The sequence below is a fragment of the Mesorhizobium loti R88b genome, from assembly GCF_013170845.1.
GTDB lineage: Bacteria > Pseudomonadota > Alphaproteobacteria > Rhizobiales > Rhizobiaceae > Mesorhizobium > Mesorhizobium loti_B.
On the sequence record NZ_CP033367.1, the window covers coordinates 6,963,697 to 7,079,039 of the forward strand.

Consider the following 115,343-nt stretch of genomic DNA (forward strand, 5'->3'; position numbering starts at 1 on the left):
GAGCCGTCCGGAATAGAGCGGCGTCAGAACGTCAAGGAGCGTTGCCACCAGCACCGCGATCATAATGATCGCGAGCCGGACCGGCTGCTTGCTCCAGTGGCGCATGGTGAAGGCGAAAACGTCGCGAAAGGCGGCGCCGCGTAGATCGATGTGAAAACGCCGCGTGGCTTTGTACGAGCGCAGCAGGCCGCTCGGTCTCAAGAAACCCGAAATGGAAGGTCTGCGTGAGGACGAAAACATCGCTCGGAATGCGGGTGGCTGATCTGGACCTGACATGTTGCTTTCTTTCCTTCGTTCCATCGATCGCGATGTCACCCGCGAGATGAATATCGGCCGCGGGCACGCGCTGCCCTACGAGGAGAGAACCGCAAAAGCCGCGCCAAAGGCTCAGAAAGAAGCTCAGAAGAATTTTCTGCATATTCTACAATGACAAACGAGATCTCAGCAGGGCAACGGGGGCGTAACAGTGCCGTGTCGCGCACGCGACAAACCCGACAGGACGCCTCGGTCGCGCGGGCATCCTTGGCGAACGGCCCGACAGGATTGCTCCTCACGCGAGGCGGAATCTACGCCCGCCCGATTCAACGGCGTTCCGCGTTGAACAATTCCCGCCGATGTCGGACATGCGACATAGCAGTGTTAGAGCCATCATGTTGTTTTGAAATGATTCCCTTCTTTGGCACGGTCCATGCGTAGCTGTTCGCGAACGCGTCCGGCCTGAAGGAGAGACAGTCCATGATCAAGCGCACCGAAAACGCCGTGGCCTAAAGACCGCGCTTGCCGGGGGCCGAGCCGGCGCAACGCTGGCGCACCAAGGTCGAGGCGGGTTGCCGCGCCGGCGCCAAGAAGCGCGCAGGCCGAATGTGGCGGCGGCAACTCCTTCGGCTAACCATCATCATCATCATCATCATCATGACAGACCGGGCGTGCGCCTTGTGTGATTGCGCTCAGCAGAAGGATCACATCCATGAGACCTGTTTATCTGGACAACAACGCAACGACACGGGTCGATCCTGAAGTCGTTCAAGCAGTGCTGCCGTTTTTTACCGACCAATTCGGCAACCCTTCGTCGAGCCACGATTTTGGCGCTTCCGCCGGGGCGGCGGTGAGAAAGGCGCGCCTGCGGGTGCAAACGCTGATCGGAGCGGAGTTCGAGGACGAGATCACCTTCACCTCGGGCGGGACGGAAAGCGACAACGCCGCGATCCTTTCTGCGCTCGAGGTGATGCCTGAGCGCACAGAGATCGTGACTTCCGCAGTCGAGCATTCGGCCGTGCTGACGCTTTGCGCCCACCTTGAGAAGACGCGCGGCATCAAGGTGCATAGGATCCCGGTGGATCGCCACGGCCGGCTCGACCTCGACACTTATAAGGCCGCCCTCACCCCGCGCGTGGCGATCGTCTCGATCATGTCGGCGAACAACGAGACCGGAACGATCTTCCCGGTGGTCGAGCTTGCTGAGTTGGCCAAGGAAGTCGGCGCCCTTTTTCATACCGACGCGGTGCAAGCGGTCGGCAAGCTTGCGATCGACTTGAAATCGACGGCAATCGATATGCTGTCTCTCTCCGGTCATAAATTACACGGACCGAAAGGGGTCGGCGCACTTTATGTAAAACGCGGCGTGCGCTTCTGTCCGCTGATCAAGGGGGGAGGCCAGGAGGGCAACCGCCGCGCCGGCACGGAGAATACGCCAGGCATCGTCGGTCTCGGCGTGGCAGCCGATCTTGCCTTGAAATTCATGGACGACGCGAACACACGGGTAAAGGCGTTGCGCGACCGCCTGGAGAAGGAACTTCTCCAGCGCATCCCACACGCCTTCGTCGCCGGCGATTTGCTAAAGCGGTTGCCGAACACCGCAAACATCGCCTTTGGAGATATCGAAGGTGAGGGCATACTGCATTTCCTTAATCGCGAGGGCATCGCCTGCTCCTCCGGCTCTGCTTGCGCCTGCGGCTCGCTGGAGCCGAGCCACGTCTTGGTGGCGATGAACATCCCCAATAGCGCGGCACACGGGGCAATCCGTTTCTCCTTTTCGCGCAACAACGGCGAGGAGGACGTCGACCGCGTGCTCGAGGTCATGCCCGGGATCGTTAAGAAGCTGCGTGAGCTTTCCCCATCTGCCAGCCAGGCGAGAGGACTTCAATCAGCTCCAGGCCTGGGCGACAAGGCAAACCCGACCACCGTTTCCGGCCCAGGAGAATGCAATGCGCAGTTGTTTCGCTGAAAGCCGCGCCATCGATGTCACCGACATCCTCGCCCGGCTGAAGAGCCTGTCGGCTGCGGAGGAGTTCTTCGCAGCCCTTGGCATCTCTTATGATCCGAAGGTGCTCAATGTCTCACGGCTGCATATCCTGAAGCGCATGGGCCAATATCTCGCTGAAGAGGATTTCGCCGGCCTTCCCGACGGGGTGATCGCCGCGCGGGCGCGTGCGACGTTGGAACGCGCTTATGAGGATTTCGCGACATCCTCGCCACTCACCCAACGGGTCTTCAAGGTGCTCAAAGAGCACGATCCCGACAAACCGGCCACTCGGGACCACACCTTTGTCCCGTTCGAGTCGATCCTGAGGCGGTTCGGGACAGAATAACGCGACACGAGTGCGACGCGACAATGTCGAAAAGCCGACAAACCCGGTCATCACGACGGCACCTTCGGAAGAAAACAACCCATGTCAAAAGGAACAGAGCAACGCAAAATGGTTGGCACGAATGATGCTGCGAAGGAGATGAACGCCAGGGCCGCTTGCGGATTGGAGCCGAGAAAGACGCAATGCACATTGTAATCTGTATCAAGCAGGTGCCGGACTCCGCGCAGATACGTGTCCACCCGGTGACGAACACGATCATGCGCCAGGGCGTGCCGACCATCATCAACCCTTACGACCTGTTCGCCCTCGAAGAGGCACTGAAATTGCGCGGCGCCCATGGCGGCGAGGTCACCGTGCTTACGATGGGTCCGCCGATGGCAGAAGATGCGCTGCGCAAGGCGCTCACCTATGGCGCCGACCGAGCGGTACTCTTGACCGACCGCTGTTTTGCCGGCTCCGACACGCTGGCGACCTCCTTCGCGCTTTCTCGGGCAATCGTGAGAATTGCCGAGACCTTCGGCGCGCCGGACATCGTCTTCGCCGGCAAGCAGACGATTGACGGCGATACCGCCCAGGTCGGGCCCGGCATCGCCAAGCGCCTCGGCCTCCTGCAGTTCACCTATGTGGCGAAGATCGACTCTATCGATGTCGATGCGCGCGAGATCACCGTCAAGCGCCGTTCGGAAGGCGGTACGCAGATGCTGAAAAGCAGGCTGCCTTGCCTCATCACAATGCTGGAAGGCACCAACGAAATCCGCAGGGGCTCGCTCGACGACGCCATGCGCGCCGCGCGCAGCCAGATCGTGAAATGGAGCGCGGCCGAAGCTGGCATTGAGGACCTCAACAAATGCGGCCTGCGCGGCTCGCCGACGGTCGTCAAGCGCGTTTTCGCCCCAACCACGAAGGCGGAAAAGGCGACGCAGATCGACATGACCGACAAGACGCAGCACGACCTCGCTGACGAACTGATCGCCGCAATCTTTACCCGCCAGCCAGCGCTGGAACACGAACTCGCCTTCGACGGCGGCCAGTGACGGGACGGCAAGGAGAGATGATGTCGAACGCGAACCGCGAAGCCCCTCCTTCCGCCGGCCGTGCCGGCATCAAGAGGGAATTGCCTGAGCACTTTAGGGACTATCGGCACGTCTGGGTTTTCATCGAACTGGAACGCGGCGAGGTCCATCCCGTGTCCTTCGAACTGCTTGGCGAAGGCCGCAAGCTCGCCGACAAGCTAGGCATCCAGCTTGCGGGGATCGTGCTCGGACCGCCGGGCGAGGCCACGCAGCATGCCGTTGCCGAGGCCTTTGCTTACGGCGCCGACCTTGTCTACCTCGTCGAGGCACCGCTGCTTGCCGACTATCGCAACGAGCCTTTCACCAAGGCGATGACGGATCTGGTCAATACCCACAAACCGGAGATCCTGCTTCTCGGTGCGACCACGCTCGGCAGGGATCTCGCTGGCTCAGTAGCGACGACCTTGCTGACAGGGCTCACTGCCGACTGTACCGAACTCGATGTAGATGTCGACGGTTCGCTCGCCGCGACCCGTCCGACTTTCGGCGGTTCCTTGCTATGCACGATCTATACGCTCAACTACCGGCCGCAGATGGCCACGGTACGACCGAGGGTTATGGCCATGCCACCGCGGACGGACAAGCCGGTCGGGCGTGTCATCCGGCACAAGCTGTCAATGACCGAGGAAGAGATCATCACTAAAGTCCTTGGCTTCAACCTCGATCGCCAATCGGCAAAGGCAAATCTCGCCTACGCCGACATCGTGGTTGCCGGAGGCCTCGGTCTCGGCTCAGCGGAGAATTTGCAGCTTGTGAAGAATCTAGCGCGGGCAATCGGCGCCGAATATGGCTGTTCGCGCCCGTTGGTCCAGAAGGGCTGGATGCCTGCCGATCGGCAGGTTGGCCAAACTGGCAAGACCATCCGGCCAAAGCTTTACATAGCGGCCGGGATTTCCGGCGCCATTCAGCATCGGGTTGGCGTGGAGGGGGCTGATTTGATCGTGGCCATCAACACCGACCCGAACGCCCCGATCTTCGAATTTGCCCATCTCGGCATCGTCACCGACGCAATCCGTTTCCTGCCGGCATTGACGGAAGCTTTCACCCGGCGGCTGTCGCCGCACAGCCACGACAAGCTTGCGAGCTAAAGGGAGAGGGCCATGATCGAGCAAGAATTCGACGCCATCGTCGTCGGGGCCGGTATGTCCGGAAACGCGGCCGCCTACACCATGGCAAGCCAGGGCCTGACGGTGCTGCAGTTGGAGCGCGGCGAGTATCCGGGCTCCAAGAATGTCCAGGGCGCCATCATGTACGCCGACATGTTGGAGCAAATCATTCCGGATTTCCGGGATGATGCGCCTCTCGAGCGGCATCTGGTCGAGCAGCGATTCTGGGTGATGGACGACACCTCCCACACCGGGATGCAGTATCGATCGGACGATTTCAACGAGGCGAAGCCCAATCGCTACACGATCATCCGCGCCCAATTCGACAAGTGGTTTTCGCGCAAGGTGCGCCAAGCCGGCGCGACGGTGCTGTGCGAGACGACGGTGACCGAACTTGTCCGCAGTGCCAGCGGCAAGGTGATCGGCGTGCGCACCGACCGGGCTGGCGGGCCGATCTACGCGGACGTCGTCGTGCTCGCAGAAGGTGTCAACGGGCTGCTCGGTACACGGGCCGGCCTGCGCAAGATGCCGAAGCCAGAAAGCGTGGCGCTCGCTGTCAAGGAAATGCATTTTCTACCCGATGAGGTCATTGAGCAGCGGTTCGGCCTCCAGGGCGACGAAGGCTGCGTGATCGAAGCGGCGGGCACGATTTCCCGCAGCATGGCCGGACTGGCCTTCCTCTACACCAACAAGGAGTCGATCTCTCTCGGCATCGGCTGCCTCGTCTCCGATTTCGCCCAGACAATGGAGAGCCCTTACGTCCTCCTCGACAACTTCAAAAACCATCCTTCGATCCGGCCGCTGATCGCGGGCTCGGAAGTCAAGGAGTATTCCGCGCATCTCATTCCCGAAGGTGGCTACAAGGCAATTCCGCAGCTCTTCGGCGACGGCTGGGTGGCGGTCGGTGATGCCGCCCAACTGAACAACGCTATCCACCGCGAGGGTTCGAACCTCGCCATGACTTCCGGCCGCATCGCGGGCGAGGCAATCATTGAGATCAAGGGCCGCAACCAGCCGATGATCAGGAGGAACCTCGCCCTCTACAAGACCATGCTGGACAAGTCCTTCGTAGTCAAAGACCTGATGAAATATAAGGACATGCCGGCCCTGATACACACCAATTCCCGCAATTTCTTCATGACATACCCGCAGTTGATGTCGCAGGCCGCGCAGAACTTCATGCGGGTCGACGGCACCCCGAAAATCGAGAAGGAAAAGGCGACCACTGCTGCCTTCATCAAGGCGCGTTCGCGCTGGGGGCTGATCAGCGATGTGGTCCGCCTGGCACTCGCGTGGCGCTGAAGGAGAAACAGGATGACGATGGCCGTGACGAAGTTACGAGTCGAGGAGAAGCTTTATCAGAACCGCTATCTGGTCGATCCGGGCCGCCCGCATATCAAAGTGCGACCGCACGAGAGGCCGAGCGCGAACCTGCTCGCGCTGACACACATCTGCCCGGCCAAGTGCTATGAGTTGAACGACAAGGGACAGGTGGAGACCACTTCCGACGGCTGCATGGAATGCGGCACCTGTCGCGTGTTGTGCGAGGCCAACGGTGAGATCGTATGGAATTACCCGCGCGGCGGCTTTGGCGTACTCTTCAAGTTTGGATGACTGGCGCAAAGAGCGAGAACGAGAGGCTCGCAATTGCGGTCAAGACCGCCAATATTGTTCACAATTGCCGAAAAGCTGAAAATACTATGTTTCTGGAACTCGAAGTACAAAAAAGGGGTTGGGAGGAGCACCTTGGACAACCCTTGAGGTGTTTGCATGGCTCACATGCTTCCAGATCAGGTCGGTGAAATTGTATCTCGGAACACTCCGCCTGAACCTGCGGTCGAAGCGGCGCGCAATGCGGACAGCTTGCTCAGGGGAATCTACGAGATATCGAAGATTCTGACTGCCCCGACCCGGCTGGAGATTACGCTTGCCAATGTCGCGAATATCCTCTCCTCGTTTGTGCAAATGCGTGATGGCGCAATCGTCGTCCTGGACGCTGAAGGAGAGCCGCAGATTAGCGCAACTACCGGCGGTGCTGTGCCTAAGTCAGCCGCCGGCAGCGTCATACCCCAGGCTGTAATAGACAAAATCGTCGCTACTGGAGTTCCGATCGTCATACAAGACACAAGCACGTCCGAGCTATTTCAGGCTGATCCTCAATCGAGCAGCGGCACGGTCGCAACTGCGTTTATCGGTGTCCCGCTAAAGGCTGAGGAAAAGATCTTCGGGACGCTGTCGATCGACCGCGTCAGGAACGGTACCACCAGGTTCCGCTACGAGGAGGACTTACGTTTCCTGGCCATGGTCGCCAATCTGGTCGGCCGGACCATCCGCCTGCATCGCACTTTGAGCACGGCTGGTCAGCGACTTATCGAGAAGCAACCGAGACCAGAGCAGTCGCTCGACGAGGACAGGACCCATTCGGCCCGACATCCGCATGTCAAGATCGACGGAATCATAGGAGAAAGTCCCGCGCTCAAGCAAGTGCTGGAGATCGTCTCGGTCGTGGCCAGGACCAATTCCACCGTGCTTCTTCGAGGCGAAAGCGGTACCGGCAAGGAGTTCTTTGCACAGGCCATCCATAAGCTTTCACATCGGAGGGAGAAATCCTTCGTCAAATTGAACTGCGCGGCACTGCCCGAAAGCGTTTTGGAATCGGAGCTCTTTGGCCACGAGAAGGGCGCCTTCACCGGGGCTATCCTGCAGCGCGCTGGCCGGTTCGAATTGGCAAATGGCGGAACCCTGCTGCTTGATGAAATCGGCGAGATTTCGCCTGCCTTTCAAGCCAAGCTGTTGCGCGTCTTGCAGGAAGGAGAACTGGAGCGAGTGGGCGGCACCAGGACCCTAAAAGTTGACGTGCGGCTCATATGCGCCACCAACAAGGACCTCGAGACGGCTGTCCGGAATGGAGAGTTCAGGGCCGACCTTTATTACCGCATCAATGTGGTGCCAATAGTCCTGCCTCCCCTCAGAGAACGACCGGGCGATATTCCACGCCTTGCGAACGCTCTCCTCGACCGATTCAACAAGGAGAACCATCGCGATCTTGGCTTCACGCCGTCGGCGCTTGACCTGATGTCGCAATGCTATTTCCCTGGCAACGTGCGTGAGTTGGAGAATTGTGTGAGACGGACGGCCACACTTGCGCGTTCAACGACAATAACTGCGTCGGATTTCGCCTGCAAGAACAGCCAGTGCCTGTCTTCGCTTCTGTGGAAAGGAGTCGACCGTTCGCACGGCGCCTATGCCGTCGACGAGTTCGCACGTGGCAATATGATGCCGGTTGGATCGCCGCTGCCTGCCATGCGAGTCGGCCCCTCACAGAATGAGGCATCGCCCGGCGAGACCTGCGACCCCCACCATCCCGTTTGCCCTGCAATGAACCCGCGTCTGACGGAACGCGACCGGCTGATTGATGCGATGGAGAAAGCCGGCTGGGTTCAGGCCAAGGCGGCTCGTGTTCTTGGTCTCACGCCGCGGCAGGTCGGCTATGCTTTGCGCCGGCATCGTATCGGAGTGAAGAAGTTCTAAACGTCCCTGATGACATCAAACGTGGGGGCGCGCTTGCTGCCCGCACCGGGCGTAACTGAGACAAGACGTCACTTTTCGCATTGCTTTTGACCGTTGTCGGCGACCTGACAAAACCGTGTCGCAGGAAACGGACACAATTGGACACAAAAGGCCGACGTAAAAGCCAACATGACGGATAAGACCGCTTTTGGGGTTGGCATATCTCTTGCGCTCTGAAGTGCGATGTTCACATCACGCACGGAGCCGCTCCATGTCCGCACCGATGATTTCGCTACAGGGCCTTTCCGGCACGACAGTCTTCGATCAGTCGCCGGCGAGAGCGAAATCCGGTGGCTGCGCATCTTCATCCTGCGGCTCCTCCGCGAAGCCGCACGAGATGGACTCGGCCGTCTGGGAGAAGATCAAGGATCATCCCTGCTTTTCAGAGGAAGCGCACCACTATTTCGCGCGCATGCATGTGGCGGTCGCCCCAGCCTGCAATATTCAATGCAACTACTGCAATCGCAAATTTGACTGCGCCAACGAAAGCCGGCCTGGGGTCGTTTCGGAAAGGCTGACGCCCGACCAGGCGCTGCGCAAGGTGATCGGGGTTGCCAACGAAGTGCCGCAGCTTTCCGTGCTTGGCATCGCCGGACCGGGCGATGCCTGTTACGACTGGAAGAACACAAAGGCGACATTCCAACGGGTCGCCAAGGAAATCGCCGACATCAAGCTGTGCATCTCAACCAACGGGCTCGCGCTGCCAGACCGCGTCGCCGAGCTTGCCGAAATGAATGTCGATCACGTGACGATCACCATCAACATGGTCGACCCGCGGATCGGTGCCAAGATCTATCCGTGGATCTTCTATGACAACCGCCGTTATACCGGCGTTGAGGCAGCCACGATCCTGCACGAACGACAGATGTCGGGGCTGGAGATGCTGACGGCGCGCGGCATCCTCACCAAGATCAATTCGGTAATGATCCCCGGCGTAAACGATGAGCACCTGATCGAGGTGAATAAATGGGTCAAGGAGCGCGGCGCGTTCCTGCACAATGTCATGCCGCTGATTTCCGACCCGGCGCACGGTACGCATTACGGCCTGAGTGGGCAGCGCGGCCCCAAGGCAATGGAGCTGAAGGCCCTTCAGGATCGTCTCGAAGGCGGCGCCAAGTTGATGCGCCACTGCCGGCAGTGCCGGGCCGATGCTGTCGGCCTGCTCGGCGAGGATCGTGGCCAGGAATTCACGCTCGACCGGCTTCCCGACAAGGTCACGTACGACGCCAGCAAGCGCGAGACATATCGGGCAGTGGTCGCGCGCGAGCGGGGCGATCGCCTGGCGGCCAAGAGCGAGGCGCTCGGGATGGTCAAGACCGCAGGCTCCGGCAAATCGCTTCTGGTAGCGGTGGCGACCAAGGGTGGCGGCCGCATCAACGAGCATTTCGGCCATGCGAAGGAATTCCAGGTTTATGAGGCCTCTCCGAAAGGGATCAGTTTCGTCGGTCATCGCAAGGTCGAACAGTATTGCCTCGGCGGCCGGGCCGAGGACAAGAGGCTCGACGGCGTCATCTCTACGCTCGAAGGCGTAGACATCGTGCTGTGCGCGAGAATTGGAAATTGCCCCGAGGATCGTCTCAAGGAAGGTGGGATCCGAGCAACAGACGCTTACGGGTATGACTACATCGAGACCGCGATCGGCGCGCTTTACGCCGCCGAGTTTGGGAGTGAGCCACTGGCTGCGACGGCCTGAGCCGCCTCATTCTAACCGAACCGGAGTTGAAAATGGCCTTTAAGATCATCGCTTCCCAATGCACCCAGTGCGGTGCCTGTGAGTTTGAATGCCCTTCGGGCGCGATTAAGTTCAAGGGCGAGATCTACGTGATCGATCCGAAAAAGTGCACCGAATGCGAGGGGACCTTCGAAACGCAGCAATGCGCCTCGGTATGTCCGGTGTCGAAGACTTGCGTCCCTGCCTGACCTCCATTTCGGCTACCGACACGGTCGAGGCGCCTCCGCAGGACTATTGACCTCCTGTTGGAAAGCTGCAGCCGAGAGAAAGGAACGGCCATGAGCCTCGGACGCGAACAGGACATCGAAATCCGTACACCCCCGCGATTCATGCCGGGTGAGCGGGTCCGCGCCACACGCCACATAAAAAATGACGGCACCTATCCGGGCAAGGAGATCGGTGAAAATCTGGTGCGCAAAGGCGACGAGGGCTATGTGCGCGACATCGGCACCTTTCTCCAGCAGTTCTACATCTATGCGGTCGAATGGGTCGATCGCGGCACCGTCGTCGGCATGCGTGCGCGTGAACTCATGAGCCTTGAGACGGCCCGGACTCCTTCCAGTGCCGAAATCGGTGCTGGCTTTAACAAAGGAACGGCCCGATGAGGGTAATGATCCGCAGGACCGGTGCTGGCTTGTCGGCATATATTCCCAAAAAGGATCTCGAAGAGCCGATCATCAAGGTCGACAACGAACACTTATGGGGCGGGGCTGTGACGCTGAAGAACGGCTGGCGGTTAGTTCTGCCCGACCTTCCGTGGGACACGCCTTTGCCGATTACCGTCGAGGCAAGGAAGATTTCCGGCGAGGACTGACCTTCGGGTTGACACAAAGAGAGCGGCAAAGGGATACGAGCATGAACACAATGACCTCGGGCCATCTCGTCGTCATTCGGGACAGTTTTGCCGAAAGGCAGCTTGACCTTTTGAAGAAAGCGCTCGCGGCCGATCAGGTCATTCCCTATCTCGGCCCGGGTCTGCTTGAGATCCGCTCCGCGGGACCGCCCGTACCGCATACCCCCGAAGCCGTTGCCGCAGCGCTCAACAAGCGCACGCCAGCCCCTTCGAAGATTCGCACCAACATGTGGTCGGTAGCGCAGTATATCGAACAGCGCCGGCACCGCCGGACGCTTCAAGCTTGGATGGCCGAAATATTCGCGGCCCCGGTGGTGCCGACCATCTTGCATGCCTGGCTTGCAACGCTGCCGCTCTCCGTGATCGTCGACAGCTGGTACGACGGTGCCATGCGCGCGGCTCTAATACAGACCCGCCGAACGGACGTCGTCGAAATACAGGGCGTAACACGGGCGCACGAGATCGGTGACATTTGGACGAAAGCCTACGATTTGTCCGGGATATTACTCGAATCCGCACCAGCGGCGAAGACGGTTCTCTACGCCCCTCACGGCGGTGCCAGGCCGGCCGCAAACTTCCTCGTCGCAGATTCCGACTACGTTGAAGTGCTGAGCGAAATCGACATCCAGACGCCGATCCCTGACCTGGTGAAGGAACGGCGAGCCAGCCGTGGTCTTTTCTTCATCGGCTGCCGCTTCAACGATCAGATGCTGCGCACCTATGCCCGGCAGATCATGAAGCGCTCCAATGGCCCACATTTTGCGGCAATCGATACAGCGACGCTGACCAAGAACGAGCGTCGTTTCCTTGCGGCAAGCGCAATCACGGTCATTGACATGCCGACGGGTCAGGCCGCAGCCCGTCTCGTCGGACTGGGCGAGACATTGCATGAAGCCAAACGGGGTATCGTTTGAGCCATTCTCAGACGCCTCAACATTGCCGAAAAGGTAAAACGGGCAATTGACTTCCGGGTTTTTCAACAACTCCGAGAGGCGCTCTGAAAAGCTACGACGGTTATTTCATTCGAGGCTGCAGTGGATATGGCATTCGATGCTGCGGATGAACACAGCGGCGACGGGCTCGAACCAGCCGAGCAGAGCATAGTCTGGCGCCAGGGTTGTCGCGGCGAGCGGTCGCAGCTGATCGGCTTCACTTGGCGGTAAAAGCTGTGGCACGGCGCGATGACCAGGGCCGGTTGGGGTCGATGCCAATCGAGCTAAGGCCAAGCGTGCTCACCGCATAGGCGGTCACCTGCCACTGCCATCCCAGAGTGTCAGGATGATCGCGTTGCGACAGCTTGGCGCGCCGCAGACGCGAGCGATTGGTTCAGGGCAGCCCGCTTCGCCATCAACGAGACCCACTGCTGCATGAGTTGTAAACGCCCGCACCACGGCGCCGCGAATCCGCGCTTGTGGCGCCATGACCTTGAGGCGAGTGAGTTCGGCGCTAACAACGCAGACTGAACCAATCCGATCAGCCCGGCCCATGCCGGAGAGCACGGCGACCAATGCCGCCAGCTCCACCACGCAGGGGGACACGATCCCGCCTGCGGCTAAGCGCGAGTTGAAAAGCATACGTCGACGCCCGCCATTTCCGCATGCACCGCCTTGGATAAGGCCTGCCTCGAGGCATGATGCGGGCCTGGTTGGCCTTCCTGTCGATGCCAGCTTCGTAAGCAGCGGCTCCCGCGAGGTCGAGCAGTTCTAACTGGCGGCTTGAGTTGACGGCGCTCACGCACAGCCGTTCCAGTGCGGCCGGTTATGCGGCCTTCCTTCCCTTCCCATTTGGCTTGGGCAAGCTTCTGGGTGATCCTCTGCATCGCCGGTCGCAGAGAGGTCCGGTCTGCAACGTCAGCACAGGCCACTATTGCGGCCGCCTCGGGATGTATGCGTCCCTCTCATCTGTTTGGCCGGACTGGGCGAGCTTGCACCCGGTCGGACATGCAGTCCAACCTGGATGCGCGCTTCCACATCAAGCCGCATGAAGGCGAAGAAAATCCTCATACGTCGCTTGCAACCCGGCACCAAGAGACGTTTTGGCTTTCCAGCCAAGGTTACGCAAGCGCGTTACGTCCAGTAGCTTGCGCGGAGTACCGTCTGGCTTCGTCGTGTCGAACACCAAATTGCCCTCCCAGCAGACCGCCGCCTTGACGAGTTCCGCCACCTCGCGAATTGTGACGTCCTCACCAACGCCAACATTAATCAGGGGCGCAGTGTCGGGGGCTGTCAAGGCGTCAAAATCCGAATCTGGCAGGCCAAGCAGGAACGCAATGGCATCTCCTACATCCGACGAATACATAAACTCTCGCCGAGGATTTCCGGATCCCCAGACCCCCACAGAGGAGTCGCCGTTCATTTTAGCTTGATGAAAGCGGCGTATCAGAGCAGGCAGAACGTGACAATTTTCGGGGTGATAATTATCGCCGGGACCATATAAATTGGTCGGCATCAACGCGAGATAGCGCGCCTTGTACTGCCGGTTGAAAGACCAGCACGATTCGACACCTGCGATTTTTGCCAAAGCGTAGGGACGATTCGTCGCTTCAAGCGGACCGGTGAGAAGGTATTCCTCCCGTATCGGCTGCGGACAGTCGCGTGGATAGATACACGAGGAGCCAAGAAAAATCATCCGTTCGACGCCGGAAGCGTAAGCGGCATCAAAAACACTGACTTGAATCGCGAGGTTGTTATGAAGGAAATCGACAGGGGAGCTGGCGTTCGCCAGTATACCACCAACCTTTGCGGCGCACATAACGACGTAATCTGGCCGCTGCGACATGAAGAACCTGCGCGTCTCGCTCCGGTCAAATAGATCCAGTTCGTCGTGAGTACGTGTTATTATCTCATAGGATCCTAATGCCTCGAGGGCTCTCATTGTGGCGGATCCAACAAGGCCGCGATGGCCTGCCACATAGACTTTCTTCATCTTTTTGTTTTCCATTGTTAACGCTCTGGGCGCTCCTTAAGAAGGCCACCATAGCACTGACAACAACCCAGCATGGCGCCGCCGTTGTCAGCATAACTCTCGTGGACTGTGTGAATAATAACCCTGCTTCATCAGCACTGCTTCACGCTCAGCCATGCGCAAATCTTCCCGAACCATCTCCCTAACCAATTCGATGAAGGAGATTTTGGGCTCCCACCCAAGTTTTTCTTTCGCCTTGCGGGCATCGCCGAGAAGTGTCTCGACTTCTGCAGGACGAAAATAACGGGGATCTACTTTTACGATCAGAGCTCCCGTCTTTGCATCGTACCCCTCTTCGTCGACCCCTTCCCCCACCCAACGAACATCGATGCCGAGTTCAGCGGCCGCGACGGTGACGAATTCGCGCACCGAATGTTGCTCACCGCTAGCGATCACAAAGTCTTCAGGTTGCTCCTGCTGCAGCATCAACCACTGCATCTGGACGTAGTCTCGAGCGTGCCCCCAATCGCGACGCGCATTAAGGTTGCCCAGAAATAGAGTGCGCTGCATTCCAAGCTTAATCCGAGTCAAGGCGCGCGTGATTTTGCGAGTTACAAATGTTTCTCCGCGCGCAGGTGACTCATGATTAAATAAAATGCCGTTACACGCATACAAATTGTAAGATTCTCGATAGTTTACGGTGATCCAGTGAGCATACAATTTGGCAACAGCGTAGGGGGACCGGGGGTAGAACGGTGTCGTCTCGGTCTGTGGCGTTTCCCGCACCAGCCCGTAGAGCTCAGACGTCGAGGCTTGGTAGTAGCGCGTATGCTTGACGAGCCCCAGGATCCGAATTGCCTCGAGGATACGCAGCGCACCCAAGGCATCGGAGTTCGCGGTGTATTCTGGTTCTTCAAAGGAGACTGCAACGTGGCTCTGAGCTGCCAAATTGTAAATTTCGTCCGGCTGAACCAGTTGGATGACGCGCGTAAGGCTCGACGAGTCTGTCAAGTCCCCGTGGTGAAGTGTAAGATCAACGCCACTTTCATGAGGGTCATGATAGAGATGGTCTATACGGCCCGTATTAAAAAGAGACGATCGTCTCTTTATCCCATGCACGGAATAGCCCTTTTCTAAAAGCAATTCTGCGAGGTAGGAACCGTCTTGCCCCGTAACCCCGGTGATTAAAGCTACTTTTCTCTTTGACAAGCTTGAATCCTTTTGATTTTGACGCGCCCATGAAAACGCTCGCGTGCGGCGGGATTGCGTGGCGAGAAAGGGGCGTATTGGGCAGGGCGAACGGGGGCCTCTGCGCGAAGGCAAGTGAGAGTTCGAGCGGGATGCCAGCCTTTCATGGAGCCGGGGGACGTTCGAAAGAGTTGTCGATCAAGATCAAACGACGCGGGTCATTCAAATCGAATTCGACAATTCGTGGCACGAAGAGGCGGGCATAGCGGGTGAAGGCGCTAGTCGGAGGAAAGCGAATAACAGTGTCGCATCGACCGAGGAGATACATCTCAACGAGCGCGGAAAACCCCCCGTCGGTGCCCAGTGCTGCACTGTGTAAGGGGCCGGCCTGATCCTCCTGGAAGCGTTTTGGGACGGTGAAAAGTTCGGGAAATACGCCCGACAGGTGATCAACAACCTTGGCGCTGTCTGTACACAAGAACACCCTTACAGGTCTTGAATGCGGTTGCGCCTTGGCCATACGAATGGCAGTGCATACCTGCTCTAAGGCAACCTTTGGATCAGCCCAGTAAGGTGCGTGATCCATAATATCTTCGCCGTTGCCGTGGCGGACATGGACTCCAATTATGCTGTGCCCGTCAAAATGTTCCTGGTAGAGCGCTTCAATGCGATCCTCAATTTCGACCCTCGGTGTGATGCTCCTAAATATGGTTCGCTCCGCCTTTTCATCGCAGCGCCACATCAAGCAAGCATCACACACTACCGTGTTGGCTTCACAATCATCTTGGGCCTGGAAAAGATCGTTAAGCTCGTCACGTTCTTGGAAAATCTGTTCATCCGGACGGTACACGCAGTCGATGGATGGCTTGTTCCACCACGACGGGAAGAAGGGACCAGGGAATGAGACGTGGTTGATCTGGTCATCGCAAATGACCCGTACACCACCGATATCCGCAATTGGCTTGAAGAAAGCTGGAAAGGCATTCGCAAACGGGTTGTCAAGGTAACAAGAGCCGCGCCAATCTATTGCTAAAGCGCGTCCCGTCCGATGTGCGTAGTCCCAAGCCGACGCGAGAGACCACAGGCAATCACCGAGACCCGTGCGCCGTCGAGAAACAACGAACCGATCGTTCCTTGAGCGATCAACAAGCATCTAAATTGCCTCTCTCCAGAACACCACAAGCCTCAGCTTTGCTGCTGCGTTTGAGGCAAGCGCCTGCGCAATTCGGGGAAGATTGTCGTGCTGTGCCAATGCGATGTAGCTTGCGTCTGTCGCGGAAGTGCCTGGCCGCGATGGACGCGCGCCTGGGCTGGTCTTCCGCGCAGACCAGAAAATGCTCTTCGGAGCCAACGCAAACATCAACCACTTTCCTTAAGGCTGCTACATTCTTGAATTCTTTCTATGCATCGTGCCGTAACATCGGTAAAATCGTCTGTTTCGATGAAACGCATCCACGCCATGGATGGCTAGGGACATGGGTTCCAGAGCGTTGGCTGTGAACCCGCTCGCTGTGCTCGACGCACCGCTAACCCCAGCGGAACCTCACGGTGACAGCACGCAGCATCGACCTAAGTGAGCCGGCCATGAGCGCGGGCCGCGGCCACGAAGCTTCGACTGGGCCAGGTTCTGCACGGGAGCGCCACAAAGAAAGAGGCGATGCGTCGAGCTGTAAGCGAGCCTGAGCTCGCTTTCGAAGCGCTATGCCATCAACCCCAAGACGGTCGCGAAGTGGAGGAGCGGAGTTCGACCGCCGATCTGCCCACCGGCCCCAGGGAGCCGAGATCGAAGGTTCTGTCTGCCGTAGAAGAGGACTGTTGTTGTGGCCTTCCGCCGCAACACACTGCTGCCGCTGGACGATTGCCTCTACGGCCTTGCAGCCGACGATCCCGCATCTGACGCGCTCTTCATTGCACCGATGTCTGCAGAGCAAGCATCGGCTTCTTCCACATTGATATTGCGGAGATCCCAACCGAACAGGGCAAGCTAAACATCAAGGCCTTTGTACCGCGGCACCGCCTGTCGCGAACCTTCGCGCCCCTCTGTCCCGCCGGCACCAAAGGAGCCGTCGCGGCGCCGTTGTTGCTAGATCACATTCAATTCCCTAAACGCCCGCCCTTCGGCGACACGGATGTACCCAAACGCGGAGCAATCGACCGTGCGGTAGCCGCCATGCACGAGAAGCTCGGCCAGCGCCTTGCCGACCGCCGGGGCCTGCTGCAGACCGTGGCCTGAAAATCCGTTGGCGAAGAGGAAATTTTTCACCTGCGGATGCGGGCCGATGACCGCGTTCTGGTCGAGGGTGTTGTAGTCGTAATGGCCGGCCCAGGCGCGTGTCGGCTTGATCGCCTCGAAGGCCGGAATGCGGGTCGCCAGCACCGGCCAGATGACCTCTTCGAACAGCGGCCAGTCGACCTCGAAATCCTGGGGATCGGCCGGGCCGTCGCCCTCTTCCGGCTCGGCGCCGCCGGTGAGATAGACCGAGCCTTCCGGCCTGACATAGATGCCGGAGGGATCGACCAGCAGCGGCATGTCGGCATATTTTTCGCGCGCCTCGAAGACGAAGACATTGCGCTTGCGCGGCTCGACCGGCAGCGCCAGCCCGGCGAGAGCGGCGACCTTGCCGGCATTCGGCCCGGCGGAATTGAGGACGGTGCCGGCTTCGATCGTCTCGGCATTGTCGAGCCTGACGCTGGTGACACGGTGGCCCTGCCGCTCGATGCCGATGACCGAGGCGGTCATAAAGTCCACGTTCTTGCCGCGCAGCGCCTTGCGGAACAGCGTCAGCATCGCATGCGCGTCGAACCAGCCTTCGCCGCTGCGGCCGTAGGAGCCGGCGGATATACCTTCGGTCGACAGCCAAGGGAAGCGGCGCGTCAGCTGATCCGCGTCCTCGAGCAGGATGTCGGCCCCCTCGGCGACCTGCGCTTCGTGATTGGCATACAGGATCGGCAGCCCGTTCTCGCTAGCGAGAATGAGAAAGCCGCCCTCGCGAAAACCGATGTCGGCGTCCGCGCCGAATTCTTCCTTCAGCCGCCGGAACAGTTTCATGGTGAACTGCGACAGGCGGATGTTCTGCGGGATCGAGAATTGCTGGCGAATGGAGGCGCAGGACAACGTCGTTGCCGCGTGCGCGAACTGCGGATCGCGCTCGATCAGCGCGATCGAGCCGGAAAACCCTTCATCGCGCAGATAGTAGGCGATCGAGGAGCCGACGATGGCTCCTCCGATGATAACGATGTCGTAACGCACTTTTTTGTCGCCTTTCCGGTAACCGCCCGTGTCGATCACACAGCCGTCAGCATGATGTCGAAGCGCGTGCCGCGGCGGGCGCGGGCCTAGCGAGTTGAAAAGGGTTGCCGCATGCGCTTGATCCAGCGGCGCTCACGCAGCTGCCGGTCCTGCCTCACGCAGCAAGTCGTCGGCTCTGTCCTTCTTCTCCCAGGTGAACTCAGGCTCTTCACGGCCGAAGTGTCCGTATGTCGCCGTGTTGCGGTATATCGGGCGTACGAGATCAAGCATCTTGATGATGCCTTTCGGTCGGAGATCGAAAACATGCGAATCCAAACATGAGGCCCTGATCCCGCCCTTGCTCGAGATCCTGCCATCGTCCTTCATCAACGCCCTGGCTGATGTCGGGCGACTGCCCGGTGAGAGCCAGAACGACGGCGCAATTTCGACCATCAAAGCCGATGGCATCGTCGTAGCCAATATCGAGTATCGTATCGCGGGCGACTTGGGTGTAATCGATGTGCGCATGGCTGGTACCCTCGTCCTGCTGGCTTTGTCATTTCGCGCTCTTCGCAAATGCTGTTTGGCGGCGGAACATAAAACGGCACCAGATTTCTGCCGCCACTGATCTCGCAAGTTGTGATGAGCGTACCATTGACAGCGATTTGCGCTCGCAACGATTCCATGAATTTCTTTGAAGGATCTGTTGCAACGCTAAACAACAACGCAACGAGATTGGCGGGGGCCTGGTAAGACGGCAAGCTGGAACTGGTTGGCCAAGAGGGAGGCGATCGGCGCACCTTTCCCCAGGCGACGTGCTAACTTGCATCGTGCACCTCATCCGCCATTTGCTAAATGTTTAGTCCCGGCATTTGCTGGAGCGGATTGAAAGTGAACGCTCGGGCTGGGAAGCCCATGCCTTCCAGATGAACTCGCAGGGCGTGAGGCCCTTGAGGGTCTTCAGCTTGCGGCCGAAATTGTAGGCCGCGACGAAGTCGGCAAGATGCCGACGCAGTTGGTCGCGATCGTCGTAGTGGAAGCGCTTGACGGTTGCGTCTTGATGGTCCGGTTCATTCTCTCGACTCTTCTCGCCGGCCTGTCGCCGTCGACATCTGGCAATCGGCCGATGCTTGCCTGCAGACAGTGGTGGGAGCGCGTCAGATGCGGGACGTCGGCTGCAACGCGTAGAGGCAATCGTCGAGCGGCAGCAGCCTTGTTGCGGCGGAAGGCCACAACAACGGTTTTCCTCGACACACAGAACTGTCGACTCCCTGGAGCCGGTGGACAGATCGGCGGTCGAATTCCGCTTCTCCACTTCGCGACCGTCTTGGGGTTGATGCCATAGCGCTCCGAAAGCGACCTCAGGCTCGCTTCACCTAGCCCATAGTGCATCCTTTGAGTCGGACGAGAATGGCGAAATTTCTTTTCCGCGACATGCAAGCAAGAAGGCTTCAGCCAATGGCGGTTTTTCGATAATCGGCCGTGTCTATCCCATGCCGTTTCAGCTTGTCGTAGAAGGTCTTGCGGGGAACTCCCAGGACTTCGATCGTGCGCCTCACGTCGCCGCCGCATTCCTGCAAGGCATCGCGGATGACAGTCGCCTCATAAAGGCTGACCTTCTCGGACAAGTGGAGGCTTGATACCGCTTGTTCCTTTCGACCTGATGCAATGGGCGTGCCTAGCCTTTCAAGTCCCAATGCAACGCGATCGGCGAAATGCACGAGTTCACGGACATTGCCGGGCCAATTGTGGCTCACGAGGCGATCGCGCACGCCAGCGCTTATGTCCGGAACTGGCCTGCTGAAGCGTTTGGAGGCGCGTTCCAGGAAATGCCCAAAGAGCATCGGGATGTCTTCGCGCCTTTCGCGAAGCGGCGGGATGCGGAGCGTCACCACATTCAGCCGGAAATAAAGGTCTTCCCGGAAATCTCCGCGGGCGGCCGGATCGCCGAGATCGGCCTTGGTAGCCGACACGACACGAAGGTCGATGCTGCGGGTTTCGTTCGTGCCAAGCGGCGTGATCTGTCGGGTCTCAAGCACCCTCAGAAGCTTCACCTGGAGTGCTGGCGGCATCGACTCGATTTCGTCGAGGAAGAGCGTCCCTCTGTTCGAATGCTCGATGCGACCGGTCCTGCGCCTCTGCGCGCCAGTAAAGGCGCCTGCCTCGTGCCCGAAAAGTTCGCTATCGATGACGCTTTCGGGCAGCGCTCCACAATTCAGGGCAACGAAGGGCTTCGTGCGTCGTCTGCTCCAGCGGTGAAGCAGATCCGCGACCACCTCCTTGCCCGTGCCCGTCTCGCCTTCCACAAGGACATCCACATCAGTATCGGCGATCTGGCGGAGAGTTTCGCGCAATCGAATCATGGTCGGTGCCTCCCCGATCAGCGGGATATCGCCCGCAGATCGGACAACCGCATCCCTAAGACGTCTGTTTTCCAGGACCAGGCGCCGTTTTTCCGAAGCGCGATGCAGCGTCACGAGAAGCCGGTCGTTCGCATATGGCTTCGAGATGAAATCGTAGGCGCCATCCTTGATGGCGGCAACGGCCAGCTCGACGTCGGCATGCCCGGTGATCAGGACAACCGGAATTTCCGGGTCGATCGCCTTCACTCGCTCGAAGAGCTGAAGTCCGTTCAGCCCGGGCATACGGATGTCACTCACGACAGGGCCATCGAAGTTCCCGTCGATTCTGGCGAGTGCGGCCTCGGCCGAACCGAACACGCTCGGTGAGAACGAGGCAAGCTTCAGCATCTGCGTGGCTGCGCGAAGCACATCCTCGTCATCGTCGATAAAAATGACCGGTCCTGATTCAGCACTCATGCCGCTCGCCTCAGCTCGACCGTGAAGGAAGTCCCTCTCCCGTGGCCGGCATCATCATGCCGCAACGAGCCGCCGAGCTCACGTGCGATCTCTTGCGAAATGACCAGGCCAAGACCGAGACCCTTTTCCTTGTTGGTAACGAACGGCATGAAGAGGCTCCTGCGAATGTCGGGGGCAAGGCCGGGGCCGTTGTCCCGAAGGGAAATAGCGACCATTTCCCCGTTTTCGGCGAGCGCTATCTCGACGCGGGGCTTCGGTTGATCCTTCAGAGCGTCAAGCGCGTTCTGGAGAAGGTTGACGAGTATCTGCTCCAGTCGCATGCGGCTTGCCATGACAATTGGAGACGGATCGATCCGCTTCCGTTCAATCGTCACCCCGGAATCGCGAATTCGGCCTGAAAGAAGCGACAGAGCGCCGTCGATCGCGTCGTCCGCCAGTATCGGTCCCATCGATCCGCTGGCGCGGCGGGAAAAGGACCTTAGCGTTTCAGTGATCGTGCCGATCCTGCCGGTTATGGCGACGATCGAGGTCAGATTCTCGGCGGTTTCTTGCGACCGGCCGATCCCTAGAAGACGCGCGGCATTTTCAGCATAGGTGCGGATTGCGGCGACCGGCTGGTTGATCTCGTGGGCGACCCCGGCCGTTATCTGTCCCAGGATTGACAAGCGGTTCGCCTGGGCGAGTTCCTCGCGCAGGCGACGCACTCTTGCTTCAGCGTTCTCTCGCTCGGCGATCTCACCGGCGAGCGCTGCGTTCGAGCTCTGGAGCTCCGCCGTGCGCAGTTCGACGCGATGCTCCAGTTCCGCATTCAGCAATACAAGCACTTCTTGCCGCTGCCGGGCCGCCCGCCGCCGTCGAACAATGATGAAAATGACGAATCCAACGAGAACGAGGGCAAGCAGCGTTGTCACGCGGGCTGTCATGACCGCCGAGGAGATCTCGGTGTCGGCGGGGATGAGCAACGACATGCGCCAGCCCGGAACTGCTTTGCCGAGATCCTGCGAAACCGCAACGAAACCGGCTGATCGACTCTCAGGAGTTGCGGTGACCAGGTTGTCGCCGCGGCGGGAAAGCGGCACCGGCTCGAAAGTCACGCCCGGTAGCTGCAGACGATCGCGAGCGGTTTGCTTCTCCTTTGCGGAAAGCGGTGAGAGAGCGCCAAAACGCCATTGGGGCACGCTCGTGGCAAGAACCACGCCTCGCTCATCGGTCGTGAAGACCACGAAGCCGCTCTCCAGCCAACGCGACTCGACGCGGTCGAGCTCCACCTTCACCACAACCACACCGAGCGGCCCCTCCGGCCCATCGACCCGGCTCGACAGATAGAGACCAGGGCGCGCGCTAACCGTGCCGAGCGCATATTGCATAGCCGCGCCATCCGCCATCGCCTCGGTGAAGTAGTGGCGAAAGCGGTAATCGCTGCCGACGAAACTGGTCGGCTCGCCGGCGTTGCTCGCAGCAACCGCTACGCCCTCAGGATTAATGATGTAGAGTATAGAAGAGCCGGCGTCGCGCGCGATGGCGCGAAGCTTCTCATCAAGCGCGGCTTCGTTGGCAGTGCTCGGACTGCGAAGCATCTCCTGAACGGCACCGTCGCGTGCCAGAACCAGCGGAATCATTCGCTGCTTCTCGATCTCTCCTTTCAAACTGTCGGCTGCAAGCGGGAACGCGGCAAGAGCACGGTCGCGTAGGGCATACTCTGCTCTGGTGCCGGCGATGCGTCCCGTTGCAAAGACGACGAAACAGAGCGCCGCACCAAGAATTGCAAGCAAAACCACAAGCCAGAGAGATCGACCGCCGGATCTACCAGGGAAGACCAATGGGGCGCGCTGGAAGGCGCCATTACCCATGTCTTCTTCTTCTGCCATCGTATTCTTAAAACCGATCATTGACGAACCATAGTGCGGGGTTCCGCCAGAAGGGAAGGCGATCCGTGCGGAAAACCGCACAATCTTGCTGCGCGATTTGTTGAAGATACCTGAGGCTCCGGCGATTTCCGCGCTCTCTTGGCTTGGCACGGCTATTGCGGTCAACAACGCAGCAGCGTTCGACCGGGGCGCCGCGATGGGAGAAGCCGCGGGGAGGAACAGCCCGCCCCAAACCGGTCAGGGAGAGAAAACTTACATGTTGACCCCACTGGCTCCAAGCGTAAAGCGCGCACCCCGCAAGACCCTTTTTGCCAAGCCTTACGTGCAGGTGCTTGTCGCAATCCTCCTCGGAGTTGCGGTTGGCCATTTTTATCCGCAAATCGGAGAAAACCTGAAGCCGCTCGGCGATGCCTTCATCAAGCTCGTCAAGATGATCATCGCGCCCGTTATCTTTCTGACCGTGTCGACTGGAATTGCCGGCATGAGCGATCTTCAGAAGGTCGGCCGTGTTGCCGGCAAGGCGATGGTCTATTTCTTCACCTTCTCGACGCTCGCGCTTATCGTCGGCCTCATCGTCGGCAATGTCATTCAGCCTGGCGCCGGCCTCAACATCGATCTGACCTCGCTCGACGTCCAAGCCGTCAATGGCTATGCCTCAAAGGCCCATGAGCAGTCCGTGACCGGCTTCCTCATGAACATGATCCCGACCACGATTGTCGGCGCCTTTGTGGAAGGCGACATTCTACAGGTGTTGTTTTTCTCCGTCCTCTTCGGCATCGCGCTGGCGATGGTCGGAGAATCGGGCAAATCGGTTCTTTCCTTCCTTCAGGACCTCACTGCACCCGTTTTCAAATTGGTCGGCATCCTGATGAAAGCCGCGCCGATCGGTGCTTTCGGAGCAATGGCCTTCACGATTGGCAAATATGGCATCGGTTCGGTAGCCAACCTTGCGATGCTGGTCGGGACCTTCTATCTCACGGCCTTCCTCTTCGTATTCGGGGTTCTCGGTGCAGTCTGTCGCTACAACGGCTTCTCGATCTTTTCTCTTATCCGCTACATAAAGGAAGAGCTGCTGCTGGTCCTCGGAACGTCCTCCTCCGAGGCTGCGCTGCCCTCTCTCATGGAGAAAATGGAAAAGGCCGGCGCCAAGCGCTCGGTCGTGGGCCTGGTTATCCCGACCGGATATTCCTTCAATCTGGATGGCACCAATATCTACATGACCCTCGCCGCCCTTTTCATCGCGCAGGCGACGAATACGGATTTGTCAGTTGGCGATCAGGTCCTGCTGCTGCTCGTCGCGATGCTTTCCTCCAAGGGTGCAGCAGGTGTCACGGGTGCCGGCTTCGTCACGTTGGCCGCGACGCTCTCCGTAGTGCCGGCAGTTCCCGTTGCTGGAATGGCGCTGATCCTTGGCGTCGATCGCTTCATGTCGGAATGCCGGGCACTGACGAATTTGGTCGGTAACGCGGTGGCATCGCTCGTCGTCGCCCGCTGGGAAGGCGAACTGGATCAGGCGCAATTGAAAGCTGCATTCTGCGGCCACCAGCCTGCCGAGACATCAACCGGCCAGCCACTGAGAACGCCCGCGCCGAGCAACTCGGCAGCATCGCTGCCGGTTGAATCGCCTGGCTGGTCCCAAACGCCGGACGATCGGGCCGCGGGTTCCAAACAAACTCTCGCGGGCCGATGAAATCAAGAATCCCGAAATGCAGTGGGTGCAAAATCATCTGCGCCTTGCGAAGGTCTTGCACCGGGCACGACACACAAGCCATCGATGATGCGCTTAATGCCTCCGAAGTTTGCGACGGTTCGTGGAACCGGGCGTGGAGCTCGATCGGAGCCGTCGGCACGGCTGAACAATTCGCCCACGCTCTACGTCTCGGCTTCTACCTCGCACCATGCCACGACAAGAATTCGGTAGCGAACAGGATCAATGCAGGAATGACAGATTTTACTGAATCGACCTTTGCCGGGACTCTTGATGTCGTTTAATCAGACTCGAACAATGGCGAAGCGACCCATAATTGCTGATATCGCCCGGGAAGCCGGGGTTAGTGTTGCCACCGTTGACCGAGTTCTGAATGCCCGTCATCCGGTGCGGAAGGAGACTGCGCAGCGGGTCTTAGCGGCGGCACAGGCCATCGGATATCACGCCGCAGGTCTTATCAAGCAGCGCCTGCAGCCGGACCTGCCGCAATATCGGCTTGGCTTCATCTTGAGAAAACCGACTCACCACTTCTACCAGGGCTTCGCGCGTGAGGTCGAAGCGGCGGTCAACGCGGCGAAGTGCTTCCATGGCACTTCGCTCATCGAATTCGCGCCGTCGCACATGCCATGCGACCTTATTCCATTGCTCAAGGAATTCGGAGCGCGCTGCCACGCGATCGCCATGGTGGCGCCGGACCATCCGGCGATCACGGCAGCCGTCCAAGAACTCAAGGCAAAAGGCATCCCCGTTTTCTCGCTGCTTTCCGATTTCGCCGAAGGTGTTCGTGAGGGTTATATCGGCCTCGACAACCGCAAGGTCGGGCGGACGACAGCGTGGATGCTTTCAAAGGTCGCAAGACGGCCGGGCAAGGTGGCGGTTTTTGTCGGCAGCCACCGTTTTCAGGGGCAGGAGCTGCGGGAGGTCGGCTTTCGCTCCTATTTCCGTGAGAATGCACCGGCATTCGAGCTGCTCGATCCGCTCGTGAACCTTGAGGCACGGCAGATCACCTACGAGGCCACGCTGGATCTCATGCAACGGGAACCCGAACTCACCGGCTTCTATGTGGCCGGCGGAGGTATGGAGGGAGCGATCTCCGCGCTCCGTGAAGAAGGCGAAAGCCGGGGTCTCGTCGCGATCGTTAACGAGATCACGCCGGAGTCACGGGCTGCACTCGCAGATGGCATGATCACGATGTCGGTCGCCACGCCCCAGCGCCTGCTTTGCCAGGAACTGATGACGCTGATGGCCCAGGCCATCAAGGTCGGCACTTCGGAGACGCTTGGGCAGACTTTTCTGCCGTTTGAGATCTATCTGCCGGAAAACATCTGAAAAACTGATAAAATACTATCATGAGAGCCTAATTTCCTTTCATTCATGAAAGAAAAGCAGCGGGAGTTTGATTGACTCACCTGCCTCATTCCGGTCTCGTTTAACAACGAATGATTGCTGCGCGGCGGAAGCCAGTCAGCCGAGAACGATGACCCGCACTTCATGAAGAGAGAGGAAAGCCATGCGTCAAGCATCGCTCCGCTTTGCGATCGACCGCATGACGCCGCCCCATCTTGCCAGGGCCGCACTTGCTCGCGGCCCGGGCCTGACTGGCATCGACATTAGCTATCATCTCGATGGCAATTTCATTGCGCGCGAAAAGCCGGCTGCAGACGTCCGTCTTGCTGACGGATCAATCGTCACGACTATCTTCATCAACGCCTTTTCGTGTTTCAATGAATCCCCGCGTGCAAGGGCGAGGCGAGCAAACTCGTCGATTGTGCAGCGGCCTGCGGAGCGAAGACGCCGACGAATGCGATTCGCCAAGGACATCCACGCGCTGGACAATAGGCGCACTTGCCTCGGGCATCGATTTCATGGCGCGAGATGGATGATCACATGCACGATACTCGCAACTGCGAGCAAAGTGCCAGGCAGATCTCGTCACGCTGCATATCGCTTCCAAAAATGAAAAGCCCTAATTCAAAGTCCGAGATGAATAACGTGGTCCCTATTGTGCCGTTGCACCAGAGGGCGCCGGACATCTTTGAAACGTCGACAGCGCTCACCGCTCCCTCTGGGCTGGAAGCCGCGTTGGCCAACGTCGTCGACCTCCTGCCATCGTTGGTGCAGGTGCGGCACGGCATCATCTCGCTCTGCGACGGTGCCGGCATACCGGACATGACCGTCGGCGCCGGCTGGAGCGAAGGCAGCGATGAGCGCTACCGCAAGCATCTGCCACGGGCGGCGATCGACCAGATCATAACGACGGGCATGGCGCTCGTCGCCGAGAACATAGCGTTGGATCCGGCTTTCAACGCCGCCGACAAGGACGTGCTCGGGGCGTCCGACAACATGAAAGTGTCGTTCATCGGCGTACCCATTCGCGTCGATGCGAACGTCGTGGGCACGCTGACCATCGACCGCATCCTGGACAACAAATCAGGCTCCCTCCTCGATTACGACCTGCGCCTCCTTACCACAATCGCTAATCTGGTTGGACAGACAGTGAAGCTGCATCGCCTGTTCGCGTCCGACCGCGAGCGACTGATGGCCGAAAAAATCCGGATGCAAAAGCAATTCGGCGAACTAAAGCAGCCTGGGCATGAGGGCAAAAGGGCTCATGTCAAGGGGATCATTGGCGACAGCCCGGCGCTGCGCGGGCTGCTTGAGAAGGTCGCGTTAGTAGCCAGGTCCAACAGCACCGTTTTGCTGCGCGGGGAATCGGGGACCGGCAAGGAGCTGGTCGCCAAGGCCGTTCACGAGATGTCGGGACGCGCCAAGCGGCCGTTAATCAAGCTCAATTGCGCAGCGCTCCCTGAGACAGTCCTGGAATCCGAACTGTTCGGTCACGAAAAGGGTGCCTTTACCAGTGCATTCAACTCGCGCAAGGGGCGCTTTGAGCTCGCCGACAAGGGAACGTTGTTTCTGGACGAGATCGGTGAGATTTCGGCCTCGTTCCAGGCAAAGCTGCTGCGCGTGCTGCAGGAGCAGGAGTTCGAGCGCGTCGGCAGCAACCAGACGATTAAGGTCGACGTTCGCGTGATTGCCGCCACGAACAGGAACCTGGAAGACGCGGTTGCAAGGAATGAGTTTCGCGCCGACCTTTATTATCGCATCAGCGTTGTTCCCTTGCTGGTGCCGCCATTGCGCGAAAGGCGCGGTGATATTCCGCTCCTTGCCGCTGAGTTTCTCAAGAATTTCAACAGCGAGAACGGCCGTACGATGGTCTTCGATGCGAGTGCGACTGAAGTGCTGATGAACTGTGCTTTTCCCGGAAATGTCCGCGAGCTTGAAAATTGCGTGCAGCGCACAGCGACCCTGGCAGCGGCAGCGTCAATCGGCAGAAACGACTTTGACTGCTGCCACGGCCGATGCCTTTCCGCGATGCTATGGAAGCACGCATCGAAGGAGACTGCGCCGAAATCGGAGCCGATCGCACCATCGTCACTGAACCCGGCCATGCAATCGTCTGGTGCTTTTGCTTCGGCCGCCTTTGGCGGCCCGCCCGTTGACAGCGAGCAGGCACTGCCAGCGCCTGTTCGGCTAGGCCTCGTAAGCGACGCGACGATGACCGATCGCGAGCGTCTCATCGCGGCCATGGAAAGATCCGGCTGGGTACAGGCAAAGGCAGCGCGCCTGCTTGGACTGACGCCGCGCCAGATTGGCTACGCGCTGAGGAAATACGGTATCGAGATCAAGAATCTCTGAACCGGCTCGCGGACCTCAAGCAGGGCCGCGAGATAGCGCGCGAGGAGAATAGCTGGGACAATGAGCGTTGATTGGTACGGCTCGGACCTCCGTCGGTGAGACGTTGCAGCCGTCCTGTTGGCGCCGGCCGCAATCCACGGCCCGCTCGACCGCACGGCGCTTGGTATCCCAATCAAGTTGGCGAGAACGCAGCGCCGTCATGGTCGGTCCGATGGCCATGTCGCTCCGCCGGCCCCGTGCCGGATGTCTCGCGATTGAAACGGAGAACAGTACGCCGTCAACCAGCCTAACCGGAGTGGTGTAGGTCGTCAGGCAGATAAGCGCCGTACTGCCTTTCGCGCACGGATATCCGGCGGCGTGATCGCCTTTCACGAACCAGCGACGCTCAATCGACGTCTCTCCTCACCCAGCGTCACCCACGGCGAGTGTCGCGTTTGGCATATTTTTGTGCAGGCGCGAAGAGGTAAAGTCGCCACAGCGCGTGGTGTTGACGCGACGATTGGTATGATACAGAACAGAACTAAATCGGTTTAGACAGTTCGCGCGGAGGCCTACCCAAGTGGGTCAGGAACCATGGATCAGGCCAAAGGACCAAGGAAAGGCAGAACCATAGGCAAGACCAACGATGTCAACGCCGACCTGATCGCAGTCGTGGTCGCCGTGAACGACGCTGGACCATGTGTTCTGACCATCGAACAGGGGGCCGCTCTTCCCTCGGGCCCGTTTGAGCTCGCTCATCGTTCGCTCCAGTCGGGGCTCAGGGCATGGGTAGAACTGCAGACCGGTCAGCCTCTCGGTTATATCGAGCAGCTCTACACCTTTGCCGATCGCGATCGGGTCGGCGCCAACCAGCGCGTGATCTCGATCAGCTATCTCGCACTCACCCGCGAAGAAGATGCGGGCGCCTCGGGCAGGCGCAGTTGGGCCAGCTGGTACGACTATTTTCCGTGGGAGGATCATCGCTCCGGCAGGCCCCCGATAGTGCTGGAAGAATTGCGGCCGCGCCTTATCGAATGGGCGGACGGCGCGGACGACGGCGCGACGCGCTTCGATCGCCGACGGCGAGCGGCGGTTGCCTTTGCCTTGGACGGCCGGGCATGGAACGAAGAGCTCGCGCTGCAGCGCTACGAGCTGCTCTACGAAGCCGCCCTGGTGGAGGAAGCAAAGCGCGGCGGAGTTTTGGCCATCCTCGCTTCGGTGCCGGGCAGATCGATGATCGCCGATCACCGCCGCATTCTGGCAACGGCTATTGCGCGACTGCGCTCCAAAATCAAATACCGGCCTGTTGTGTTCGAACTGATGCCGCCGCTCTTCACGCTTTTGCAGCTACAGCGAACTGTGGAGGCGCTCTCCGGCAGGCTCATCAACAAGCCGAACTTTCGCCGGCTCATAGAGCAGCAGGAACTGGTTGAGAAGACAGGGGCGACGACCGCCGAGACCGGCGGCCGGCCGGCGCAGCTCTACCGCTTCCACCATACTATTCTCGACGAGAGGCCTGTGGCCGGCACAAAATTGCCGATCGCACGGGCTTGACACCGCTTATAGTCACAACGATTATATACGCCTTATAATCAGGTAGACTATAACTGGAGGCTCGATGAGCGCCGTCCTGCCTTCGAGCGCCTCACTGTACGACCGCGTTCGGCGCGTTATCCCACCGATCGAGTGGCCGGTCTTCGTCGAGGATATCGATGCAATCCTGAAACTGAAGCGACAGCGCAATGCCGTCATCCTGGCGCATAACTACCAGACGCCGGAGATTTTTCACTGCGTGGCTGACATCGTTGGCGACAGCCTGGCGCTGGCCCGCAAGGCCATGACGGTCGATGCGGACGTCATCGTGCTCGCGGGCGTGCATTTTATGGCCGAGACCGTCAAGCTGCTCAATCCGGACAAGACCGTGCTCATCCCGGATCTCGGCGCCGGCTGCTCGCTGGCGGACTCGATCACGGCCGAAGACGTGCGCATGATGCGGCAGCGCTATCCGTCCGTTCCGGTCGTCACCTACGTCAACACCTCCGCCGCGGTGAAAGCCGAGTCAGACATTTGCTGTACCTCAGGCAACGCGCTTGCAGTCGTAAAGTCGCTCGGCGCGCCGCGTGTGATCATGCTGCCCGATGAATATCTGGCGAAGAACATCGCGGCGCAGACCAAGGTCGAGATCATTGCCTGGAAGGGGCGCTGCGAAGTGCATGAGCGTTTCTCGGCGGCCGACATCCGCGAGTTGCGTGAGGCCCATCCCGGCATCAGTGTACTTGCCCATCCCGAATGTCCGCCTGAAGTGGTCGCGGAAGCCGATTTCGCCGGCTCGACGGCGGCGATGTCCGACTATGTCGCTTGGCACAAGCCGGCGCGTGTGGCGCTGATGACGGAATGTTCAATGAGCGACAATGTCGCGGTCGAGCATCCGGACGTGGATTTCGTGCGTCCCTGCAATCTGTGCCCACATATGAAGCGCATCACACTTCGTAACATCCGCACCGCGATCGAGGAGAACCGCCACGTCGTCACGATCGATCCTCATGTCGCTGAACGGGCCCGCTGGGCTGTGGAACGCATGCTCTTTGTATGACGGCGGACATTCATCACATTGGCGGAGCGCCGGTCATCATCGGGGCCGGTATCGCCGGGCTCATGACGGCGCTTCACCTGGCGCCGCAACCAGTCGTTCTGCTCTCCAGAAGCCCACTCGGGACGGAGGCCTCGAGCACCCTCGCGCAGGGCGGCCTCGCAGCGAGTCTTGGGGAGGACGACAGCCCCGACCTGCACCTCGCCGATACGCTTGCTGCCGGCGATGGGCTTTGCGACGAACAAATGGCCAGGCGGGTGGTAGAGGCCGCACCTCAAGCCGTCGAGAACCTTATTCGTCTTGGTGCTCCTTTCGACCGGTCGCTGGACGGGAGGCTGCAGCTGGGCCTGGAAGCGGCGCATTCGCGTCGCCGCATCGTGCACGCCGCCGGCGACGCAACCGGCCGCGAGTTGTTTCGGGCGCTACTCGGCGTGGCGCGGCGAACCCGTTCGATCACGATCATGGAAGGCATGACAGCGCTTCGCTTGGTTGTCGCGGAAGGGAGCATTGTAGGGGTGGTGGCTGCCCTGCACGGCGGCGTGTTCGCATTGCCCACACGCCGCGTGGTGCTGGCCACCGGTGGGATGGGCGGCCTGTTTTGCGACACAACCAATCCGCTCTCCACATTCGGGCATGGCCTGGCGCTGGCCGCCTGCGCGGGCGCGGAACTAGCCGATCTCGAATTCGTGCAATTCCACCCAACGGCCCTCGACATTGCGCGCCGGCCAATGCCGCTTGTCAGCGAAGCAGTGCGTGGCGAAGGCGCGGTGCTGATCGATGAGCACGGCCATCGCTTCCTGGCAGATACGCCCGGGGCAGAACTCGCATCGCGCGATGTGGTCGCGCGCGCGATCTCGGATCAGCTCGCAGCCGGGCATGGCGTCTATCTCGATGCCCGACATTGTCTCGGGCAGAAATTCGCAAGACGCTTTCCGGCAATCGACGCTATTTGCAAGCATGCCGGCATCGATCCGGCGGTGGAACCCATTCCCGTGCGGCCCGCTGCTCACTATCACATGGGCGGCGTGGCCGTTGACGCCGATGGGCGAACTTCCGTTAGCGGCCTGTGGGCCTGTGGCGAAGTCGCATGCACGGGACTGCATGGCGCCAACCGGCTTGCCAGCAACTCGCTGACCGAAGCGGTTGCAACCGCCGCCTGGGTGGCTGAAAGCGTCGCGGCTACCGCTGCGGGTTGGCAGTGGCCTAGGCTTCCCGCAACTGTTCCCATTCGGCCCGACCCTTCACCTATTCGCCCGATTGTGTCCAATGCGCTTGGCATTGTTCGGAATGGGAAATCACTGCGCGACACGGTCGCGACACTGCTGCCGATATCTGTTTGCGAGACGGCCGCGGCCGATCCGGCCCTGGTGGCATTGTTGATGGCGATCGCCGCGCTTCGGCGCGAGGAGAGCCGCGGCTCCCACTATCGATCCGATTTCCCTGGCCGCGATGCCGCCGCCCTCCCCTCACGACTGACGCTCTGCACAGCTTTTGAGAATGCCGTCACGCTCAGATGGCAAGCATCCGAACGGAGCCTTTGACATGACTTCACTTGCACCACTTCCCCAGATCATCATGGAGCCCATCGTGCGTTGTGCCCTACTTGAAGACCTGGGCAGAGCCGGCGACATCACGAGCGATGCGATCATTCCCGCCGATTGCAAAGCGACGCTGGCGTTGAATGCCCGGCAGGGAGGCGTTGTTGCCGGGCTCGACTTGGTCATGTTTGCCTTCCTGCTGGTCGATCCCGGGATCAGCATCCAGCTGCGTTGTCCTGAGGGCGGCAAGGTTTCGGCCGGCCAGACCATCGCGATCGTAAACGGGCCGGCGCGCAGCCTGCTGACGGCGGAGCGGACGGCGCTCAATTTCTTATGCAAACTCAGCGGCATCGCGACGGCAACGGCTACGCTCGTAAACGCGGTGAGGGGCCATCACGCAAAAATCGTGTGCACGCGAAAGACGACGCCGGGCCTGCGCGTCCTGGAAAAATATGCGGTACGAGCGGGCGGCGGTGCCAATCACCGGTTCGCGCTCGACGACGCCGTGCTCATCAAGGACAACCACATCGCCATTGCCGGCGACATTCGCACTGCAATCGAGCGCGCGCGCAGCGCCATAGGTCACATGGTCAAGATCGAGGTCGAGGTGGACAGGCTGGACCAGTTGGAGATCGCGCTTACAGCGGGCGTCGACGCCGTGCTCCTCGACAACATGTCGGTCGAGGACCTTGCGCAGGCTGTGGCTATGGTCGGGGGCCGTGCGATCACCGAGGCTTCAGGCCGGGTGACGCGGGCGAGTGCCGCGGCAATTGCGGCGACCGGCGTCGACCTCATATCGGTCGGCTGGCTTACCCACAGCGCGCCCATTCTAGACATCGGTCTCGACATGCCGGCCGACCGAAATTGCAACAGGCATCTGAACTGATGGAGAGGACATGAGCCGGGATCGCAGGAACTCCTTTGGTCGCAGGCTAACCTGCATCGGCACGTCCCCGGTTCCACCAACAGCCGACGCAAGCCTGCTCGGCGACAAGCGCCACGCTTCAACAACGGAGGCGGGAACGACGGACCAGCAAGGCACAGAAAGCCGCGTCGCAGCCCTTGGCGTCATCATCTGCCGACTCGACGAGATGCGCCAGTTGGCGGCCTCTCACGGCCTGGAACTTCTGGGTTATCTGCTGGACGTCGCCTTCACCGAATCCTGCGACGCGATCAGAAAGGAGCATTCCTGCGCTCAAAGTAAAACAACGGAAACCGAAATCCCCACGGATGACGTGAGTTGAGCCTGCGGGCAGCAGTTGGAGAATCCGCTTCAAGCGCGCCACCGCTCGCGTTTCGATAGAAGACTTCCCGCTGGCATGCGCCTTGTCTTCAACATCCACTGCAACGCTCCAGGTCAAGGACGGAAGATTAGGAGAACAAGACCGTTATGAACGAACTCAGCCCAGACCTGACCTCGGATCCAATCGGTTGGGCGCTTCCCCCCTGGACGCGAGCGGAAGCCCAGGCGGTCTACGACCTGCCTTTCAACGACCTTTTGTTTCAGGCGCAGACCCTTCACCGGCACAATTTCGATCCCAACAAGGTCCAGCTCAGCCGGCTTCTCAGCATCAAAACAGGCGGATGCCCGGAGGATTGCGGCTATTGCAGCCAATCGGCACATCACGAAAGCGGGTTGAAGGCGTCAAAGCTGATGGAGGTCCGGCACGTCATCGCCGAGGCGACCAAGGCCCGTGACGCCGGCGCCACCCGCTATTGCATGGGCGCTGCCTGGCGAAACCCGAAGGCGCGCGACATGGACGCGGTGGTGGCGATGGTCGAGGGTGTCAAGGCACTCGGTATGGAGACCTGCATGACGCTCGGCATGCTCGATCTTGAGCAGGCCGCTCGTCTGAAAGAGGCCGGTCTCGACTACTACAACCACAACATCGACACCTCCGAGCGCTATTACTCAGAGATCATCTCGACGCGCACGTTTGCCGACCGGCTGGATACGCTCGCCAATGTCCGCGACAGCGGCATTAAGGTCTGTTGCGGCGGCATTGTCGGCATGGGCGAAGAGCCGGTGGACCGGATCGACATGCTGGTGACGCTGGCCAACCTGCCGGAGCACCCGGAAAGCGTGCCGATCAACATGCTCATCCCGATCGAGGGCACCCCGCTTGCCGAGGCTAAACCCATCGAGCCGATCGAATTCGTGCGCGTCATCGCGCTGGCGCGCATCATGATGCCGAAATCGCATGTCCGACTCTCCGCCGGCCGCACCGCCATGACCGATGAGATGCAGGCGCTGTGCTTTTTTGCCGGCGCCAACTCGATCTTCGTCGGCGACACACTGCTGACGGCGGACAATCCCGGCGAAGACAAGGATACTCTGCTGTTCCAGCGTCTCGGCATCGAGCCGATGGACCTCGAGACGCAATGAACGAGGCACTTCTTGCCCGGTATGACGCGTCCTTGCGCGGACTGGCGCGCAAGGACCGGCTGCGGACGCTGTCGCCACGTGCCGGGCTCGACTTTTCCTCGAACGACTATCTCGGTCTAGCTGCCTCCAAACGACTTGGCGATGCGGTTGCGGCAGCAATTGCGCGAGGCACGCCGGTCGGCGCCACCGGGTCGCGGTTGTTAAGGGGCAACTCACCGGAGCACGAGGCCCTGGAGGCAGACGCCGCGGCGTTCTTCGGCGCCGAACGCGCGCTGTTCTTCGGCAGCGGCTATATCGCCAACTTCGCTCTGCTGACGACGCTGCCGCAAAAGGGCGACCTCTTGATCCTCGACGAGCTTGCTCATGCCAGCATGCATGAGGGGGCCCGCGCTGGCCGCGCCGAGTTCAAGCTCGCCGCGCATAACGACATCGATGCTGTCGAGGATGCGATCACCCGCTGGCGCGCCGAAGGCGGCATGGCCCGCATCTGGATCGCGGTCGAAAGCCTCTACAGCATGGATGGCGACCGCGCCCCGATGGCGCGCCTTATCGCGCTTGCCGATCGGCACGAGGCATTCCTCGTCGTCGACGAGGCGCATGCCACCGGCATCTGGGGACCGGACGGCCGCGGGCTGGCCGCCGCTTTCGAGGGCCGCGACAACATTGTCGCACTTCACACATGCGGCAAGGCGCTCGGCGCGTCCGGCGCACTCGTCACCGGGCCGGGAACGCTATGCGACTATCTCGTCAACCGCTGCCGGCCATTCATCTACGCCACCGCGCCGTCGCCTCTGATGGCGGTGGCAGTGCGCGAAGCGCTGGCCATGCTATCCGACGAGCCCCAACGCCGTGTCCAGCTTCAGGAGCGCGTAGCCTTCGCGGGCCGCCAATTGGCCGAGCGCTGCGGCGTGAAGCCCAGCGGCTCGCAGATCCAGCCCTTTGTCATCGGCGACAACAGGCGCACCATGGCGGTGGCGGCGGCGCTGCAGACGCGCGGTTTCGACATACGCGGCATTCGTCCGCCGACCGTACCCGAGGGCACATCGCGACTGCGCATTTCGCTGACGCTCAACGTCGACGAAGCCGACATTTCCGCCATGGTCGAGGCGCTCGTCGAGGTGCTGGCCTCGACATGACCAAGCGCATCGTCATCACCGGAACAGATACCGGAATCGGCAAGACGGTGTTTTCGGCGGGATTGGCCGGCTTCCTCAACGGCTTCTACTGGAAGCCGGTGCAGTCGGGCCTCGACGGCGAGACCGACAGCGAGGTTGTTGCGCGGCTTGCCGGCCTTCCGCCGGGGCGCGTGCTGCCGGAAGTGTATCGCCTGAAGGAGCCGCTGTCGCCGCATCGTTCGGCCGAACTCGATGGCGTCGCGATAGACGTGGCAAGGCTCTCGCTTCCGGACTTGCCGGGTCCGATCGTCATCGAAGGTGCCGGGGGACTGATGGTGCCGCTCAACCGGCGGACCAAGTTCATCGACATATTCGCTCAGTGGCGGGTGCCGGTCATCCTGTGCGCCCGTACCAAGCTCGGCACCATCAATCACACCTTGTTGTCGATCGAGGCCCTGCGGGCTCGCTCGATCCCGCTCGTCGGCATCGCCTTCATCGGCGATGAAGTGGCCGATACGCAAAGGACAATCGTGGAATTCAGCGGCATACGCCAGCTTGGCAGGCTGCCGCTGCTCGATCCGCTGACGAGTGAGACGCTGAGGGAAGCGATGGTTGCCGGCTTCGACCTCGCAGCGATCGCAGGAGGCGAGTGATGTCGCAGTCTCAAGTCTGGCATCCGTTCACCCAGCACGCGCTCGAGCCGGCTATCCCTGAAATCGTCAGGACGGAAGGCGCCTATCTCTACAAGGCTGACGGCACACGTATCCTGGACGCCATTTCGTCCTGGTGGGTCGTCACGCATGGCCACCGCCATCCCCGCATCATCAGGGCCATCGAGACGACCGCGTCGAGCCTCGACCAGATCATCTTCGCGGGCTTCACCCACGAGCCAGCCGAACGCTTGGCCAGGGCGCTTGTCGGGCTCGCTCCCACCGGTCTCGACTGGGTGTTTTATTCCGACAGCGGCTCGACCTCAGTCGAAGTCGCGCTGAAGATGGCGCTCGGCTATTTCCGCAACATCGGCGCGCCGCGCTCGCGCATCGTCGTCATGGAGCACAGCTATCATGGCGACACCATCGGCACGATGAGCGTCGGCGCCCGAGGCGTGTTCAACGCCGCCTACGAGCCCTTGCTGTTCGAGGTCGACACAATCCCCTTCCCGGCCTCCGGGCGCGAGCAGGAAACGCTGGATCGTTTCGAGGCCGTCAGCCGTGACCGGCGCGCGGCCGCGCTGATCGTCGAGCCGCTCGTGCTTGGCGCCGGCGGCATGCTGATGTATCCGGCCTCGGTTCTCACCGAATTGAAGAAGATCGCAGAAACCTCCGGAACTCTGCTGATCGCCGACGAGGTGATGACCGGCTGGGGGCGCACCGGGACCATGTTCGCCTGCGAGCAGGCGTCCATATCTCTTGATATCCTGTGCACCTCGAAGGGCTTGACCGGCGGTGCCATCCCGCTGGCCGCCACACTTGCCACCGATGCCATCTTCCAGGCCCATTATTCCGAGGACCGCACGAAGACGTTCTTCCACTCGAGTTCCTACACCGCCAATCCGATTGCCTGCGCGGCAGCACTTGCCAATGTCGAGATCTGGCGCGACGAGCCGGTGGCCGAACGGATCGCGACCTTGAGCGCGAAGCAGGCCGCCGGGCTGCAACGCTTCCGGGACAATCCATATTTCACCGACTGCCGGGCGACCGGCACGATCGCGGCACTCGATCTGCGCACCGGCTCAGCCGGCTATCTGGCCGAGATCGGACCGAAGCTCCGCGCCTTCTTCCTCGAGCGCGGCCTGCTAGTGCGCCCGCTCGGCAATGTCCTCTATCTTCTGCCGCCCTATTGCATCACCGGCGAGGAATTGGACGGGCTCCATGACGCCATCGAGGAGGCCGGCGAACGCTTCGGCACAAAGCCATGAGCCGATCGTCGCGCGTCCTCGGGTTTGGTCATCATGCGCCGTCGCGCAAGGTCGAGAACCCGGAAATCGAAAACCGTCTCGGGCTAGAACCCGGCTGGATCGAGCGGCGCACCGGGATACGTTCGCGCTTCTGGGCAACGGACCAAGACACGCTGTCTGGTCTTGCCACGCAGGCTGGCGACATGGCTTTGGCGAACGCCGGCATCGACCGCAGCGACATCGGTCTTTTGTTGCTTGCCACCTCGACACCCGACCACCTTCTGCCGCCCAGCGCACCCCTGGTCGCGCACAAACTCGGCCTTGGCCGCGCCGGCGCCGTCGATCTGACCGGCGCTTGCGCCGGCTTCATCTATGCGCTGATGTTTGCCGACGGCTTCACTCGTCTGCATGGGAAGGCGAGCCTTGTCATTGCCGCCAACATCCTCAGCCGCCGCATCAATCCGGCCGAGCGCGCAAGTTCGGTCCTTTTCGCCGATGCCGCCGGCGCCCTGGTGATTGGTGCGTGCGAGGACCCTGATCTAGGTATTCTCGGCGCTTCGGTGGATTCGGACGGCTCGCGCTACGGGCTGATCCAGATCCCGGCCGGCGGAAGCAGCATCCCATTCCATGACGATCTGGATCTCGGGCAAACTCGGATGACGATGACCGACGGACGCGAAGTGTTCGCCAAAGCTGTTGAGATGATGACCGATTGCTCTACAAGCGCGCTTGCCGTTGCCGGAGTGCGACCACAGGACATCGATCGGTTTGTGCCGCACCAGGCCAATGCCCGCATTTTCGATGCGGTCGGGCGAAACCTCGGCATCGCCGATGAAGCGATCGTCAAGACGATCGCCGAGTATGGCAACTCTTCCGCCGCGACGATCCCGCTCTCGCTGTCGCTCGCCCATCGGGCGGCGCCGTTCCGGCCAGGGGAGAAGGTTCTTCTGGCGGCCGCGGGTGCGGGTCTTAGCGGCGGTGCGATCGTCGTTGGAATTTAGCCGCGCGAACCGAACTGCCAAGACTGACCTTGAACGATGAATACAGGGACAACGACCAATGCGAAAACTAGTCGCCGGCAAGCTGCACGGCATCCACGTCACCGAAGCGAACCTCAACTACCATGGTTCGATAACGCTCGACCCCGACCACTGCGAGGCAGCCGGGATCCTGCCGATGGAATTCGTGGAGATATGGAACAAGAATTCCGGTGCGCGGATTTCGACCTATGTCATCCTCGGCGAGCGCGGTTCACGGTGCTGCATCCTCAACGGAGCGGCGGCTCGCACCTGTCAGCCCGACGACCCAATTATCGTCTGCAACTCCATCTACCTGGACGAAGCGCATATCACCTCGCTGAAGCCGCGCATCGTCACGTTCGACCAGGATAACTACATACTCGACCGCCTGAGCTACTCCGTCGATCTTGACACAGACGGCCGTTACAGTTTCTCGATCCTTGATGAGGCGAATGAAGCTTTGGCAATTCCAGCCTTGGTTTCCGGGGCGTGAGCCGCGCTCCGCAGATGTGCGAGCCTCGGCACTGAAGAGCGTCTGGTCTAAGACTCGACGAAGTTGCTGAAAAAGGCCGATGCCCACTGCGCCTTGGGCACCGTGGGCCTTCGTGGGATGGCGCAATGTCTCGCAGCTGCTGATCCGCGAACAGCGGTTTGCATGTCTGACCCTTGTCTCAGGTTACTTGCGGTGGCGGCTTGCAAATTCTCTCTGCTTTCTCAAGCGCCGCGGCTGGGTCCTTGACGACCTGGCTTTTCATGATCTTTGCCGCCGTGTCGATCAAGCAGGCCACCGTCTTCCGCATCGGCAGCGGTGCCAACCATCATCGCGAATATGGCTAGCCGAACGGCCGCAAGCAGCATTGAGGTGGGCCTTCGGCAAAGTGTTTCTCGCCGGCGCCAAGGCTCGCCAGCCATCCGACGCCTGATCGCGTTACATATCAGGTTCGTCGATCGGTGGCTTGGCAGCAAGACCGAGCCTGGCTCGTTGGCCATCGGCGTAATTTTCGGCGGGAAACTGTGTCTTGAACCGAAGAACTGTCAGTTTGCCGTCCTCGACAATATGAACAACCCATCCCCCACTACAACGCTTGACCCGCACGTCATTAGGTTCGCCAGCCACCATTGCTGCCCTCATTTTCGTTGCCCTTGGGCTGAGACTGGAAGTCGTTCCCGCACATCGGAAAACATAGGACCTTACGTAACGTCAAGCCCCGATTTTGGGATAGCCGATGCCTTGTCGATTTCAGGGTGACGGCGATTCTGGTCCGCAACGTCCGTGAGTGCTCAAATCGATTTAGATGCGCAGATTCTGCATGTTAATTCAGCCTTGTTATCCACAACTAACGTGAATGGGAACGCGTATTCAGTCCGAGTACCTCTGCAAAAAATCTGCCGCTCTGGTGAGGGGAGCGGGCGATCAGGGCGTGTGAGGTGCTGACGTCAAACGCGAGATTCCGGAAGATTGATAAAATCGTTTGTTTCGATGAGATGCATCCACCCTGTGGATAGAAATACAGTCCCATGAACGGGCAAGCCTCTGGTGCGGGAGATGATGCTAAAGGAGACATCCCGCATGGCCACTCCACGCAAAAGCTCGGCACGTCTCGGCGCTACCAAATGCTCAGCCCCTCACCTCGCTCTCTACGGTGCGACGAAGCGCGCTGGCAGATCGCGGAAGGCACAATGGTTACCGATCCGCAGGGTGGATTCATCCTGTGGGTCGAGCCTCCGAACACCATCGATTGGCTCGACTCTTTCAGGGCTGCATCGTCCGGAAAATCGTGATCGCCCACCCTCTTGTCTTGACTAGCCCCCGCCTGGGGCTTATCTCGTCGCATTGTTAGCGCTCGCCCTTGGTGAGTGCTAACCGCAGGCCGGCATAGCCGAGCTTTGTAAGTTATCCGGCGTCGCCGGACGCTTTTCTCACCGTTCTCATCGAGGAAGAAAAAATGGCAAAGTCGAAGTTCCGCCCGCTTCATGACCGCGTGGTCGTTCGCCGGGTCGAATCCGAATCCAAGACCGCCGGCGGGATCATCATCCCGGATACGGCAAAGGAAAAGCCGCAGGAAGGCGAGATCATTGCTGTCGGCTCCGGCGCTCGTGACGAAGCCGGCAAGCTCGTCCCGCTGGACGTCAAGGCCGGCGACCGCATCCTGTTCGGCAAGTGGTCGGGCACCGAAGTCAAGCTCAATGGCGAAGACCTTCTGATCATGAAGGAATCCGACATCATGGGCATCATCGGCTGATATCAGGCCTTTCCGTCAACTGAATTCCCGGGCTCAATCCAAGCCCTTGCCAGGAGTTAAAAATGGCTGCCAAAGACGTAAAATTCTCCCGTGATGCCCGCGAGCGCATGCTGCGCGGTGTCAACATCCTCGCCGACGCGGTGAAGGTCACGCTCGGCCCCAAGGGCCGCAACGTCGTCATCGACAAGTCGTTCGGCGCCCCGCGCATCACCAAGGACGGCGTCACCGTCGCCAAGGAAATCGAGCTTGAAGACAAGTTCGAAAACATGGGCGCACAGATGGTCCGCGAAGTCGCTTCAAAGACCAACGACATCGCCGGCGACGGCACCACGACCGCGACCGTTCTGGCGCAGTCGATCGTCCAGGAAGGCCACAAGGCGGTTGCCGCCGGCATGAACCCGATGGACCTGAAGCGCGGCATCGATCTTGCCGTGACCGACGTCGTCGCGACGCTGATCAAGAACGCCAAGAAGATCAAGACCTCGGAAGAGGTTGCCCAGGTCGGCACGATCGCCGGCAATGGCGACGAGTCGGTCGGCAAGATGATCGCGGAAGCGATGCAGAAGGTCGGCAATGAAGGCGTCATCACGGTCGAGGAAGCCAAGACTGCCGAGACGGAACTCGAAGTCGTCGAAGGCATGCAGTTCGACCGCGGCTATCTCTCGCCCTACTTCGTCACCAACGCCGACAAGATGGTTGCCGATCTCGAGGACGTCTACATCCTGCTGCACGAGAAGAAGCTCTCCAACCTGCAGACCATGCTGCCGGTTCTCGAAGCCGTCGTGCAGACCTCGAAGCCGCTGCTCATCATCTCGGAAGACGTCGAAGGCGAGGCTCTGGCCACGCTGGTCGTCAACAAGCTGCGTGGCGGCCTGAAGATCGCCGCCGTCAAGGCGCCGGGCTTCGGTGATCGCCGCAAGGCCATGCTGGAAGACATCGCCATCCTCACCGGTGGCCAGGTCATCTCCGAAGACCTCGGCATCAAGCTCGAGAACGTCGGCCTCAACATGCTCGGCCGCGCCAAGAAGGTGTCGATCTCCAAGGAGAACACCACCATCGTCGACGGCGCCGGCAAGAAGGAAGAGATCCAGGGCCGCGTTGCCCAGATCAAGCAGCAGATCGAAGAGACCACGTCGGACTACGACAAGGAGAAGCTGCAGGAACGTCTCGCGAAGCTGGCGGGCGGCGTTGCGGTGATCCGCGTCGGCGGTGCGACGGAAGTCGAAGTCAAGGAAAAGAAGGACCGCGTCGATGACGCCCTCAACGCGACACGCGCGGCCGTGGAAGAAGGCATCGTTCCCGGCGGCGGCGTTGCCCTGCTGCGCGCTTCGCTGAGCATCAACGCTGTCGGCGCAAACTCCGACCAGGCCGCCGGCATCAACATCGTGCGTCGCGCGCTGCAGGCTCCGGCCCGCCAGATCGCGGCCAACGCCGGTGCGGAAGCCTCGATCGTTGCCGGCAAGATCCTTGAGAACAAGGGCGCGACCTTCGGCTACAACGCCCAGACCGGCGAATATGGCGACATGATCGCCATGGGCATCGTCGATCCGGTCAAGGTCGTGCGCACGGCTCTCCAGGACGCGGCCTCGGTCGCCGGCCTGCTCGTCACCACCGAAGCCATGATCGCGGAGGCTCCGAAGAAGGAGTCTGCTGGCGGCGGCGGCATGCCTGGCGGCATGGGCGGCGGCGGCATGGGCGGCATGGGCGGCATGGACTTCTAATCTAGCCTCTATCAGCTTTCAAATACCGAGAGGGCGGCAGCGACGCCGCCCCCTTTTTTTGGGACGGAGCCGGTCGGAAAAGGTTTGGGCTCGCGTGATATTGTAGTGCGCGCGCCTACACGGCCACACTACATCGTCGCAGTGGAGCTTTCGGGTGGCGAACTGAACAAACATGGCTTTGTGCGCGACTATCAAGACTTAGCAGCGCTCAAGCCACTACATCGATGGCACGTTCGACCATGGCGGTCGGTTTTCGATATGCCTGATATGAGCGGCCGTGGAAGCCGCTCAAAGAATGATACCGCAGTGCTGTTGCCAACGTCGGCGATTTCGATGATCGACTCCGCCTATGCCAGCTCTTCACGAGCTCTATCCGCGCTTGCCTACTATGGAGCGAAAGCCTTAGCGCGACTCGTGATTGAGGCTGTCATTGCTATGGGCTAATCAGTCGGGAAGCTGCGCTTGCAATGACGGAGGGCCGGAACGATCTCGTCCGATCATCTGGCACAAGGTGTGCTTATTAGTACGTTGCGAAGCTAGTAACTTAACCATGAAGGGGGACGACGGTTTGACCGTGACACAGTCGCTGACGAGACGTCTCAAAAATCCCGAGCTATTTGACGATCTGGCCGGTGTGCCTGGTCGGAAGGCGGAGCAATCCACGAGGCGTTTTTCGGTGTTCAATCCCTCAACGGGCGAGCTGTTGGCTGAGCTTCCAGATATGGATGTCCGGGACGTTTCCAAGGCAATCGATAAGGCTGAAGCTGCGCAGGAACATTGGGCGGCGCTCACCGCGCGCGAGCGCTCCGACATCTTATGGGAATGGCACCAACTGATCCTCGACCACAGCGAGGATCTTGCAGCCATTTTGACGGCTGAAATGGGTAAGCCGCTTGCAGAGGCGAAGTCTGAAATCGCCCATGCCGCAGCCTACCTCCAATGGTATGCCGAGGAGGCCAATCGCATCTATGGCGAGACGATTTCACCGCCTTCTAACGACAGGCGTATGCTGGTAATCAAACAGCCGATCGGTGTTGTCGGCGCCATTACTCCTTGGAATTTTCCCGCCTCGATGGTGGCTCGCAAGATTTCGCCTGCGCTTGCCGCCGGCTGCGCGATTGTTCTGAAACCCGCGGAGCAAACACCGCTTGTCGCGGGTGCTATGTTCACGCTTGCCCGGATGGCAGGTTTTCCCGATGGCGTTCTAAACTTGATCTACGCATCGGAAGGCGATGCGGTTGGGCGTGAACTTTGCTCGAACCCGAAGGTCCGCAAGATCAGCTTCACTGGGTCGACCGAGGTCGGGCGGCTGCTCATGAGGGAGTGTTCGGATCAGATCAAAAGAACTAGCTTCGAACTTGGTGGTAACGCTCCTTTCATTGTTTTTGATGATGCAGACGTCGACGCTGCCGTCGATGGTGCGCTACAGGCAAAGTTTCGGAATGCAGGCCAGACCTGCGTTTCAGCCAATCGGCTTTACGTACAGTCCAGCGTGTATAATGAATTCTGCGACAAATTCACCAAGCGCGTCAGTGCATTGCGCGTCGGTGACGGTTTCGAGCCAGAAGTTGCGATCGGTCCCCTGATCGATAAGTGCGCGCTTGCAAAGATTGAAGATCATATTCGCGATGCTGTGCGGCAGGGTGGGAAGATCCGTTGCGGTGGCAACCGTATCGGCGAATCGGGAACCTTCTTCGAGCCAACGGTGATCACCGACGTCGAAAGGACAATGCGGGTCGCTCAGGAAGAAACCTTCGGACCGCTGGCTCCCATAATCCGCTTCAACGATCCCGACCAGGTGGTGCGCGAGGCGAATGACACGATTTACGGTCTTGCAGCCTACTTCTACGCTTCCAATCTAAAGCGCGTGTGGCGCGTGGCTGAAACCCTCGAATACGGAATGGTCGGCATCAATACGGGACGCATGTCATCCGAGGCCGCACCCTTTGGCGGAATGAAGCAATCAGGGATCGGTCGTGAGGGGTCGCGCCACGGCCTCGAGGATTATCTCGAAATGAAGTACCTGTGCATGGGTGGGCTATAATCCCACAGCATCGGCGTCCCATTGACTTCGCCCTGACAATCCGCCGCGGCCATCGATGGAATGGTGGCCTTCGATCAAGGCCCAGTGTAAAACCTTGATGCTGTCATCCTTGCCTTCGGCCGCATTCACCGATCCCTGATTGACACGTGCTTGCCATGTACCGCTTCAATCCGCCGGGAGTGGTTTTTCCTGTCTCGGCCGCGACAGATCAGGGTGCTGGTGAACAAAATCTCCGTCCATCCGACAGCCGGCGAGCCTTCGATCACAGTTCTACCGTATGGGTCGAATGGCGGCATCTTCTGAAGCCTTATTGCAGCCCTAGCTTCCTCTTCAGTTCCGCGTTCTCTGTGCGCAGGCGTTCCGCGAGCAGGCTCTTCAATCGCTTGTTTTCTTTCTCGAGCGCGACCAGGTCCTTCAGATCGTCACCATCGGATCTAGGCGCCGCGGCCTTCTTCCAGTGATAATAGGTCTGTTCCGATATACCCGCCTGCTTTACGGCGCTCTTGAGAGTGGTGCCGCCGCTGATCGACGTCTCGACCTGAGCGAGCATTTGGGCGCGCTCTTTTCCGGAGTAGACCTTCCGGGCGCTCCGCACGGCCGCTCCTGTTGCTGTTGCTTCCGCCGGGGACGCCGTATTGGCGCCATTCTTGCGACCAGGCTCAGTCTTGGCCTTCCGCGAAGGTGGGGTTTTCTTCTTCGTTTCAGGCGTCCTTCCTTTGGGAGCGTGTTCGGTTGCAGCTTCTACTGATTCAGCGTCTAGGGGATTTGCCATGAGATACTCCGCTCGCGGTTTGTGCGCGTGTTCAGCATCAAGGGCTATGACATTAGAGTCAATCAGCCGACGATTTGGCAGATCCATATCTTTGAGCTCCCTTGTTGTGTCGGCTATAGCCGCGGAGAGATCGACATCGCTCCAGATGGAATGGCCCCGTTTTTGATAATTGCGCTTTTGTTTGACCTCCACAGTGAACGGTCGGGTCTGCCGCCTCATAGTTTCTTCCTTGTTAGAACGAATTGCACAGGAGGTCGCGGCTGACGATGACTGAACAACTGGCGCTTCCTCTGTTGCGCCGAGCTATATGGATGAGATAGCCCGAGAGCAAGCGGCACTTGCGGTGTGCATCGACAAATGCTCGGGCCACGTCGCTGGCTGGCCGCAGCTTTGTTTTCATATCGATGCGTTTGCAGAGCTGGAACAGCGGCTCGCGCGTCATAGCTTTCCAGTTGGATAGGCCTCGCCGGAAGTCATGATCGTCTCGTCCCAGTGAAGGTCGCAATCATTCGTGATTGCGACCTTCACTAGCCAGCTCCGGCCAATCATTGCGGGAGGATATGCAATACAGGTCGAGGCGTTGTCGGCGTTTCGGCGGGTAAGACGGGATAGGCGACCTCCGGTACTTTTCCGGTCAGCGAATTAAGGAAGGCAACGAGCAGGTCGACTTCTTTTTCCGTCAATTCTTGGCCGAGCTGGGTGGTCCCCATAATGGCGACGGCCTGTTTCAGATCCCAAACCTTGCCCGAATGAAAGTATGGCGCGGTGAGTGCTACGTTGCGCAACGGCGCCACGCGGAAAACATAGGAATCGTCGGCTTCATGGGTCACGGCAAATCGGCCTTTGTCGTTTTCCGGCAGGACATCGGTGTTGGGCTTTTCAACGAGGCCGAATGGGGAATAGCCCTCCCCACCCACGTTGATACCGCCGTGGCAGGACGAGCAGCCTTTGTCCATGAAAAGCGTCAGGCCCTGTTTCTGTTCGGAAGTCATAGCGGCGTCATCGCCGTTGAGGAAGGCATCGAAGGGCGCCGGTGTGACCAGTGTCGCCTCAAAGGCTTCGATTGCCTTGGCGACGTTTTCGAAGGTGACGCGATCGGCTTCGCCCGGGAAAGCTGAATTGAACCACTCGACATATTGCGGCATCGACTTGAGCGTGGCGATGAGTTGACCTGGTGTGTTGGCCATTTCGACAGCGGCTTGGATCGGTGCCTTGGCCTGAACCTTCAGGTCTTCAGCACGACCATCCCAGAACTGCGCTATGTTGAAGACAGCGTTCAGTACCGTCGGCGCGTTGCGCGGTCCCTTCTGCCAACCATGGCCGATCGAGCTTTCATGATTGTCGTCGCCCCCGGTGGCCAAGTTGTGGCACGAATTGCACGACAAGACGCCTGACGCCGAGACGCGTGGATCGAAGAACATTGCCTTGCCCAGGGCTATCTTCTCCGGTGTGATCGGGTTGTTGGCGACTGTCGGCGTGATGGATGGTAGAGGCTTGAAGGTGGCCCGTGCTGTTTCTCTGAGGTATACGGGGATCGTTTGCGCAGCAAAAGCGATGGCCGGCAACGCGACAGCCACCGTAGTGAATAGGATTTTCACAAGTGATCTCCCTGCGTTTTGCACGGAAGCCATTGTTGATATGCGGTTCGTGAACGCCTTGCGCTAAAGGCGGCAATCCTCTTTGCATAAAACCGATTCTGACGCGGACCTGACATATTGTCTTCCTTCGTTGCATTGCGCGATATCACCCACGATGAACGCCAGTCGGTATCTCCTGTCGCCTCTCGAGAAGCATCAAAAGTCGTGCCAACTGAGCAGAAGGAACCTCCGGGGGATTTTCTGGTCATCATTCAATAGGTTGAGGGAATTCGCAGCAAAGCGCAGCTCTACTCCGGTGTCGCGGATCTGACAGCCAGCAGTCGGGCTGAAACAGAGAGATGTTGGTCCCTCAGCGTCTTGTCCGATGGGCACCCGGCCTCCTGCATGGGCGGGAGGGGACCACACGGTATTAAAGCTCAAGATGAACGCCGCCGGCAAGCATCGCTAGACAGTCCCCGCAGATACTTTGACGCTGGTCCGCGAGCTGGTGCGCCTAGTGCCCGACCGCCAGATCGCGGCTCCTCAATCGCGCCGCAAGCCGACGGCGCGTTAAAGCGGCCGCGCAATCATCGATGTGAGCGTGATGACGGCGCTGCACTGTGTCGTCGAATTGTGGCCACTGGAGCAATCCTCGTAAAGCGAGCCAAGGTTCTTGATCTAAACGGCGGCGGCCGCCATATTAGCGTAGCGCCTCTCACACGTTCGAGAGTGATCGCATTTTTGGATGCCGCCGGCTCGGGCTGTTTCGGCATCCTATTTCAACATCGGCCGCCGCTTGTTTCGAGTTATCGAATGGCCGTTCTCTGCATTTGGAGGCAAAATGACCGCAACGCCTTTCGCGCTGCCCGAGGCAGTGCTTACCGCAATCTCAAACGGAAAACCCGTAATTCAGGCATGTCGGGAACATCTTGGCTATTCGACCGAGGACGTTGCCGTGACCAGCGGTCTGACAGTCGAGGAGGTCGGGCTGATCGAATCTGGCCATTGTTTCGACAAGGGCTATCGCGATCGGATCGCTCGGGCGCTTGGCTTGGCTGAGAGTATCTTCGATGAAATCTGGGGTATCCCGAACGCTGCCTGACGTCGGCCTCTGAAGATTACCCGCCGCCTGCCAGGTCGGATCAAAATCCCAAGGGTATATCAATACCCTTACGGCGGCGGGGCGGTGGCAGAATTCTTATTTCTACGGAATCGATTCGCTCTGCGGAAGATCGGCCTCATGCTGGGCGACACGGATGTAATCTTGGCCCGCACGAGAGGCCAGATCTGTGGATAGAGAGAACCGGCTAGCCGGTTGATCGTACGAGGGCATGTGGACAAAATATTCCTACCCGATGGTGGCGCCGAACTACGGCACAACGATCAGCGCTTGCGAAGTCGAGCGCTTAGACGAAAGATTTCGGCGAAACCACCCGAGGCCATCAGGAAGGTTCGTCACGATGAAAGCGATCCCTTGCCCGTTCTGCACAAGCTGCGAGGTTAGGCCATATGAGACGGACGAGGCGCGCGTTGTGATGAAATGCGAGGACTGCGGTGCATCGGGGCCGGTCTGCATCGACGAAGTCAACGCCGTCGAAAGCTGGAATTACCGTCCATCTGCCCAGCCCGAATAGGATTGTCCACGTGGCATGGCGATAGCGATGCGCCTACGCCTAATGGCCCCGGTCCGTCACCGGCGCGCAGGAGCGTATTATCTTCGTCAGCCGGTGCCGCGTTTCTCTTCCGAGCCCCGCCAGTCAGGCCCGGCGCATGCTGGCCTACCCCGTCAGAGTGCCAGGCCGCTCATGTCGCGCCTGCCGTACATGGCAACGAACCTTATCGCGCACCTGATCGACTGATATTGCCGATACCTTCCGCAACTCGAGCGGCTGTAGCAGCGCATGCCGTTACATCGGATGCGCAAGTGTCGTCTGACAATCTCGCCGGAAAACTGCCGTCTCAACAATTCGGCCAGCCTGTCGTTGCGACATCGCTCACTAGCCATACTCATAAAACCTGTTCTGGTTTGCCTCGCCTTGCCTAGCCGCCGGTCGCCTGACAGCCCACATGCCGACGCAGGTTCGGTCTGCCAGCCACCGTAGGGCATGTGACGTTGAACTGTCAGGTTCGACCGTATACGTCCTCAAGCCGCACGATGTCATCTTCGCCGAGATACTCGCCGCTTTGGACCTCGATCATCACCAGTCCGATATTGCCGGGGTTTTCGAGCCGGTGTTTGTGGCCGCAAGGGATATAGGTGGATTGATTGGTGGTCAGGAGTAGCTCCTGGTCGCCGTTGACTATTTTCGCAGTGCCGCTGACCACGACCCAGTGCTCGGAGCGGTGATGGTGCATCTGCAGGCTCAAGCGTCCGCCCGGCTTCACCTCGATGCGCTTGATTTTGAAGCGCTCGCTTTCCTCCAGAACCGTGTAGGTGCCCCAGGGCCGGTGCACGGTACTGTGAAGCAAGTGCGCTTCATGTCCCGCAGCCTTGAGGCCCTCGAAGAGTTTCTTGACGTCCTGGACGCGATCGCGGGATGCAACAAGCAATGCATCGGGGGAATCCACGATCACCAGGTCGCTGATGCCGACGGTGCCGATGACGCGTTTGTCCGAGCTTATGTAACTGCCCACGGTGTCGACCACATGGACATCGCCGCGAATCCTGTTGCCGCTCCCGTCAGCGGCGACCAGTTCGGCCATTGCGTTCCAAGATCCAATGTCATTCCACCCCATTTCGCAGGGAACGACAGCGAGATTGTGGGTTTTTTCCATCACCGCATGGTCGAGTGAAATACGCGGCGCCATGGCGAAGTGCTCAGATGAGAGTTCGACGCTGGCAACATGTTCGCCGTGGCTGACGCGAGCGTTATCATAGCTATCGAGAACGGCATCGATCACCTGCGGGCAATGCGCAGCCATTTCGTCGAGCATGACCTGCGCCTTGAAGCAGAAGATGCCGGCGTTCCAGAAGAAACGTTTGGACGCGACATAAGATTTGGCAGTCTCGGCGTTCGGTTTCTCGACGAACCGGACAACTTTCTCACCGTCGGCCTCGATGTAGCCGAATGCGGTGTCTGGCCTATCCGGGGTTATGCCCAAGGTTGCAATACGCCCCTGCTGCGCCTGTTCGATTGCCCGGTTCATGGCGGTTTGAAATGCGGGCAGATCACCAATCATATGGTCGGCGGGAAAAACACACAGAACAGCATCGGGACCCTGTGTTGCCTTGGCATGGACGGTTGCCGCAGCGACGGCGGCGGCGGTATCCCGACCCTCAGGCTCAAGCAGAAAGGTGCGTGGCAAAACAACGGAATCCAGCTCGTCGAAAACGTCTTTCGTAAGGAAGAGGTGCCCCGTGGACGTCACGGTAACAAGCTCCACGACATGCTGCATCGAAGCGGCGCGCAACACGGTGTGCTGGATGAGCGAAAGTCCATCCGCCACCTTGAGGAAAGGTTTGGGGTGCGATTGCCTTGAGGCGGGCCAGAGCCGCGAACCAGCTCCACCGCTGATGATGACCGGAACCACTTTCATCAAAGGTCCTCTATCTCGTCTGTAAGCGCGAACGCATGTGCCCCTTGCAGCGTCGAGGCGACGATCGCCATGGCCCTGCTCTCGGTCGAAGCTTCCGAGTAGCAGCGCAGTTCCGGGGCATTGCCGGAAGGCCGCAGATGTATGATCTCACCTGAAAGCATCCGCGCCCTGAGGCCATCGGTTTTGTCAATTTCGGCGACGGTCCCGAACGAGGCAAGAAAGTGCTGCAGTGCGTTCCGGCTTGCGAGATGATCCATCAATCTGCGCGAACTTTCCGCGGGGAAGTTCTGAAGCCGGTCACTGACGCACACAGGAAGATTCCAAAGCCCGCGCAGTCGCGACAGCTTCTTTTTTGTCGACGCCATGGTACTGAGCACGGCCAAAATCGGGAGGAATGAGTCCCGCGTCGGCAGTGCAGTCAATGTCTTCCCATTCACCACACAATCCGAGCCCAGCAGAACACCACCATTGGCCTCAAAGCCGACGATGACGCCGCCGGCGCCGTGTAATGCTTCCATTGCTTCAATGACAAATGGAGACCCGACTTTCGTCCTCTGGACCGCGAAACCAAAGGCCTTCGAAATTCCCGAATTGGAGGTCACTGGCGTCACGATCGTGTCTGCCTTCAGGAAAAGAGCCGTTGCAAGCCCAACCAGGTCGCCGCGAAGAAGATCGCCATTTTCATCAGCGATGAGTGGCCGATCAGCGTCCGCATCGGTCGACACGATGGCATCGAGACCGAATTCGCGGACCCACTTCTTCAATTTTGCGATTGTTGCTGCGTCCACGGCTTCGGTATCGACAGGTACGAAGGTCCCGGTTTTCCCGACGGCGACCACGCTGGCACCGAGCGATCGAAGAACCTGTACCAACAGTTCCGCCGCGACCGAACTGTGCTGATAGACACCAAGTCTCATGCCGGAAAGTGAGCCCGGCTCCAGCATGTCATGGGCGCGCTCTCGATAAGAGGCGATCGCTTCTTCACGGTGCATAGGCCACGTCGTTCCCAAACAAGCCGTTGGTAAGCAATACGCAATTGATCTTTCGGCTACAAAGCGCGTAATCGCGGCCTCATCCGCCTTGCTGATTTCACCATTCGGGCCATAAAATTTGATGCCATTGCGATCGGCTGGAATGTGCGACCCGGTGACCATAAGAGCCGCCGCGCCGTGTTTGCATGCATATAGTGCCAGGGCAGGCGTGGGTATGGTGCCGCAATCGATCGGCTGGAAACCATTTGCGGCCAACGCCGCCATGCAATTGTTGGCTATCGCCTGACTGCTGTCACGTAGGTCGCGGCCTATGAAGACTGAACTATTCGGCTGAACCCGGCTGGAAATCAAACGCCAAGCGAAAGCTTCGGTATAAAGTCCGCTGGCCTTGCCGACCAATTCCGAAGCCAAACCTCGAACGCCGCTTGACCCGAATTTCATGATTTCGCTTTGCTAGTGGACAGGCAGGGTGGGGTAATGTTGCAACGGGCTAGTACTTTCTACTGCAAGCGCCATCGTTCTCAGGCACCTGCTGTTCAGGTATGCGGTCTCTACAACACGGTGTGGCGTAAGGACCCCTCAGAGTTCCGCCGAACAGCAGGGCATCCACTGGCACAGGGGCATCCACAGTTCTCCTTCTAATGGAATCTTTTGGCGCGCTCATCTAATGATCAAGGAAGTGGAGTGATCGATCGGTGCCTGCCGGTATTTCGCTATGCATCATCATGACAGGTCCGTAAACTTGGTTGTTTGGATGGAACGCATCCATGGCATGGATAGGGCTAGAAAGCCGTCTCGATCAGCGCAATGGACCCTGTGATTCTTGGGTAATGGATTAAGGTCAGCCAGAGCGCTCGCCGACCATGGCGTCGCCTAGGGCGCTGGGCCCAAGCAGGAACCGATGCTTGGATCAGTTGGGGCGACGATCAGCGCCGACAATGTCTTGGCTTGCGACGCCTTCAGAAAGTTGTTTCTGGAATTGCGTTCGATCAAGGCCCAGCGCAAAACCTTGATGCAGTCGTCGCCGCCGCAATCTTCGCCTTCGGCTTTGTCTACATCCATCCGTTCGAGGATGGAAACGGCCGCATTCACCGCTACCTGATCCACCACGTCCTTGCCATGCACCGCTTCAATCGCCGGGAGTGGTGTCCCGTATCGGCCGCGATCCTGGACCAGATCGACGAGTACAGGCGCGTGCTGGAGAGCAATTCGAAGCGCCTTCTGCCATTGGTCGAATGGGAACCGACGCCGCAATTCAACGTGCTGAATGACACCGGGGATTTCTACCGATACTTCGATGCAACCCCGCACGCCGAATTTCTTTATGCCTGCGTTCGGCGGACGATCGAACGGTACCTTTGACGAAACAGCTTTTCTGCAGCGCTACGATCAATTCCGGCAATAGGTGAATGCCTTTATCGACATGCCCGAGCGGCTGATCGATCTGCTCTTCCGTCTCCAACCAGAATGGTGGCCCCTCTCGAGCCGCGCCCTCGGAAAGGAATTCCCACCAATGACGAGGCGCGGCGGCTCGAGGCGATCTATGCGCAGACCAGAAAACGGCAAACCACGAGGCAGAAGCCTTTCACTGGACTGCCGGTCGACCCTTGCGTTGTCGCCGAAACTCGGGACGTCATGTTCTGGGGCAAACCGGACAAGCCGAAGGTGTGTCGGGAATGCTGCTGCGCCACGGCAGTGATTTCTGCATCGTCTATACGCCTATATACGCAGTGCCGGCGTCAGCCCCCCAGCGGTCGAAGATACGCGACAAGTCGCGTGCAAAGTCATCTTGGGGACGCTGACAACAAGGTACGTGGGCTCAATCGCGTCCACCCCATTCACAAAACCGGCTCCGTGGAGTAGTGGGAACGCAGAGAAATCTCCGGTCGCAGCCTTACCCGGTCAAAACAAGGACTCAAACCATGAATGCCCTCGTCATCTGCTCCGGCGGATTGGACTCTGTTTCGCTCGCTCACAAGGTGGCGACCGAGCAGAAACTCATTGGCCTGCTTTCGTTCGATTACGGCCAGAGGCACAAAAAGGAACTCGGCTTTGCCGCTATCTGCGCCAAGCGGCTGGGTGTTCCGCACCAGATCGTCGATATCCGCGATGTTGGCCGGAACCTGAGCGGCTCGGCGCTGACTGATAATGTGGACGTGCCCGACGGGCACTATGCCGAAGACTCCATGAGGATCACGGTGGTGCCGAATAGGAACGCCATCATGCTGGCCATCGCCTTCGGGGTTGCCGCCGCGCAGAAGGCCGATGCGGTGGCCACTGCCGTCCACGGCGGAGATCATTTCATCTATCCCGATTGCCGGCCCGCTTTTATCGACGCCTTTCAGACGATGCAGAACCATGCGCTCGCAGGCTACGCCGATATCCGCCTGTACGCTCCGTATGTGAATATGTCGAAGGCCGACATCGTCAGCGAGGGGGCAAAGTACGCCACGCCGTTCGAGGCGACGTGGTCCTGCTACAAGGGCGGTGCACGTCATTGCGGTCGCTGCGGGACATGCGTCGAACGGCGCGAAGCATTCGATCTGGCCGGCATCACCGACCCGACAGATTATGGGGACGCAGACTTCTGGCTCCACGCTATCCAGACAAGGAGCGCGTAATGTTCCACATTACCAAAGAGTTCCACTTCTCGGCCTCGCATCAGCTCACCTCCTTGCCACCAGGTCATCAGTGCGCACGTCTGCACGGCCACAACTACATCGTCGTAGTGGAGCTTTCAGGTGGCGAACTGGACGAACACGGCTTTGTGCGCGACTACCAAGATCTGGCGGCGTTCAAGCACTACATCGATGGGACCTTCGACCATCGGCATCTTAACGACGTGCTTGGGCATGACCATGCCACAGCGGAATACCTGGCCAGGCACTTCTACGACTGGTGCAAGGTGCGGCTACCCGAAACCTCCGCCGTGCGGGTGAGCGAGACGCCGAAAACCTGGGCGGAATACCGACCATGACTTGCGCGTTGCATCCCGGAATCCGGGTGAGCGAGATTTTTGGGCCGACCATTCAGGGCGAAGGCGTGCTGATCGGCTTGCCGACGGTGTTCGTAAGAACCGGCGGGTGCGATTATCGCTGTTCCTGGTGCGACAGCCTGCATGCGGTGGACCGTCGCTTCCGCCATGATTGGGAGATGATGTCTCCCGACGCGGTTTGGCAAAAGGTCATTGCGCTTTCCGGCGGTCAGCCCGTGATGGTATCGCTGTCGGGCGGCAATCCGGCCATCCAGCCGCTTAGCCAGTTGATCGACCGCGGGCATGGTGAGGGCTACCGTTTTGCATTGGAAACCCAAGGCTCGGTGTCTAAGCAATGGTTCGCGGATCTCGACGTGCTGGTACTAAGCCCTAAGCCGCCCTCAAGCGAAATGACGACAGATTGGGCCGCGTTCGACGCCTGCTTAGAGGCGGCGCAGGATAAGCCGCAGATGGCGCTCAAGCTCGTTGTCTTCGACGATGATGACTATGCCTATGCCAAAGACGCCGCGGCGCGCTACCCGCAATTACCCGTCTATCTGCAGCCCGGCAATCACACGCCGCCGCGTCCCGGCGACGAAGACGCGTTCATCGACATGGCCGGTGTGATGAGGCGCATGGAATGGCTGGTTGAAAAGGTGACTCGTGACAGGTGGTTCGAGGCGCGTGTACTGCCGCAGCTTCATGTTCTGCTCTGGGGAAACAGACGGGGCGTCTAGCCGAAGGGGAAGGATTGCCGACGACGAGCAAGACAGACATCTATAGCAATCTCACCCAACTGGGCGGCAGCAGCGTCGTTCCGGAAAGCCCCGAAAATACCGTGCTGGAAAAGGCACCGAATCCGCATGAGGGCTCGCCTTATTGGGGGCGCTTCACCGCTGCTCTGGGGCGTCACTTGCTCTCGATACTAGCATGCTTTTCCGCTGGGTTTGTTTGGTCGTCGATCACCGCTGCGGGACGAATGCGCTTGACAAAATAGCGCCGGCCCATTCAATTCGACGCATTCACCAGGGGAGTCCCGGCAAGGGGCTGAGATACTGCTGGCTTTCGCGGCGCAGTGACCCGTTGAACCTGATCCAGTTCATACTGGCGTAGGGACGGTGCAAGCGCTTTGCGGGAGTTCACGCCCGAAGACCTGTTTTGAACAGGTCGACAAAAGCGTCTTTTCATCCTTCCGGCACAGAACTGGGTCTCCAATGCATGAGCAAAGGAGCCTCAAGATGAATGCCCTCACCCCAGCCGTGTCGACGGGACCGCTGCCCGCCTCACGGAAGATTCACAAGTCCGGCGTCCTCCATCCGCACATCAAGGTGCCGATGCGCGAAATCTCCGTCCATCCGACGGCCGGCGAACCGCCCGTCATCGTCTACGATCCGTCCGGCCCCTATACCGACCCGATTGTCGAAACCAGCATCGAAAATGGCCTTGCCCGGCTTCGTAACGAATGGATCACAGCGCGCGGCGATGTCGAGGCCTATGACGGCCGCCATGTCCGGCCGGAGGACAACGGATTTGCGACCGGCGAGCGCCTGACGCCGGAATTTCTCACTCGCAACCGGCCACTCAGGGCCAAGCAGGGCAAGGCGGTGACCCAGCTCGCCTATGCGCGCGCCGGCATCATCACGCCCGAGATGGAGTTCGTCGCCATCCGCGAAAACCTCGGCCGCGAGATGCTGCGTGGCAAGCTTGAGCGTGACGGCGAAGCCTTCGGCGCGGCGATCCCAGACTTCGTCACGCCGGAATTCGTGCGCGATGAGGTTGCGCGCGGGCGTGCGATCATTCCCGCCAACATCAATCATCCCGAAAGCGAGCCGATGATCATCGGCCGCAATTTCCTGGTGAAGATCAACGCCAATATAGGCAATTCCGCCGTCACCTCCTCGATGGCCGAAGAGGTCGAAAAGATGGTCTGGGCGATCCGCTGGGGCGCCGACACGGTGATGGACCTGTCGACCGGCCGCAACATCCACAACATCCGTGAATGGATCGTACGCAATGCGCCGGTGCCGATCGGCACGGTGCCGCTCTATCAGGCGCTCGAAAAGGTCAACGGCATTGCCGAGGACCTTACCTGGGAGGTCTACCGCGACACACTGATCGAGCAGGCCGAGCAGGGCGTCGACTATTTCACCATCCACGCCGGCATGCGGCTGCACTACATCCCGCTGACTGTCGACCGGGTCACGGGCATCGTCTCGCGCGGCGGTTCGATCATGGCCAAATGGTGCCTGCAGCATCACCGGGAAAGCTTTCTCTACGAGCACTTCGCGGAAATCTGCGACATCTGCCGCGCCTATGACGTGTCCTTCTCGCTTGGCGACGGTCTTCGTCCCGGCTCGATCGCCGACGCCAACGACGCGGCGCAATTCGCCGAGCTGGAAACGCTTGGCGAGCTGACGCAGATCGCCTGGGCCAAGGATTGCCAGGTGATGATCGAGGGGCCTGGCCACGTGCCGATGCACAAGATCAAGGAGAACATGGACAAGCAGCTCGCCGTTTGCGGCGAGGCGCCGTTCTACACGCTTGGACCGCTGACGACCGACATTGCGCCGGGCTATGACCACATCACCTCCGGCATTGGTGCTGCCATGATCGGGTGGTTCGGCACCGCCATGCTCTGCTACGTCACGCCGAAGGAACATCTCGGCCTTCCCGATCGCAACGACGTCAAGATTGGGGTGATCACCTACAAGATCGCCGCCCATGCCGCCGATCTGGCGAAGGGCCATCCGGCGGCGAAAGTCAGGGATGATGCCCTCTCCCGCGCGCGCTTCGAGTTCCGCTGGGAGGACCAGTTCAACCTGTCGCTCGATCCTGAAACCGCGCGGTCCTTCCACGACCAGACCTTGCCCAAGGAGGCGCACAAGGTGGCGCATTTCTGCTCGATGTGCGGGCCGAAATTCTGCTCGATGCGCATTTCCCACGACATCCGCGCCGAGGCACAGAAGGAAGGCATGGCGGCGATGGCGGCGAAATATCGCGCGGGTGGCGATCTCTATGTGCCGGCTGACAAGACCGGCGTAGCACTCATGACAGGGGCGCCGGAGCCGTCATGAGGGTGCTGGTCAAAGGGGCCGGCATCGCCGGCCTCACCGTCGCCTTCGAACTCGCCACGCGCGGCGCGGCGGTGACCGTTGCGGAGACAAGGCATGGCCTCGGCGGCAATGCGTCGTGGTTCGCCGGCGGCATGCTGGCGCCATGGTGCGAGCTCGAAAGCGCCGAGCAACCGGTGCTGGATCTCGGACGCGATGCCGCCGACTGGTGGGAGGCGGCAACGCCCGGGCAGGTGACGCGGGCCGGAACACTGGTCGTGGCCGCGCCGCGCGACGCGGGCGAACTCGACCGGTTCGCCAGCCGCACGTCGGGTCATCGGCGCGTCGATGAGGATGAAATCGCATTGCTGGAGCCCGACCTCGCCGGCCGCTTCCGCCGCGGACTGCTTTTCTCCGACGAAGCCCATCTCGACCCGCGCCAGGCGATGGCGTTACTTCATGACAGGCTGGCGGCGATGGGAGTCGAATTCCACTTCTGCGCCGATGCCCAGGCTGTTTCCGGGTTCGATCGCCAGATCGACTGCACGGGAATAGCGACGGGCGACGACCGGCTGCGTGGCGTTCGTGGCGAGATGCTGATCCTGCGAACGCCTGAAGTCTCGCTGTCACGCCCGGTCCGTCTGCTGCATCCACGCTTTCCGCTCTATGTGGTGCCGCGTGCCGACCACCATTTCATGGTCGGCGCGACGATGATCGAGAGCCAGTCCAGTGGACCGGTCAGGGCGCGTTCGATGATGGAGCTTCTAGGTGCCGCCTATGCCCTCCATCCGGCCTTTGGCGAGGCCGAGATCGTTGAAACCGGTGTCGGCGTTCGTCCGGCCTTTCCCGACAACCTGCCGCGTATCGAGGCACTCGGAAACACGGTCGCGATCAACGGGCTCTATCGCCATGGCTTTCTGCTCGCCCCAGCCATGGCGCGCCAGGCGGCCGAGCTTGTCTTCAGTCACGACAAACCCGCGGAGTTTGCACATGAATCTGATCGTCAACGGCGAACCGCTTGAGACCGCCGCCACATCGCTGGCGGCGCTGCTTGCCGCGCTCGACTATGAAGGCGATTGGCTAGCAACCGCCGTCAACAGCGACCTCGTACACAAAGCCAACCGCGCGGAGTTCCAGTTGAGCGACGGCGACCGGATCGAAATCCTCTCGCCCATGCAGGGAGGCTAGCATGTTCGAACTTTTCGGAACGTCGCTTCCCTCGCGGCTGCTTCTCGGCACGGCTCAGTATCCTTCACCGGCCATCCTTGCCGATGCGGTCAAGGCGTCGGGCACATCGGTGGTGACCGTCTCGTTGCGGCGTGAGATGGCAGGCGGGAGGGCCGGCGAAAAATTCTGGTCGTTGATCCGCGCGCTCGGCACGAGAATCCTTCCCAACACTGCCGGCTGCCACTCCGTCAAGGAAGCGGTCACGACCGCGAAGATGGCGCGCGAAGTGTTCGGCACGAGCTGGATCAAGCTCGAAGTGATCGGCAACCAGGACACGCTGCAACCGGACGTGTTCGGCCTGGTCGAAGCCGCGCGCATCCTGTGCGAGGACGGTTTTACGGTATTTCCCTATACCACCGACGACCTTGTTGTCGCCGAGCGGCTGCTGGAGGCGGGCTGCAAGGTCCTGATGCCGTGGTGCGCACCGATCGGTTCCGCCCTCGGGCCGGTCAACATCATGGCACTGCGTTCGATGCGCGGACACTTCCCGGATGTCCCGCTCATTGTGGATGCGGGGCTCGGACGGCCGTCGCACGCGGCAACCGTCATGGAACTCGGCTTTGACGCCGTGCTGCTGAACACGGCGGTCGCCAGGGCGGCTGATCCGGTCGGCATGGCGCGTGCGTTCGGCAAGGCTGTCGAAGCCGGCCGTGAAGCTTACAGCTCGGGAATGCTCGAACCGCGCGACGTCGCCGTGCCATCGACGCCGACAATTGGCAGAGCCGTTTTTTCATGAAACTCGATCCCTTCTACCTGATCGTCGACAGCGCTGCCTGGATCGAACGGCTGGTCCCACTCGGCGTCAAGCTGGTTCAGCTTCGCATCAAGACCATGGATGAGGCCGGGTTGCGCGCGGAGATCCGCAAGGCAAAGGCCTTGTGCGCCCAAAACCGTTGCCAGCTCATCGTCAACGACCACTGGCGCCTGGCAATCGAGGAAGGCTGCGACTTCGTCCACCTTGGCCAGGAGGATTTGCAGACCGCCGATCGTTCGCGGATTCGGGTAGCCGGCGTGAGGCTCGGACTGAGCACACATGATGATATCGAACTGGAAACGGCGATGGCCGCCGGGCCGGACTATATCGCGCTTGGGCCGATCTATCCGACCATCCTGAAGACGATGAAATGGGCGCCGCAAGGGCTCGAACGGATCAGCGAGTGGAAGCGCCGGGTCGCGCCAATCCCATTGGTCGCCATTGGCGGTCTCAACCCTGACAGGCTCAACGGTGTTTTCGCGGCGGACGCCGATAGCGCGGCAGTGGTCACCGACATCACGCTGAATGCCGATCCCGAAGCGCGCACACGAGAATGGATCGAAAAGACGGAGCGATGGCGCTGAGGCGAGAACCGCATGTGCTTGTCGTTGGCGGGTCGGACTCCAGCGGTGGAGCTGGAATTGCCCGCGATATAGAAACGGTTTCCGCCTTCGGGCTGCGCAGTTGTCTTGCCATCACCGCCGTGACAGTCCAGACGCACTCGGCTGTCGAGCACGTCAAGCTTGTGCCGTCGGAGCTTGTCGCCGCTCAGATGCGCGCCGCGTTCGCTGCCAACGCTGTCGCGGCCGTCAAGATAGGCATGATTGGGACATCGGCGGCTGTTGAGGCAGTCGGCGCTGTTTTGGTCAACCGCCAAGTGCCTGTGGTACTCGACCCGGTCCTGGCCTCTACCTCGGGACGCAATCTGCTGGCGGACGATGCCATTAATATGCTGCGCCACGATCTGATGCCGATCTGCCGGCTTGTAACGCCTAACCTGGTCGAGCTGGCTGCGTTTACCGGCTCGTCACCGGCCGCGGACGAAGAAGGGGCTTGTCGTCAGGCTGAAGAGCTATCGAGGACGGTGAGGACCGCTGTACTCGTCAAGGGCGGCCATGCACAAGGAACCCGTTGCGTCGACGTGCTTTTGCAGCCGAACCAACGTGCAGTTCGGTTCGAGGCGCCCCGCTTGCCGCGAGGGATGCGCGGAACGGGTTGCATGATGGCCAGCGCAGTCGCCGCCTCGCTTGCTCTTGGAGCGTCGCTGGAAGCGAGCGTGCGCCAAGGCAAGCAATATGTTCTCGATGCGCTTGCCGGATCGAAGGACATCGGGCCGATTAGCTGATCGGGCCGAACGTATCCAACGCTCCGATCAAGTCTGGCAGGCGATCGTGGGTCTACTGCTAGGACATGAAGGCCCTATCCGAGGGGTGAGAATGCGGCATACACGGTCGCTTTCGCCTATGAACAACACGCCGCTTTGAGGAGGAAGCCGCATGCCTCTGTGCCAACCGGTTGATGGGTCATCCGAAACCCGCACCTAGTCGTCGCTAGCGACAGCATGCCGCTTGGCACGTTGTTGGGTGAGCGAACGTTCGAACCGGGGTTAGCCAACTCGAGCCATAATTGCGGATTGAATCGCCGTTGCGGTATATAGGGAAGCATCTAACGACAGATTCCCAAACGCCGGTTGACAAAGGAGGTAGTTTGCACCTGCCGCTTCCAGCTGATCAAGAAGAGCTTGTCCCGCAGATGCTGCCGTTCCTACTACGCACAATTCCTTCTCGATTGCTGCATCGAAGGTCAGCGGCAGGTTTGGTGGAGTCGGCATGCCATTGAGATCATAAAGGAATTTAAAGCTCTTGAGCCACCGTTCGTAAGCAGGTGCGGCGAGTGAACGTGCATCTGTTTCAGAACGCCCAATCACGACCATTCGGAGCAATCCAAGAAATGGCGCTTGGTCGTCCGCCTCACTGGTGTGCTCTCGACCGGCGCGGAAGGCATCAGTGATTCTTCGAACGGAAGAGGAAGGTCCCACGCACGCGATGTTCATGCCATTCGCAGCGGCCCAGCCTGCCGATTCCGGTCGATTGGTGGCGATCCAAGTCGGCGGATGTGGACGCTGATGAGTTCTTAGCGTCAGCGGAACGCTGTTCAACTCAAAATGGCGACCTTGATACGATAGCGTGCCGCCCTTCAGCGCATTGATAAGAATTTCGCTGGCTTCCGCATAGTGGTTTGGCGCCGCGTCCGAGCCAATCCCGAAGTAACCCAATTCGATCGGGAGCGAGCCGCGCCCTATCCCAAGTTCGAGCCTGCCACCGCTCAATTGGTCCAGCATACAGATCTCTTCGAACGCACGTAGCGGATGATAGAGGGCAAGCAGCATTACCAACGGGCCGACACGAAGGCGCCGGGTTCGCTGGGCTACGCTCGACAAGAACAGATTCGGTGAGGGACCTCTCCCATGTGGGGTACAATGGTGCTCTGCGAGATGATATGCATAGAACCCAAGGTGATCGCACGCCTCCGCTAACATCAGGCGATCTTCGTACTGTCGGGCGATATCGGGGCCGTCCTCGTCCAGATGATCGAAGATGCCGACAGCTAAGCCTGAAGGAAAGGCCTTATCCATGATATTGTCTCCATTTTTGACGCAACAAGTCCGGTTGCTTGCGCATTACAAGCAATTTAAAGATTTCTCGCTTGTGTAATCGCTCGGATTATTGCCTGCGAAATGCTAAAGCAGAGCCTTAGCAACCTAATACGGGGGCCTTGACATATTCAATATTCGACTAATACGACTAGCGGCACGAAGAAACGCATCCATTTGCTCTTTTGTACCGATGCTGACGCGGATGTAATTTTCCAAACCTTTATCGGGAAAGACGGCAACAAGTATTTTTTGCCTTGCAAAGGCTGATTGCCACCATAAGCCGTCCTGTCCCGTTGGCACGCGGGCAAGTAAGAAGTTTGCGTGGGAAGGGATTACGGAAAATCCAAGTTGCGAGAGCGCGAGCGTCACTCGCCGTCGTTCATGCCTGATGTGTCTGTGGTTGTCTGCATAGGCGGCGCGGTGCGCAAGGACGCTGATACCAACCGCCTGCCCGATCACATTCATGTTGAAGACGTTCTGGATGTTGCGTAGCCTGCCGATAATTTCAGGGTGACCGAAACCGAAACCGACGCGAACGCCGGCGGCAGCATAGCTTTTCGAAAATGTCCTTAAGACCAGAAGGTTCGAATATCGATTGATGAGGCGTAGACCATTCTCGGGTGCAAAGTCGACGTAGGCCTCATCCAGCACGATCAAGCGGTCCGATTTCGCTACCAGGCGTTCGATATCGGCCACCGGAACGAACGTTCCGGTCGGATTGTTCGGATTGGCTAACAGAATGAACTTGGCGTCCTTTGCAGGACCGAAGAGCAATTGCTCCATCGGCAAGGAATGATCTTCGCTAAATTTGATTTCGACAAATTGAGCACCCTGCAACGTTGCAAGTTTGCGGTTGAACGAAAACCCTGGCGACATCATCGCCACGCTATCCCCCGGGGCAAGGAAAGCTCTGTAGACAAGTCCAAGCAGTTCAGACGATCCGTTGCCGGCGATCACCTGATCCATGGAGACGCTGTAGGCATTTGCGGCTGCTTCCCTCAAGCTGATGTTATCGTCTTCTGGATATAGATACTGCCGTTCGAGAGCTGCAATCGCGCTTTGCATTATGATTGCTGGAAGCGGGAACGGGTTCTCATTCGTGTTTAGTTTTACCCAACTTGAACCAGGCGCTGGTCTATCGGATGGCAGAGCATCTAACTGTCTCGCCACTTGCGAAAGAGACGAAAGCACACTCTGAAGTTTTGCATCGGACATGTTTTTCTCCGTTTCAGTCGCAGAGGGAATCCGGGATGAGCGATGGTCTAGAGCACATGGCCGACCGACGGTTCGTTCACACCGCCGTTGTCAGCACATTGACCCCGTGAGGTCGGGCGGGCTGTCCTCCCGGGTCGGATTGGCCCGACGCTCAGGTCCGCATCCACTCGTCATCGGGCCAAGGCTCCGCCAACCACCAACGCTTGATTTGTCCCTGATATTGCCTCGGTCGGCCTTTCAAGGACGCTTGATCTGATGCCGTATTTCCTCAGCGGGTATCCAATCTGGCGCGGCGTCAGTCCAAGCAGGCGCCGCCTTTGCCTGCACCGAGCCACATCTCTCCACGGCCGCGATGACACGCTCGCGATTTGACATACTCGCACCGCGGATTTTGACCGGTCACGGGCAAGCGCGAAAAATGCCCTGGCCGTAAGTCGCGACGTGTCGAGTGCACAGCGGTGTGATGCCTGGCCATGGGTTTCCTTTCATGAATCGCGACCGTCGACTGACTTCTGCAGGCCGCAACCGCACGTTGATTCACGAGACCGGAATGGGGCGGGCGAGTCAATCGAGCTTTCTTTCATCCGCGAAAGGAAACTCTGCGCTCATGATAGAATTCCATCAGTTTCATATACCTCCGGTAGATGATATCGAACGGCAGAATGTCTGCGCCGGCGTCCCCGCGGTGCCGGTGCTGATGGCCCGGGCCATCAGTCTAATCAGCTCCTGGCAAAGCTGGCGCAGTGGCGTGGCGACCGCCATTGCGACGATGTCATCTACGAGGGCCGACCGCGACTCCGGCGTGATTTCATCACAATCGCGACAAGGTCTTGACCTTTGCCCACCTCGCCGAGCGGCTGATGGCCCCCTGTCCCGCCGACCAGCTGCGCTGCGCCGTTTCCCAAACCTCTAGGTCACATTTTCGAAGTGCGTGTTGGAATCGGTGATTCCGTATCACATTATCGCCACGTTTTAGCCAGACGTGGTCGCAATCTCCCACCGAGAGCGCCGTCACCGGACCGACGCCCGGGATCGCCATGAAGCGCCGGCAGAGCTCGCTCTTCGCGACGATCTTCACGACCAGGTCGTGCAGCCGACAGTACTCTCGCCACAGCGCGGCGCGTGCTGACAGCATGGCGTCCATCAGCTCGGCCGACAGCGGATCGTCTGTCACAGCCGTGCGTACCGCCTGGTCGAAAGCGCCGCGCGATGTGCCGCCAAGCTTGATGCCGAACGCTTTCAGCGAGTGGCGGATGGCGTTTTCGATATCGAGGAACTTGCGCTTCAGGTTACGCCGGTGGGTCAGCAAAAGCCGCATCAGCTAGCAGTCCTGCGTTTTGATATGCGCCTGACGGAACCAGCCCGTGCGCATGATGTGGGCGATGCCGAGCGCGTCGGCAGCGTCCGTCTTGTTGCGCTGCGCCGACATCGCGGCGCGCACGTGCTGGGTCTCCAGGCAAACCACTGGCGTCCGCGTTTCAGAGCTCGGGATGCAGCCATGGCGACAGAGATCCCGCCTTATGGCCGACACGCCGCAGCCGGGCGACGAACGGCTTCAACACCACAAACAACGCATCGGGATCGGTCTCCACCTTGACCGTCAGATGCACCTCACCGTGCTCGTCGACGACGCACACCGCCGTCTCGTCCACTGCAACATCCAGTCCGCAAAAGTATTCCACGAGCCGCCTCCTGCGTGGTTTGACAATTGATTTCTTAGCAGTCGGCGCAGCGGGCGGCAGCGATCCGGCAAATAGAGGAGCGGCTTGCCGATTACGGGCGGCAATCCCTCGCCATCCGATCCGGCTTTTCCTGCAGCGTCTCGTACGCGAGAAGGCGGGTGCTGTGGAAAGCCGCGACGGAGAGATCAAGCGCCTTCAGTCGATCATCAGAAAGCTCCAAGAGTGTAGTTTGGTCGGCGTTCCAAACGTCTCGATCCAGATCAACTGGCACTCGCGCTTGAAGACCTCGACGCCGATATCGCCCCGCATCCGGGTGAGCCGTCGCAGTGTCAAAAGACAGCGGTACGAGCGGCCATCCCACCGCAACCCGCTGCCCGATCATCTGCCGTCAGATCGGGTGCATGATCACCGCCAACTTGCACGACGGCGACACAGGCCTTGCCGTCGCATGAGCCCGGCCCACCTTGGACCTCCACTTGAGGCGCGTCAGCAATTTCGACGCCGCTTCGTAAGTGCGACGTCCCCGTCGCCAAAGATTCGGCTCTGAACGTCGATTCAGCGGACTGATGTAAACATGCAAAAACGTTGTCCACTGCCTGTGCCAAACCTCACGGCAAGGATACCGCCTGCCGGAAATGCCGATGAGCAGGATACTACACGGTTGAGCATCTCATCATGTTGACACACCGACACCCGGGCGGCATGTCGAGCATTGATAAGCTGGCCAACATGTCCTGGGGCGAATGCCTGCGTTGCCAACAAATCTGATTGGCTGCCCGTGGCCCGCTGACATGTGTGGTTACGCGGCCAGGCTCAACTAAGTTCGGCGAGGCACTGTCAAGTGCGACCACCGCGCCAATATCGTGACCTTGCCCCTCAGATCTAATCCGGTTTGAAGTTCGTTCTGGCCCATCGAGAGGACCAGGACATGAAACGTAGCCGCTTCTCTGAAGAGCAGATCATCGGAATTTTGAAGGAACACGAGGCCGGGGTATCGGTTGCCGATCTGTGCCGCAAGCACGGGGTCAGCGACGCCTCGATCTACAACTGGAAGGCCCGCTTCGGCGGGATGGATGTCTCCGAGGCTCGGCGACTGAAGGCGCTGGAGGACGAGAACACGCGGCTGAAGCGGCTTCTGGCCGACGCCATGCTCGACAATGCCGCGTTGAAGGATCTTGTGGGAAAGAAATGGTGACGCCCGCGGCCAAGCGGAAAGCTGTCGCTCGCCTGAAGGAAGGCTTCGGGATGAGCGAACGGCGGGCGTGTAAAGCCATCGGCTGTTGCCGCTGACCTGCCACTGAGAATTTCCTCCATGTGAGATTAGAGTCCGGCCCTTGATCGAAGGACGGACTGATGAAGAGAAAGCGGTTCACGGAAGAGCAGATCATTGCGGTTCTGCGCGAGCACGAGGCGGGAGCGAAGGCGGGCGATCTGGCTCGCAAGCACGGGGTCTCGGAGGCGACGCTGTATAATTGGAAGGCGAAGTATGGCGGGATGGACGTGTCCGACGCCAAGCGGCTGAAGGCGCTGGAAGACGAGAACGCCAAGCTGAAGAAGCTGCTCGCCGATCAGATGCTGGAAGCCTCGGCGCTGCGCGAGCTTCTGTCAAAAAAATGGTAGGGCCCGCCGTTAAGCGCGAAGCCGTCGCGCATCTGCAGGCCGTCATGGGCTTGTCGGAGCGTCGGGCCTGTTCCTTCGTCGGCGCCGATCGCAGGATGATCCGCTACCAGTCCCGGCGTCCGCCCGAGACGGAGCTGCGTGGTCGGCTGCGCGACCTCGCCAACGAGCGCCGACGCTTTGGCTACAGGCGGCTGTTCATCCTGCTCAGGCGCGAGGGCGAGGCATCTGGGGTCAACCGCATCTATCGTCTCTACCGCGAGGAAGGCCTGACGGTGCGCAAGCGCCGGGCAAGGCGGCGAGCGGTCGGCACCCGGGCGCCGATCCTGGTCGAGGCAAAGCCGAACGCGCGCTGGTCGCTGGATTTCGTGCATGACCAGTTCGCCTGCGGCCGCAGGTTTCGCGTGCTCAACGTCGTCGACGACGTGACGCGCGAATGCCTGGCGGCGATCCCGGACACCTCGATCTCCGGCCGTCGGGTTGCGCGTGAACTGACGGAACTGATCACCCAGCGCGGCAAGCCGGGTATGATCGTCTCCGACCACGGCACCGAGTTCACCTCGAACGCCATCCTCGCCTGGTCGAAGGATCATAGAATCGAATGGCACTACATCGCGCCAGGCAAGCCAATGCAGAACGGCTATGTCGAGAGTTTCAACGGCCGGATGCGCGATGAGCTTTTGAACGAGAGCCTGTTCTTCGGTCTCGACTACGCCCGAAGCGCCATTGCCGATGACCTGCCTCTGAACTGTCATCCAGCTGCGATTAGAGCCTCGACCGTTTTTGTTACGCCATGTGGCGCGGGTTGAGCAACCGGCGGAGGCGCGGAGCCTTCCATCAGCACAGCGTCGGAGCCGGTTGCGGTGATGACCTCGGCATAGGCTGCCGGGGTCTGGTAGCCGAGCGAGGAATGCGGCCTCGCGGTGTTGAAGTCCTCCTTCCATTCGGCAATGGCGCTTCGGGCGTAGTCGAGACCGAAGAACAGGCTCTCGTTCAAAAGCTCATCGCGCATCCGGCCGTTGAAACTCTCGACATAGCCGTTCTGCATTGGCTTGCCTGGCGCGATGTAGTGCCATTCGATTCTATGATCCTTCGACCAGGCGAGGATGGCGTTCGAGGTGAACTCGGTGCCGTGGTCGGAGACGATCATACCCGGCTTGCCGCGCTGGGTGATCAGTTCCGTCAGTTCACGCGCAACCCGACGGCCGGAGATCGAGGTGTCCGGGATCGCCGCCAGGCATTCGCGCGTCACGTCGTCGACGACGTTGAGCACGCGAAACCTGCGGCCGCAGGCGAACTGGTCATGCACGAAATCCAGCGACCAGCGCGCGTTCGGCTTTGCCTCGACCAGGATCGGCGCCCGGGTGCCGACCGCTCGCCGCCTTGCCCGGCGCTTGCGCACCGTCAGGCCTTCCTCGCGGTAGAGACGATAGATGCGGTTGACCCCAGATGCCTCGCCCTCGCGCCTGAGCAGGATGAACAGCCGCCTGTAGCCAAAGCGTCGGCGCTCGTTGGCGAGGTCGCGCAGCCGACCACGCAGCTCCGTCTCTGACGGTCGGCGAGACTGGTAGCGGATCATCTTGCGATCGGCGCCGACGAAGGAACAGGCCCGACGCTCCGACAAGCCCATGACGGCCTGCAGATGCGCGACGGCTTCGCGCTTAACGGCGGGCCCTACCATTTTTTTGACAGAAGCTCGCGCAGCGCCGAGGCTTCCAGCATCTGATCGGCGAGCAGCTTCTTCAGCTTGGCGTTCTCGTCTTCCAGCGCCTTCAGCCGCTTGGCGTCGGACACGTCCATCCCGCCATACTTCGCCTTCCAATTATACAGCGTCGCCTCCGAGACCCCGTGCTTGCGAGCCAGATCGCCCGCCTTCGCTCCCGCCTCGTGCTCGCGCAGAACCGCAATGATCTGCTCTTCCGTGAACCGCTTTCTCTTCATCAGTCCGTCCTTCGATCAAGGGCCGGACTCTAATCTCACATGGAGGAAATTCTCAGTGGCAGGTCACCGAATGGAAGGAGGACTTCAACACCGCGAGGCCGCATTCCTCGCTCGGCTACCAGACCCCGGCAGCCTATGCCGAGGTCATCACCGCAACCGGCTCCGACGCTGTGCTGATGGAAGGCTCCGCGCCTCCGCCGGTTGCTCAACCCGCGCCACATGGCGTAACAAAAACGGTCGAGGCTCTAATCGCAGCTGGATGACAGTTCAGAGGCAGGTCACCGCATGACGGTTCGCTACGAGACCAGCAGGCCGGACGACCGCGAGGTTCGCGAGCGGATGAAGGCGATCGCGCAGGAGCGTCGCCGGTTCGGCTACCGGCGTCTTCTCGTGATGCTGAGGCGGGAGGGCCTGGTCGTGAACCACAAGAAGCTGTTCCGGCTCTATCGGGAGAGAAGCTCGCCGTTCGCCGCCGTGGCGGCCGCAAGCGGGCGATCGGGACCAGGGCGCCGATGCTGGTGCCGCAGAGGCCCGACGAGCGCTGGTCGCTCGACTTCGTATCGGACCAGCTCACCGACGGGCGCCGCTTCCGCATCCTTCCAACTTCGACGCTAACTTCATCGGTGGTTACATCAAAAGGCACGCCCACATCCTCGCATTCAGCAACAACTCCCTAAAGAAAGGCCCACCGCCCCCGGAGCCTATCAATAAGGTGGCTTGCGACCTGCGAACCTGACAGGTGAACGCCCAATTCCCCCATCGGAAGGTCTGGGCTGATTGTTGCAGAGCCCATGTTGAGACTCGTGATCACCACGTCATCCTCGCCCCATAGGAGGAACTTCGCGTGGAAACTCTCTGTCGGTGACACGACCTGAACGCCTCTTGCCAGTGCTTCTACTGCGACCGACATAGCTGCGCTGGCCTCTGCGATGGCACCGGAGTTCTGACTGTATACGACTACGGGGGTTAAACCTGTCCTCGAATGGAAGTGTTCAGCAGGAATTATTGCATTGGCAAATGCGGCATTTCCTAGCCGATCACTGGCAATCAGGAAGCGTTTTTCGGCGGTTCCACTCGCGTGGCGCAAGAGGGCTTCATGCATCTGGCCCGATACTACTCCCGCGGTCATTTTTCCTTGTTGAGGCTGAAGCCTGAGAGCGTTCCCCAAAAGGTAAAGTTCACTACCGACTTCGGGCCGAAAGCCGGGTTGCGCTATAAGTTTACAGAAGCTGCTAACCAGCTGCGCCACGATACCCGGCGATCGCAATATTGCAGTGACTTCGAGGCGATCAAACTTGCTGAAGAGCCAGCTGCAAGATCCTATTGCTCCGATCCAACCACCAAGCCCATCGTCCGCAACAATCAGTTTGGCATGCGACCCGGTGGAGCGCAGATGAATAGTGACGCTTCCTCTAAGAGAGTCATCACCCGAGATCGCCTTTGAGATCGCAGTCGCCTCCAAAAGAGTCTTTTCTTTTGGCTCGTTCGAGCTTCCGGCTCCCCAAAATATATCTATGCGCGCCCCCCTCCTTACAGCGCCACGCATAAGGTCAACGACATTGTCGAAGCTGTCCTTTTTCAAGAATGACGAGTGGAGGTATATTCGACGGCTGGCCGTCGCAAGAATGGCATGGAATGCATCCATGTGCTCTTGACCACCCACGATCAGGTCTGTGCGCGGATCAAAATCAATTCGGGCCATCAACGGCACGATCGGTTCGTCGTCCTTCGAAATGAGAGAGTTCATCACGACCTTCTTTCCCGATACGGGAAGCGAAAGGGCATAAACAACTTGGGATTTTAGCTGCGCAGGTGCCTTTGCTGGCAGACCCCTTAGATCATGACCGTCAGCAGTCACGATGATGTATTCGTCATCTCGCTCGATTAGAGTATCGCCATCAAAATAAATTAAAGTCTCATCAGGATTAAGAATCTCCTGAAATCTTGCTACATTTTGAGACGGACTCGTTTGAACCTTTTGTCCACGTACTTCGATCTCATGGACAGCGGCCCCACTCTCTTTGAAAGCCGTCAGCGCCCCAGCATTCTCGACCCGAACGTCCCTTTTAGGAAAGACCGTTCCAGTTATCTTATCGACCACGAAGGCAATCTTGCGAGAAAATCTTCGCTGAAGTGTGGGGATTTCCTCACCATGAAGGACAATTGCCGACCCATATGCGGTGGCCTGAAATGCCGGAACGCCATGCAGCAACACCGCTTCGATCAGCCGGAAGCGCATCATCCGGTAGACGATTTCCAGGATAACGCGCCTCGGGAGGTTCAACTCTCTCGCCATCTGTGTTGCTGATCGTGCCTTAATTGAAAATGCCCATAGGACAAGCTCATCAATGGCACTCCAGCCCCGTCCCTTCTCAAGAACAACCCGGGCCGAAACACGAAGAATGGGGATTGCGGCAATCGCCAGTGGACGGCTTTTGCTCGTGATCAAAATGTCACTCCTTCAAGAGCATCAGCCGCCCTAGTGACAACCGCCGCGGGTCCACCTCGGTATGCTTTTTGTGTAGTAAGGTACTCTAGCGTGTCCAGGAACAAACGTATGAATGCGAGGTCATCCTGTTCGACGGCGGAGGCGTGCCGCGTGCTTTCTTTTAAGAACTCCAAAGACCCGACGACGATTAGCTGCATTTTTGCCCGGCTTAGAAGCACGTTCATCCGTCGCGGATCTCTTAGAAAGCCGAGCGAGGCGACGCCATTGCGGTGATTGTTTCGTACTAAAGAAACGATCACCAAGTCTGCCTCGCTGCCTTGAGAAGAATCGACCGTTCCATGCATGCGGCTATCGTGGGTGAAACCTGAGAACTGCGCGATAGAACTCGCACCGCTATCTCGCAACACGTCCAAGTCTCTGGCCATACGCTCAACCTGAGCCCTATAGGGGGATAACACAGCCAGAGTGTTCAGGTCGGCAGGGGCGGGTTTCAAATCCGCGACCTTCAGACGACGGAGTATCTCTAAGACAATCTTGCGCTCAGACGGATTATGCCATCGTGGCCGCCCCTTCTCAACCGGCTCAGCTCGACCAGATCGGCTGGCAAATGGCATGTCGATGAAGACGATCGGCGAGCTTGGAATTTTACTATCGAACGTAAAAGGCAATGGTAACTTGGCGCTCTCAATCCTGTCATCACCTGTGTAAAGCCGGTTTTTGTAAAAGCAACGTGAGACCAACTCGGCGATCGCCGGATCCATTCTATGTTGGCACCACAATTCGCTTGATACAGTGCGTCTCTGCCCTCCAGCCACGGTGCGCTTACGCTCCTCCTCCTCAACGAGTGAACGAAAGGGCTCGAGCATACGAAGTGCGAGTTGTGTCGTCGTTTCTAACACCGCTTCGTCTCGGACGGCAGATCTTAGCTCATCCAAACCGCTTTCAAAGAACGTGGCTCCAAGTACATGTTCGACTTGCTGTAGTGCATTACGGACTGCGGTGTTATTTGAAAGAATTGACGTCAGCCGCTCCGCATCGAAGGGGGGGAGCTGATGATGATCTCCTATCAGCAGCCGGCGCCCTGACAGCGATAATGGAGCTATCAATTCCGGGCCTGTCGCTTTAGCCGCTTCTTCTATTAGAACCCAATCAAATTGCGCACCATCTTCACATAAACGCTCAACGTCGAAAGAGTTACTTGTTGAAAAAACAACGTTTGCCGATTCTAAAACTAATGCGTCTAATGCACGTAAGCCAATTTCCTCACGGCGGTTAAGCGGTCGGGTAACCTTGCCTTCATCATCAAATGTGGCGTGCAGCACAGCCTCTTTGAGCGACGAGATCCCGAGCTGCAAGGGGCCTGGAGCCTCATTTATCAAAGCTGAACTCAGAACCCGATCGAGATAGCTAGCCGCGGTCTTTCGAAGATCTTCATCCGTCGAGACTGAATCATCTCCTCCCCTAGACCGAACTATGATCGTTTCCGGCAGCGCCGCGACAACCTTCTTTCGGACGGTTGAGAGTAGGTGATCAAGTGCTTGATGGCTTTGAGCACTCAGGAGAATTCGGGCGGCTGGGTCGCCTTCAAGGCGTCGCCTGACTACCTCGGCGCTTAGTCGCGTTTTCCCGACACCTGGGGGCCCGACGACTAGATGGTTGGGCAATGTTTTCCAGATCTGTTCCAATGCTTCCCGCTTTGGGCCATCTAGGTCACGATATTCACTATCCTCTACCAAGACGTCCTGTGAGCTTCTTATCCGCCTTCTCAAGTCGACAAACAGCGATGCCAAATCCCGCTGCTCGCCAAGCGCCTTGGTTGTTCGCAAACGGCGCCGGATCAACGCTTCCGTCCCCGCTTCTCCGCTGCGCTTGAGAAACAGGTTCTTTTCGTCACGGATGAGATCCAGAACGTCAAACTCGTAGAGCGGAGAGCCGTTGGGGCCTTCCACTACTCCGAGAAAACGCGCCCTTATCTCGGTTGCATTTTTTGAGGATAATGTTCCTGATACACTGAGCCTCCAATCGACGTCAGTTCCAAGATCTTCTTTTTCGAATATCCGATCCATAACCTCGGCGGTGTTGCGCTCTTCAATTTCGGCCGCGAGATTGTCGCGAGCTGTACCCAAACGAGGGGCAAGGCGAACAACATTTCTCCCTCCATCCGTCTTCGCTGACGCGACGCTGACAGGCAGGATGTCCAACGATTTGACTAACGCCTCGACGACTTGAACAAGCAATACTGCTCGCTGCAAAGGCACGCTCTCGCGATTGATATCGTCGACTTTTGCAGGGACTATTGGAATAGTCCAGTCAATCGCCATACTTCTCAAGCGGCCGAGCAATGCCAGCGCGTCGTGCTTGTTGCGGGCAACTAGGACTTCGTGGTTAAGGCGATGAACCTCTCGATCGCCAGGCAGTCGAGCTCGATCCCTCGGAACGATCGAAACCACAGTAGCGATTTGCCAGGTGGGTGGACCTTCGTCCGTGAACTGTCGAACGCGGTACGAGAGAGCCTCTGTAATGATTGTCAACGTATCGAGCGTCTCCAAATCGTTCTGGTTGGAAACGACAATCTTGGCGCCACTCGCAATATCGCCCTCTATGTATGCTATTTGACCATCCAAATCGTCGATTGGGATGCCCCCATCAGTAGCCTGATCGATAGCTTCCGCCATTTTTCGGTTAGGACGGGCAAGTAGAATGAAGCGGGCCGCTTTCGTGGTCCCAAACCGGACGAGCTCGCGTAGTAGCGCGTCGACCGAACGCATGACCCAACGTGCATCAGCGGCGTCTTCTCTATGGGGATCAGTTAGTCGACGCAGAAAATCGATCTCGCCTTCGCTTAGATCAATTACGGGTCGGCCCCGTTGAAAAGGGTCATCCGACCGAAGCCGAGTCACGTCCACACCCAATATATCAGCAAAAAGCGCGCCTAGAGCTTTCCAATCGTCACCATAGGAATAAATCAGCCGGTCGATCCGCGCGCGCGCTTTCGCCAACATCGGATCAAGGGGTTTGGCCTCCCCCATGCCAACGCACCACTCGAAGCCTCCAAGTTTGAAGTCCGCAGAATTGCTGCCGTTCGTGAACACTGCATGCCGGTCAAGCCTTCCGTGAACCAGTCCCCGGGCATGCAATAGCCCTATGGCCTTTGCTAAGCGGGAAAGGTTGCTCCAAAGGATTGCTCGATTGGAGACGATGTCCAGCCCCTTCAGCCAATGGCGAGAGCTTAAGGTGCGCAGACGTGCCGCCAGCGGAGTGGCTGCGGCCTCATATACCACGCAAAATGAATCTGCGGTCTCGATCATCTCGATGATTTCGACCATGACTTCATCGGCGTCAGGATAGTTCATTACCCGATCAACCTGAAGCCTTTCATGGTTCCAGAGCTCCCTAAATTCCCCGTCTGCCTGATCTCCAGCTTTCCACCAGATCTTAAGTGTTCGATCTTCGCCTGTCTCCTTGACGACAGCCGTGATCAATCCAGGGCGTAGCTCTTCGACTTGAGGACGTTGTAGATAGTCTTCTGAAAGCGAGAAGGTATCTTCCAGTCGAATTCTCTGATTGCGTCGGGCCATGATTATCCACTATCTAGATCAATCCATTAATTCGCGAGTTTAGAAGATCATGCAACCACATCCCGGCAGAACCACCGACCCGCTCCTAGGAAAGATGTGGAAAACAAAAAGTGCCCGCTTTAACGCCCACACACGGCTCAAAGCGAAACAGTCGCTGTCCACCACAGCAACATCTTTCCTCGCCTTTTACCTGGTAATCGTGGCGCTCATACCTCTGCTCTATGAGGCAAGCCTCCCGCCGGGCGGACCGAAATTTCTGTCGGTTGTGTCCCTCATTATATCCATTTTCCTAATTATCATCACTTTGCTGGAGAGCGCCAAAAATTACAGCGGCGAGGCAGACGGGATGCAGAAGTGCGCGCTGGAGATTTCTGAAATATACAACCAATTTCAGGCGCTGACTTTGGAGGAAGCAAACAGCCGTAGACCTGAATTTAGCGCAACTTACAGTGATATTCTAAAGAAACACCAACTAAATCACAAAGATGTTGACTATATTAGATTTGAATTGATGTTCCATAAAGATATGCAAATTGGAATATTTTCTCTGACGTTAATGTTTATTCGCTACGTAGCTCTGATCATTGCAGAATATTGGCTTTATTTTGTACTAATAATTGGCCCCACGGTATTGGGCTATTGCTATAGATCAGAAATAGGGCTCTGAACAATTTGGTTTCCGCGTGTGCCCCATCCCTCGATAAATCGGCGGTTCGACAGGCGCGTAAGCGACGCCTAGTTTGATCTTACTACGAGTGAGCTGCGAAGGACATTCAACTTCAAAGTACGGGCAAAACCCGATGACGGTGTGAAGCCGATCGTGCTCTCCTCCCGTCCTGCGCATTCAAGTTGAACGCTCACTCAGGACGCTCAAGCCGCTTTATCAATCCCCCGAACCCGCAGGCATCGTCGTCCCCAGTGCACCGCCGGAGCTGCCCCTTTGAGCGCCAAACTCAGTTCCAAGGCCCGTTTCTTCGGCCCGAAGCAGGCAGAGCGTTGCTCTAGGACATCGCAGGATGAATGATCGAGGCTGAACTCGGCAGCGGGCAACTGGTGCCCGTGCCGGCCCTGCCGGTAAGGCATAGCCATTCCCACTAACCTATGCTCACCCAGGCATTTTGACGCGCAGATTGTAGATCTCAGCGACTATCTGGCGATTGAACGCATCGTCGAAAAGGTTACGAATCTGAACATCGACGTCATCGAGCTGGCATGGCTGACAACAGCTTCCTGGTATGAGATCGATGGCAACAGCTGGCTGCCCACAGCCCTAAAGGAGCCAAACGAGGCAATCGAGACGGTGTCGATCGCCAGCGAATGGGAGATGGTCCCATCAAGCGAGCCGGGACAGCGATGCCCCGGCTTTGCGTGTTGTGCGAGATTGGTCCCGGTATTGAACCGTCTCCGGCGACGGTCCCCTGGACTCGACCCTCGCGCTCAGCGCAATGGATGTGCGATTTTGCCCCATTTGCCTAGTATTGGTAGGTCAGAGCAAGCTTCAGCTGCTAGTCTCGTTACTGTCCTTGTCGGTCCCGTTATCGTAGGTCAAGGCGAGCGTGGACGTGCCAAGCCCCCCGCCTTCCGGTCCCTCGCACAGATCGTTGCCGAAAGTCGCCTTGCTCGCGCCTAACGCGTAATCCACCTCGGCATGGTAATCGTGCTGCCCGCGCCCATTTATGGGGTCGCGCAGATACTCAAAGGACGTGTTAAAGCCGATGCGCCCGCATAGCAACGGACCCGCCTCTTTCATGTTTTGGAAGAGGATGCCGTAGAGGGCGACCCTGCCTCCTACCCTCGGGCATTCCGCCAGGCGCGATGTAGTAAACCGTCTCGAAGTGATCTTTGCGGATGAAGAGCCGTTTGCGCTCAGCAGAGGCCTTCGCTTTCTTCGCCGGATCGTCGGCGCTAGGCGTTGGGGACGGCGGCTGAGGCTGTGACTTCAGGGCGGTGAGCTCAGCCTTCAGCGCGGCGTTCTCAGCCCGAAGTTTTGCGAGCTCACTGCTTTGGGAGGCAAACACGGGCTGTGTAGCCACCAAACCAATGGCCATCGCCGCTGCAGGTCTCTTCAAAGCAGACAGGCCAATCCCGCTCATCAGAGCTTACCTCTTGCTTCGTCGAGCTTTACCTTGATGCGGCCAACCAACTCGCCGACTGTGTTGATGTCATCAATATCGTTAGATTGAATCGCCAACCCTCTGTCGTTGAACTCCTTGATATTGTTGAAGACATTCGCGATAAGCGATAGAGGGGCGCCCTGAGAGATAATGTTGAAAGCGCTACCTGTCTTTAGGTCCGGTCTGTGGAAAAACGTAGCAAGCACTTTTAGAATGCCAGCGTTATCAAGCGGGGGCGGGATCTTCTTGAGGAGTGTATCGAAATTCGCCTTCTCAAGAACATCCGAGATCCGGTGGAGCGCCTTTGTATGGGACTCCAACGCAGTAACTAGCGCGCCTTGGTCGGAGATCCCTCTGCGGCGAGTCTTCGCTTCAACACGTGCTCCGCCAGGTGGCGCCGTAGCGCCACTTACTTTCCTAGCCATTGATGTCCCCCGCGCCTATTCGGCTCCCCCAGCCCTATGTATTAGGAGAGGCTAGCAACTTCGGGCAGAGATTTAAAGTACGTCAAAACAAAATACTTGAGAGAACGGTTCTGCCATCCACAATGGCGTAACGAGGGTCCTGCTTTGCTTGATCGACCGCAGCTTTGGCCGCGTCACTTGTTCCTCATTCTTCCGTTCGCGTCCGGTACGCCTATCTTGCCAGGGTGAATGGCAACCATGCGTCCATCTGGCCCCTGGAGACCCAAACATCCTTTGGCAATCGCGACCATGCGGCCATCTTTGCCCTGCAAACCCAAGGCACCGGATGGAATGGCGGTCATTCGTCCATCCTTGCCTTGAAGTCCAAGCGCGCCCTTAGGGATGGCTACCATGCGGCCATCTCTGCCCTGCAGGCCGAGCGCTCCTTTGGGAACAGCTACCATGCGGCCGTCACGCCCCTGTAGGCCCAGGCCGCCACGCGGGATCGGCACCATTCTCCCATCCCTGCCTTGAAGTCCTGTCCATCCGTCCGGGATGGCAATAGATGTTCCGTCAGAACCGGTCAGTTTTGTAGGCAATCAAGCCTCCCAGCCGGAAATAGCCGGCGCCATGGTGCGTTGTCGTGGACGATTGCGGATCAAAATACCCCAGAAAATCTCTGCGTTTTGGCCGGATCAAGGCGCCTAAGCGAACAACTCGCGGTCTCGGATCTTGAACGGATCTTTATAGTCCTCTGCCCACCACGGGTCTTCGCCAGCCTGAGGTGCTTTTTGCAGTGACAACGTTTTCTTGGCCTTTGCTGCGTCTTCTTGCGTAACGCGGAAATGATAGTCGTCGAAGATGCGCACCCCTTCCACCATGTACGATGTCGCGATCTTCTGATCGCGTATGAGCAACAGATTCTCCCCATTTTGAAGGTCTGCTGCGGCACTGAAATTGTAGGACCCGGTCCACACCCGAGCGTCGGGGGTGTTGAAATCGATAACCAGAAACTTGTGATGCAGGTTCGGCCCCATCCCGCTGGAAGGCTCGACCTTGAATGGCGTCGGCACGTGCTTGTTGAGCCGGGCGAAGTAGACCGGCGCCATATTGCCATTGGGCTTATGCACGATGACACCGGTGTTTTTGTCAGAAATTCCGTAGGTGAAGATCGGACTGTTGGTAGCAGCCTCGACGGCATCGGTCACAGCTCCGGGCGTGATACTTAGAAAGGCCAGAGAATACAGCAGGCAGGTCTTGGCCTTTTCAACGTCCTTGCCGATCTCGGCCAGGCGCGCGCGGGCTTTGTCATGGGGCGAAAAAGTGATGTTGGCATCGATGCCGGCCAAGCGGAGTGGATGCCAGTCAGGTGAGGGACTGCCTATGAATCCATCTTTTTTCCAATAATCTTCGAACGCTGCCTTGAGAGGAGCCACGGCTTGAGCTCCGGTCAAGAGCAAAGCATTGTTCGACTGGACATACAGACCGCGCCAGCTGAAATTGGTTGATCCGCAGACGGCGCGCGGCACCGCCGTGTCGACGATTATCATTTTGTTATGCTGCAGGCCGCCCATGTGTTCACGTTTGACGTTGCTGGAGCCTGCGGAGGCGATGAGTAATGTTTCGGACTGGGTTTCACCGCTAGTTTTTAGCCCGTGCTTGTCACTGTCATCAATGATGATCCTGAGGCGCGGACCGAGCGCCAGCAGGCGGTCCATGATCTCTTTCTCGCTCATGTCGTAAGCGACCATGCTGACCTTGGCGGTAGGGTCAGCCACCGCCGCATCCAGCAGGGCGAGAATTTCCTTGCGGGCCTCTAAACCCATCCATTCGTAGGCCTCTGCCGACTTCGGATGCGTTGGGACAAATTTAGTGCCTTGATCTACCCGGGCAGGCAGAAGTGTCTTTAGAGAGCCGCCATCCTGATACCTATCTACGAAAGCTTGAGATGCCACATAGCCCCGTGTGAACGCCACGTTGATCTGACCAGGATAGGTTTCCTTCCCGAGATCGATCGTCGCAGTCTGAGCTTTGCCCGGGGAAAGAGCTCCTGCGGGATCCATAAACAAGGGGGTGACTATAAAAGCGTACGGACCCGGCGGCGGGTCATCGTGCGGGAAAACAACCCACCTGAATTTCTGGATAGGCGCCTCGGTCGTCCGAAAAGTCTTATACCCCTTGGGATTCGGAGATCCTTCAAAATTGAGCCTGTTATAGACCGTGGAGGGTTTAGCCGCTCCCGGAGCTTGGTACTGGATGGCAAACCCCACGAAGCTGGTCGGCGGCTTTCCGGTTCGCCAGTTCATGGCGACCAGTGCCATTCTCTCGCCGCGATGAACCTTGAGCGTAAATGCGGCTTTAGCGTTGCTTCCAGTAGCCTGAAAATTGCTTGCCATGACCGTTCCCCCCATTACAGTCTGCGACAAAGCATGGTGACGCGTTTCATCGAAAAGTGCAATCCTGGACCTCGCACAAAGTAAGTATACGAATTCTGGAGGATGGCTCGAATGCTTCATCAGCAAGGCAGTGGAGTTCCTTACAAAAAGTGATAGGAATGCTCTCAGATGACATAGCGACGGGTGCTAAGGAGCAGAAATAAATCAAATGGTGGTGCTGACATTATCGCCGTTGAGTGGGGGGACTATTTTATGATGAAAGCACTTCGGACTGCGGTCTGTTTGCTGGCTGCTTTTGGAATATTGGCGCCAGCGAGGGCAAAAGTTCGTCAGCTTTCGCCGGCGATGCTGCAGCAACGGATCGCGGCGTGGGCGGAGCCTCACGTGAGCGAGGACCACCATGAGGGCCAGTACATGCGACAAGGGTGCAGCCACGCAAACCTGGAGCAGCTTCCCGACTGGAAAGGCCTGCCCGTTAAAGTCTGTACCTATACGGACACCCAGTTTCCAAAGAATCCGGTGAAGGCCACCGCATATCTGCTGTTTCCCAGTGCAGACCAGCTCGCAAGCTGGATCGTCAACGCATGCGTCGACGCCGGCCGGGATGACCTTACCACTTGCACGGGTCGGTTAGCATCACGCCTCTGGATGGCTTCGAATGCTCAGTTTCCAGTCGCTGGTTACGTCGTTGAGCCCGCTCAGGACAAAAAGTGGAAGTACCCGAATGAACCTTATTGCTTCCTTTTTCGTGACGGTGTGAGCGTGACGACCGCGAGCTATCCAGATACCACCCATGCGGTTGACAAGGCCTGTGGGCCCCCCGCTGCCGCTTTTGAAGCTCCGGTGAAGGCGTTTTCCTACGGCAGGCCAGTATCAGCAACACGCAAGTCTTACACAGCGGCCGGCGGCACTGGTGATGTCGGCGACGCAGACCTCCGATCGCCCCAATGGGCCTTCGCAGTCGGACAAGCGTTCCGGGCCGGCTGGCGAGCTGAAAGGAATCTACTGTTTCGTGCGGCGGTCGCGGACCTGAGCGCTTGCGATGGCAACATCTGGACCGATGAACGAATACCGAGTTCTTGCCAATAGGAGGCTCACCGAAAATCGCTCTCATACAATCGGTCGCAGGGTGGGCATTTGCCGGGGCGTCGCTCATGGCTGCGCCAACGTTCGCTACAACCCCCAACCGAGCCGACGTATTTTGCGTTCGAGCAGGCGCCACCCGGTTCCACCGGGCAAAAATCGAACCGTTTCGTTTTCAAACTGGTTGACGCGCGGCGAATGGCCGAAGCCGCGCCATCCTCAAACCAGGAACCAGCCTTCATGTGCAGGGAACAATTGACCCTCACAAGGTGCCGTACGATCCCGATTGGTCAATGTTGTGCGTCGAACTCGTCGACGAGCGGTCTCGGCAAATCTGCCTAAGTGGAATTGTCAGGGCTACTTGCTCGCAACCTCTCCGGCGATATTCGTTCCGCTCTTCCGAAATAGAGCGAACTGTGCCTCATTGCCGAAGAAATAGTTGAAATCGACGGCGTTCTGGCTGCCCGGAATGCGACCCCGGCCCGTGTATTGCCACAGGGTCCAAGGTTCGCCAGGGCCGATTGCAGCCGCGTTGGCACTGTAGTTTGCGATCCACAGCGGGTAATCCGCGCTGTCGCCAACGATCTCCTTCACGGAAGACGAGACCAGGTAGATGAGAGGCTTCTTCCCGTAGTAGTCTTCGAGATCGCGCGCCAGCTCGTATATTTTTGCGTGGGCCTTGCTGGCGGTGGAGCCGCAGTTTCCGACAAGGGGGTTGGGTGCACCGTTGTACCATTCCACGTCTATCGCAATTGGGAGCATGCCTTCGGTTCGCGGAACACGCTCCTTGATGTATGCAAACTGGTCTTGGGCTTCTTCGCAAAACCGAAAGGTATGGTAGGTGCCGACTGACAAGCCAGCGGCTCGAGCCTTGTCCCATGCGCGCTTGACCAAACCAAACTTCTGGTCTTCCTTGCTTTGGTCCTCGGGGTTCGAAGGCTTCTGGCCCTCGCTTGCCTTGAAATACACGAAGGATATGCCGGCCTCGCTCTTGATTTTCTCGAAGTCGAAACTGTCCTTTATGTTTCCCGGCGAGAGATCGATTCCTCGAATTGAGTAGGTCGCAGGCGTGTGGACGACGGTGATGTCGGAGCGACCCTCGATGGACGACCCTGTGAAAGCAACCTTGTCAAGGTTGAGCCCGATGTTTTGCCCGACCTTGTCGGCCAGGTCTTGTCCGGCAACGAAGCGATACGCGGCACGCTTGCCACCGCTGAACTCAATGGTGTCCACCATAAAGGGCGGGTAGGGCTGGCCGGTTTCGGGGTTCTTTCCGCCGAAGAAGTTCCGAGTATTGATCAGAGTTGTGACGTCCCGCAATGTGGGCGCGTACTGGGTCATGTCTAGGGCGATATTCCCGCCCGGATCCTGCGGTACGAGATCGGCGCTTGCGCCGTGCCAGGTTTCCACGGCTCGGAACAGATTCGTGAAAAACACGGTGCCGCTGCGATCTTTGAGCTCCCAGGCTTCGATACCGCGCGGAGCGGCCGCCGCGATCCACGCGGCGCTGCCCGGTGCGAAATCCTCTTCGTGACCGGCGCCGTCCTCGAACACGCTGCCGGAATAGCACGAACCTAGTAGCGCTATACTGGCCTGCGTGTATTGCGATACGTCCTGGAGAAGCCCGCGCAATTCGGCCAGTGAAAAGCGGTGGTCGTAGTCGAGGTCGCGATCATCGGTTATCTCGGCCAGCGCCAAGGCGCCGGTGCCCCCGCTGGTCCGCGGCTGCCATCCGTGCCCGTCAAAAATGAACATGAACCTGATCTTTTGGCCAGCGGCAGCTGCCGATTCGAACTTAGGGATATAGTATTCCGTGAAAATCTTCCTGATCCGATCAGCTGTGGCGTCGCCATTGTTCAGGACGATGGCCTCGTCGAAGCCCTGTCCCGAAATAAACTTGAGGATGGCCGGCTTATCAGCCTTGATGCCCTCCACCTCGTCTTCATCGACCTGGCCTTTGCGATAGTCCCACACCGAGACCACGAAGGCGTAGCTCCTGATAGCCTTATCTGGCAGGTCGATTGCCGCCATCGACTCCTTCACCAGCCAATTGACCTTCCTCCCAAGGTCATCTTGCCGGGTGTATGGAAATTCATCGAAGTACTTGCACCAGTCAGCGTCGGCCACCGATACAGGGTGGTTCTCGCAATCATACGCCGCTGAGGCGTCATCGACGAACGCTCCCAAAAGCAGCGCTACAAGCAAGGCGATCTTGCGCATCTGTCCCCCTGAGCTAGACGAACTTGTTTGCCGGCGGCTCAAACTGGGGCAATGCCGAACGTTTTGCGGAAGTCGGCCTCCGTGCCATAAAACACCGATGCGTCAACCGTCTTCTTGTAGTCCGGCACCTTTGCGGAAGCGGTATACTGCCAGAGCGCCGCCGGCTTCGACGCATCCGGGAGCACCGGCTTTTCTTGGATCTTGCGCCGAGGGTTATAGTCGAAGACCCAGAGCGGGTAGTCAGCAAAGTTCTTGAAGCGGTCCAGGGGCAGCGTCTGATCGCTAAACCAGCTCTTTCCCGTATAGAGAATGGGCGTTCTTCCCAAACGGCTCTTCAAGGTCTCGAGGCACTCCAGCGCGACTTCCTGGATATGATCCGCACCCTTGCCGGCCCAGTGGTCCGTCTTTCCCGTGCTCTTGTAGACGTCCCACTCGAGGTCGACGCCGGGGGCCATGTCCTCAGGGCCGAGACCGTGGGGGTCGGCATTTTCGAGGCATTGAATAAACCAATCCGCCTGCTGCTTGCCCTTGGCTCCGTAAGCCAGGAAATGATATGGACCGCGATAGACTTTGGCATCTCCCGTCAGGCTGCCGCAGCGTTTCCAAAAATCCGGGAATCTTTTATCCCTGATGTCGTGCCGCTGGCTTGTCTTCATTTGCACGAAACGAACTTGCTGGCTACGCAACTCGTTGAACGAGAAGTTCGGATCCGTGTAGTGACTGATGTCGATGCCGAACATCATGTCTGCGGGCCGAGGCGTTTTTGGATCGGTCACGCACTCATTCCGGGCGTTGACCTTGCAGTCATACAGGGCGTCGTCAGGGAAACTGAATTTCGCTGGGATCGCGAGTGTCCCACCGTTGGCAGGATTTGCCGCATCCCAAGGTTTGACGAGGTATTCGTTGAATATCTCACTTCTGGTCAAATCGTCAGTCGGCAGCTGGCCCGCCGGGGCCTTCTTTGCCAGCGAATTGTTTGTTCCGACATAGATTGCCGAAGCCAAGGTGGATAACAAAACAGAGCGGCGATTCAGTCTAACGGCACACATTTCTTCATCCCCCAAATGTAAATGGAACCTGCGGGTAGAATGAACTATCTGATCCGCTTTGCATACGGGCCTTATGCCCCAAGAAGGTCGTCCGCGCCGGGCCGGGTGTGAAAAAGCGGTTCCCGGACAGGGCAGGAACCAACTGAAAAGGCTAGCGATTTGGCTGTGAATATAGGAGATGATAGAAGCTCAGCACATGTCGTATTCACGAAAATGTGACCCATGCAGAGACTTCGGAGGCGATCAAGTTGCTGGCCCCAATTGCCGCCCGTAAGCATTGCGGCCCGAAAGACAAGTTGCAGCCGCCTTGCGGCGCGACTGGCCATGTTAAAATCGTATGACTGATCGCCAAAATGTTTGGGGATTATGTTGAATTACAGTCCTTTTCTATAGAAATAACGATATGTTCCCACTTTGCAGAAACTGCGATGGGGGGAACCAACGTGCCGACGCCGCCGCCCGATCTAGCCGGACTCGCTCGATACCCCAAGATGACGGGTTGGTTCAGTCCAGGGCTCTTGCTGCGACTGTTGTGGCGCGTCGTCCTCTCGGATCTTTTCGGCCAATACGCGGACAGGCGGCTTATCGTGGCGGCCCTCGACACGGTGCCCGAGGACGAACTCGTGAAGCGGGCTAGGCAATTTTTGCCGGGGCAAGACAACCAGGAAGTTTGGAACTTCGGTCCCGATAGCGACGGAGCTGTTTGGGTCGACTTCGTGGCCGATTTGGGAGACGGGTTCGATGCGACCTACGCGATCGCGTCGCTAATTAGCCAGGAGAAATTAACCGTCGGCGGACAGCAGACGAGGCGCGGGCAACTCCTGGTCATGGGAGGCGATGAAGTTTATCCACGTGCCGCCTCCGAAACCTATCAGAAGCAACTCCGCGATCCGTATGACTGGGCCTTTCCAGACCCTAATCCGGGGCTGCTCAAGGGGCCGCCGGTCTACGCAGTACCAGGCAATCATGACTGGTATGACGGTCTCGTTCTGTTTCTTGCCCTGTTCTGCCGCAAGGACCACATGCACCTTGGTGGCTGGCGCACACATCAGCGCCGGAGCTATTTTGCCGTGCAATTGACGGATCAGTGGTGGTTGTGGGCGATCGATGCCCAGCTCGTGGACGATGTCGATCAACCCCAGAAAGAGTACTTCCTCGAAATAGCCAAGGCGATGCCTGACAACGCGAAAATCATTCTCTGCGGGCCGGAGCCGGGATGGCTCTATACGGGCAAGGCTGGGAACAGGGCGCTTAGAGTCATGAGCTACATTGGATCGATCGCCTTGAAGCAGCGCCGTGGGCTGACAATTCCGCTGGTGCTGTCCGGCGACACCCATCACTACAGCCGATACGTCGCTGACGACGGCAGCGCGCAGTTCGTGACGTCGGGCGGCGGCGGGGCCTTCCTTCATCCCACGCATCAGGTCGAGCCGAGCGTTAATCTCGACCGGGTCAGTGATGGGTATTCCTGGCTGAGCGGGCAAATCAAGGGGCTCCGCCTCGGCGCGAATGAACAGGGCAGGGAGGCGGTCTATCCCTCGAAGGCGGACAGCCTGTCGATGCTGCGAGGCAACTTTGTGTTCGTTGCTTACAATCCGGCATTCGCGCTCGTCCTGGGATCTGCCTATTGGCTAATATCGCTCATGGGGAAAGCGCTGACCTATGACATCTACTATATCGCCCCTATTCTGCTGGTCGCAGGTTTCTGGGGATACACAAAGAACCAGGAAGGTGGTGGCGCCAAAACGGGGCTGGTGTCGTTGGCGAACGGAATTGTACACAGTCTCTGCGTCGCGGCAACCGTAACTCTGGTCGCTTGGTTCAATGGCCGCTTTGGCGGACTGGGCGGGTGGCCTCGGACGTCCTTCCTGCTGACCGCTGCCGAGACGATCCTGATCGGCGGCTTGGTGGGTGGCTCGCTATTTGGCGCCTATCTCTACGTGACGTCGCGTTGGCTCAACATGAACCACAACGACGCCTTCAGCTCCATGCGGCGCGACAGCCACCGCCATTTTCTGAGGATGAGGATCAAGGGGGATACTGTTACCGTCTTCCCGGTTGGACTCACGGATGTTCCGAAACGGAGAGATTGGCGGCTTAATTCCGAGAAGCTGGGAAATCCGGCGCCAGTCTACACGCCGCAATCAGCGCTCAAGCCGCAACTGATCGAGCAGCCATTCTCAGTTGGAGCCACACCGGCTCAAAACGATACGGACAGCCTAGCATAGGTCTAGACACGCTCCATTGGCCGTATTGAGCAGGATAACACCTGATGGCAATGGGTGTTTCATACAAGCTAATATATCACAGTGAAAAGTCAAATTTGTACAAGTGTAATTACGGCACTTAGAAAATTAATCAAAACCAATAGGTTGTGAAAAATTGGTTCTATAATAAATGTAGGGACACCTCATTTCAATGTTTTAATATTTAGTGCCGCCGCAATGCAAGCGGTGTCCGACGGATCAGCTGCCAGCGAGCGCGACAAATCATAGGTCCCATCACCGCCGGGTGTTCCTTTTATAATCGCAAGTTTCTGTTTTTGCAGATACTGAGTGGCTATGCAGCGAGACGTGATGAGGCCTGTTGGATTGTCGTCAGAGTCGTAGCTTACCGCCGCCACAGGCGCAGGTAACTCAACCGACCATAGTGCGCTGCTGAGGTTCTTCAGCCAATCGGCCATGCTGTAAGATCCATAGAACCCAGGGTAAAATTTCCGGCTTTTCACCGCTTTGATCCAATTGTTGAGGTAGGGGGAAAGCTGCAGTTCCCCTGCCGGCTTTTCGATGTCCAGGTACACAACAGAACCTTGACCGAAGCCAACGTCCGTCATGAATTGCGCCGCCTCCAGTCCATGCTTTATGCCGAGCTCCGGCTTCGAAACCATCAGGCTGAGATCTCCGCCGATGTACGTGGGAAAAAAGCCCCAGCCGCTCATAGCCAGATCAGATCGCCGATCATAGGTCCAGGTGAGGTCGGGCGTACCGCGGACATGGTTGAGATAGAAGCCGACAATATCGAATTTGAGCTGCTCGCGGAGCTGTTTGATGGCGTCGTCGCCCGGGTATGAGTAGCAGTCGACTGCGCTGTAAGTTCGCGGAGTTTTATCGTCTGCTCGTGCAGTGGGGACGTTGCCCGATGGCAACAGCAGCGATGAAGCCGCTGACGCAGAAGCTGAGAGGAATGCTCGTCTGGAAAGGCGTCCCATGGTTCGTCACTTCGCCCTTACTGGCCGGTCCTCTGGCATTGTTGTTGCTTGGATTAAATATTGCTATCGAAAGGTCTTGCCTCGCAAGTGCGTTAGTGTGAAAATATCGATACTCTCTAACTATTTGATAATATTCGTATAATATCCATTATGTTAAATCGGGATGCGAGAAGCGACCCACAAAGGTGAACCGTGAGTGACGTGAACATGCTTCGGGACCCTACGATCGCACTCCACGGTTTGGTCAAGGCTGATGACGCTTATGCCGTTTACTACGATGAAACGAACAACATCCGCCGACTGCATGTCCGCGCAGACGGTCTCAACGAGCGAGACCCAAAATGTTTCGTCATTGCCGGTGTTGCACACCGAGGACCGCCTCGGCCGATATCACTGGAGGCTCTTCGGTCGGAGCTTAGGATCCAAGCCAGCGCCAAAGAGATCAAACTGAAGCACATCGCCACTGGTAGCTTTCTGGAGGCGCTCACCTCGCCAAAGATGGAGGCCTTCTTAGCTTGGCTGTCAGCCCAGGATTTGTACACGCACTTCACCGTCCTCGACCCGCTGTACTGGTCGATCGTCGACATCATTGACTCGATCCTCGCTGAAGCCGGCGAAAATGCTCTCCTACCTTGGAACCAAGCCCTCAAGAACGACCTCTATACGGTCTTGCGACACGACTATGAGACCACCGTCGACATGTTCCGCCGCTACACCTACCCGGACGTGGGCAGAGCCCGGCGCCGGGAGTTTGTCAACGAGCTCCTGGATCTGTTGACGCATCGCGCAAACCTTCTCCCGCCTCTGCGACGAAACATGCTGAAGGGCGTCCTGCAAATCGCCACCCGTCTTGACGCCCTGCCCTTCCTCGAAGACGAGACGCCAAATGTCCTGATCGAGGGTTTTGGTCCGTTCTATCTAGAGCGCATTGCCATGCTCAAAAACTCGACCCACATTCTCGACGACGAATACGGAGTCGAGCCCTATCTCTCCGGACTGGGGCTCACGAACGGGGCCAAGCCCTTGGCGAACTACCGGTTCGCGTCATCCCATGACGAGCCGGGCATTCAATTGTCTGACGTCGTTGCTGGTCTCCTTGGAAAGTTCTTCACCTACGTCTGCGTCACGGCCGGCGAGGAGCTTGTTCAGGACCGTCAGAATCTCTCTGCTCAGCAGACCCGCACGCTGGAACGTTTGGCTGCGCTTATGGAACAGTCAGTTGAAGAGAACGCAGTATTTGCCCACTACATCTTGAGCGAGCGTGACAGGCACGGGGCAGCGTTCTTCCTGGATAGAACGGGTTCATGAGGGCTACGCGAACGCACTATGCGGCCGAGGTGGGTTACGACGCCGCAGTCAGGGGTAAATGATTGATCATCGACGCCTCCGAACGGCGTGTCTCTACGGGAGGAAAACCATGAAAGTCAGAGAAATTATTGCGGCGGCGGTGGTCCTGGCGTCCCCCACGCACGCCTTCGCGTGGGGTCAGGAAGGTCACGCGGCCGTTGCCGAGATCGCGCAGCACCGCCTCACCTCATCGGCTAGTGATGTCGTTCAGCGGCTCTTGCGGGCGCATTTGGGGCTGACAGGTCAGCAGGTCGTCTCGATGGCGTCGATTGCCAGCTGGGCTGACGACTATCGGGCAGACGGACACAAGGATACCAGCAACTGGCATTTTGTTGACATCCCGCTGGCGTCGCTGCCCGGAGGATCGAGCGCTACAACCGACTATGATGCGATACGTGATTGTGCCGATGACGCCACCTATGGAAGCTGCCTTCTAAAGGCCCTGCCCGCCCAGGAAGCGATATTGTCGGATGCAACAAAGGATGATGAATCCCGGTGGAAGGCCTTGGCGTTTGTGATCCACCTGACGGGCGACTTGGCCCAGCCCCTGCATTGCGTTCAACGCGTTGATGGGAGCCAGAAAGACCAGGGAGGAAACACCCTGACGGTGACCTTCAACGTCACCCGGCCCGCGCCCGACAACTCGACTTTTAGGGATTTCACGACCTTCCATTCTGTCTGGGACACCGACCTCATTACATTCAAATACTACGACTGGGGGCTGGCGGCCGCCGAGGCCGAGAAGCTGCTTCCGACCCTCGCGGCCGACCTGCTGGCCGACGACACACCGGAGAAATGGCTTGCCGAATGTCACCGCCAAGCCGAGGCTGCGTATCAGGCCTTGCCGGCAGGAACCCCGTTAAAGTCGGATATTGGTCATCCCGTGATTCTGGATCAGGCGTATTTTGAAAAGTTCCATCCTGTAGTCACGCAGCAACTGGCTTTAGGCGGCCTGCATCTGGCTGCGGAACTGAATGAGGCGCTTAAGGGCGGAAAGTAAGGGTTATCCCGCCCTCGCCTCTCGACTCAAGCAATGCGCACGACGATCTTCGGATCGGCGGCAAGGACCGACTGCGTAATCCCAGACGGTCAGCTCCGATCCTCTTTGCCCATTGCAGCAGATGTTGCGGTCGGTAGGAGATGTCGGCCCGCCAGCGAGCCATTGGAACGCGGGCACCGATGATGGTCCCCGTTGCACCCAACGACCGTTGGTCACTGGACTTCGGGTCGGATCAGCTGACCGATGGCCGTCGCTTCCGGATATTGACCGTCGTCGACGACTGCACGCGCCGGTGCCCAGGGTTGGTCGCGGATACGTCTCTGTCCGGCGTGAGGGTTGCCCACGAACTCGATCGGTTCATGATCGAACGCGGCAAGCCGAAGATGGTGGTCAGTGACAATGGCAGCGAACTGACCAGCAATGCGATCCCTGCCTGGGCCAATGCAAGCCGCGTGGACTGACATTATATCACGCCGGGCAAGCCAATGCAGAACGGCTTCATCGACAGCTTCAACGGTCGCCTCCATGACGAACTGCTGAACGAGATGCTGTTCACCTCATTGGCACAGGCTCGCGCGGTCTTGGCCAGTTGGCGGGCAGGTTACAACTTCAATAGCCCACATTCGCGGCTCGGATGGCAGACCCCTTCGAGTTCGCCCACACCTTCCCCCCGCGACGGGACGCAGCGCTGCGCACGATGATCAGCTCCGCGCCTGTGCCCGTCGTTCAAACCGCCCAATAGGGCAACGTCATTGCGTCCCATTCGCCGCTTTGAAACGCAAAAACCGCCCCGGTTAGACCAGGACGCTTATTGATTTATGATGAAATTGGTTGCGGGGCCAGGATTTGAATCTGCTGACTTCGCTTGCGAAGTCCCTTCAATAGACGAACTCGGTTGCAGCGCTGTATTGGCGGTAGCGCTCTCCCGACTCGACCCCCCGCATCATGGGATGTCATTGAGGGGGACGAACTGGGCCACCCCAAGTAGCAACCGCTATCGGCTTGTGAGATAAGGTGCAGGTATGCCGGCGTCGTAGCGTGCAGAGCGAGGTTTGGGAACCAAACTAATCCACAGAAATATTTAGTTGGTACTTCTGTTGGCACGCAGGGACGATGTTGGAGGCCAAACATTTGTAAACAAAGTCAAATTTGTTTCTCTTGGATTCCGCCTCTGGGCACCATTTCACTTTCCCATTGCTTCTCACGACGTCTCACCAGCCAATACAAATCAATAACTTAGCCTAGTTTGGCGGGTTATGGTGACCCACCGCGTACCGTTGCAATTCATCGGTTTGTGGGTAACGATTTAGGCGTTACCCATTAGCCGGGAGGTCCGTTACCCATGTCTCTCTCCGACTTCGCCTGCAAGAACGCTAAGCCCAAAGACAAGCCGTATCGTCTTGCCGATGGCGACGGGCTCTATCTCCTCGTCCGGAACAACGGCTCCAAACTCTGGCAACTGCGGTACCGCTACCTGGAGAAGGAAAATATCCTTTCCTTTGGAAAATACCCGCTGGTGTCACTTCTCGATGCGAGAGGACGGCGCGACGACGCCAAGAGGCTGTTGATCGCCGGCATCAACCCGTCCACCAAACGCAAAGAGGAGAAGAATGCCGCCATCATGGAAGCACGCACCACCTTCGCCTTGGTCGCCGAGGAATATGTCACGCGGATGGAGGAACGGGACGCTGCGGCGGCTACCATCACCAAAACCAAATGGCTCCTGGAAGATCTGGCCGGCTCACTCGCCAAGCGCCCCATTAACGAGATCACTCCAGCCGAAATTTTCCAACTCCTCCAGAAGATCGAAAAGAGTGGTCGAAGAGAGACAGCGCGGCGTTTACGCGGCGTGATAGGCAGCGTCTTCCGATTGGCCATTGTCACGTTACGGGCTGAGTCCGACCCAACCCTACACCTCCGGGGCGCTCTCCAGCCGCCGAAAGTCAACGGTCGTGCCGCTATCACCGATGAAAAGAAGTTCGGCAAGCTCCTGATGACCGTCGACGAATACGACGGCTGGCCAACCATCAAAGCCGCCCTCCAGTTTCTTGCCCTCACCTGTGTCCGTCCCGGCGAAGTACGGGGCGCTACGCGCGACGAGTTCGACCGAAAGAAGGCCGTCTGGCATATTCCGGCCGAGCGCATGAAGATGCGTGCTCCGCACGACGTGCCACTGTCCAAACAGGCACTTTCGGTCTTGGAAGAGGTCTGGCAGCTCTCAGAGGACGGCGGCCTGGTCTTTACTTCGATCCGCTCAACAAAACGGCCACTTTCCGAGAACGCCATGAATGCTGCGCTACGACGCATGGGTTACGGAAAGGACGAAGTGACCGCACATGGTTTCCGGGTGACCGCCAGCACCATCCTCAACGCCCGCGACTACGATCCAGATGTGATTGAAGCTGTCCTGGCGCACCAGGACAAGAACGCCATCCGGCGGACCTACAATCGAGCGACCTATTGGGAGCGGCGAGTCACGCTAATGCAGGAGTGGGGAGATCTGCTAGACGCGTTAAAGGCGAACCATTAGTCTTACTCACATTCCACGATCGGATCGCTGTTTTTCCGTGTGGGCGTTGATCGCTGCCCGATATAGGTACTTGAGCCGTTCAACCGGGCGCCTCCAAGGCCGCGACGAGCTTGGTTGCTTCTTTCCGATGCCGCGCCACATCCGCACGGGTAGCAGCCCGGTTTTAACCCGTAGGCCGGCAGGTCGCCTGCGCGCAGCCGCTCGCGAGCACGTGCCCAAGCAGCACCGTGGCGAGCGGCACAGCATGCGTCGCTTTCGGCTCATCTTGGTTGGCGCAATAGAGATGTGTGATCCCGAAAACCGGCTTGGTTCACTCATTCCGAACAACGGCTTCGCGCCTCGTTTCGGTCATTCAGCGTGTCTTGGCCCCTGCCGAAAGGCAGACGTGTCCACGAAAACGCTGGCCGATTTTTGCCAGCTAATTAATGGCGAACTTCAGGCATTTGTAGAACTATCGACGATTATTTCTTCCGAAGCAGGATGAATTGTCCGACTCGGATGTGTTCAAGTCCGTACGCCAGGCTAGTTGACGAATGGGTCTCAGCGATCGGTCTGCGGTGTCTTTCCGCTCGACGGGCCATCATTTTTCGGGCTGACCCTCAAAATCTACGGGTTACGATGTCGCGCCGGATGTCGGCAGTTGTTATCAGCTCGCGCTTTGGAAGCAGGCCTCGCGCGACTGGGTTGCCGTATTCAACCCAATAATCCACTCGGCTGCCACCATTTGGTCGAGCCGCCAATATCACGGCTGTGGACTCTTTATGTTCAACTATTAACTGTTTTGCAAACTTGCACGTTGACGCCTCCGCCCTCCTAGAGTTAATAATCTCCTAATATAAGCGTCTTCTAAATTATCGAACGGTAACCGGCGAGTTAGACGATGCAATTGGGGTAGGGAGACGCAGAGCCGCGACCAAGGTCGTCGCTGCCACCGTCATCGAGCGACCGTCCGTCCACGAATGACCAGCTTGAACCAGCTGTTCGTAACGGAGCGGTTTGTCTGGATGTCACCGGCAAATGATGCCTGCCCGAATCGCACGCCGATCGCGCGACTATTCTTCGACTGGAATCAGCCGATCGTTCAGTACTGTGAATGAAGCAGATGGTTGGGCGTCTGTTCTTTAATAACGTGGGGGTTGAAAATGGCTACTAAAATCGCCGATGCAGGTGGAACCACAGCGTCGTTTTCAAACACGCCGCAGGCGAACGATGACGTTTTCAATCTCACCGAGGATACGGTTGTCCTCGCTTCAGGGTCGCAAACCATCATAGTTCTCGATGTGATGGCCAACGACCAGGGTGGAAACGCAAAGTCCCTCTTTTCGGTTGACGACGGGATTTCCGCATCGACGGCCACGAAGCAATACGCGCCGATCGACCTGACGACCCAGGATGTTCAGGCAACAGGCATTTCAGCCTGGGAGAGCATCGGCGGCGGGGTTTCCATCCGCATCAACAACGGCAAGGTCGAGATGGACCTTAGCGGATATCTGGCGGCGCATGGCTTCGCGAGCCTGCAGGCCATGGGTGCGGGCGACCAGATCAACGAGACCTTCACCTATGCGATCAAGCTCGGCGGCGGAACGCTGAGCTGGGCCAGCGTGTCGGTCAACATTCAGGGTACCAATGACGGCGCGATCATCACCGCCGTCCCGGGCGCCGACTTAACCGTGGTGGAGGCCGGCGGCGTTGCCAACGGCACGCTGAACGATCCCAATGCGCATGGACAGCTGGTCGTCACCGACCCAGATGTCGGCCAGAACCATTTCCAGGCTCCCCCAAGTCTGCAGGGCACTTACGGCTCTTTCGCCTTCGACACGACAACTGGCGTGTGGGCCTATACGCTGAACCAGACTCTCGCCGACCCGCTGAGCCAGGGCCAGCCCGTTACGGATACTCTGACCGTGAAGTCGGCCGACGGAACGGCGAGTTATAACATCGTCGTAAATATTACTGGCAGCAATGACGCGCCAGTCGCGATTGCTAATGTCAATTCGGTGAAAGAGGACACGGCGCCCAATCCGGTCAGCGGCAATGTGCTGACCAACGACACCGATGTCGACACTGGCGACACCCACAGCGTCACCGCCGTCAATGGCTCGGCCGGCAATGTCGGTGCCAACCTCGTCGGCACCTATGGCACGCTGCATCTCAACAGCGACGGCACCTACACCTACACGCTCAACAATGGCCTGGCCTCGGTCCAGGCGTTGGCCGCAGGCGCCAGCGTCACCGACGTCTTCACCTACACCAACGCCGACAACCATGGCGGCTCATCGAGCGCCAGCCTGACGGTCACCATCAACGGCACCAATGATGCTCCGGTCGCGGTTGCCGACATCAATTCGGTGAAAGAGGACACGGCGCCCAATCCGGTCAGCGGCAATGTGCTGACCAACGACACCGATGTCGACACTGGCGACACCCACAGCGTCACCGCCGTCAATGGCTCGGCCGGCAATGTCGGTGCCAACCTCGTCGGCACCTATGGCACGCTGCATCTCAACAGCGACGGCACCTACACCTACACGCTCAACAATGGCCTGGCCTCGGTCCAGGCGTTGGCCGCAGGCGCCAGCGTCACCGACGTCTTCACCTACACCAACGCCGACAACCATGGCGGCTCATCGAGCGCCAGCCTGACGGTCACCATCAACGGCACCAATGATGCTCCGGTCGCGGTTGCCGACATCAATTCGGTGAAAGAGGACACGGCGCCCAATCCGGTCAGCGGCAATGTGCTGACCAACGACACCGATGTCGACACTGGCGACACCCACAGCGTCACCGCCGTCAATGGCTCGGCCGGCAATGTCGGTGCCAACCTCGTCGGCACCTATGGCACGCTGCATCTCAACAGCGACGGCACCTACACCTACACGCTCAACAATGGCCTGGCCTCGGTCCAGGCGTTGGCCGCAGGCGCCAGCGTCACCGACGTCTTCACCTACACCAACGCCGACAACCATGGCGGCTCATCGAGCGCCAGCCTGACGGTCACCATCAACGGCACCAATGATGCTCCGGTCGCGGTTGCCGACATCAATTCGGTGAAAGAGGACACGGCGCCCAATCCGGTCAGCGGCAATGTGCTGACCAACGACACCGATGTCGACACTGGCGACACCCACAGCGTCACCGCCGTCAATGGCTCGGCCGGCAATGTCGGTGCCAACCTCGTCGGCACCTATGGCACGCTGCATCTCAACAGCGACGGCACCTACACCTACACGCTCAACAATGGCCTGGCCTCGGTCCAGGCGTTGGCCGCAGGCGCCAGCGTCACCGACGTCTTCACCTACACCAACGCCGACAACCATGGCGGCTCATCGAGCGCCAGCCTGACGGTCACCATCAACGGCACCAATGATGCTCCGGTCGCGGTTGCCGACATCAATTCGGTGAAAGAGGACACGGCGCCCAATCCGGTCAGCGGCAATGTGCTGACCAACGACACCGATGTCGACACTGGCGACACCCACAGCGTCACCGCCGTCAATGGCTCGGCCGGCAATGTCGGTGCCAACCTCGTCGGCACCTATGGCACGCTGCATCTCAACAGCGACGGCACCTACACCTACACGCTCAACAATGGCCTGGCCTCGGTCCAGGCGTTGGCCGCAGGCGCCAGCGTCACCGACGTCTTCACCTACACCAACGCCGACAACCATGGCGGCTCATCGAGCGCCAGCCTGACGGTCACCATCAACGGCACCAATGATGCTCCGGTCGCGGTTGCCGACATCAATTCGGTGAAAGAGGACACGGCGCCCAATCCGGTCAGCGGCAATGTGCTGACCAACGACACCGATGTCGACACTGGCGACACCCACAGCGTCACCGCCGTCAATGGCTCGGCCGGCAATGTCGGTGCCAACCTCGTCGGCACCTATGGCACGCTGCATCTCAACAGCGACGGCACCTACACCTACACGCTCAACAATGGCCTGGCCTCGGTCCAGGCGTTGGCCGCAGGCGCCAGCGTCACCGACGTCTTCACCTACACCAACGCCGACAACCATGGCGGCCCATCGAGCGCCAGCCTGACGGTCACCATCAACGGCACCAATGACGGCCCGGTGATCACCTCCGGCGTCCAGACCGGCTCGGTCACGGAAGACACGCAGCTGACGGCGACCGGCCAGGTCCAGGCCTCCGACGTCGACAATGGCGCCACCCAGGCCTATTCGGGCGATGCCACCGGCACCTATGGTTCCTTCGTCGTCGATGCCTCGACCGGCGCCTGGACCTACACGCTCGACAATGCCGCCCACCAGAACCTGGCCCAGGGCGAGAGCCACACCGACACCTTCACGGTGACCGTCACCGACGATTTCGGCGCCACCACCACGCAGGACGTCACCGTCACCATCAACGGCACCAATGACGGCCCGGTGATCACCTCCGGCGTCCAGACCGGCTCGGTCACGGAAGACACGCAGCTGACGGCGACCGGCCAGGTCCAGGCCTCCGACGTCGACAATGGCGCCACCCAGGCCTATTCGGGCGATGCCACCGGCACCTATGGTTCCTTCGTCGTCGATGCCTCGACCGGCGCCTGGACCTACACGCTCGACAATGCCGCCCACCAGAACCTGGCCCAGGGCGAGAGCCACACCGACACCTTCACGGTGACCGTCACCGACGATTTCGGCGCCACCACCACGCAGGACGTCACCGTCACCATCAACGGCACCAATGACGGCCCGGTGATCACCTCCGGCGTCCAGACCGGCTCGGTCACGGAAGACACGCAGCTGACGGCGACCGGCCAGGTCCAGGCCTCCGACGTCGACAATGGCGCCACCCAGGCCTATTCGGGCGATGCCACCGGCACCTATGGTTCCTTCGTCGTCGATGCCTCGACCGGCGCCTGGACCTACACGCTCGACAATGCCGCCCACCAGAACCTGGCCCAGGGCGAGAGCCACACCGACACCTTCACGGTGACCGTCACCGACGATTTCGGCGCCACCACCACGCAGGACGTCACCGTCACCATCAACGGCACCAATGACGGCCCGGTGATCACCTCCGGCGTCCAGACCGGCTCGGTCACGGAAGACACGCAGCTGACGGCGACCGGCCAGGTCCAGGCCTCCGACGTCGACAATGGCGCCACCCAGGCCTATTCGGGCGATGCCACCGGCACCTATGGTTCCTTCGTCGTCGATGCCTCGACCGGCGCCTGGACCTACACGCTCGACAATGCCGCCCACCAGAACCTGGCCCAGGGCGAGAGCCACACCGACACCTTCACGGTGACCGTCACCGACGATTTCGGCGCCACCACCACGCAGGACGTCACCGTCACCATCAACGGCACCAATGACGGCCCGGTGATCACCTCCGGCGTCCAGACCGGCTCGGTCACGGAAGACACGCAGCTGACGGCGACCGGCCAGGTCCAGGCCTCCGACGTCGACAATGGCGCCACCCAGGCCTATTCGGGCGATGCCACCGGCACCTATGGTTCCTTCGTCGTCGATGCCTCGACCGGCGCCTGGACCTACACGCTCGACAATGCCGCCCACCAGAACCTGGCCCAGGGCGAGAGCCACACCGACACCTTCACGGTGACCGTCACCGACGATTTCGGCGCCACCACCACGCAGGACGTCACCGTCACCATCAACGGCACCAATGACGGCCCGGTGATCACCTCCGGCGTCCAGACCGGCTCGGTCACGGAAGACACGCAGCTGACGGCGACCGGCCAGGTCCAGGCCTCCGACGTCGACAATGGCGCCACCCAGGCCTATTCGGGCGATGCCACCGGCACCTATGGTTCCTTCGTCGTCGATGCCTCGACCGGCGCCTGGACCTACACGCTCGACAATGCCGCCCACCAGAACCTGGCCCAGGGCGAGAGCCACACCGACACCTTCACGGTGACCGTCACCGACGATTTCGGCGCCACCACCACGCAGGACGTCACCGTCACCATCAACGGCACCAATGACGGCCCGGTGATCACCTCCGGCGTCCAGACCGGCTCGGTCACGGAAGACACGCAGCTGACGGCGACCGGCCAGGTCCAGGCCTCCGACGTCGACAATGGCGCCACCCAGGCCTATTCGGGCGATGCCACCGGCACCTATGGTTCCTTCGTCGTCGATGCCTCGACCGGCGCCTGGACCTACACGCTCGACAATGCCGCCCACCAGAACCTGGCCCAGGGCGAGAGCCACACCGACACCTTCACGGTGACCGTCACCGACGATTTCGGCGCCACCACCACGCAGGACGTCACCGTCACCATCAACGGCACCAATGACGGCCCGGTGATCACCTCCGGCGTCCAGACCGGCTCGGTCACGGAAGACACGCAGCTGACGGCGACCGGCCAGGTCCAGGCCTCCGACGTCGACAATGGCGCCACCCAGGCCTATTCGGGCGATGCCACCGGCACCTATGGTTCCTTCGTCGTCGATGCCTCGACCGGCGCCTGGACCTACACGCTCGACAATGCCGCCCACCAGAACCTGGCCCAGGGCGAGAGCCACACCGACACCTTCACGGTGACCGTCACCGACGATTTCGGCGCCACCACCACGCAGGACGTCACCGTCACCATCAACGGCACCAATGACGGCCCGGTGATCACCTCCGGCGTCCAGACCGGCTCGGTCACGGAAGACACGCAGCTGACGGCGACCGGCCAGGTCCAGGCCTCCGACGTCGACAATGGCGCCACCCAGGCCTATTCGGGCGATGCCACCGGCACCTATGGTTCCTTCGTCGTCGATGCCTCGACCGGCGCCTGGACCTACACGCTCGACAATGCCGCCCACCAGAACCTGGCCCAGGGCGAGAGCCACACCGACACCTTCACGGTGACCGTCACCGACGATTTCGGCGCCACCACCACGCAGGACGTCACCGTCACCATCAACGGCACCAATGACGGCCCGGTGATCACCTCCGGCGTCCAGACCGGCTCGGTCACGGAAGACACGCAGCTGACGGCGACCGGCCAGGTCCAGGCCTCCGACGTCGACAATGGCGCCACCCAGGCCTATTCGGGCGATGCCACCGGCACCTATGGTTCCTTCGTCGTCGATGCCTCGACCGGCGCCTGGACCTACACGCTCGACAATGCCGCCCACCAGAACCTGGCCCAGGGCGAGAGCCACACCGACACCTTCACGGTGACCGTCACCGACGATTTCGGCGCCACCACCACGCAGGACGTCACCGTCACCATCAACGGCACCAATGACGGCCCGGTGATCACCTCCGGCGTCCAGACCGGCTCGGTCACGGAAGACACGCAGCTGACGGCGACCGGCCAGGTCCAGGCCTCCGACGTCGACAATGGCGCCACCCAGGCCTATTCGGGCGATGCCACCGGCACCTATGGTTCCTTCGTCGTCGATGCCTCGACCGGCGCCTGGACCTACACGCTCGACAATGCCGCCCACCAGAACCTGGCCCAGGGCGAGAGCCACACCGACACCTTCACGGTGACCGTCACCGACGATTTCGGCGCCACCACCACGCAGGACGTCACCGTCACCATCAACGGCACCAATGACGGCCCGGTGATCACCTCCGGCGTCCAGACCGGCTCGGTCACGGAAGACACGCAGCTGACGGCGACCGGCCAGGTCCAGGCCTCCGACGTCGACAATGGCGCCACCCAGGCCTATTCGGGCGATGCCACCGGCACCTATGGTTCCTTCGTCGTCGATGCCTCGACCGGCGCCTGGACCTACACGCTCGACAATGCCGCCCACCAGAACCTGGCCCAGGGCGAGAGCCACACCGACACCTTCACGGTGACCGTCACCGACGATTTCGGCGCCACCACCACGCAGGACGTCACCGTCACCATCAACGGCACCAATGACGGCCCGGTGATCACCTCCGGCGTCCAGACCGGCTCGGTCACGGAAGACACGCAGCTGACGGCGACCGGCCAGGTCCAGGCCTCCGACGTCGACAATGGCGCCACCCAGGCCTATTCGGGCGATGCCACCGGCACCTATGGTTCCTTCGTCGTCGATGCCTCGACCGGCGCCTGGACCTACACGCTCGACAATGCCGCCCACCAGAACCTGGCCCAGGGCGAGAGCCACACCGACACCTTCACGGTGACCGTCACCGACGATTTCGGCGCCACCACCACGCAGGACGTCACCGTCACCATCAACGGCACCAATGACGGCCCGGTGATCACCTCCGGCGTCCAGACCGGCTCGGTCACGGAAGACACGCAGCTGACGGCGACCGGCCAGGTCCAGGCCTCCGACGTCGACAATGGCGCCACCCAGGCCTATTCGGGCGATGCCACCGGCACCTATGGTTCCTTCGTCGTCGATGCCTCGACCGGCGCCTGGACCTACACGCTCGACAATGCCGCCCACCAGAACCTGGCCCAGGGCGAGAGCCACACCGACACCTTCACGGTGACCGTCACCGACGATTTCGGCGCCACCACCACGCAGGACGTCACCGTCACCATCAACGGCACCAATGACGGCCCGGTGATCACCTCCGGCGTCCAGACCGGCTCGGTCACGGAAGACACGCAGCTGACGGCGACCGGCCAGGTCCAGGCCTCCGACGTCGACAATGGCGCCACCCAGGCCTATTCGGGCGATGCCACCGGCACCTATGGTTCCTTCGTCGTCGATGCCTCGACCGGCGCCTGGACCTACACGCTCGACAATGCCGCCCACCAGAACCTGGCCCAGGGCGAGAGCCACACCGACACCTTCACGGTGACCGTCACCGACGATTTCGGCGCCACCACCACGCAGGACGTCACCGTCACCATCAACGGCACCAATGACGGCCCGGTGATCACCTCCGGCGTCCAGACCGGCTCGGTCACGGAAGACACGCAGCTGACGGCGACCGGCCAGGTCCAGGCCTCCGACGTCGACAATGGCGCCACCCAGGCCTATTCGGGCGATGCCACCGGCACCTATGGTTCCTTCGTCGTCGATGCCTCGACCGGCGCCTGGACCTACACGCTCGACAATGCCGCCCACCAGAACCTGGCCCAGGGCGAGAGCCACACCGACACCTTCACGGTGACCGTCACCGACGATTTCGGCGCCACCACCACGCAGGACGTCACCGTCACCATCAACGGCACCAATGACGGCCCGGTGATCACCTCCGGCGTCCAGACCGGCTCGGTCACGGAAGACACGCAGCTGACGGCGACCGGCCAGGTCCAGGCCTCCGACGTCGACAATGGCGCCACCCAGGCCTATTCGGGCGATGCCACCGGCACCTATGGTTCCTTCGTCGTCGATGCCTCGACCGGCGCCTGGACCTACACGCTCGACAATGCCGCCCACCAGAACCTGGCCCAGGGCGAGAGCCACACCGACACCTTCACGGTGACCGTCACCGACGATTTCGGCGCCACCACCACGCAGGACGTCACCGTCACCATCAACGGCACCAATGACGGCCCGGTGATCACCTCCGGCGTCCAGACCGGCTCGGTCACGGAAGACACGCAGCTGACGGCGACCGGCCAGGTCCAGGCCTCCGACGTCGACAATGGCGCCACCCAGGCCTATTCGGGCGATGCCACCGGCACCTATGGTTCCTTCGTCGTCGATGCCTCGACCGGCGCCTGGACCTACACGCTCGACAATGCCGCCCACCAGAACCTGGCCCAGGGCGAGAGCCACACCGACACCTTCACGGTGACCGTCACCGACGATTTCGGCGCCACCACCACGCAGGACGTCACCGTCACCATCAACGGCACCAATGACGGCCCGGTGATCACCTCCGGCGTCCAGACCGGCTCGGTCACGGAAGACACGCAGCTGACGGCGACCGGCCAGGTCCAGGCCTCCGACGTCGACAATGGCGCCACCCAGGCCTATTCGGGCGATGCCACCGGCACCTATGGTTCCTTCGTCGTCGATGCCTCGACCGGCGCCTGGACCTACACGCTCGACAATGCCGCCCACCAGAACCTGGCCCAGGGCGAGAGCCACACCGACACCTTCACGGTGACCGTCACCGACGATTTCGGCGCCACCACCACGCAGGACGTCACCGTCACCATCAACGGCACCAATGACGGCCCGGTGATCACCTCCGGCGTCCAGACCGGCTCGGTCACGGAAGACACGCAGCTGACGGCGACCGGCCAGGTCCAGGCCTCCGACGTCGACAATGGCGCCACCCAGGCCTATTCGGGCGATGCCACCGGCACCTATGGTTCCTTCGTCGTCGATGCCTCGACCGGCGCCTGGACCTACACGCTCGACAATGCCGCCCACCAGAACCTGGCCCAGGGCGAGAGCCACACCGACACCTTCACGGTGACCGTCACCGACGATTTCGGCGCCACCACCACGCAGGACGTCACCGTCACCATCAACGGCACCAATGATGCTCCGGTCGCGGTTGCCGACATCAATTCGGTGAAAGAGGACACGGCGCCCAATCCGGTCAGCGGCAATGTGCTGACCAACGACACCGATGTCGACACTGGCGACACCCACAGCGTCACCGCCGTCAATGGCTCGGCCGGCAATGTCGGTGCCAACCTCGTCGGCACCTATGGCACGCTGCATCTCAACAGCGACGGCACCTACACCTACACGCTCAACAATGGCCTGGCCTCGGTCCAGGCGTTGGCCGCAGGCGCCAGCGTCACCGACGTCTTCACCTACACCAACGCCGACAACCATGGCGGCTCATCGAGCGCCAGCCTGACGGTCACCATCAACGGCACCAATGATGCTCCGGTCGCGGTTGCCGACATCAATTCGGTGAAAGAGGACACGGCGCCCAATCCGGTCAGCGGCAATGTGCTGACCAACGACACCGATGTCGACACTGGCGACACCCACAGCGTCACCGCCGTCAATGGCTCGGCCGGCAATGTCGGTGCCAACCTCGTCGGCACCTATGGCACGCTGCATCTCAACAGCGACGGCACCTACACCTACACGCTCAACAATGGCCTGGCCTCGGTCCAGGCGTTGGCCGCAGGCGCCAGCGTCACCGACGTCTTCACCTACACCAACGCCGACAACCATGGCGGCCCATCGAGCGCCAGCCTGACGGTCACCATCAACGGCACCAATGATGCTCCGGTCGCGGTTGCCGACATCAATTCGGTGAAAGAGGACACGGCGCCCAATCCGGTCAGCGGCAATGTGCTGACCAACGACACCGATGTCGACACTGGCGACACCCACAGCGTCACCGCCGTCAATGGCTCGGCCGGCAATGTCGGTGCCAACCTCGTCGGCACCTATGGCACGCTGCATCTCAACAGCGACGGCACCTACACCTACACGCTCAACAATGGCCTGGCCTCGGTCCAGGCGTTGGCCGCAGGCGCCAGCGTCACCGACGTCTTCACCTACACCAACGCCGACAACCATGGCGGCTCATCGAGCGCCAGCCTGACGGTCACCATCAACGGCACCAATGATGCTCCGGTCGCGGTTGCCGACATCAATTCGGTGAAAGAGGACACGGCGCCCAATCCGGTCAGCGGCAATGTGCTGACCAACGACACCGATGTCGACACTGGCGACACCCACAGCGTCACCGCCGTCAATGGCTCGGCCGGCAATGTCGGTGCCAACCTCGTCGGCACCTATGGCACGCTGCATCTCAACAGCGACGGCACCTACACCTACACGCTCAACAATGGCCTGGCCTCGGTCCAGGAGGTCAGCGGCAATGTGCTGACCAACGACACCGATGTCGACACTGGCGACACCCACAGCGTCACCGCCGTCAATGGCTCGGCCGGCAATGTCGGTGCCAACCTCGTCGGCACCTATGGCACGCTGCATCTCAACAGCGACGGCACCTACACCTACACGCTCAACAATGGCCTGGCCTCGGTCCAGGCGTTGGCCGCAGGCGCCAGCGTCACCGACGTCTTCACCTACACCAACGCCGACAACCATGGCGGCTCATCGAGCGCCAGCCTGACGGTCACCATCAACGGCACCAATGATGCTCCGGTCGCGGTTGCCGACATCAATTCGGTGAAAGAGGACACGGCGCCCAATCCGGTCAGCGGCAATGTGCTGACCAACGACACCGATGTCGACACTGGCGACACCCACAGCGTCACCGCCGTCAATGGCTCGGCCGGCAATGTCGGTGCCAACCTCGTCGGCACCTATGGCACGCTGCATCTCAACAGCGACGGCACCTACACCTACACGCTCAACAATGGCCTGGCCTCGGTCCAGGCGTTGGCCGCAGGCGCCAGCGTCACCGATGTCTTCACCTACACCAACGCCGACAACCATGGCGGCTCATCGAGCGCCAGCCTGACGGTCACCATCAACGGCACCAATGATGCTCCGGTCGCGGTTGCCGACATCAATTCGGTGAAAGAGGACACGGCGCCCAATCCGGTCAGCGGCAATGTGCTGACCAACGACACCGATGTCGACACTGGCGACACCCACAGCGTCACCGCCGTCAATGGCTCGGCCGGCAATGTCGGTGCCAACCTCGTCGGCACCTATGGCACGCTGCATCTCAACAGCGACGGCACCTACACCTACACGCTCAACAATGGCCTGGCCTCGGTCCAGGCGTTGGCCGCAGGCGCCAGCGTCACCGACGTCTTCACCTACACCAACGCCGACAACCATGGCGGCTCATCGAGCGCCAGCCTGACGGTCACCATCAACGGCACCAATGATGCTCCAGATATACATCTTGTGGCGACAGGGACGCCGGACACAGCGTCGGCGACCTTGACGGAGACCAATGCCGGCCTGTCGACATCGGGCACGCTGACGGTGACCGATGCTGATGTCAGCGACACAGTCAATTCCTCGGTCACGACCGTCGTGGCGTCAGGAACGACGGCTGGCCTCACGTCAAACGCTGCCCAGCTTCTTGCCATGCTGGCTGTTTCGCCGACATCGGGCTTGGCCGCCAATCCTGCGGACACTCACAACCTCAACTGGACCTTCAACTCCGGCACGCAGGCGTTCGATTACCTTGCTGCCGGTCAGTCGCTGACGCTCACCTATACTGTCCAAAGCACGGACAATAATGGTGCGTCGGATACCCAGACCGTCACGGTCACAGTCAACGGCACAGACGAGGCCAGCAACACTCTTATCAGTCAGGTCGTTGCGAGCAAGCAGTCAAGTAACAACAGTCCAAGCACGGCACAAATAACTTTCAATACCACGAACATACATGCAAACTTCGTCGACATCACATCGGCAATCCATGTATCTAATGTGACTAATGATGCATTCATAGTTGCCGGCAGTGGCCATTTTGATGCGACGACCCAAACGTATTCCTTTGATGTGAATAAGGGTTCGGGCAACAACGGATCAAGTTACAGCGTTACTATCGATGCCGGAGCATTCTCGGATTCGGTTGGAAACACCAACACATCGTTCACTAAAAGCGGCCTCAAACCAGCCGGCACTTCCGGCGAGCCCATCAATCTCGCCCTGACCGATCCATCGCATGAAGGTGCGCTCATCACCGTCACGGTGAAGGACGTGCCTTCGGGCTGGACCATCGACGGCGCAACCCATAACGCCGACGGAAGCTGGACGACACAGACCAGCGACCTGCACGGGCTGACTGTCACCACACCGGCCAGTTTCACCGGGGCAGCCGTGCTCGACGTCCAGATGACCTGGATCAACGCCGACGGCACCGCGGGCACCGCGTCGATCGCCGACAATGTCGAAGCCTACGCTCCGGGTTCGCCGATCTTTGCCTGGTCCGGCGACGACGTGCTGACCGGCTCCCACGGCAACGATCTCTTCGTCTTCTCGCAACCGATCGGTGCCGACACGGTGCACAATTTCGATGCGGCCGCCGACCAGATCGATCTCATCGGCTACAACGGATTGGCAGACTTTGCCGACCTCCAGACGCATATCGCCGACGATGCCCATGGCAATGCGATGATAACGCTCGGCGACGGACAGTCGATCACGCTGGACGGCGTGCACTCGGACGCGCTGACCGGAAGCAATTTCGTCTTCGACCAGACACCGGTGGTCAACAATTCCGGCACCATGACAATCGGCGACGGCGCTTTGCTGCCGCTCAGCGGCATTATCAACAACAGCGGTCTCATCTCGCTCGACTCGACCGGCGGCGATACGCTGCTGCAGGTTATCCAGCATGGCGTGACCCTGCAGGGTGGCGGACAGATCCTGCTGTCCGACAGCGCCACCAACGTCATCTCCGGCACCGGGCCGGACGTCACCCTGGTCAATGTCGACAACACGATCTCCGGCGCTGGTCAGCTGGGCGGCGGGATGCTGAGCCTTGACAACGGAGGGACCATCATCGCCTCCGGCTCGAACGGGCTGGTCATCGACACCGGTGGCAGCGTCGTCATCAATTCCGGAACGCTGGAAGCAACGGGGTCGGGCGGCCTGACGGTCGCTGGCGGCCTGGCGAATTCAGGCATGCTCTGGGCTAATGGCGGCGACATCGTGATCCATGGCCAGGTCACCGGCGACGGCGATGCCACCATCGGCAATCTGTCGAAGCTCGAGTTCGGCGGCGCTTCGTCGACGGACGTCACCTTTGGTCACGACGCGGCCGGCACGCTGCAACTCGACGATTCCTTCGATTACAGCGGCCGGATCGGCGGCATCACCAATGATGACAGGTTGGATCTCCACGATATCTTGTTCGGTGCTGGGACAACGGCCGTTTATCAGGCAAACCAGGATGGCAGCGGCGGAACGCTGACCGTTTCGGATGGCACCCATGGCGCCGCGTTGCATCTGGTCGGCAGCTATGATGCGAACGCCTTCAAGGTTGCCGATGACGGCCAGGGCCATACCGTCGTTTCGTACAATGAATTCACGCTGACCGGCATCGGCAATGGGGCGATTTCAAGCGACTTCGTGGTGTGAACCAAAAGGGCCGCCTCAGTGGCGGCTTACCTGACCTGACAAAGTATCGAGTGGGGTTCTGGAAGTGGATAGCAAGTCTCGAATTGTGAAGGATGCGCTTCGGGCATGCCGCCGCTATTTCCTGGTTGCGGCGGCATTCAGCCTGGCGATCAATCTGCTCTACCTGGCTTCCCCACTCTACATGCTGCAGATCTACGACCGGGTTGTCACCAGCGGCAGCGAAACCACGCTGGTGATGCTGACCCTGGTGTTGCTGGCTGCCTTCCTTTCGCTGGCCGGCCTCGACCTGGTACGCGCCTGGATCCTGACGCGTGCCAGTGCGCGGCTCGACCGGTTGCTATCGGCAAAGATCCTCGCCGCATCGGTCGAAACCCCATCGCCCGGCTCCTCGCCGAGCCAGCCCATCCGCGACTTCGACACGTTCAGGCAGGTCATCACCGGCAGCGGTATCCACGCCCTGTTCGACCTGCCATGGTCGCCCATCTACATCGGCATCATCTTCCTGCTGCATCCGTGGCTCGGCTTCTTCGCACTGGGCTGCTCGCTGCTCTTGATCGCCATGGCCGTGCTCAACGAGTATCTCGTGCGTTCGCCGCTGAAGCAGGCCAACGAGCTGGCAACGACCAACTACAACTTTACCGAGATGAGCCTCAGGAACGCGGAAGTCGTTCGCGCCATGGGGATGATCGACGGTCTCATCCGCCGCTGGGGGCGCGACCGCAACCTAGCGCTGCGGCGCCAGGCGGAGGCAAGCGACCGCGCCGCCCTGATGTCAGGCATTATCCGTTTCCTGCGGCTCACCATGCAGTCGCTGATCCTTGGCCTCGGCGCCTATCTGGTCATCGAACGGCAGATTACCGGCGGCACCATGTTCGCGGCGAGCCTCCTGTTGGGCAGGGGGTTGCAGCCTGTTGAGCAGATCGTCGGCCTCTGGCGCAGCCTGATCCTCGCGCGGGCGGCGCTGGCAAGGGTCGAGAAGCTGGTCGACGGTGGCGCCCGGAGCGAAAGATCGTTCAACCTGCCGAAACCCAGCGGCAAAATATCGGTCGAGCAGGTCAGCTTTGCAATTGCCAGCCAGCAGAAAGTGCTTCTGCGGGAGGTATCGTTCCGGCTGGAAGCAGGCGAGGCGCTGGGGATCGTCGGCCCGTCCGGCGCCGGCAAGTCAACCCTGGCGCGTCATCTCGCGGGCGTCATGCAACCCAGCCGCGGCACCGTCAGGCTGGATGGCGCCGACCTGTCGCAATGGGGGCACGACGCGCTAGGCGACCACATCGGCTACCTGCCGCAGGATATCGAGCTCTTCTCCGATACCGTCGCCGCCAACATCGGCCGCTTCAAGACCAATGTCGACCAGGAGGTGATCGAGGCCGCACGGCTCGCCGGCGTGCATGAGATGATTATTCGCCTGCCGCAGGGCTACGAGACCCAGATCGGCGAAGGCGGTGCGGTTCTTTCGGGAGGATACAGGCAACGGATCGCTCTTGCCCGGGCGGTGTTCGGAACGCCGAACCTGATCATTCTCGACGAGCCGAGCTCCAATCTCGACGCCGATGGCGACCGCGCGCTGAGCGACTGTGCGATTGAACTCAAGCGCCGCGGCAGCACGGTGATCATCGTCTCGCATCGGCCCTCTACCTTGGCGAATGTCGACAAGATCCTTCTGTTGCGCGATGGCGCCGTCGAGGCCTTCGGCATGAGGAACGAGATCGTGGCGCTGCTCAACCAGCGCGCGGCTCCAATGGCGGTGGCAACGCAATGAGCCGCGTTTGGAGAGATCGATGAGCGACGGCGCCCTTACCTACCGGACCCTGCCCGGCGAAACGGGCCTGCTGGCTCCGGATTCGATCCGGGTACCGGCCTATGTCGGCCTGCTGATCATCGTCGCCTTCTTTGGCATCTTCGGCGGCTGGGCGGCCCTTGCCCCTCTGAACGGCGCCGTGCTCGCCGACGCCATCGTCAAGGTGGAAGGCAATCGCAAAAGCGTACAGCACTTCGACGGCGGAACGGTGAAGGAGATCCGAGTCAAGGATGGCGACGTCGTCAGGAAGGGCGACATAATGCTGAAGCTGGACGACACCAGGATCCGGTCCGAGTTCAATCTTTACGCCCAGCAATATGCTCTGTTGCGCGCAACCGATGCCAGGATCCGGGCCGAACTGGACGGCAGCGCGGCTGTTGCCTTCCCGAAGGACATTCTCAAGGAGCACGAGGACTACCTCAGGGATGCGATGGCAAACCAGATCGCCGACCTGGAAAGCCAGCGTGCCTCGATGGCCGGCGCCAGGCAGATCCTCGAGCGCCGGATTGCCGAGCTCGAGGAGCAGATCCAGGGCAAGCAGTCTCGGGTCGAATCCTACCGGGCCCAATTGCAATCGACGATCGACGAGAAGGCCAGCCTGTCGAAGCTGCTCAAGGCCGGATTGACGACCCGCCCACGCATCCTGGAACTGGAAAGGTCCGCCTCGGATCTGCAGGGCCTGATCGACGAGAACCTCGGTGCGATCGGCGGCAGCCAACAGAGCAAAGCCGAACTCGAGAGCCAGATCGCGCAATTGACCTTTGAACGCCGAGCCAAGCTGTCGGCGATGCTGATCGAAACGCAATCGAACCTTGCCGACCTTGTGCCCAAGATGTTTGCCGCCCAGGCTGCGATGGACCGGGCCGAAGTCCGGGCGCCTTATGACGGCCAGGTGATGGATCTCAGCGTCTTCTCGATCGGCGCCATCGTTTCCCCGGGCCAGACCATCCTCGACATCGTGCCGACCGAGAATTCACTGATCGTCCAGGCGCAGGTTCGCGTCGAGGACATATCGAACCTGCGGCCCGACATGGCCGCCGAAGTTCGGTTCACATCCTATAAGCAGCGGTCGATACCCATAATTCATGGCCGCGTCACCCGCATTTCGGCGGATCGCATCACCGACAGCAAGACCGGGTTTCCCTACTATCTCGCCGACGTAGCGGTCGATCCGGGGGAATTGGCGGCGGCTTCACAGATTGCGCTTTATCCGGGCATGCCGGCGTCGGTCATGATTGTCACCGAGGAACGCACCGCTCTGGACTACATAATAGGCCCGTTGGTTGTGTCGTTCCACTCCGCCTTTCGCCAGAAATGACGGGAGAATCGATCGACGATGCAAAGTTTCGACGCCTTATCGGACGTCTAATTTTGAGTGCTGAACTTCTAAAGCGATGCTCCTCGCATTCCCGGCCTGTGCTTCCTAGTCAGCCGGAGACGCAGATCCAACCGTTTGCCTGTCATCGGCTGTTAAATGCCAGAAGCTGACCGTCTGCCTGCGGCCCCCACCGAGACCTTCGAGATGCAGCGACCCAAAATCGACGGTCGGAGCGAAGCGGGCGGCGCTACGATATTTGAGGTTTCCGCACTGCGCGCCGCTCGCGGCAAACATCGCTACGCTTGCTGTCCCTTTAGTTTTTCATTCCGCTCCGCCATAAAAGCCTCTTTCCCCATTCCGGCCCACAACTCTCGGGTCCGTTGATCGTCTTCGCTTCGGAGTTTGTCCGCTGTCCAGAGGAGCGCGCCGTAGATAGCGACGCGATCATCTGCGATCAGATCAACGATGCCTGCCTTGACGACGAGCCCCCCGAGTTCGATTAGATGTTGGGTCCGTTTGCGTCGCTCGACCTGCCACGTGCGCATGTCATTGCGAGCCTGTGCCGCCTGCCGGCGATTGTGAGCTGCCTTGTTGCGCTGGATCGCTTCGAACGTTGCGCTGAGATGCCGGAGCAGTTCGCCGGGACCGGCTCTCGAAAAACGTCACCCCACGCTTGGCCCATGCCTCACGCTTTGCGGCGTCTTTCGTCTCGGCGAGTGCGACCAGCGCGCCGGCCAGTTCGTCCGTGCTGAGCTGATCGGCGCCGGTGGCGATCACCAGCTCGCCAAGTTGCTGCACCTTCCGCGTTTTGAGTTCTCGCGCTTTGTCTTCCAGCGCCTTCAGTTCCGCGTCGAAATCCCGTTGCTTACGCATGGTTGTCTCCATCAATTGTCGATGCGGCGATGATAGGGGAGCGCCTGCCCGAAAGCTTCAGGGTTGCCGAGACAGCCCGGGACGGGCTGGTCCATCCCGAGATTTTTTCGAGGGAGGGCGCGCTTATACGTCGTGCCGACGTGCGTTTTGCCGTGCAAATGATCTGGTCGCGATGGCGATCTATCATCTTCACGTCAAGGTTATTGGCCGCAAGGCAGGCTCAAGCGCTGTCGCTTCGGCCGCCTACCGCTCGGCCTCGCGATTGCGTGACGAGCGGATTGAACGCAGCCATGATTTTTCGGCCAAACGCGGTGTCGTCCATTCCGAGGTGATGCTGCCGGAGCGCGCGCCCGAAGCCTGGCGCGACCGCGAACGGCTGTGGAACGATGTCGAAGCCTTTGAGGTGCGCAAGGATGCCCAGCTTGCCCGTGAGGTCGAGTTTGCTCTCCCGCGTGAACTCAGCAAGGCGCAAGGCATCGAACTGGCGCGCGACTTTGTACAAGTCGAGTTTGTCAGCAAGGGCATGGTCGCCGATCTCAATGTGCATTGGGACCGGGCGGAGGATGGCAGTCCCAAGCCGCATGCTCATGTCATGCTGACCATGCGGTCCGTGGACAAAAATGGTTTTGGGGCGAAGGTTCGAGACTGGAATGCCACCCAGTTGGTCGAGCGCTGGCGCGAGCGATGGGCGGAACTGGCCAATGAGCGCCTGGCCGAACTCGACATCGACGCCCGCATCGATCATCGCAGTCTGGAAGCGCAGGGCATTTCACTGGAGCCGCAAACGCAGATTGGTGCCCCGGCGCAACGCATTGAGGGCGGTGGCCTAGACGCTGGTGAGATCGAAGCAGATCGCGCCGAACTGCATCGCGAGATCGCGCGCAACAATGGCGCGCGCATCATCGCTGATCCATCCGTGGCGCTGGATGCCATCACGCATCAGCAATCGACCTTCACCCGAAAAGACATCGCGAAGTTTGCGCATCGGCACAGCGACGGAATGGAGCAGTTCAACGAGGTGGTGGTCGCGATCAGCAACGCATCCGATCTGGTCGAACTCGGCACGGACCTGCGCGGCGAAGATCGCTTCACCACAAGGCAGATGATCCAGACCGAGCAGCGCCTTCACCGCGCTACGGAGCGTATGGATTTGGACGAGCGACACGCGGTGAGTGACGCACATCGCGAGGCGGCACTGGCGCGGGCCGCGCAACGCGGGCTTGTCCTTTCGGGCGAGCAGACCGATGCCCTTGCGCACATCACCGATGGTCACGGTCTTGGTGTCGTCGTCGGCTTTGCCGGGACGGGCAAGAGCGCCATGCTGGGCGTTGCGCGCCAGGCATGGGCAGCGGCGGGCTACGAGGTTCGAGGCGCGGCACTCTCCGGCATTGCCGCCGAGAATCTGGAAGGCGGATCAGGCATCTCGTCGCGCACCATCGCCAGTATGGAGCATAGCTGGGGACAGGCCAGGGATCTGCTCACCACGCGCGATGTCCTGGTGATCGATGAGGCCGGCATGGTCGGCACGCGCCAGTTGGAGCGCGTGCTTTCCCATGCCGCGGACGTTGGCGCAAAGGTCGTATTGGTTGGCGATCCGCAGCAGTTGCAGGCAATCGAAGCCGGCGCTGCATTCCGCTCCATCCACGAGCGACACGGCGGCGTCGAGATCGGTCAGGTGCGACGGCAGCGCGAGGTCTGGCAGCGCGATGCCACGCGCGATCTGGCAACCGGCAGGATCGGCGCCGCAATCAACGCCTATGACGCGCAAGGCATGGTGCATCAGGCTGCAACGCGCGACGACGCGCGACGCGATCTGGTCGAGCGCTGGGATCGCGACAGGCAGGCGCATCCCGAGGCAAGCCGGATCATTCTCACTCATACAAATGACGAGGTGCGCGCCCTGAACCAGGCAGCGCGGGAGCGCATGCGCGCTGCCGGCGACCTCGGCGACGAAGTGCAAGTGACGGTCGAACGCGGCCCAAGAAACTTCGCCAGTGGCGACCGCGTCATGTTCCTGCGCAACGAGCGTGGCCTTGGCGTCAAGAACGGCACGCTCGGCATCGTGGAAGAAGTCAGTAAACAAAGCATGACCGTGCGCACCGATGACGACAGGTCGGTTCGCTTCGAGCTGAAAGACTACGCGTACGTCGACCACGGCTATGCCGCGACCATTCACAAGGCGCAGGGCATGACCGTCGACCGGACCCATGTGCTCGCCACGCCGGGCATAGATGCGCACGGCAGCTACGTCGCCCTGTCGAGGCATCGCGACGGGATGGACCTGCATTACGGCAGCGATGACTTCAGTACGCGGGAGCGGCTGGACCGCTCGCTGTCACGCGACCGCGCCAAGGACATGGCGTCGGATTACGATCAGATCGACCCGGCGCAGAGCTATGCCGAGCGGCGCGGCATCACGTTCCGCGAGCGCGTGGTCGAGATCGTGCGCCGGGTCGTTCCGGAGAAGCTGCGCGACAGGATTGGCGGACTGCTGGACGTGCGCTCGCCCGGAGACGGCGAGCCCATGCGGGAAGGTGGGCGCGGACCGGAAAGGGAAAATGTTGGGGCGCAGATCGGCGATGCACGGCCCATGCTCGTCGGAGAAAATCTCGCCGCCGGCGTGTCGCGCGAAACGGATACGCCGGTGGACGCGGAAGCGGCGTTGCGCAGCGCCCGTACGAAGGCGCTTGTGCGTCACGCGCGCGCGCTCGACGCGGTCCTCAGTACTGGAAATGCGGACGGCCAGGGCAGTCCCGACCAAATGCGCGAATTGAGGGATGCCCGCAGCGCTTTCGAGAAGGTTCGGTCGTATCGCTGGCGCGATGCCGAAGCGGCTTATATGAAAAATCCCGAACTGGTCCGCGAGGCGGGCGCCGGCCGCGTCAGCCGCATCGTGCTTGCTCTCCAGCTTGAGACGGAAATCCGCACTCGGATGGACATCGATCCCGGCCGCCGCGCCGACCGGTTCGTGGAACGTTGGCAAAAGCTCGACCGGACGGGACGGCAGCAATATCAGGCCGGCGACATCTCCGGCTACAAGTCAGCGCGCTCGGCCATGTCCGACATGGCCAAGAGCCTCGAACGCGACCCTCAACTTGAATCCCTACTTGCCAATCATAAGAAAGCGCTCGGCATCCATGTCGAATCCGGCCGGCGTCTGGGTGTGGAACTCGCCTTTAACCACGGCATCGGGCTCGGCCGAGGCAAGGGCATCGGAATCTGACCATCCGATTTGCCGCCGTTTCCGCGCCACATCGCAGTGGGGCGGGAATACGCCTTGCCTGAGCGATGCAGCCTGTTTCGTGTGACCCATCAGATATCAGAGGCACTCAGGAGGAGACAGGCGAGCCATGCCCGAACCCGATCGCATCATTCGCCTCAAAACCGTCCTTGCCCGGACCGGCCTGTCCCGCTCAACCATGTATCGCAAGATCGCCGAAGGCACGTTCCCGGCTCAGATCAGGATCAGTGTCAACGGTGCCGGATGGCGGGAGTCGGATATCAATCGGTGGATTGAGAACCCCGCATCGTGGGGGCCGAGGCGAGATGATGAATCCGATTGCAAGAGGTAACAAAATGATAGCATCTACCGCATCATGCAAAGCAATTTTCTGTGGATAATGGAACCGAACCATCGGTATGATTTTTGATTGGGTAAATTTGAGGGTACGGGTCGATACCCTCACTGAGGATTTCCGATTAAATTCAAATACATAGATAACATTTCGATTCCGCCTCTGGCACCATCACCCTCTAAAATCGCTAAGCTATTCGACTTCACCATTTTCGCGCGAAATGGGTTAGGCTCGCTGTAGGCTCTCATTCCGATGGCAACGTGCGAAAACTACGACGCGCCCATGGCAGCGTGTCGTCTTTCCTTTGGCGACCTGGGCAACAAGATCGGCAGTATCGTCAGCTGGGGGGTAGCCTGACGAAGCGAGAACAATCGCGGTTGCGACGGTGAGGATGCGCACGACTTTCCTCCCCCGAGAATTGCCGCAACGGTAGCACATTCTGGTGGCGAGGCCGAGCATTACTAGAAATCGGATATTTCCGACGACTTGGGGGGCATCTCCGATAAAATATCCTTTAGATGAATGGTCATCGAAATTTCAAGGATGACCCGCATGACACTTCTTCAAATCGCCTACGCAATGCTCGCTGTCTCGTATATTGTCGCTGAAGTGGCGCTAGCGTTGGGGCATTAGGTGGCGGCTGAACAGGCTAAATATTCGCGTCG

82 protein-coding genes, 9 pseudogenes and 1 riboswitch (2 of these 92 only partly in view) are annotated in these 115,343 nt (G+C 59.7%); of the genes and pseudogenes, 62 read left to right on the plus strand and 29 right to left on the minus strand.

Annotation, left to right across the window (positions count from 1 at the left end; all coding sequences use genetic code 11):
* On the minus strand, nt 1-240 hold the beginning of the coding sequence (locus tag EB235_RS33570) for an ABC transporter ATP-binding protein (RefSeq protein WP_161634538.1). Its footprint begins 1,656 nt before the window's first position; only the first 240 of its 1,896 coding nucleotides appear in the window; its start codon is at nt 238-240; the stop codon falls past the left edge of the window.
* A 34-nt stretch (nt 241-274) separates the two neighbouring features.
* On the opposite strand from EB235_RS33570, the gene EB235_RS33575 reads away from it, so the two are divergent.
* The 13 genes from EB235_RS33575 to EB235_RS33635 all read left to right on the plus strand — a co-directional run bounded on the left by EB235_RS33575 (nt 275) and on the right by EB235_RS33635 (nt 11,836).
* Nucleotides 275-430, plus strand: coding sequence for a hypothetical protein (locus EB235_RS33575; RefSeq protein WP_154674715.1), 156 nt, complete (start codon nt 275-277; stop codon nt 428-430).
* Between the two features lie 537 nt (nt 431-967).
* A complete protein-coding gene (gene nifS, locus EB235_RS33580; RefSeq protein WP_027033178.1) occupies nt 968-2,224 on the plus strand; it encodes a cysteine desulfurase NifS in 1,257 nt (418 codons plus the stop codon).
* Nucleotides 2,205-2,588, plus strand: coding sequence for a nitrogenase stabilizing/protective protein NifW (nifW, locus tag EB235_RS33585; RefSeq protein WP_006333852.1), 384 nt, complete (start codon nt 2,205-2,207; stop codon nt 2,586-2,588). The genes nifS and nifW overlap by 20 nt, the downstream gene beginning before the upstream one ends.
* Before the next feature lie 182 nt (nt 2,589-2,770).
* On the plus strand, nt 2,771-3,622 hold the full coding sequence (locus tag EB235_RS33590; RefSeq protein ID WP_027033177.1) for an electron transfer flavoprotein subunit beta/FixA family protein: 852 nt from the start codon (nt 2,771-2,773) through the stop codon (nt 3,620-3,622).
* Nucleotides 3,623-3,642: 20 nt separating this feature from the next.
* A complete protein-coding gene (locus tag EB235_RS33595) occupies nt 3,643-4,749 on the plus strand; it encodes an electron transfer flavoprotein subunit alpha/FixB family protein (RefSeq protein WP_006333854.1) in 1,107 nt (368 codons plus the stop codon).
* A 12-nt stretch (nt 4,750-4,761) separates the two neighbouring features.
* A complete protein-coding gene (locus EB235_RS33600; RefSeq protein WP_027033176.1) occupies nt 4,762-6,069 on the plus strand; it encodes an FAD-dependent oxidoreductase in 1,308 nt (435 codons plus the stop codon).
* A 12-nt stretch (nt 6,070-6,081) separates the two neighbouring features.
* The gene (locus EB235_RS33605; protein WP_027033175.1) at nt 6,082-6,381 is read left to right on the plus strand and encodes a ferredoxin family protein; all 300 of its coding nucleotides are present in this window, start codon (nt 6,082-6,084) and stop codon (nt 6,379-6,381) included.
* A gap of 156 nt (nt 6,382-6,537) precedes the next feature.
* A complete protein-coding gene (gene nifA, locus EB235_RS33610; RefSeq protein WP_027033174.1) occupies nt 6,538-8,298 on the plus strand; it encodes a nif-specific transcriptional activator NifA in 1,761 nt (586 codons plus the stop codon).
* A 250-nt stretch (nt 8,299-8,548) separates the two neighbouring features.
* A complete protein-coding gene (nifB, locus tag EB235_RS33615) occupies nt 8,549-10,030 on the plus strand; it encodes a nitrogenase cofactor biosynthesis protein NifB (RefSeq protein WP_027033173.1) in 1,482 nt (493 codons plus the stop codon).
* A gap of 32 nt (nt 10,031-10,062) precedes the next feature.
* Nucleotides 10,063-10,257 carry a 4Fe-4S binding protein gene (locus EB235_RS33620; protein WP_027033172.1) on the plus strand — a complete coding sequence of 65 codons (195 nt, stop codon included), beginning with the start codon at nt 10,063-10,065 and terminating at the stop codon, nt 10,255-10,257.
* A gap of 90 nt (nt 10,258-10,347) precedes the next feature.
* Nucleotides 10,348-10,674: a nitrogen fixation protein NifZ gene (locus EB235_RS33625; protein WP_006333875.1), complete on the plus strand. Its 327-nt coding sequence runs from the start codon at nt 10,348-10,350 to the stop codon at nt 10,672-10,674.
* Nucleotides 10,671-10,883 carry a putative nitrogen fixation protein NifT gene (gene nifT / locus EB235_RS33630; RefSeq protein ID WP_027033171.1) on the plus strand — a complete coding sequence of 71 codons (213 nt, stop codon included), beginning with the start codon at nt 10,671-10,673 and terminating at the stop codon, nt 10,881-10,883. Before EB235_RS33625 ends, nifT begins: the two co-directional genes overlap by 4 nt.
* Before the next feature lie 41 nt (nt 10,884-10,924).
* Nucleotides 10,925-11,836 (plus strand): SIR2 family NAD-dependent protein deacylase, encoded by a 912-nt coding sequence (locus tag EB235_RS33635; RefSeq protein WP_027033170.1) that lies wholly within the window; start codon nt 10,925-10,927, stop codon nt 11,834-11,836.
* A 1,057-nt stretch (nt 11,837-12,893) separates the two neighbouring features.
* Here the strand turns inward: EB235_RS33635 and EB235_RS33640 are convergent.
* The 3 genes from EB235_RS33640 to EB235_RS33650 all read right to left on the minus strand — a co-directional run bounded on the left by EB235_RS33640 (nt 12,894) and on the right by EB235_RS33650 (nt 16,167).
* On the minus strand, nt 12,894-13,847 hold the full coding sequence (locus EB235_RS33640; protein ID WP_006333891.1) for a GDP-L-fucose synthase family protein: 954 nt from the start codon (nt 13,845-13,847) through the stop codon (nt 12,894-12,896).
* A gap of 87 nt (nt 13,848-13,934) precedes the next feature.
* Nucleotides 13,935-15,035: a GDP-mannose 4,6-dehydratase gene (gmd, locus tag EB235_RS33645; protein WP_027033167.1), complete on the minus strand. Its 1,101-nt coding sequence runs from the start codon at nt 15,033-15,035 to the stop codon at nt 13,935-13,937.
* Between the two features lie 142 nt (nt 15,036-15,177).
* Nucleotides 15,178-16,167: a nodulation protein NodZ gene (locus EB235_RS33650; protein ID WP_027033166.1), complete on the minus strand. Its 990-nt coding sequence runs from the start codon at nt 16,165-16,167 to the stop codon at nt 15,178-15,180.
* A gap of 462 nt (nt 16,168-16,629) precedes the next feature.
* Here EB235_RS33650 and EB235_RS33655 point away from each other — a divergent pair.
* Nucleotides 16,630-17,025, plus strand: a pseudogene (locus EB235_RS33655) (IS481 family transposase); the annotation flags it as partial.
* A gap of 72 nt (nt 17,026-17,097) precedes the next feature.
* Here the strand turns inward: EB235_RS33655 and EB235_RS33660 are convergent.
* Together EB235_RS33660 and EB235_RS35050 are read right to left on the minus strand one after the other, a co-directional pair.
* Entirely contained in the window at nt 17,098-18,264 is a 1,167-nt protein-coding gene (locus EB235_RS33660; protein ID WP_027033165.1) for an NAD(P)/FAD-dependent oxidoreductase, read from the minus strand.
* A gap of 132 nt (nt 18,265-18,396) precedes the next feature.
* Nucleotides 18,397-18,630 (minus strand): methionine adenosyltransferase domain-containing protein, encoded by a 234-nt coding sequence (locus EB235_RS35050; RefSeq protein WP_432443013.1) that lies wholly within the window; start codon nt 18,628-18,630, stop codon nt 18,397-18,399.
* On the opposite strand from EB235_RS35050, the gene EB235_RS35055 reads away from it, so the two are divergent.
* Nucleotides 18,539-18,871: a hypothetical protein gene (locus tag EB235_RS35055; RefSeq protein ID WP_245268978.1), complete on the plus strand. Its 333-nt coding sequence runs from the start codon at nt 18,539-18,541 to the stop codon at nt 18,869-18,871. The genes EB235_RS35050 and EB235_RS35055 overlap by 92 nt on opposite strands.
* Before the next feature lie 223 nt (nt 18,872-19,094).
* On the opposite strand, the pseudogene EB235_RS33675 reads toward EB235_RS35055, so the two are convergent.
* The 3 genes and pseudogenes from EB235_RS33675 to EB235_RS33685 form a co-directional block, all read right to left on the minus strand.
* Nucleotides 19,095-19,617, minus strand: a pseudogene (locus EB235_RS33675) (IS3 family transposase); the annotation flags it as partial.
* Between the two features lie 77 nt (nt 19,618-19,694).
* Nucleotides 19,695-21,062 (minus strand): sigma-54-dependent transcriptional regulator, encoded by a 1,368-nt coding sequence (locus EB235_RS33680; RefSeq protein WP_027033163.1) that lies wholly within the window; start codon nt 21,060-21,062, stop codon nt 19,695-19,697.
* Nucleotides 21,059-22,912: a sensor histidine kinase gene (locus EB235_RS33685; protein ID WP_051371163.1), complete on the minus strand. Its 1,854-nt coding sequence runs from the start codon at nt 22,910-22,912 to the stop codon at nt 21,059-21,061. Before EB235_RS33685 ends, EB235_RS33680 begins: the two co-directional genes overlap by 4 nt.
* Before the next feature lie 274 nt (nt 22,913-23,186).
* Here EB235_RS33685 and EB235_RS33690 point away from each other — a divergent pair, with 274 nt between their 5' ends.
* The 17 genes from EB235_RS33690 (at nt 23,187) to EB235_RS33775 (ending at nt 44,869) form a co-directional block, all read left to right on the plus strand.
* Nucleotides 23,187-24,620 carry a dicarboxylate/amino acid:cation symporter gene (locus tag EB235_RS33690; protein WP_027033161.1) on the plus strand — a complete coding sequence of 478 codons (1,434 nt, stop codon included), beginning with the start codon at nt 23,187-23,189 and terminating at the stop codon, nt 24,618-24,620.
* Nucleotides 24,621-24,935: 315 nt separating this feature from the next.
* The gene (locus EB235_RS33695; protein WP_010913552.1) at nt 24,936-25,967 is read left to right on the plus strand and encodes a LacI family DNA-binding transcriptional regulator; all 1,032 of its coding nucleotides are present in this window, start codon (nt 24,936-24,938) and stop codon (nt 25,965-25,967) included.
* A gap of 654 nt (nt 25,968-26,621) precedes the next feature.
* Complete coding sequence (gene nifA / locus EB235_RS33700; protein ID WP_161634539.1) at nt 26,622-28,337, plus strand: nif-specific transcriptional activator NifA; 1,716 nt, start codon at nt 26,622-26,624, stop codon at nt 28,335-28,337.
* 573 nt (nt 28,338-28,910) lie between these two features.
* Nucleotides 28,911-29,870 (plus strand): NUDIX hydrolase, encoded by a 960-nt coding sequence (locus EB235_RS33705; RefSeq protein WP_027033159.1) that lies wholly within the window; start codon nt 28,911-28,913, stop codon nt 29,868-29,870.
* Nucleotides 29,871-29,934: 64 nt separating this feature from the next.
* On the plus strand, nt 29,935-30,909 hold the full coding sequence (nadA, locus tag EB235_RS33710) for a quinolinate synthase NadA (RefSeq protein ID WP_027033158.1): 975 nt from the start codon (nt 29,935-29,937) through the stop codon (nt 30,907-30,909).
* Nucleotides 30,906-32,447: an L-aspartate oxidase gene (locus tag EB235_RS33715; RefSeq protein WP_027033157.1), complete on the plus strand. Its 1,542-nt coding sequence runs from the start codon at nt 30,906-30,908 to the stop codon at nt 32,445-32,447. Before nadA ends, EB235_RS33715 begins: the two co-directional genes overlap by 4 nt.
* Nucleotide 32,448: 1 nt before the next feature.
* Nucleotides 32,449-33,330 (plus strand): carboxylating nicotinate-nucleotide diphosphorylase, encoded by an 882-nt coding sequence (nadC, locus tag EB235_RS33720; RefSeq protein ID WP_027033156.1) that lies wholly within the window; start codon nt 32,449-32,451, stop codon nt 33,328-33,330.
* A 10-nt stretch (nt 33,331-33,340) separates the two neighbouring features.
* On the plus strand, nt 33,341-33,688 hold the full coding sequence (locus EB235_RS33725; RefSeq protein ID WP_027033155.1) for a hypothetical protein: 348 nt from the start codon (nt 33,341-33,343) through the stop codon (nt 33,686-33,688).
* A 146-nt stretch (nt 33,689-33,834) separates the two neighbouring features.
* A complete protein-coding gene (gene bioB, locus EB235_RS33730; RefSeq protein WP_027033154.1) occupies nt 33,835-34,830 on the plus strand; it encodes a biotin synthase BioB in 996 nt (331 codons plus the stop codon).
* Nucleotides 34,827-35,966 carry an 8-amino-7-oxononanoate synthase gene (locus EB235_RS33735; protein WP_027033153.1) on the plus strand — a complete coding sequence of 380 codons (1,140 nt, stop codon included), beginning with the start codon at nt 34,827-34,829 and terminating at the stop codon, nt 35,964-35,966. The genes bioB and EB235_RS33735 overlap by 4 nt, the downstream gene beginning before the upstream one ends.
* Nucleotides 35,963-36,598 carry a dethiobiotin synthase gene (bioD, locus tag EB235_RS33740; RefSeq protein WP_027033152.1) on the plus strand — a complete coding sequence of 212 codons (636 nt, stop codon included), beginning with the start codon at nt 35,963-35,965 and terminating at the stop codon, nt 36,596-36,598. Before EB235_RS33735 ends, bioD begins: the two co-directional genes overlap by 4 nt.
* A complete protein-coding gene (locus EB235_RS33745; protein WP_027033151.1) occupies nt 36,598-37,863 on the plus strand; it encodes an adenosylmethionine--8-amino-7-oxononanoate transaminase in 1,266 nt (421 codons plus the stop codon). Before bioD ends, EB235_RS33745 begins: the two co-directional genes overlap by 1 nt.
* A complete protein-coding gene (locus EB235_RS33750; protein ID WP_027033150.1) occupies nt 37,860-38,843 on the plus strand; it encodes a beta-ketoacyl-ACP synthase III in 984 nt (327 codons plus the stop codon). The genes EB235_RS33745 and EB235_RS33750 overlap by 4 nt, the downstream gene beginning before the upstream one ends.
* A 58-nt stretch (nt 38,844-38,901) precedes the next feature.
* Nucleotides 38,902-39,354 (plus strand): aspartate 1-decarboxylase, encoded by a 453-nt coding sequence (gene panD, locus EB235_RS33755; protein ID WP_006333949.1) that lies wholly within the window; start codon nt 38,902-38,904, stop codon nt 39,352-39,354.
* 1,453 nt (nt 39,355-40,807) lie between these two features.
* Entirely contained in the window at nt 40,808-41,104 is a 297-nt protein-coding gene (gene groES / locus EB235_RS33760; protein WP_006203049.1) for a co-chaperone GroES, read from the plus strand.
* 62 nt (nt 41,105-41,166) lie between these two features.
* On the plus strand, nt 41,167-42,825 hold the full coding sequence (gene groL, locus EB235_RS33765; RefSeq protein ID WP_027033148.1) for a chaperonin GroEL: 1,659 nt from the start codon (nt 41,167-41,169) through the stop codon (nt 42,823-42,825).
* Between the two features lie 550 nt (nt 42,826-43,375).
* A complete protein-coding gene (locus EB235_RS33775) occupies nt 43,376-44,869 on the plus strand; it encodes an NAD-dependent succinate-semialdehyde dehydrogenase (protein ID WP_051371157.1) in 1,494 nt (497 codons plus the stop codon).
* Nucleotides 44,870-45,176: 307 nt separating this feature from the next.
* On the opposite strand, the gene EB235_RS33780 is transcribed toward EB235_RS33775, so the two are convergent.
* Nucleotides 45,177-45,860, minus strand: coding sequence for a transposase (locus EB235_RS33780; protein WP_080680386.1), 684 nt, complete (start codon nt 45,858-45,860; stop codon nt 45,177-45,179).
* Between the two features lie 326 nt (nt 45,861-46,186).
* A complete protein-coding gene (locus tag EB235_RS33785; protein ID WP_032925888.1) occupies nt 46,187-47,272 on the minus strand; it encodes a cytochrome-c peroxidase in 1,086 nt (361 codons plus the stop codon).
* A gap of 787 nt (nt 47,273-48,059) precedes the next feature.
* Here EB235_RS33785 and EB235_RS33790 point away from each other — a divergent pair.
* Entirely contained in the window at nt 48,060-48,320 is a 261-nt protein-coding gene (locus EB235_RS33790; RefSeq protein WP_027033144.1) for an XRE family transcriptional regulator, read from the plus strand.
* 1,019 nt (nt 48,321-49,339) lie between these two features.
* On the opposite strand, the gene EB235_RS33800 is transcribed toward EB235_RS33790, so the two are convergent.
* Together EB235_RS33800 and EB235_RS33805 are read right to left on the minus strand one after the other, a co-directional pair.
* Entirely contained in the window at nt 49,340-50,755 is a 1,416-nt protein-coding gene (locus tag EB235_RS33800; RefSeq protein WP_006334012.1) for a mannose-1-phosphate guanylyltransferase/mannose-6-phosphate isomerase, read from the minus strand.
* On the minus strand, nt 50,755-52,188 hold the full coding sequence (locus EB235_RS33805; protein WP_027033142.1) for a phosphomannomutase: 1,434 nt from the start codon (nt 52,186-52,188) through the stop codon (nt 50,755-50,757). The genes EB235_RS33800 and EB235_RS33805 overlap by 1 nt, the downstream gene beginning before the upstream one ends.
* A 507-nt stretch (nt 52,189-52,695) precedes the next feature.
* Here EB235_RS33805 and EB235_RS33810 point away from each other — a divergent pair.
* The 10 genes from EB235_RS33810 to EB235_RS33855 all read left to right on the plus strand — a co-directional run bounded on the left by EB235_RS33810 (nt 52,696) and on the right by EB235_RS33855 (nt 61,097).
* Nucleotides 52,696-53,109 carry a Fic family protein gene (locus EB235_RS33810; RefSeq protein ID WP_224713127.1) on the plus strand — a complete coding sequence of 138 codons (414 nt, stop codon included), beginning with the start codon at nt 52,696-52,698 and terminating at the stop codon, nt 53,107-53,109.
* Between the two features lie 560 nt (nt 53,110-53,669).
* A complete protein-coding gene (gene queC, locus EB235_RS33815; protein ID WP_027033139.1) occupies nt 53,670-54,368 on the plus strand; it encodes a 7-cyano-7-deazaguanine synthase QueC in 699 nt (232 codons plus the stop codon).
* Nucleotides 54,368-54,724 (plus strand): 6-carboxytetrahydropterin synthase QueD, encoded by a 357-nt coding sequence (queD, locus tag EB235_RS33820; RefSeq protein ID WP_027033138.1) that lies wholly within the window; start codon nt 54,368-54,370, stop codon nt 54,722-54,724. The genes queC and queD overlap by 1 nt, the downstream gene beginning before the upstream one ends.
* Nucleotides 54,721-55,458, plus strand: a complete 738-nt coding sequence (gene queE / locus EB235_RS33825) for a 7-carboxy-7-deazaguanine synthase QueE (protein WP_027033137.1) — start codon at nt 54,721-54,723, stop codon at nt 55,456-55,458. The genes queD and queE overlap by 4 nt, the downstream gene beginning before the upstream one ends.
* 280 nt (nt 55,459-55,738) lie before the next feature.
* Nucleotides 55,739-55,855, plus strand: a riboswitch (TPP riboswitch).
* A gap of 104 nt (nt 55,856-55,959) precedes the next feature.
* Nucleotides 55,960-57,795, plus strand: a complete 1,836-nt coding sequence (thiC, locus tag EB235_RS33830) for a phosphomethylpyrimidine synthase ThiC (RefSeq protein ID WP_032925884.1) — start codon at nt 55,960-55,962, stop codon at nt 57,793-57,795.
* Entirely contained in the window at nt 57,792-58,793 is a 1,002-nt protein-coding gene (gene thiO / locus EB235_RS33835; protein ID WP_027033135.1) for a glycine oxidase ThiO, read from the plus strand. Before thiC ends, thiO begins: the two co-directional genes overlap by 4 nt.
* Complete coding sequence (gene thiS / locus EB235_RS33840; RefSeq protein WP_027033134.1) at nt 58,762-58,959, plus strand: sulfur carrier protein ThiS; 198 nt, start codon at nt 58,762-58,764, stop codon at nt 58,957-58,959. Before thiO ends, thiS begins: the two co-directional genes overlap by 32 nt.
* A gap of 1 nt (nt 58,960) precedes the next feature.
* Nucleotides 58,961-59,734, plus strand: a complete 774-nt coding sequence (locus EB235_RS33845) for a thiazole synthase (RefSeq protein ID WP_006334021.1) — start codon at nt 58,961-58,963, stop codon at nt 59,732-59,734.
* Nucleotides 59,731-60,336, plus strand: a complete 606-nt coding sequence (locus EB235_RS33850; protein WP_027033133.1) for a thiamine phosphate synthase — start codon at nt 59,731-59,733, stop codon at nt 60,334-60,336. The genes EB235_RS33845 and EB235_RS33850 overlap by 4 nt, the downstream gene beginning before the upstream one ends.
* A complete protein-coding gene (locus EB235_RS33855) occupies nt 60,327-61,097 on the plus strand; it encodes a hydroxymethylpyrimidine/phosphomethylpyrimidine kinase (protein WP_027033132.1) in 771 nt (256 codons plus the stop codon). The genes EB235_RS33850 and EB235_RS33855 overlap by 10 nt, the downstream gene beginning before the upstream one ends.
* Nucleotides 61,098-61,358: 261 nt before the next feature.
* Here EB235_RS33855 and EB235_RS33860 read toward each other — a convergent pair whose 3' ends face one another.
* From EB235_RS33860 to EB235_RS33870, 4 genes and pseudogenes are all read right to left on the minus strand, one after another.
* Nucleotides 61,359-62,387 carry an LLM class flavin-dependent oxidoreductase gene (locus EB235_RS33860; RefSeq protein WP_027033131.1) on the minus strand — a complete coding sequence of 343 codons (1,029 nt, stop codon included), beginning with the start codon at nt 62,385-62,387 and terminating at the stop codon, nt 61,359-61,361.
* Between the two features lie 126 nt (nt 62,388-62,513).
* Nucleotides 62,514-63,623, minus strand: a complete 1,110-nt coding sequence (gene hisC, locus EB235_RS33865; protein ID WP_027033130.1) for a histidinol-phosphate transaminase — start codon at nt 63,621-63,623, stop codon at nt 62,514-62,516.
* Nucleotides 63,624-63,877: 254 nt separating this feature from the next.
* A pseudogene (locus EB235_RS35345) lies at nt 63,878-63,998 on the minus strand (helix-turn-helix domain-containing protein); the annotation flags it as partial.
* 622 nt (nt 63,999-64,620) lie between these two features.
* Nucleotides 64,621-65,305: pseudogene (locus tag EB235_RS33870) on the minus strand (IS110 family transposase); the annotation flags it as partial.
* A gap of 928 nt (nt 65,306-66,233) precedes the next feature.
* Between EB235_RS33870 and EB235_RS33875 the strand changes: the two are divergent.
* The 3 genes and pseudogenes from EB235_RS33875 to EB235_RS33880 form a co-directional block, all read left to right on the plus strand.
* A pseudogene (locus EB235_RS33875) lies at nt 66,234-66,592 on the plus strand (transposase); the annotation flags it as partial.
* Between the two features lie 66 nt (nt 66,593-66,658).
* A pseudogene (locus EB235_RS35060) lies at nt 66,659-66,811 on the plus strand (transposase); the annotation flags it as partial.
* Entirely contained in the window at nt 66,778-67,731 is a 954-nt protein-coding gene (locus tag EB235_RS33880) for an IS3 family transposase (RefSeq protein WP_246741408.1), read from the plus strand. The pseudogene EB235_RS35060 and the gene EB235_RS33880, both read left to right, overlap by 34 nt.
* Here the strand turns inward: EB235_RS33880 and EB235_RS33885 are convergent.
* Both EB235_RS33885 and EB235_RS35065 read right to left on the minus strand, forming a co-directional pair.
* Nucleotides 67,674-68,744 (minus strand): IS3 family transposase, encoded by a 1,071-nt coding sequence (locus EB235_RS33885; protein WP_244966406.1) that lies wholly within the window; start codon nt 68,742-68,744, stop codon nt 67,674-67,676. The genes EB235_RS33880 and EB235_RS33885 overlap by 58 nt on opposite strands.
* Nucleotides 68,711-68,863: pseudogene (locus EB235_RS35065) on the minus strand (transposase); the annotation flags it as partial. The gene EB235_RS33885 and the pseudogene EB235_RS35065, both read right to left, overlap by 34 nt.
* Nucleotides 68,864-68,877: 14 nt before the next feature.
* On the opposite strand from EB235_RS35065, the gene EB235_RS33890 reads away from it, so the two are divergent.
* Nucleotides 68,878-69,126, plus strand: coding sequence for an integrase core domain-containing protein (locus EB235_RS33890; protein WP_080681082.1), 249 nt, complete (start codon nt 68,878-68,880; stop codon nt 69,124-69,126).
* A 19-nt stretch (nt 69,127-69,145) separates the two neighbouring features.
* Nucleotides 69,146-69,462: pseudogene (locus EB235_RS33895) on the plus strand (IS3 family transposase); the annotation flags it as partial.
* Between the two features lie 74 nt (nt 69,463-69,536).
* Here the strand turns inward: EB235_RS33895 and EB235_RS33900 are convergent.
* Together EB235_RS33900 and EB235_RS33905 are read right to left on the minus strand one after the other, a co-directional pair.
* The gene (locus EB235_RS33900) at nt 69,537-71,312 is read right to left on the minus strand and encodes a hypothetical protein (RefSeq protein ID WP_152536216.1); all 1,776 of its coding nucleotides are present in this window, start codon (nt 71,310-71,312) and stop codon (nt 69,537-69,539) included.
* Entirely contained in the window at nt 71,309-74,890 is a 3,582-nt protein-coding gene (locus EB235_RS33905; protein WP_051371313.1) for a DEAD/DEAH box helicase, read from the minus strand. Before EB235_RS33905 ends, EB235_RS33900 begins: the two co-directional genes overlap by 4 nt.
* 49 nt (nt 74,891-74,939) lie before the next feature.
* On the opposite strand from EB235_RS33905, the gene EB235_RS33910 reads away from it, so the two are divergent.
* Entirely contained in the window at nt 74,940-75,557 is a 618-nt protein-coding gene (locus tag EB235_RS33910; protein ID WP_033838920.1) for an SLATT domain-containing protein, read from the plus strand.
* Between the two features lie 1,425 nt (nt 75,558-76,982).
* Here the strand turns inward: EB235_RS33910 and EB235_RS33915 are convergent.
* From EB235_RS33915 to EB235_RS33925, 3 genes are all read right to left on the minus strand, one after another.
* Complete coding sequence (locus EB235_RS33915) at nt 76,983-77,429, minus strand: hypothetical protein (RefSeq protein WP_027062197.1); 447 nt, start codon at nt 77,427-77,429, stop codon at nt 76,983-76,985.
* A 173-nt stretch (nt 77,430-77,602) separates the two neighbouring features.
* A complete protein-coding gene (locus EB235_RS33920) occupies nt 77,603-77,923 on the minus strand; it encodes a hypothetical protein (RefSeq protein WP_152536217.1) in 321 nt (106 codons plus the stop codon).
* A 189-nt stretch (nt 77,924-78,112) separates the two neighbouring features.
* Complete coding sequence (locus EB235_RS33925) at nt 78,113-79,804, minus strand: phospholipase D-like domain-containing protein (protein ID WP_051371323.1); 1,692 nt, start codon at nt 79,802-79,804, stop codon at nt 78,113-78,115.
* A 252-nt stretch (nt 79,805-80,056) separates the two neighbouring features.
* On the opposite strand from EB235_RS33925, the gene EB235_RS33930 reads away from it, so the two are divergent.
* Entirely contained in the window at nt 80,057-80,893 is an 837-nt protein-coding gene (locus EB235_RS33930; protein ID WP_027033120.1) for a hypothetical protein, read from the plus strand.
* A gap of 351 nt (nt 80,894-81,244) precedes the next feature.
* Here the strand turns inward: EB235_RS33930 and EB235_RS33935 are convergent, their stop codons facing one another.
* A complete protein-coding gene (locus tag EB235_RS33935; protein ID WP_027033119.1) occupies nt 81,245-83,107 on the minus strand; it encodes a glycoside hydrolase family 25 protein in 1,863 nt (620 codons plus the stop codon).
* Between the two features lie 38 nt (nt 83,108-83,145).
* Entirely contained in the window at nt 83,146-84,111 is a 966-nt protein-coding gene (locus tag EB235_RS33940; RefSeq protein WP_157279975.1) for a glycoside hydrolase family 25 protein, read from the minus strand.
* Nucleotides 84,112-84,647: 536 nt separating this feature from the next.
* Between EB235_RS33940 and EB235_RS33945 the strand changes: the two genes are divergently transcribed.
* Nucleotides 84,648-86,384 carry a metallophosphoesterase gene (locus tag EB235_RS33945; RefSeq protein ID WP_051402052.1) on the plus strand — a complete coding sequence of 579 codons (1,737 nt, stop codon included), beginning with the start codon at nt 84,648-84,650 and terminating at the stop codon, nt 86,382-86,384.
* Nucleotides 86,385-86,566: 182 nt separating this feature from the next.
* Here EB235_RS33945 and EB235_RS33950 read toward each other — a convergent pair whose 3' ends face one another.
* Complete coding sequence (locus EB235_RS33950) at nt 86,567-87,364, minus strand: glycoside hydrolase domain-containing protein (protein ID WP_080680385.1); 798 nt, start codon at nt 87,362-87,364, stop codon at nt 86,567-86,569.
* A 192-nt stretch (nt 87,365-87,556) separates the two neighbouring features.
* On the opposite strand from EB235_RS33950, the gene EB235_RS33955 reads away from it, so the two are divergent.
* The 8 genes and pseudogenes from EB235_RS33955 (at nt 87,557) to EB235_RS33990 (ending at nt 110,230) form a co-directional block, all read left to right on the plus strand.
* Nucleotides 87,557-88,672: a DUF3800 domain-containing protein gene (locus tag EB235_RS33955; RefSeq protein WP_027033115.1), complete on the plus strand. Its 1,116-nt coding sequence runs from the start codon at nt 87,557-87,559 to the stop codon at nt 88,670-88,672.
* Nucleotides 88,673-88,781: 109 nt separating this feature from the next.
* Entirely contained in the window at nt 88,782-89,711 is a 930-nt protein-coding gene (locus EB235_RS33960) for a S1/P1 nuclease (protein ID WP_032932986.1), read from the plus strand.
* Nucleotides 89,712-89,860: 149 nt separating this feature from the next.
* Nucleotides 89,861-90,453: pseudogene (locus EB235_RS33965) on the plus strand (integrase core domain-containing protein); the annotation flags it as partial.
* Between the two features lie 600 nt (nt 90,454-91,053).
* Nucleotides 91,054-92,241 (plus strand): tyrosine-type recombinase/integrase, encoded by a 1,188-nt coding sequence (locus EB235_RS33970; RefSeq protein ID WP_027033113.1) that lies wholly within the window; start codon nt 91,054-91,056, stop codon nt 92,239-92,241.
* A gap of 70 nt (nt 92,242-92,311) precedes the next feature.
* Nucleotides 92,312-92,725, plus strand: a complete 414-nt coding sequence (locus EB235_RS33975) for a hypothetical protein (RefSeq protein ID WP_155256464.1) — start codon at nt 92,312-92,314, stop codon at nt 92,723-92,725.
* Between the two features lie 658 nt (nt 92,726-93,383).
* Nucleotides 93,384-107,114, plus strand: coding sequence for a VCBS domain-containing protein (locus EB235_RS33980; protein ID WP_171878163.1), 13,731 nt, complete (start codon nt 93,384-93,386; stop codon nt 107,112-107,114).
* A 64-nt stretch (nt 107,115-107,178) separates the two neighbouring features.
* Nucleotides 107,179-108,873, plus strand: coding sequence for a type I secretion system permease/ATPase (locus EB235_RS33985; RefSeq protein WP_027033112.1), 1,695 nt, complete (start codon nt 107,179-107,181; stop codon nt 108,871-108,873).
* Nucleotides 108,874-108,892: 19 nt separating this feature from the next.
* Nucleotides 108,893-110,230, plus strand: a complete 1,338-nt coding sequence (locus EB235_RS33990) for an HlyD family type I secretion periplasmic adaptor subunit (RefSeq protein ID WP_027033111.1) — start codon at nt 108,893-108,895, stop codon at nt 110,228-110,230.
* A 296-nt stretch (nt 110,231-110,526) separates the two neighbouring features.
* Here the strand turns inward: EB235_RS33990 and EB235_RS33995 are convergent, their stop codons facing one another.
* Both EB235_RS33995 and EB235_RS34000 read right to left on the minus strand, forming a co-directional pair.
* Nucleotides 110,527-110,775: a conjugal transfer protein TraD gene (locus EB235_RS33995; RefSeq protein WP_027033110.1), complete on the minus strand. Its 249-nt coding sequence runs from the start codon at nt 110,773-110,775 to the stop codon at nt 110,527-110,529.
* A gap of 1 nt (nt 110,776) precedes the next feature.
* Complete coding sequence (locus tag EB235_RS34000) at nt 110,777-111,103, minus strand: conjugal transfer protein TraD (RefSeq protein ID WP_027033109.1); 327 nt, start codon at nt 111,101-111,103, stop codon at nt 110,777-110,779.
* A gap of 172 nt (nt 111,104-111,275) precedes the next feature.
* On the opposite strand from EB235_RS34000, the gene traA reads away from it, so the two are divergent.
* From traA to EB235_RS34015, 3 genes are all read left to right on the plus strand, one after another.
* Entirely contained in the window at nt 111,276-114,326 is a 3,051-nt protein-coding gene (traA, locus tag EB235_RS34005) for a Ti-type conjugative transfer relaxase TraA (RefSeq protein WP_027033108.1), read from the plus strand.
* A gap of 127 nt (nt 114,327-114,453) precedes the next feature.
* On the plus strand, nt 114,454-114,675 hold the full coding sequence (locus EB235_RS34010) for a helix-turn-helix transcriptional regulator (RefSeq protein ID WP_027033107.1): 222 nt from the start codon (nt 114,454-114,456) through the stop codon (nt 114,673-114,675).
* Nucleotides 114,676-115,311: 636 nt separating this feature from the next.
* A protein-coding gene (locus EB235_RS34015) for a TIR domain-containing protein (RefSeq protein WP_051429767.1) crosses the window boundary here: on the plus strand, nt 115,312-115,343 show its 5' portion. It continues 922 nt past the right edge of the window; only the first 32 of its 954 coding nucleotides appear in the window; it begins with the start codon at nt 115,312-115,314; its stop codon lies off the right edge, out of view.

Excerpts from the sequence above, each read along its gene's own strand:
- EB235_RS33575 (WP_154674715.1), top strand. The coding sequence starts at position 275 with ATGTTGCTTTCTTTCCTTCGTTCCATCGATCGCGATGTCACCCGCGAG.
- nifS (WP_027033178.1), top strand. The coding sequence starts at position 968 with ATGAGACCTGTTTATCTGGACAACAACGCAACGACACGGGTCGATCCT.
- nifW (WP_006333852.1), top strand. The coding sequence starts at position 2,205 with ATGCGCAGTTGTTTCGCTGAAAGCCGCGCCATCGATGTCACCGACATC.
- EB235_RS33590 (WP_027033177.1), top strand. The coding sequence starts at position 2,771 with ATGCACATTGTAATCTGTATCAAGCAGGTGCCGGACTCCGCGCAGATA.
- EB235_RS33595 (WP_006333854.1), top strand. The coding sequence starts at position 3,643 with ATGTCGAACGCGAACCGCGAAGCCCCTCCTTCCGCCGGCCGTGCCGGC.
- EB235_RS33600 (WP_027033176.1), top strand. The coding sequence starts at position 4,762 with ATGATCGAGCAAGAATTCGACGCCATCGTCGTCGGGGCCGGTATGTCC.
- EB235_RS33605 (WP_027033175.1), top strand. The coding sequence starts at position 6,082 with ATGACGATGGCCGTGACGAAGTTACGAGTCGAGGAGAAGCTTTATCAG.
- nifA (WP_027033174.1), top strand. The coding sequence starts at position 6,538 with ATGGCTCACATGCTTCCAGATCAGGTCGGTGAAATTGTATCTCGGAAC.
- nifB (WP_027033173.1), top strand. The coding sequence starts at position 8,549 with ATGTCCGCACCGATGATTTCGCTACAGGGCCTTTCCGGCACGACAGTC.
- EB235_RS33620 (WP_027033172.1), top strand. The coding sequence starts at position 10,063 with ATGGCCTTTAAGATCATCGCTTCCCAATGCACCCAGTGCGGTGCCTGT.
- EB235_RS33625 (WP_006333875.1), top strand. The coding sequence starts at position 10,348 with ATGAGCCTCGGACGCGAACAGGACATCGAAATCCGTACACCCCCGCGA.
- nifT (WP_027033171.1), top strand. The coding sequence starts at position 10,671 with ATGAGGGTAATGATCCGCAGGACCGGTGCTGGCTTGTCGGCATATATT.
- EB235_RS33635 (WP_027033170.1), top strand. The coding sequence starts at position 10,925 with ATGAACACAATGACCTCGGGCCATCTCGTCGTCATTCGGGACAGTTTT.
- EB235_RS33640 (WP_006333891.1), bottom strand. The coding sequence starts at position 13,847 with ATGAAGAAAGTCTATGTGGCAGGCCATCGCGGCCTTGTTGGATCCGCC.
- EB235_RS33650 (WP_027033166.1), bottom strand. The coding sequence starts at position 16,167 with ATGCTTGTTGATCGCTCAAGGAACGATCGGTTCGTTGTTTCTCGACGG.
- EB235_RS35055 (WP_245268978.1), top strand. The coding sequence starts at position 18,539 with ATGATGCCTTTCGGTCGGAGATCGAAAACATGCGAATCCAAACATGAG.
- EB235_RS35050 (WP_432443013.1), bottom strand. The coding sequence starts at position 18,630 with ATGAAGGACGATGGCAGGATCTCGAGCAAGGGCGGGATCAGGGCCTCA.
- EB235_RS33680 (WP_027033163.1), bottom strand. The coding sequence starts at position 21,062 with ATGAGTGCTGAATCAGGACCGGTCATTTTTATCGACGATGACGAGGAT.
- EB235_RS33685 (WP_051371163.1), bottom strand. The coding sequence starts at position 22,912 with ATGGGTAATGGCGCCTTCCAGCGCGCCCCATTGGTCTTCCCTGGTAGA.
- EB235_RS33690 (WP_027033161.1), top strand. The coding sequence starts at position 23,187 with ATGTTGACCCCACTGGCTCCAAGCGTAAAGCGCGCACCCCGCAAGACC.
- EB235_RS33695 (WP_010913552.1), top strand. The coding sequence starts at position 24,936 with ATGGCGAAGCGACCCATAATTGCTGATATCGCCCGGGAAGCCGGGGTT.
- nifA (WP_161634539.1), top strand. The coding sequence starts at position 26,622 with ATGAATAACGTGGTCCCTATTGTGCCGTTGCACCAGAGGGCGCCGGAC.
- EB235_RS33705 (WP_027033159.1), top strand. The coding sequence starts at position 28,911 with ATGGATCAGGCCAAAGGACCAAGGAAAGGCAGAACCATAGGCAAGACC.
- nadA (WP_027033158.1), top strand. The coding sequence starts at position 29,935 with ATGAGCGCCGTCCTGCCTTCGAGCGCCTCACTGTACGACCGCGTTCGG.
- EB235_RS33715 (WP_027033157.1), top strand. The coding sequence starts at position 30,906 with ATGACGGCGGACATTCATCACATTGGCGGAGCGCCGGTCATCATCGGG.
- nadC (WP_027033156.1), top strand. The coding sequence starts at position 32,449 with ATGACTTCACTTGCACCACTTCCCCAGATCATCATGGAGCCCATCGTG.
- EB235_RS33725 (WP_027033155.1), top strand. The coding sequence starts at position 33,341 with ATGAGCCGGGATCGCAGGAACTCCTTTGGTCGCAGGCTAACCTGCATC.
- bioB (WP_027033154.1), top strand. The coding sequence starts at position 33,835 with ATGAACGAACTCAGCCCAGACCTGACCTCGGATCCAATCGGTTGGGCG.
- EB235_RS33735 (WP_027033153.1), top strand. The coding sequence starts at position 34,827 with ATGAACGAGGCACTTCTTGCCCGGTATGACGCGTCCTTGCGCGGACTG.
- bioD (WP_027033152.1), top strand. The coding sequence starts at position 35,963 with ATGACCAAGCGCATCGTCATCACCGGAACAGATACCGGAATCGGCAAG.
- EB235_RS33745 (WP_027033151.1), top strand. The coding sequence starts at position 36,598 with ATGTCGCAGTCTCAAGTCTGGCATCCGTTCACCCAGCACGCGCTCGAG.
- EB235_RS33750 (WP_027033150.1), top strand. The coding sequence starts at position 37,860 with ATGAGCCGATCGTCGCGCGTCCTCGGGTTTGGTCATCATGCGCCGTCG.
- panD (WP_006333949.1), top strand. The coding sequence starts at position 38,902 with ATGCGAAAACTAGTCGCCGGCAAGCTGCACGGCATCCACGTCACCGAA.
- groES (WP_006203049.1), top strand. The coding sequence starts at position 40,808 with ATGGCAAAGTCGAAGTTCCGCCCGCTTCATGACCGCGTGGTCGTTCGC.
- groL (WP_027033148.1), top strand. The coding sequence starts at position 41,167 with ATGGCTGCCAAAGACGTAAAATTCTCCCGTGATGCCCGCGAGCGCATG.
- EB235_RS33775 (WP_051371157.1), top strand. The coding sequence starts at position 43,376 with ATGAAGGGGGACGACGGTTTGACCGTGACACAGTCGCTGACGAGACGT.
- EB235_RS33780 (WP_080680386.1), bottom strand. The coding sequence starts at position 45,860 with ATGAGGCGGCAGACCCGACCGTTCACTGTGGAGGTCAAACAAAAGCGC.
- EB235_RS33785 (WP_032925888.1), bottom strand. The coding sequence starts at position 47,272 with ATGGCTTCCGTGCAAAACGCAGGGAGATCACTTGTGAAAATCCTATTC.
- EB235_RS33790 (WP_027033144.1), top strand. The coding sequence starts at position 48,060 with ATGACCGCAACGCCTTTCGCGCTGCCCGAGGCAGTGCTTACCGCAATC.
- EB235_RS33800 (WP_006334012.1), bottom strand. The coding sequence starts at position 50,755 with ATGAAAGTGGTTCCGGTCATCATCAGCGGTGGAGCTGGTTCGCGGCTC.
- EB235_RS33805 (WP_027033142.1), bottom strand. The coding sequence starts at position 52,188 with ATGAAATTCGGGTCAAGCGGCGTTCGAGGTTTGGCTTCGGAATTGGTC.
- queC (WP_027033139.1), top strand. The coding sequence starts at position 53,670 with ATGAATGCCCTCGTCATCTGCTCCGGCGGATTGGACTCTGTTTCGCTC.
- queD (WP_027033138.1), top strand. The coding sequence starts at position 54,368 with ATGTTCCACATTACCAAAGAGTTCCACTTCTCGGCCTCGCATCAGCTC.
- queE (WP_027033137.1), top strand. The coding sequence starts at position 54,721 with ATGACTTGCGCGTTGCATCCCGGAATCCGGGTGAGCGAGATTTTTGGG.
- thiC (WP_032925884.1), top strand. The coding sequence starts at position 55,960 with ATGAATGCCCTCACCCCAGCCGTGTCGACGGGACCGCTGCCCGCCTCA.
- thiO (WP_027033135.1), top strand. The coding sequence starts at position 57,792 with ATGAGGGTGCTGGTCAAAGGGGCCGGCATCGCCGGCCTCACCGTCGCC.
- thiS (WP_027033134.1), top strand. The coding sequence starts at position 58,762 with ATGAATCTGATCGTCAACGGCGAACCGCTTGAGACCGCCGCCACATCG.
- EB235_RS33845 (WP_006334021.1), top strand. The coding sequence starts at position 58,961 with ATGTTCGAACTTTTCGGAACGTCGCTTCCCTCGCGGCTGCTTCTCGGC.
- EB235_RS33850 (WP_027033133.1), top strand. The coding sequence starts at position 59,731 with ATGAAACTCGATCCCTTCTACCTGATCGTCGACAGCGCTGCCTGGATC.
- EB235_RS33855 (WP_027033132.1), top strand. The coding sequence starts at position 60,327 with ATGGCGCTGAGGCGAGAACCGCATGTGCTTGTCGTTGGCGGGTCGGAC.
- EB235_RS33860 (WP_027033131.1), bottom strand. The coding sequence starts at position 62,387 with ATGGATAAGGCCTTTCCTTCAGGCTTAGCTGTCGGCATCTTCGATCAT.
- hisC (WP_027033130.1), bottom strand. The coding sequence starts at position 63,623 with ATGTCCGATGCAAAACTTCAGAGTGTGCTTTCGTCTCTTTCGCAAGTG.
- EB235_RS33905 (WP_051371313.1), bottom strand. The coding sequence starts at position 74,890 with ATGGCCCGACGCAATCAGAGAATTCGACTGGAAGATACCTTCTCGCTT.
- EB235_RS33910 (WP_033838920.1), top strand. The coding sequence starts at position 74,940 with ATGCAACCACATCCCGGCAGAACCACCGACCCGCTCCTAGGAAAGATG.
- EB235_RS33915 (WP_027062197.1), bottom strand. The coding sequence starts at position 77,429 with ATGGCTAGGAAAGTAAGTGGCGCTACGGCGCCACCTGGCGGAGCACGT.
- EB235_RS33920 (WP_152536217.1), bottom strand. The coding sequence starts at position 77,923 with ATGGTGCCGATCCCGCGTGGCGGCCTGGGCCTACAGGGGCGTGACGGC.
- EB235_RS33925 (WP_051371323.1), bottom strand. The coding sequence starts at position 79,804 with ATGGCAAGCAATTTTCAGGCTACTGGAAGCAACGCTAAAGCCGCATTT.
- EB235_RS33930 (WP_027033120.1), top strand. The coding sequence starts at position 80,057 with ATGATGAAAGCACTTCGGACTGCGGTCTGTTTGCTGGCTGCTTTTGGA.
- EB235_RS33935 (WP_027033119.1), bottom strand. The coding sequence starts at position 83,107 with ATGCGCAAGATCGCCTTGCTTGTAGCGCTGCTTTTGGGAGCGTTCGTC.
- EB235_RS33945 (WP_051402052.1), top strand. The coding sequence starts at position 84,648 with ATGACGGGTTGGTTCAGTCCAGGGCTCTTGCTGCGACTGTTGTGGCGC.
- EB235_RS33950 (WP_080680385.1), bottom strand. The coding sequence starts at position 87,364 with ATGGGACGCCTTTCCAGACGAGCATTCCTCTCAGCTTCTGCGTCAGCG.
- EB235_RS33960 (WP_032932986.1), top strand. The coding sequence starts at position 88,782 with ATGAAAGTCAGAGAAATTATTGCGGCGGCGGTGGTCCTGGCGTCCCCC.
- EB235_RS33970 (WP_027033113.1), top strand. The coding sequence starts at position 91,054 with ATGTCTCTCTCCGACTTCGCCTGCAAGAACGCTAAGCCCAAAGACAAG.
- EB235_RS33980 (WP_171878163.1), top strand. The coding sequence starts at position 93,384 with ATGGCTACTAAAATCGCCGATGCAGGTGGAACCACAGCGTCGTTTTCA.
- EB235_RS33990 (WP_027033111.1), top strand. The coding sequence starts at position 108,893 with ATGAGCGACGGCGCCCTTACCTACCGGACCCTGCCCGGCGAAACGGGC.
- EB235_RS33995 (WP_027033110.1), bottom strand. The coding sequence starts at position 110,775 with ATGCGCACGTGGCAGGTCGAGCGACGCAAACGGACCCAACATCTAATC.
- EB235_RS34000 (WP_027033109.1), bottom strand. The coding sequence starts at position 111,103 with ATGCGTAAGCAACGGGATTTCGACGCGGAACTGAAGGCGCTGGAAGAC.
- traA (WP_027033108.1), top strand. The coding sequence starts at position 111,276 with ATGGCGATCTATCATCTTCACGTCAAGGTTATTGGCCGCAAGGCAGGC.
- EB235_RS34010 (WP_027033107.1), top strand. The coding sequence starts at position 114,454 with ATGCCCGAACCCGATCGCATCATTCGCCTCAAAACCGTCCTTGCCCGG.